Source organism: Halorubrum trueperi, assembly GCF_042662525.1.
GTDB lineage: Archaea > Halobacteriota > Halobacteria > Halobacteriales > Haloferacaceae > Halorubrum > Halorubrum trueperi.
The window spans coordinates 17,846-127,304 of the sequence record NZ_JBHSXI010000016.1 but is presented as its reverse complement, the minus strand read 5'-3'; the positions used below and the strand labels follow the sequence as shown (position 1 = coordinate 127,304).

Here is a 109,459-nt window from a genome sequence, read left to right as displayed (position 1 = left end):
GCCGGAGTCGGCGATGATGTTTCCGTTGTCGTGACGGAGCCGCCAGCGGTGCTCGTCGGCGCTGTCGACGTACAGTTCGAAGGCCGCCTTGCTCGCGGCGGCGTCTTCGTCTACCTCGACGTGCTCCTCGGGCCACTCCATCTCGACTTCGAAGTGAACCGTCCCGTCGCCGCGTTCGAGTTCGACCTCGACCTCGGGCTCGGCGTCCGGATCGGCCGTCACGGTTCCGGCGTCGTCGACGGGAACCGGTTCACCTCGGCCGAGCGCTCTCGCGATGCGTCGGAAGTACGTGGCCATCGCCTGTCGGCTTCGCGATCGCCTCGACTCGTGGATCGGTTCGTCGGGCATACACGCTCACGTCACGGCCGAAACACAAAACGCTATGGCCGGTGTCGTGCGCTCGTGTCGGATCCTGCTCGTGTCGGATCCGTTCGGCGATGTCAGTCTCGCTCCGCGATGATCGTCTCGCCCGCTCGGACCGCGTCCCCCTCGGCGACCCGGAGGTTCGCCTCGCTCACGTCGGCCGGTAACACCACATCGGCGCGGGAGCCGAACGAGACGTGGCCGACGCGCTCGCCGCGATCGACGGCGTCGCCGGGCTCCACGGATGGGTGGATCCGCCGGGCGAACCAGCCGGCGATAACCAACAGCTCGTACTCACCGAAATCGATAGCTACCTGCTCGTTTCGGTCTGATTCCTTGTCGAACGCGGGGCGGTTCGCGCCCGGACGGTGTCTGACCTCCCGGACCTCCCCCGCGCGCGGCGCGCGGTTCACGTGGACGTCGGTGACGTTCATGAACACGCCCACCCGCAACCGGCTTCCTTCCTCTCGAACGACGCTCACGGTGCCGTCCGCTGGCGAGAGGACGATCCCCTCGGCGTCCGGCGGCGACCGGTCGGGGTCGCGGTGGAACCAGAGGACGCCGAGCGCGAGCGCGAGCAGTCCGATCCCGACCGGCGGCAGCAACGGGAGAGCCGCGGCCGCGGCGAGCGCGGGGACGAGCGCCAGCCGCCACGCCTCGTCGACGACCGGGAACGGGAGCAGCCGCGCGAGGGGCGGGTTACGGGACACGATCAGGCCTCCGTCGGTTCGCGGAGACTGGGCCGGAGCTCGGTGCGGCCGGCCGCCCACGCCGCGAGCAGGTGGGTGAGGTGGATCCGGTCGTCGAGCCCGTCGACCAGATCGAGGTCGGCCTCGCCGGCGAGCACGTGGAGCCGCGCGAGGTCGTCGCCGTCGTACGCCGAACCGGCGCGGGCGACCCGCAGGGTCTCGCGCAACAGCTCCTCGCCGCCGTACCCGCCCTCGTCGAGCAGGTCGTCGAGGGTCGACCGCGATTCTTTGAAGTCCCCAGCGCGCGCGTCGGCGAGCGCGCCTCGGATCGCGTCGTCGTCGCCCACCTCGCCGAGCGTCTCGTAGGCGGCCCCCATCGTGATCTCGCCGCCCTCGACCGCGGTCGCCTGCGCGGAGAGGATCGCTTCGCGGAGATCTCCGCCGGCCGCGCTGGCGACGAACTCCAGTCCGTCGGCGTCGTAGTCGACGCCCTCGCGCTCGCAGATCGTTTCGAGCACGTCGATCGTCTCGTCGGTCGTCGGCGAGCGCAGGCGAACCGGGAAACAGCGCGACCGGATCGGCGCGATGAGCTTCGACGGCTGGCGGGTGGCGATCACGAACTGCGTTGTCCGGTGGTGCTGTTCCATCACACGCCGGAGCGCCTGCTGAAAGTCCTCTCGGATCGCTTCGGCGTTATCGAGCAGGATCGTCTTGTACTCGCCCGACATCGGCGCGTACGACGCCGACTCCTTCAGCACGCGGTTTATCATGTCGCGTTTCGCCATCCGGCTCCGCCCCGCGAGGAAGCCCTCGAACCGGGGGTCGGTCCGGATCTCCTTTTTCGTCCGACCGAAGAAGTCGGCGACGTTGATCTCGATCATGTCGCTCTCCGGATCCTCGTGGGCGACTCGCGTCAGCGCTCGCGTCGCCGCCGTCTTCCCGACGCCGGGCGGTCCCTGCACGACGAGGTTCATCGGCTCGTCGACCGCGCGCTCCAATCGTTCACGAGCGTCGTCCTGCCGGATCTCGTCGAGTTCGGGAGCGTGCGTGTCTATCCACAGCGGTCCCTCCATATGGAAGGGGTCGGGGACGGGCGCTCAAGAATCGGTCGGTCGGCCGGTGGGAACGGGGAGATGCGATGTGTCGTTGCCGGCGGACGGGCTACTCCAAGGCGGACGGGCTACTCCGAGGTCGGCTGACTCCCGGAATCCGTCGCCGCTTTGCTCGCCTCCACGCCGGTCACCGTGATCCGATTTGCCTCGACGTCCTCGTACGTCGCGCCCCAGCCGCCGACCGTACGACGCCCCGAGTCGCCCTCGACGACGATCGTCGTCGTCCCGGTGAGGGCCAGTAGCTCGGAGTCGAACCCGCTCGTCGACTCGGCGACGAACTCGGTATCGACGACGGTCCCCGAGACGGTGACGTCGTGATTGCTCTCGGTGTCTCGTCCTTCGATCTCCACGGAGACAGTCGCCCCGTTCTGGATCGGCCGCTGGTACTCGATCAGGAACTGACGGACGTCTGCGTACCGCTTCGGCGTCCCCTCGGCGTCTTCGGCGTACAGGACGGGCCACGGGAGCCACATGAAGATGAGAAAGTGCCAGAAGAAGACGTACGTGAACGACCGGTTCTCGAGTATCATTCCGTAGTCCTCGATGGCGGCGGGATTCGACGCGAAGGCCGTCCGCTTGAGGTCGGTGGTGACGATGAACGGCGACGGGCGCGGGCGGCGGCGGACCGCGCTGACGACGCCCTCGAAATCTCCGGCGTCGGGTGTCTCCTCGTCGTCACCGGTCAGCAGCGTGACGTTGACGGTGACGCCGCGCCCCCTCGCGTCGGCGAGGTTGTCGCGCAGCGCCGCGAACTGCTCGGGGGTGAGCGTCGCGTGAATCTGCGTTTCGGCCTCGGAGATGAACGTCCGCGACGCCTCCATGACGGTCTCGAACCGCTTCACGATGCTCACGGTGTGCGCGTCGAGCGCGGGCTGCTCGTAGCGCTCGCGGATCTCCGCGGCGGCGTCCTCGAAGCGGCTCGCGCGATCGGTCAGCCCCTCGACGACGGTTTCCGGGTCGGTCGCCCGAGCTTGGAACGTGTCTTGTTCATAGAGCTCCACGTACCCGCGTTCGTCGAGATCCCGTAACACGTCGTAGATCCGCGCGTCCGGCACGTCACTGGACCGCGCGACCTCCGTCGCGGAGGCGCTCCCAAGCTCCAGCAGCGTGACGTACGCCTCGGCCTGATAAAAAGAGAGGTCCGCGGCCTGCAACACCTCGGAGAGTTCTTCGGTATCCATTGTCACGTACCTCCCGTTCAAGCGAATAAAAAGTACCGAGACTGAGGCCGGTCACTCGACCGACGGATACGGTACGGGCCCTTCGAGCAGCGGGTCGTTCGTCGCCTCCATCCACTCCCGAAGCTCGTCGCGGAGCCGATCGAGCGCGTCGACGTGGTTCGGGTCCGGATGGCTCGCCTCAGCGGCCGTCTCAAACGGCGTTCGGTCGGACGCGAGATTCTCCAGTTCGTGAGGGTCGCGTTCGAGGTCGTACAGCTCCTCCGCGGGCCGCTGTCCGACGTGAAACTCCTCGTGCACCGCTCGTCCCGAAGGGGTCGGCGCTACGTCCATCGGGACGAACACCTTCGGCAGCACGGAGAAATTACGGACGTACTTGTACCGCTCCGTACGGATAGCCCGGATCGGATTGTAGCGATCGTGCCAGGTCATCTCGCCGAAGATTCGATCTCGCGGTTCGTACTCGTCGCCGCGGAGGAGCGGTGCGAACGAGCGCCCGGAAACGTCGGCCGGCGGGTCGTTCTCGAGCAGATCGAGGAGGGTCGGCATGAGGTCAACGTTGCTGACGAGCTCGTCGTGGACGGCACCCCCCTCGACGACGTTCGGATGGTGAAGTATCAGGGCCGTCTCGATGCCGGGATCGTAGCAAGTCCCCTTCGCCCGCGGCATCGCGAGCCCGTGGTCGGTCGTGAAGACGAACAGGGTATCCTCGGCGAGCCCCGCCTTCTCCAGCGCCTCTCGATACCGTCCGATCGCGGGATCCAGTGTCCTCTCGATCAACGACCGAAGGTCGGCCACGTCCTCGCGGACGCCTGGTTCGTCCGGCAGGTACGGAAAGTCGTCGAGCGAGATCGTTTCGGGATCGACGTCGTCGTATACCTCCGACGGGAGATACTCGCGCCGGAACGGACGATGCGGCTCTTCCAGACCGATCGAGACGAAGAACGGCTCGGTCGGGTCGGCATTCGACCCCGCCGGCGCGGCGTCGTTCGACGCGTTCGCCGCCGCGGATTCGAAGAAATCCGCCACGACATCGACGAGTTCGAGGGCGCGTTTGGTCTCCGTATCCACGTAGTCGTAACCGAGCCGCTCGGGGTTCTCCGGGACCTCGTGTTGGAATCCGAGGAGGTGCGTCGAATAGCCGATCTCCCGGAGGTACTTCGGGAGCGTCATCCAGTCGTCGTCGAGCTCCCACCCCATGTGTGCGAGTCCCATGAGTCCGTTCTCGTGGGGATACGCCCCGGTCATCATACTCGATCGGCTGGGCGAGCAGTGCGGGGCCGTACAGAAGCTGTTCTCCATCCGGACGCCCTCGGCGGCGAGCCGATCCAAGTTCGGGGTCTCGACGTCGGCCCCGTAACTGCCCAGGTGCTGTCCGAGGTCGTGGCAGTGGACGAGGACCACGTTCGATCGATTCGCGAGCTCAGTGGTGGAACTGTCCGTCATACATCGGTTGCAACGGCGGGCGCACTTAATCTGATCCGCCACGGCCCTCCTCGTCGAGTCCACGAGATCCATGGGTTACTATGTCGATAATTAATCAATAAATTTGAAGTAAATGGATAAATATGTGATACACGATATGGCGGACGATCGACCGCGATCACTCCGAACGCGACGTGACGTGCTCAAAACGACCGGCGCTGCGTCGGCCGTCGGGATGGCCGGACTCGCCGGCTGCTTCGCCGATTCCGGCGGCGACGGAGGCGACGGCAGTGACGGCGGTTCGGGCGACGACGGCGAAGACGGTGGATCGGGAGACGGAGGGAGCGCTTCCAGCATCGACATCACCGGCGTCTGGTCGGGCGGCGAACAGGAGGACTTCAGCGAAGTGATGAGCTTCGTCGAGGAGGACGCCGGGGTCGAGCTCGAGTATCACCCCCGGGACACCGACACCCTGTTGACCGGGACGCTGATGGACTACGAATCCGGCGTCGCGTCCGCGGATATCGTCGTCATGCCCTCGCCCGCCCGAGTCATCTCCGACGCGGAGAACGGTCACCTCGCACCGCTCGGCGACGCGTGGAACGCCGACGACTTTGCAGTCGACCCGTCTCGGGTATCCGTCGACGGCGAGGTGTACGCCGCGCCGTTCAAGATGGACCTCAAGCCGGGCTTCTGGTACCGGAAGTCCTTCTTCAACGAGCACGACCTCTCGGTGCCCGAAAGCTGGGACGAGTTCACTAGTCTGCTTGAGACGATCTCCGGGATCGAGGGCGTCGACGCACCCATCGCCTCGGGTAACGGAACCGGGTGGCCGCTCAGCGACATCACGGAGGGGTTCATCATGCGCCAGGAGGACGGCGCGTCGCTCCAACAGGGACTCATCGACGGGGACGCCTCCTTCACCGACGACCGCGTCGGGACCGCGTTCGACGAGATCAAGTCGCTCCACGAGGAGGGGTACTTCAGCCAGACCCGCGACTTCGGCGTCCAGTACGAGTACTTCTGGGACAACAGCCTCCCGCTGTACTTCATGGGCTCGTTCACCCCCGCACAGGAGGCGGTCCAGGACCCCTCGGACCTCGGCGTGTTCCGACTGCCCGGCGTCGACGGCGTTACTTCAAGCGTCAACTGGTTCACCGTGCCGACCTACTCCGAGAACGTCGACACCGCTCGAAACGCCGTGAGCTCGTTCGTTTCCGCCGAGGGACAGGAAGTTTGGGCCGAACTCGGCGGATTCATCGCGTCCAACACGCAGGTTCCGGACGACGCCTACGAGATTCAGGTCATGTCGGACCTGCCGGACCTCGCGGCCGAGGTCACGGTCGTTCCAGACCTCGACGACGCTCTCGGAAATCCGTTCCAGGAGGAGTTCTGGTCGCAACTCAAGGGACTGTGGGCCTCCCCCGACACGGAAACCGCGGAAATCGTGTCCGCACTGGATGAGGCACACCAAGAGACTCTCTCCAACTGACTGTGAGTTCGAGCTCGACCGCCGATCGGCCCACCGACGGGGGCGATCCTCGATTACTCGGGGGGATGTTCGACCTCGAAGAGTTCCGCCGTCGGAACGCCGTCTCGCTCGGGATGGACGCCCTCATCCTCGTCAGCACCGGCTTCCTCGCGATCCTCTTCACCAAGGGGTTCTGGCCCTCGGCGATCGCGGCCGTCCCGATCGCGACGCTGCTGTACTTCGGCTGGGCCTCCTCGAAGGGGTTCTTCGTCTCCCAGCTGCTCGCAATCGCCCTCGCGCTGGTGGCGACCGCCACGTACATGCTCCCGTACTGAGCGCAACCCGCGTTTCGGTCACCGCCCGTCCGCGACTTGGTTCCCGCCGCCGTTCGACGTCTTCCACGCCGTTTGACGTCTTCCATTTCCAGATTGGTTCTCAAACACCTCACTCGATCGTTGACGCCGATCCCGTGATCTATTCCGGGAGTGGGTATTGCAGACCGCCGACAGCGACGTAGTATTTAAAAGCGGTGAGCGTGGCAGCGACGACTGCTTATAAATGAACGTGGCGGTGCGGTGGCGTCGCCGGCGCTACGCGCCGGCTGCAAGCGAGAGCTTCGCTCTCGCCCTGTGCGCCGGTGAGCGGCCGACAGGCCGCGAACAGCGAGGGACCGGAGGTCCCTCTGTCAGCCGGCGGCAGAGCCGCCGGCGACGCCCGCACGAGGGACGCCGCGAGCGCCTTTTAAAGGCGCGAAGCAGCGAGGCTGGGGAGGCATGAGGTATGGGTGCTGTGCGGGCGGGGTGGGATTCAAAGGGGCAGCCGCGAGGCGGGCGCAGGCGACACAAGCACCGCAGCGAAGAAGCGTAGCGACTGAGCGAGGCGCGCAGCGAGCGTGCGCCCGCCTCGCGGCTGGGGCTTTGTAAGTGGTCAGCACGCTAGCAACGACTTATAAACAACCAACGCCAGAAACACAGCGATTCACCGCGCCAGCAACATCACTCGCTCACTTATAAGTGGCCACGCCACCGAATTGACACACCTACTCCCGGTATCGTTCGTCGCTGTTCTCGCCAAATCGATCGAATCGATCGAGTGCGCGTCGCGTGCGCCGCGAACGTCAGTCCGCGACCGCTGCGACCATTCCCTGCTTGTAGTAGCGCTGTAGCGCGACGAAAAGCAGGATGGGGACGATCATCGTCAACACCGACCCCGCGGCGACGAGCCCCCAGTCGATCTGCAGTCGACCCTTCATCAGCGGGAGCACCTGCGGCGCGAGCTGGTTCTCCTGCGACCGCATGAACACCAGGGGGAAGAAAAAGGAGTTCCAGACCCAGGTGAACTGGATGACGGCCACCGAGACGAGCGCCGGCGCGGAGTACGGCAACACGATCGACTTGAAGATTTGGTACCGGGAGGCACCGTCGATGCGCGCCGCCTCTTCAAGTTCCTTGGGGAGCCCCAACAGGTAGTTCCTGAGGAACATCACGACCCACCCCATTCCCCAGCCGATGTGCACCAACACGAGACCCATGTAAGTGTCGAACAGTCCGGTGTTCCGAAGGGTGTTGTAGTTCCCCATCGCGACGAGTTCCGGCGGCGCTGCCATGACGACGATGAGGAGCAGGAACAACCCCGTCTTCAGCGGGAAGTCGAACCGAGCGAAGGGATACGCGACCATCGTCCCCAGCAACGTCACGACGAGCACCGCCGGAATCGTGACGATGGCCGTGTTGAACAGGGCCTGTCCGAGCGGTCCCGATTGGTAGGTCAACGCGCGCGCGTAGTTATCGAACGTTATCGTCGCGCCCGTCAGGTGCCACCATCCCTGCGTGATCTCGCCGAGGGGCCGGACGGACGCCATGAACAGGCCGATCAGGGGAACCAGCCACAGCAGCGCCACGCCGATCGCGACGGCGTAGCGCAGGGCTCGCGGACCGGACGGCATCGACCCCGCCAACCGCGCGCTGATCTCTCGCTCGTCGATCGGTGCGCTGTCCGGAACGTCGTGTCGGACGCGCGTGCCGCCGTCGGCACGACCGGTCGTCGCGGTCGACTCTGACGCGTCATCCGTGTGTTGTGTGTCGGTCATGGTAGATCAGTCCATCCGCGCGATATACCACGCCATCGGCAGGGCGAGGAACAATTCGATCAGGGCGACGACCATGGCACCGCCGTAGTCGATGGGGATCGAGAAGGCCGACTGGTAGACCTCCAATCCCAACACAGAGTACACCCCGTTCGGCCCCCCGGAGGGTCCCCCGGCGGCGTATACGATGGCGAAGATGCGCAGGACCCAGATCATCCCCATGATCACCACAACCGCCGTCACCGGCTTGACCAGCGGCCAGATGATGTCCTTGAAACGACGCATTCGCCCCGCGCCGTCGACCCGTGCGGACTCCAGCAACGACGGGTCGATTCCGGCGAGTGCCGAACTGTACAGGAGCATGCTGAACCCGGTCTGCACCCAGACCCCGCCGACGATCAGCGCGTAGATGGCGATCTGCGGTTCTTGGAGCCAGTTCCGAACCTGCCCGTCGAGTCCGATGACGCGGAGCAACTCGTTGAAAACCCCCGCCTGCGGATCGTACACGAACAGCAGCACGAGCCCGATAACGACCGTCGGCGTGGTGAACGAGAGGAACACGAGCGACCGGAGGATCCGACGCCCGCGGAGGTCGGCGAACAGCAGCGCGAGCCCGAGTCCGAGGAACGTGCTTAGCGGCACGTGGATGAGCATCCAGATCAGATTCTGCGGGAGCGCTCCCATCGGGTACTGAAGCGACCGCACGTTGCTCCAGTTGATCACGGCGTCGTCTTGCAGCGTCGCCACCCAGGTCTTCAGTCCGACGAACTCCTGCATCGTGAACCCGTCCCACGCGAAGAAGCTCCCGACGGCCGAATACACCATCGGTCCGATGGAGAAGATGGCGAACAGCGTGAGCCCGGGAACCATGAAGACGAGGATCGCCTTCAGCTTCTCCCAGTTCACGTCCCGGCCGAGTCGGTCTTCGAGTGCGTGTTCGATGGACATGGTATCAGGCAACGAGTTCGCCGTCCCCGTCGTAGAGGTACGCGTCCTCCGGCTCGAAGGTGAGCGACACCTGCTGTTCGGGCTCGACGTCGGTCGTCGGCACCTTGACGTTCACGAACTTCCCGTCGACGTCGACGTTGACGAGGACGTACTCGCCGAGCGGCTCGACGGTCTCGACGGTCCCTCGTATCGCCCAGTCGGTCTCGGGCGAGTCCGAATCGACCGACATGTCCTCGGGTCGGACTCCGACCGAAACCGTTTCTGACGCTGTCGGGGTCTTCGTCGGGAGTTCGTTCTCCCCGGCGAGATCGACGGTACCGTCCGCTTGGATCCCTTCGAAGAGATTCATCGGCGGCGATCCGATGAAGTCCGCGACCCACGTGGTCTGGGGCCGTCGGTAGAGCTCTTCGGGGTCCGCGACCTGCCTGATCGTCCCTTGGTTCATGACCGCGATCCGGTCGCCCATGCTCATCGCCTCCTCTTGGTTGTGCGTGACGTAGACGGTCGTGATGTCGAGCTCGCTCTGGAGCCGCTTGAGCTCCGACCGCATCTCGAGACGAAGTTTGGCGTCGAGGTTGCTGAGCGGCTCGTCGAGGAGGAAGACGGACGGCTTCCGGATGATCGCTCGCGCTAGCGAGGTCCGCTGGCGCTGGCCGCCAGAGATCTCCGCGGGATCGCTGCCGAGCTGCTCTTCGATGTGAAGCAACTCGGCTGTCTCGGCGACCCGTTCGTCGCGTTCCTCGGGCGGGATGCCTTGGATCTTGAGCGGGTATTCGATGTTCTCCCGCACGGTCATGTGCGGGTACAGCGCGTAGTTCTGGAACACCATCGCGACGTTCCGGTCGGCGGGCTGTTTCCCGTCGACCCGATCGTCGTCGAAATATATCTCTCCGTCAGAGGGTGTCTCTAACCCGGCGATCATCCGGAGTGCGGTCGTCTTGCCGCACCCGGACGGGCCGAGGAACACGAGAAACTCGCCGTCTTCGACCTCGAGGTCTAGCTTGTAGTTGGCGACCGTGTCACCCCCGTCGAAGTACTTGCTAACCGACCGCATGGAAATGCGGGTCATCGGCGTGTTCGCACGATATTCGTTTACGGCACTTATAATTAATCATTCTTAATGGACTTATTAGATACGGTATAGATGCACTCTCTCCGTCGAATTCCGGGATAATCCAACAATTATTTATTAATACTGGAATAAGGAACGACCGATGACTCCTCGCGGCTTCGACTACAGCAGTTACCCGCAGATTTCCGGTGAACTGTTCCGGGCCGTCCAAGAGCGTGGCCTCTTCGAGGACGGCAAGCGGTTCGTCGACGCCGAGCTCCTCGCCTCTCCCGACTTGGTCTACGAGCGATACCTCGCCGATCGCAACGAACCGGCGTTCGACATCCACTCGTTCGTCGACGATCACTTCCGAGTCCCCGACCCGGTCGCCGCGGATCCGGATCTCGATCCCTCCCGGACCATGGAAGCGCACGTCGATGCCCTCTGGGACCCGCTCACCCGGGAGTTCGGCGGGGATGCGGCGCTCGCGAAATCCGACGGAGGCGCAGAGGTGGACGGCCCTGTCGGGACGAACGACTCAATCGGGACGAACGACTCAATCGGGACGAACGACTCCGTCGAGGCGAACGGTTCCTTCGGGGCTCAGTCCGTCCGCGAGCCGCGATCGACACTCGTTCCACTCCCCAATCCGCACGTCGTCCCGGGCGGACGGTTCCGCGAGACGTACTACTGGGACAGTTACTTCACGATCGAGGGACTGGCCGCGAGCGACCAGCTGGACCTCGCGGCGGGGATGGTCGAGAACTACGTGTCGCTAATCGACCGGTTCGGGTTCGTGCCGCTGGGGAACCGCGTGTACTACGACAGCCGATCGCAGCTGCCGCTCTTCTATCGGATGCTCCGCGTCCTCGAACGGGAACGCGGGTTCGAGGCCGTCGCCCCGCACGTCGAGGCCCTTGAAGCGGAGTACGGCTTTTGGATGCACGGGCGGGATCATCTCGACGCGTCGGGAGGTCCGCGGAGCCACCTCCGGACGGTCGCGCTCCCCGACGGGACCGTCGTGAACCGGTACTGGGACGATCGGGCGCGTCCGCGTCCCGAGTCCTACCGTGAGGATCGGGCCCTCGCGACGGCGGTTCCGGTCGAGGAGCGCCCGCAACTGTTCCGAGACGTCAGGGCCGCCTGCGAGTCGGGGTGGGACTTCAGTTCCCGGTGGCTGACCGACGGCGACGACCTCGCCTCGATCCGGACGACAGAGATCGCGCCGATCGACCTCAACGCCGTCCTGTTCGGGGCAGAATCCGCCCTCGCGGAGTGGCTCGATCGGACTGACGGATGCGACGGAGGCGACGGAGGCGACGGATCCGATGCGGCCGCTCGATATGCGAACGCGGCGGACCGGCGACGGACGGCCATCGAATCCTACTTCTGGGACGAGGATCGCGGGTTCTACGTGGACTACTGCTGGACCGACGAGGAACCGGTCGACCGGCTCACGCTCGCTGGCGTCGTCCCGTTATTCACCGGAGCCGCCGACCCGGATCGGGCCGACGCGGTCGCCGAGCGGCTCCGCGAGGATTTCCTCTGTCCGGGCGGTCTCGTCACGACGCTGTCGGAATCGGGCGAGCAGTGGGACGCGCCGAACGGCTGGGCCCCTCTGCAGTGGATGGCGGTCGAGGGCCTGCGTCGGTACGACCGCGACGATCTTGCGGACGAGATCGCGGATCGGTGGCTCGAGTTGAACCGGACCGCGTTCGAGGAGACGGGTCGCATGGCCGAAAAATACGACGTGCGGTCCGCGTCGATCGCGGCCAACAACGGGGAGTACCCACTGCAATACGGGTTTGGCTGGACGAACGGGATCGTCGCCGCGCTGAGCGACTCGACCTGACGGACGGTCCGATGGGGGACCTGACGGACGGTCCAATCCTTCGACGCAGGATCTCTTTTAAACTCGATGTGTCGGTGCCGGATCGAAGATTCTCCGTTCGAACAGTCTTCCAGTTCTGTTATCAGCTCGTACCTATCCGCTTGTTCGACCTCCATGTTCGCCGGCTTGCGCCATTCGACCGAATCGACTTGAATTCTATTTGTCCGTTTTCGAGGGTCTTGGTCCGTGTCTCGCTAGTTGGGAGTTTTATTAATGTTCGGAGTAAATGAACATCAATCGTTAAGTACACGCGCGCTGAATCGACCTGATACATGCCACGAGACAGCAGCTCCGACGACGCCGATCGACTCACCCGCCGCCACTACGTTGCCGGTGCCGGCACGCTCGCGACCGTGGGGATCGCCGGTTGCTCCGATGATTCCGGCGGGGACGGGAGCGACGGTTCGGATGGAAGTGACGGTTCGGATGGAAGCGATGGCTCGGATGGAAGCGACGGCTCGGACGGAAGCGACGGAGCCGAACTGGAGATAGTTCACTGGTGGACCGCTGGGGGAGAGCAGGACGCCTATCAGGCCCTCCTCGACGGGTTTCAGGAGGAGTACCCGGACGTGGAGGTCGCCGACAACCCGGCCCCCGGCGGGGCCGGTTCCGCGATCGACGCCGTGATCCAGAACCGGGTCGTCGACGGGAACCCGCCGAGCACGTTCCAGATCTGGCCCGGCCAGGCGCTCACTCCGTACACGGACGAGGGTCTTCTCGAGAACATCGGCGACTCCGTCTGGGACGACGAGATGCGCGACGCCTACCGCGACGGCGTCCTCGACCTCGCCCAGCCCGCCGGCGACCTCGTCGCGGTGCCGATCAACATCCACCGGCTGAACAACCTGTTTTACAACGTCTCGGTCGTCGAGGACGCGGGCATCGATCCGACTGACATCGACGGCCCGCAGGGCCTCCTCAGCGCGCTGGAGACGCTCGACGCGGACACGGACGTCACGCCGCTCGTCCACCAGACGCAGACGCCGTGGTCGTCCCTCCAGCTGTGGGAGAACATCTTCATCGGCGAGCAGGGCGTCGACGACTACCAGACGGTCATCGGCGGCGACGTCTCCGGGCTCGAAGACGAGATCCGCTCGGCGCTCGATCTCCTCGCCAGCTACCTGGAGTACATCCCGGAGGACGCCGGCTCGATCACCTGGGACCAGGGGAACAACGACCTGATCGCTGGCGACGCCGCCTTCCTCCACCAGGGCGACTGGGCGGCCGGCCAGTACGGCGGCGCAGAGGACTTCGACTTCGGCGACGACTGGGACATGGTCCCGTTCCCGGGCACGTCGGGTGTTTACCACTCGGTCATCGACTCGTTCGTTTTCCCGACGAACAACCCGTCGCCCGAGGAGACGGAACAGTTCCTCAACTACGCGGGAACAGTCGACGCACAGGAGCGGTTCAATCCGATTAAGGGCTCGATTCCGCCCCGCACCGACGTCCCGATGGACGAGTTCGGCGACTTCCTCACTCGGCAGTTCGAGGACTTCCAGAACTCCGACACGCAGCCGCCGACCATCGCCCACGGAACCGCCGTCGCACCGGACATCCACTCCACCCTCGACGAGGTCTTCGCCAACTTCAACGGCAGCCTCGACGTCGACGCCGCGTACGAGGGCATCGCCGACGCGTTCTAACGATCGATGCCTTCACGGATTTTTGCAGCGCTGACGCGCGACACCGACGAGTCATCGACCGGACAGCAGCGGGTGCGGACCGACGGCGGTGCGGTCGTCGACGGGACCGACGGCGCGGACGGGTCGTCGAGTTCGGCCGAGACGTCGGACGCCTCGCTTTTCACGCGCCTCCGGCGGAGCCGGTTCCTCGAATCGCTCCCGTTCTGGGGGCCGCCCGGACTGCTCGTGTTGTTCTTCGTCTACGGGGCCATCTCGTGGAACTTCGTCATCTCGCTGACCGGCTGGGAGGGGCTCGGACAGCCGGACTACTCGTCGCTGTCGACGGACATGTACACGCAACTGCTCGCGGATCCGTCGTTCGCGGCGGCGTTCCGGAACACGCTCGTGTTACTGTTCGTGTTCACGGCCCTCTCGCTGGTCGTGGGGCTGCTCCTCGCGATACTCGTGGACCAGAAGATCCGCGTCGAGAACACGTTCCGAACGATCTACCTGCTGCCGATGAGCCTCTCGTTCGTCGTCACGGCGATCTTCTGGTCGTGGATGTACAACCCATCGAACGGGCTCATCAACGAGGTGCTTCGCGGCGTCGGTCTCGACGCGCTCACACAGGCGTGGATATCCGATCCGCGGTTCAAGCTCGCGTCGATCATCTTCGCGCTCATGTGGCAGTTCTCCGGCTACTGTATGGTCGTGTACCTCGCCGGGCTCCGCGCGATACCGGAATCGCAGTACGAGGCGGCGCGAATCGACGGCGCGTCGACGCTCCGTGTCTACTGGCGGGTGATCATCCCGCAGCTTCGGGCGTCGACGATGTCGGCGGCCGTCGTCCTCGTCGTGTTCGCGTTGAAGGCGTTCGACTTCCTCTTCGTCCTGTTCGGGGTCAACCCGGGACAGTCGGCGGACATCCTCTCGGTGATGATGTACCGCGTCGCCTTCGACCGGATCCAGTGGGCGTACGGCTCCGCCGTCGCGATGGTGTTGTTCGCGATGGCGATCGGCGTGATCGGGCCGTATCTGTACCTGCAGTACCGACGGGGTGAGCTATGACTGCGACAGATCGGCTCCGCGTGGCGATATCGGAGCTCGATCGATCGCGCGTCGCCCTGTACGCGGTGCTGCTCGCGATGGTGGCGTTCTACCTCGCGCCGCTGGAGTCCGGGTTGATGACCGCGTTCAAGACGCCGGACGGGTTCCGGACGACGACGCCGTTCGCGCCGCCGCCGCCCGGGGAATTCACCGTCTCCGCGTGGGGAACGGCGTTCGAACGGCTGTCTGCCGGATTGCTCAACAGCGCGGTGATGGCGGTGCCGGCGACGGTGCTGTCGGCGCTGTTCGGATCGCTCGCGGCGTACGGGCTGACGAACCTGCGCTGGCGCGGCCAGATCGGCGTGCTAGTGCTTTTCGTCGCCGGGGTGTTCATCCCGTACCAGGCCGTGTTGGTTCCGTTGACCCAGTTCTGGTCGCTCGTCGACCTCGGCGGGCGGATTCCGATCGCGCTCGTCGACGACTACGAGGGACTGATCAACCTGAGCATTACCCACGTCGCGTACGGAATCCCGATCTGTACGGTCCTGTTCCGCTCGTACTACGCGACGATCGATGGAGAGATGCTGGAGGCGGCGCGACTGGACGGGGCCTCCGCGGCGACTATCTATCGGCGGATCATTCTTCCGCTGTCGGTCCCGATTTTCGCGGTGACGCTCATTTACCAGTTCACGCAGATATGGAACGATCTCTTGTTCGCCATCGTGCTCGTCAACGACCCGTCGAATCAGGTCGTGACGGTCGCGTTGAACCAGCTACAGGGATCCTTCGTTCAGCAGTTCAACCTCCAGATGGCGGGGGCGTTCGTCGCGGCGCTACCGACGCTCGTGGTGTACGTCCTCTTCGGAGAACAGTTCGCGAAAGGCGTCGCAGGTGATTAACAATGGCACGACTCGAACTAGACTCGGTGACGAAACGGTTCGGCGAGGGGGACGGCTCCGTTCTCGCCGTAGACGACGTGGATATCGACGTGGCGGACGGGGAGTTCCTCGTCCTCGTCGGCCCCTCGGGCTGCGGAAAATCGACGACCCTCCGGATGGTCGCCGGGCTCGAATCGATCACGGACGGCGAGATTCGCTTGGACGGCGAGCGGATGAACGAGCAGGGCCCAGCCGAGCGGGACATCGCGATGGTGTTCCAGAGCTACGCGCTGTACCCGCACATGACCGTCCGACAGAACATGCGATTTGGGCTGGAGGAGTCGACCGACCTCGACGAAGCGGAAATGGACCGCCGCGTCGACGAGACGGCGGCGCTCCTCGACATCACCGAACTGCTTGACCGGAAGCCCGGCGCGCTCTCGGGCGGGCAACGGCAGCGCGTCGCGCTCGGTCGCGCGATCGTGCGCGAGCCCAAGGCGTTCCTGATGGACGAGCCGCTCTCGAACCTCGACGCCAAGCTCCGCTCGCAGATGCGGACGGAGCTCCAGCAGCTTCAGGCCGACCTGGACACGACCACCGTCTACGTCACGCACGACCAGACGGAGGCGATGACGATGGGTGACCGGATCGCCATCCTCGACGCCGGGGAGCTCCAGCAGGTGGCGACGCCGCTGGAGGCGTATCACCGCCCGGCGAACCGGTTCGTCGCCGGCTTCATCGGCGAGCCGTCGATGAACTTTATCGAGTGCGACATCGACGGCGACGCGCTCGTCCGCGAGTCGTTCCACTACCCGCTCAGCGCCGAGGCGGCCGACGCAGTCGCTGGCGCGGCCAACGTGACTCTCGGGATTCGCCCCGAGGACGTGTCGGTGTCGGTCGACTCGCGCGGGAATTCCGATGGCGACGATGCAGACACCGATAGTCACTCGTTCGCCGCGACCGTCGACGTCGTCGAGCCGATGGGCGACGAGAACGTCGTCCACCTCTCGCTCGCGGACGGTCCGAAGTTGGTCGCGACGGTCGACGGTCTTCGCCGGATCGAGGACGGAGCCGACGTCGTCGTCGTCATTCCCGAAAACGCGATCCACGTGTTCGACGCGGATACCGGGGACGCGCTCCACAGCCGCTCGCTCGACGACGCCGAACTGAACGACGAACGCGTCTGAATCTGCGAACGCCCAGATCGCGCCTCCGTGTCGGGAGGCGAGCCAGACGCTTCGTCGGAGCGCCAATCAGACGCTTCGTCGCCGCCACGCGCGGCCGGTCGCTCGGCCAACCGCGGCGGCGGCGACCACTTCGACGTAGAATCCGAGGAAGAATCCGATAGCGACCGCGTTGAGCGGCCCGTACGCCGCCGCCGCGAGTCCGCCGCCGCCGGCGGCGAGCAGCGTCGCGACGAGGTAGCCGGCGTCCTGCGTCGCGGCACCGATATGCGAGGCGTTGACCGCCGCGCGGAGCGATCGCTCGCGAGCGACCGCGACGAGCGCGGCCGGAAGGGGGTAACAGATCGCGAACGCCAACAGCGTGGAGACGGTCGAGCCGACGATGAAGAAGATCCCGTCGGTCGTTCCCGTGGGGTCGACCCCCTCCAACGGGCCGCCGAGCGTCACGACGAGCAGGACGACCGGAACCGCGAGGTAGCCCACACACGTCGCGAGCAGCCGGAACCCGTCGACGAGGAGGGGGCCGATCGGCCGCCAGTCCGGGGGATCGGGATCGTCGCGGGGGTCAGCGGCCGCGGTCGTCGCGAGCACCTGCGAGAGGTACCCCGCGACCGCGACGAACGGGAGGACCGGGATCCACACGGCCAGCAGGTGGAGCGCGCCGCCGACCACGAGCGCGTCGAACCGGGGAGATCCGCGGATCGGATACGTCAGAACGCTCCGGATCACGCGCAGATCACTTTCACGGACGGATCACTCATGACGGACGGATCACTCGCGGACCCGCTCTACTTCCCGCCGGATCCCGTCGCGGACACGGTCGGCGAGCTCGTCACTAGCGTTGCCGGTGCCATCGGCGGTCTCGGTGTCACCGGTTTCGGCGTTCTCGGTTTCGAGGAGCCGATCGAGCTTGCGCTCGAACGCCGATTCGTCGATTTCGCCCCGAGCGTAGCGCTCCCGGAGGGCGTCGAGCGCGGGGTCGCTCGCCTTGGCGTCGCCGGATTCCTCCGGGTTCGGAAGCGGTCTCGTCAGCGTGTGGAGGACGGGGAGGGCGACGAACAGCCCGAAGAACCAGACGAGCGGCAGCGTCCACCAGACCTCGGTGAGGAACGGGGCCGCGACGCCGCCGCCCAGGACGACGAGGACGAACACCCGCCGCCAGCGGTGACGGAGGTTCCACGCGATCCGTCGGAGGAGGCCGGTCATACTCGGATCGACAACTGCGAGGGGGAAATCGGTTTCGTCGCGTCACTCGACCGAGAAGACGAGCCGATCGCCGGGCTCGACGCCGTTGCGATCGCTCCACCCGCGGGGGACTTCGAGGACGTACCGGCCCGTCCCCCGATAGCGGGTGAACGGGCGCGCATCGGGCTCGGCCTCGCTGATTCCGGTGACCGTCCCGTTCGGTGCGACGAAGACGATGTCGAGCCCGAACGCCATGTCCCGCATCACGTAGGCGTGCTCGCCGGACTTCTCGTGGACGAACAGCATCCCCTCGTCGTCGGACAGTTCGTCGGTCGCCGAGAGGCCGACGTACCGCTTTGCGATCCCGTCGGCGACGCGCGCCTCGACGGTCGCGAGCGACTCGTTCGTCTCGCCGTCGACTGCCTCGACCGTCGTCGTCTCGTAGCCCGCGATTAGCAGGATCGGGTTCGTCGCGACGGCGGCGGTCGCGAGGAGGGCGAGGACGCTCGCGACGGCGATGATGCCGAGGAGACGGCGATTCACGGTCGTTCCTCGCGGCCCAGAAAGAAACCGTTTTCCGCTCCCGGCGGGTTGGAAACCCTGGGGGCTCGTGGTCTAGCTGGTTATGACGCGGCCTTTACAAGGCTGAGGTCGGCGGTTCGAACCCGCCCGAGCCCATTTCTGGGACGAACGAAGTGAGTCACAGAAATGTATGCGAGGGCGGGTTCGAAGCAGGGAACGGAGCGAGCGAAGCGAGCGGAGTGAGTGAGGTTCGAACCCGCCCGAGCCGAGCGGAGCGAGTCTCTTCTGGCTGAACTGTCCTTTATAAGTACGTGGGTGTTGCTGGCGGCTGTTTATAAGTGGGTGTTGCCGTCGGCTGTGCGGTGATCGTCTCTACACCCCGGTCGCTCGCTTATAAATGGATGCTGCTAGGGCGGTGACCACTTCACAAAGCCCCAGCCGTGAGGCGGGCGCACGCTCGCTGCGCTCCTCGTCACTCGCTTCGCTCGTTCCTGTGGTGCTTGCGTCGCCTGCGCCCGCCTCACGGCTGCCCCTTTGAATCCCACCCCGCACAGCACCGCCCCACAACCCCACCCCTCCCCAGCCGCGCGGCTTCGCGCCTTAAAAAGGCGCTCGTGGCGTCCAGCGAGAATTGGAGATTCTCTGGCAGCGAGGGACACAGTCCCTCGGGCAACCGGGCTTCGCCCGGTGACAGCCGGACGTAATCCGGCGACCTCGCGGGCTCCTCGCGCTCGCTTATAAGCGAGCGCTCGGAGGCGCGCCACCACACCGGGCGTTCATTTATAAGGGATCGTCGTCACTGTCGCTAGCGGTGTGCGGAAACCCGTCGCTCGGCGTGTGAGCGGACTGAGGGGAGTAAGCCCCCTTCGGTTCGTCCCGACATTCGGCTAAGCGTCCGCGCCGTGGCCGGACTACCTTGTGGCGCGGACTTGCACCGGCGAGGATTCGCCGTTCCATCCGTTCCCGCCCGTCTGTAACGTGGCAAAGCCACGCGAACGTGGCAAAGCCGCGCGCCCTCATCGGGTTAACTCCCTTCCCTTGCGGGTCGGTTCGCGCGTTCGCGGGGTCACCCGCGAACGCCGCGGCCGCCGAGGCGACCGCGCGAATCACAGGTCGGGGCGGGGGGTGTCGTTGCTGTTCCAGAGCCAGCCGTCTCCGACTCCGGGCGTGTGCCCGGTCGCCCGTCCGGCCGGTGGGGGGACTTTCCTCATGCCAAAGGCACGGGAGTCGGGCTCCCTCTGTCCGGTCCGAACTTCTCGGCGACCGTGAATAAGCGGTTCGGTCGTGAGCGCCGGGCGACGAGGGTGATTGGCGGGCGTGGATCCCGGGCCGACGGGGGGACGCGAGCCGCCGCGAGCCGCCGCCGATCGCCGATCGTTTCACCCCCCGCGAGCGGGTCAGAGCGCCGGATTCGCAAGGGAAGCGTTCAAGTCGTCAGCACTGTAAGGGAGTATCATGTCCGAGGCTCAGACCGTTCAGCTGTCGTACGACGACGGTGCACGAGCGGTCGAACTCGCGCGGGAGGCGGTCGAGTCGTTCGTCCGACACGGGCAACGCGAACAACCCGGAAGCATGCGCGAGGCGTTCTACGCCCGAACGGGCGCGTTCGTCAGGCTCGAATCCACGCGGGGCCGGGGCCGGCTCCGCGGCTGTGCCGGCGCGTGGGAGACCTCCGACCAGCTCGGTCACGCCATCGTCGAGGCCGCGATCAAGGCCGCATCCGGCGACTCCTGCGGCTCCGAAGTCGAACCGAAGGAACTGGACAACATCACTGTCTCCGTGTTCGTCGTCTCGAACTCGGTGCTCACGAACGACCCGCTCGCCGACCTGAAGATCGGCACCCACGGCGTCGCCGTCGACGGCGGCAACGCGCACGGCTGGCTCTACCCGACGGTCCCCGTCGAGAACGGCTGGTCGGGTGCCGAGTTCCTCTCGCGCGTCTGCCGGAAGGCGAAACTCGCGCCGAACGCGTGGGAGGACGACGAGACGATGGTGACGCTCATCGAGGGACAGGTGTTCCGAGAGCGCGCCGACGGCGGTGCCGTTGAGGAGCTGTAGTCGACGAACGCGACCCTTACTCCGCAGTTTCGTCCGTTCCGTAGCCAACCGCATCCGCGTCCGCGAGCGCCCGATCCGTCGCTGCGTCGAGATCGAACGCGCCGTCGGCGACCACCTCGCCGTCCCGGATCACCGGCTCCAGCAGCGACTCCGCGTCCGTCGGTCCCGGTCGGTCCGCCAGCCCGACCGCGTGCGCGCCGTCTGTGGTCCGGTACACCGCTTTCGCGCCCGAGAGCTTTCCGCGCTTGGCGGCCGGCTCGCCGTCGACGGCGACGATATCGAGCGCGAAGTCGACCGGGTCCGCGTTCGAGACGTACCCGCCGACGCCGAACCCGTCGACGACGTCGCGAAGCTCGCGGAGATTTGCTGGACCCAGCCCACCGGAGACGTACACGTCGACGTCCCCGTGGCCCCGTGCATCGAGCTCCCACCGGACCTCCCGGAGGATGTGTCTAAAATCTCCCCGGCGCGATCCCGTCGTGTCGATCCGGACGCCGTCGAGGCGGTCTCCGAGCGTCTCGACCGCTCGCAGCGTCTCGTCGACCTCGTCGGTGTAGGTGTCACAGAGGGCGATCCGCGGGATCGCCTCGTCGACGCCCTCGTCGAATGCGCGCCACGCGGCCTCCTGTTCGCCGCGGCCGAAGCAGATGGCGAGGGCGTGTGGCATCGTCCCGGAAGCCTCCCGGCCGATGAGGTCGCCGGCGGCGACGTGCGAGAAGCCGTCGAACCCGGCCACCAGCGCGGATCGTTCGACTGTCGCGGTCATCGACGGGTGGACGTGGCGCGCGCCGAACGAGAGCACCTGCGACTCGGGCGCGGCGACCCGACAGTCGAGCGCGGCGGTCGCGATCCCCGACGCGTGCGAGAGGAACCCCAGAAGCGACGTCTCCAGCCGCGCGAACGCGAGGTACGGACCCTCGATCCGCATCACTGGACCGCCGTCGAACAGCCACCCCTCGGGGATCGCGTCGACGTCGACGCCGCGGTCGGCGAGCAGCGCGACCGCGTCCTTCAGCCCGGCGAACAGCTCGAAGTCGCCGTCCGGAAACTGGTCAGCGGTCACTTCGGCGACGACTCGCGGGTTCCGGTCGGCACCCCGCAGGGCGGCCTCGGTCCGCTCGAAGTACGCGTCCGTCGCCCGGCCCTCGCGGATCGCCGCCGCGTCGACGATGTCGAACTCTGTCATACGCGACGGTACGCCCGCCGGGGAGGAAAAGCCAACCGGGTCACGGAGCGTCCGCGTTGTGCGGGCCGGTGTCGTCGGAGTGTCCGCGTTGTGCGGGCCGGCGTCGTCGTCGCGTTCGGCCGGTCTGGCCGCCCCCAGACTCAGGGTCGGGAGCGACGCGCGAGCACCGAAACCGCCGCGATCAACGCGACAATGGCGGCGACGACGCCGAATCCGGGAACTTCGCCGGGGGTTCCGGTCCCGGGCGCGGCCGGCCCATCCCCGTCGGCGGGGCCGTCTCCGCCGTTCGCGTCCCCGTTTTCGTCGTCGCCGTCACGCGTCGTGTCGTCGCCACCGTCGCCGCCGTCGCCGCCGGATTCCCCGTCGGAATCGGGGCGATCGAAGTCGGCGTCCGGGCGGAGTTCGAGCACGTCCGCCGGCTCCGGCGCATGGGCGATCGTGACGGTCGTGCTGTCGCGATCGACGCCGTACGCGCCCGAGAAGTCGCCGCCGTCGATCTCGTACACCTCGCCGTTGACGTACGAACCGTCGCCGTGGGCGGTCAGCATCTCCAGGTACGCCTCGCGGAACTCGGTCGCGTCCGTCGGAGTCTGCCACTCCGTCACCCAGACGTAGCCGTCCTCCTCGCCGTCGCGGTACGGGTACAGTTCGTCGCCGGCCCAGCCCGCGGTCGCATCGTGGGCGTAGTTGTAGTTCGCGCGCGTTCGGAGCTGTTCGTCAGGCTGCGTGTGAATCAGGACGTTCTCCCGCACGCTGGCGCTCGGGTCGAGGACCAGGTGATCGTACTCGTAGCTCTGGTACCAGAACATGACGAACATCGAGGCCTCGCCGGTGGTCTCGGCACCGTCGACCCCCTGATCGGGGTACCGCTCCCAGCCGTCGGTCGCGGAGTCTTCAAACTCGATCTCGCGGGTCTCGTAGTCCGGATTCCGATGGATCACCTCGGCGGTCGAATCCGGCGGTGACTCCATCGCCTCGGTGACGGCGCTCCACCCCTCCTCGTCGACGAGTTCCTCGACGTAGAGCGCGCCGTCGGAGTACGGCTGCAGGACGGTCTGGAGGATCCCGAAGTTGTAGTCGGCCGCCGATCCCCCGCTTCCGCCGCCGTCATCCGGCTCGGCCAGGCAGCTCCAGCCGTTCGCACAGCGGGCGTCGTACAGCTCCTCGACGTGGACCGCCTCGCCCTCGACGATGCCGTCGACGGCGAGGTCGGCGTCCTGTGTGGCACCGACGTACCGGGGGTGCGTGAGGTCGTGGTACTGGTCCTGCATCGCGTGAACCAGCTCGTGGGCGAGCGTGGACGGATCGATCTGGACCTCCTCACCCTCCCGAACGACGAGGACGATCCGGTCCTCTCCCGGAGAGTAGAATCCGGTTACCGCGCCGCCGAACACGGCGTCTATCTCGTCGCCCGCAGCCGCGTCGTCGCCGACGACGAACAGGGCGCGCCACACTTCGTCGTTCCATCGTTGGAACGCCTCGTCGTCCTCGGCGACGCCGGTCGTTCCGTTGCCACTGCCCGTCGAACCGTTCATGAACTCCGTCCGCGTGACGGTCTCGACCGGCACGTCCTCGCGAAACGGTCGCTCCCGGAGGTGCTCGACGCGCGCCATCGTCAGGTGCGTCAGCGATTCGAGCTCGGCCTCGGTCAGTCCGTCGCTCTGGTTGAACGACAGGTCGTCCTCGTAGTGACTCCCGTTCCAACAACCGACCAGCTCGGTGTCGGGTTCGACGCCGCACTCGTCGGCCGTCGCGCTGGCGGGGGCGTCGCCGCCGGCCGCGGCGCTCGAAACGGGGGCGTCGCCACTGACCGCGGCGCTCGAAACGAGGACATCGCCGCCGACCGCGGTGCTCGAAGCGGGGGCGCTCGGAGCGAGGTCGTCGCCGTCGATCGGGTCGTCGAGTCCGTCGTCGATCGGGTCGCCGGCGACGACCCCGATGCCGCCGATCGAGAGGAGAACGATCGCGGCGACGACGAACGATAGGGTGTGAACCCGTCGCATAGGGTGGATTACGAGCGACCCGGTAAGTAGTTTGTCGGTCCGACCCCCTTTTTGGGCTCGGACGCCGAACGCCCGTCCATGCCGTACGATCCGACCGAGACCGCGGTGATCGTCGTCGACATGCAGAACGGCTTCTGTCACCCCGACGGGAGCCTGTACGCCGAGCCGAGCGAGGCGGCGATCGGTCCCGTGACGTCCCTCGTCGAGCGCGCCCGAGACGCCGGCGCGAGCGTCGTGTACACCCGCGACGTCCACCCGCCGGAGCAGTTCGACGACGCCCACTACTACGACGAGTTCGATCGGTGGGGTGAGCACGTCGTCGAGGGGTCGTGGGACGCCGAACTCGTCGACGACCTCGACGTGCGACCGGCGGACCACGTCGTCGAGAAGCACACGTACGACGCCTTCTACCGGACGGACTTGGAGGGACACCTCGATACGCACGGAATCCGTGACCTCCTGATCTGCGGAACGCTCGCGAACGTCTGCGTGCTTCACACCGCCGGCAGCGCCGGTCTTCGCGACTACCGCCCGGTCGTCGTCGAGGACGCGCTCGGCTACATCACCGCAGCGCACCGCGAGTACGCCGTCGACCACGCGGACTGGCTCTTCGGCGAGACGGCGACCCGCGCGGACGTGACGTTCGATCGCTGAGGGTTCGACGACGGATCGCTGAGGGTTCGACGACGCGACCGGCCCGCTGCCCCTCCCTGACGATTATCAGCGGCGTGAATCGGCGTGTAACCCTTTTTACTCCCGACGCGGACCGTCGCGCATGGAACTCTCACGGCGCGGCGTGCTCGGCGGGATCGGGTCCGCGTTCGCGATCGGCGCGATCGGCTTCGTCGGTGCCGTCACGGTGTCGGACGATGCGGACGGCGGGACCGAGGCCGGCGGTGACGGCACCGTCGACGGCGCTGGAACGGGTGAGGATGGCGCTGGGGCTGGCGAGGACGGCGGTGGCGACGGATCGGTCGCGGCCGATCCGGACGCACCGTTTGCGGCGAGATTGCTGGATGGTTCGGGTGCTGACGGCGAGGACGGTGACGACGCCGACTCTCGGGACCTGTTCGACGCGGGCGATCTGTCTCGCGTCCAGGGCGTGGTGTCCGAGGACGGCGAGCACCTCGTGTACGTCGCGCTCGGCGACGGCGCGATCGAGACGGTACAGGAGCGGCTCGCCGAGTCCGGTGCGGTCGACGACCCCGACCGCTTCGTCGTGTCGATGTCGCTGGACGGGACCGAGGTCAGGCGGGTCGAATTCGACGAGGAGCGGGTGGCCGCGCTCACGGACGACGAGTGGGGCGGCGTGTTGACGCTCCCCTTCGGACAGGAGTCGGTCGCCGCGGACGTGTACGAGTCGCTGGCGGCGTCCTGACCGTCGGTGACGTCTTGTTCCCCACCACCGTCGCCCTGCTCCGGCCGAGCGGAGCGGTTTTGTCGCCGGCCCCCGTACAGCCACCCACGAAACGATGAGCGATAGTAGGGGATCCGGGCGGACGACGGGAGCCGAAACGGGCGGCCGTCCGTGTCCGATCTGCGAAACGCCCATGTATCATCGACACTGCAAGTACGTCTGTCCGGAGCACGGCGTCGTTTACGACTGCAGCGACACGTTTTATTGACGGACGTGACGGGGATCCGCCTCCGAACTCGGTGGTCGAATTCACCCGATTTCGTTCGGATATAACTGACGGAATCAATTCAGAGGAAGATGAAAGAAATCTCTTCTGGGCGAACTGTTATGTTACTGGAGTCCGACTTTTTTCCATGTTTGGGGACCCGCTATCGATCCTCCATGCCGGCCTGCAGAGGGCAGCATGGTAGAGAAAACGCAAGTCGTCCGGAGCAAGCGGATCCAGCGTCGCACCGGGACGACCTTCCACGTCGCGACCCGACTGCTTCCGAAGCGGATCCGCCACCCGACGTACGTACTGTACGGATTCTTCCGAATCGCCGACGAGGTCGTCGACGCCGCGGACACCGCCTCGCCGGCCGAGCAGCGCGCCGAACTGGCCCGGCTCCGCGACGTGGCGCTCGGGGAGGAGTCGACGGCCGATCCGGTGTTGGACGCGTTCGCCGCGATCCGCGAGGAACGCGGTATCCCCGACGACGACGTCCACTCGTTCGTCGACGCGATGGAGAGCGACATCGACACCGACCGGTACGAGACCTACGCCGAGCTGGAATCGTACATGGACGGCTCGGCGGCGGCCGTCGGCCGGATGATGACGGCGATCATGGACCTCGACGAGGAGGCGGAGTCGCGGGCGCTCCCGCACGCGACGAAACTCGGCGAGGCGTTCCAGATGACGAACTTCATCCGGGACGTTCGCGAGGACGTCGTCGAGCGCGACCGGATCTATCTCCCGATCGACACGCTCCGCCGCCACGGCGTGACCGAGCAGCAGGTCCTCGATTTGGCGTTCGACGAGAACGTCGGCGACGCGGTCCGCGAGGAACTCGCCCGGACGGAGCGGCTCTACGAGGAAGGCGTCGCGGGGATCAAGTACCTCCCCGACGACTGCCAGCTGGCGGTGTTGCTCGCGGCGGTGCTGTACGCGGACCACCACCGACTCGTTCGCAACCTGGGGTACGACACGCTGTCGACGACGCCGGAGCTCTCCTTCCCCCGCAAAATTTCGCTGCTCCTCCGGACGCGCTGGAAGTGGCAGTGGAAGCGGGACCCCGAGGCCGTGTTCTACGAGATGTGCGGCTGGTTCGACGGGGCGCGCGAACGCCGCGAACACGGCCCGCACGGGCCGAGCGTCGCACAGACGGACTGACGCGGGGGAACGAGAGGAGGCCACGGATATGGACAGGTCTCGGTTCGTCGGGCTCGCGCTGTTCGCGTTCGGACTGGTCTTCGTCTCCTTCATCGTCCGCGGGACGACCCGGCTCTTCGCATCCTACGAGCTCGCCGTGGCGCTGTCCGCGCCGATCCTCTTCGCCGCCGCCGCGCTACTGGCCGGACTGGTCGTGCTCGCCGCGCTCGACGCGACGGGGATCCGTCGGCTGGAGTGAGCGATGGAGGACTGAGCGGGCGGTCCTCGGGCGGTGACGACATCGCTGCCGTGCAGCCCGGCGTGAGTCGAGTCGGAACGCCCTTTTGACCGCGGCCCGGAGAGACGGTATGGACGTACGAACCGTCGCCGACCTCTCGCCCGCCGAACGTCGTGCCCTCTTCGAGCGCGACGCGGGCGTCGACGCGGTCCGCGACGACGTGAGAGAAATCGTCGACCGGGTCCGGACGGAAGGCGACGTGGCGCTGCGAGAGTTCTCCGAGGAGTTCGACGGCGTGACCGTCGGCAACATCGACATCACCGACGACGCCGAGCGCGCCCACGCGGAGTTGGACGACGCGGACGATCCGGTCCTCGACGCGGTCCACGACGCCGCCGCTAACATCCGGGAATTCCACGAGCGGCAGCGTCCCGAGGACTGGCGCGACGACTTCGGCGGCCGCGAGTTGGGACGTCGCTTCCGCCCGCTCGATCGCGCGGGCGTGTACGTGCCCGGCGGTGCGGCGGCGTACCCCTCCAGCGCGCTGATGGGCGTGATCCCCGCGACGGTGGCGGGCGTCGATCACGTCTCGGTCGCGACTCCGCCGGCCGAGGAGATCAACCCGGTCACGCTCGCTGCGATCCACGAGGCCGGTGCCGACGCGGTGTACCAGGTCGGCGGCGCGCAGGCGATCGCCGCACTCGCGTACGGGACGGAAACCGTGACGAACGCCCAGAAGGTCGTCGGGCCCGGAAACAAGTGGGTCACCGCCGCCAAGGCGATCGTGCAGGGCGACGTGGAGATCGACTTCCTCGCCGGTCCGAGCGAGGTGCTCGTGCTCGCCGACGGTACCGCCGACCCAGACCTCGTCGCGGCGGACCTCGTCGCGCAGGCGGAACACGATCCGAACGCCTCCGTGGTCGCCGTCACCCCAGACGCTGATCTCGCCGCGGCGGTCGCCGAGTCGGTCGACGAGCAGGCCGCGGGACGCGACCGCGATGAGACGATCCGCGCGGCTCTCGACAATGAGGCTTCGGGCGTCCTCCACTCCCGCTCGATGCCCGAGGCGGTCCTGTTCGCCGAGGAGTACGCGGCCGAGCACCTGTCGATCGTGGCCGACGACGACGAGGCGCTGCTCGCGAGGATCTCGAACGCCGGCTCCGTGTTCCTCGGACCGTACTCGCCGGTCGCCGCGGGCGACTACGCGGCCGGGACGAATCACGTGCTGCCGACGAACGGCGGAGCCAAGCGCTACGGCGGGCTCTCAGTGGACACGTTCCTCCGGTCGTCGACGGTTCAGCGGCTCGACCGCGACGCGCTCGCCGACCTCTCGGACACGATCACGACGCTCGCGGGGGCCGAGGGTCTGGAGGCGCACGCGGAGAGCGTCCGCAAGCGGTTCGAGTAGGCGGCGAGCGCTCTCCTCGTTCGCCGGCAGGGTTTTTACCGTTCGAGGGGAACGTATTCGTATGAGCACCGAAACGGTCGAGACTGGGACCGACCCGGCGATCGAAGTGACCGTCGACGCCGCGGAGGAGGCGCTAGCCCTGTTAGAGGGGGAGGACCTCGACACGGAGGAGGCCGGACTCCGACTGTTCGTCCAGCAGGGCGGCTGTGCGGGTCTCTCGTACGGGATGCGGTTCGACACGGAGCCGGAGGACGACGACCTCGTGGTCGAGCACCACGGGCTCCGCGTGTTCGTCGACCCCGCGAGCCGGAACTACATCGGCGGGAGCAAACTCGACTACGAGCACGGCCTGCAGGCGGCCGGCTTCGAGGTCGAGAATCCGAACGTCGTCTCCGAGTGCGGCTGCGGCGAGTCGTTCCGGACGTGATCGACGTGGCAGCCGCCATCGGACGCCTTCGGGAACGATACGTCGCGCTGTTAGGAGCGATCGCTCGAGAGATCGCCGTATGAGCCTCGACGCCTCGACGACGGCTGACGGCGACAGGGTATACACCGACCGAACGCGCGTCGAACGAGGCGTGGACGGCCCCTTCTACGTCGTGTTCTCCGACGCCGACGGGGCGTCTCGTTGGGGGTTCCGCTGCGGGAACTGCGGGTCGTTCGACACCGCGATGGACACGATGGGCCGGATCCAGTGCACGGAGTGCGGGAACCTCAAGAAGCCGGACGAGTGGGACGCGGCGCACGAGTGAGCGGGCGCGCGATCGTCTCGCTCCCTCGGCGTTGTCACCTTCGCTCATCCGTCGTTGGCACCTCCGCTCACCCGTCGTTGTCACCTCCGCTCATCCGTTGGTGTCACCTCCGCTCACCCGTCGTTGTCACCTCCGCTCATCCGTTGGTGTCACCTCCGCTCAATTGCTCCGTTTCGCCGCGCTCGATCGCTCCACTCGACCGTTCCGCATCTCCGGCGAGCGGTAGCGAGCGCACGACGGCGAGCGCCCGATCTCGGGAATCCACGCGTGATCGGCTCTGCAAAATCGTGAGAAAGTTTATCACGGAAGCCGGCGAACATCGCGGTAGATGGCCACTGCGAGCATCCCACCGACGACGGAGGCCAGAGACGTCTTTCGCGAACTCGGATACACCGTCTCCGAGGGCGGACAGGAGTTCGTCGCAGAACGAAAATGGCGGCGCGTGCTCGTAACCGTGCTGTGTCTGGAGGACGACGATCTCGATCCGTATCTGGCCGACGGCGGCGACGCTCCGCGGCTCCGCTGTTTCGTCACGTGGCGCAATCGGGCGGGCGACCTTCGCGACCGGCTCGTCTCCAAGAAGCCGCCGTACGACTGGGCGGTCATCGGCATCGAGGCCGACGGCGGGGACTTCGCGGTGATGGAAGGCGCGCCGGGTAGCCCCTGAAGACGGCTGTCGTCCGGTTCCGGTTCGGTCTCGACTCAGCCCGCGTTCGTCCTCACTCACCGCCTCCTTTTATACTCCCGTGCGTCCAACTAGCACGCGACATGGTGTTTAAAAAGATCACGCTGATCGGGACGAGCGAGGAGAGCTTCGACGACGCGGCCGACGACGCGATCGACCGCGCCGAGGACACGCTGGAGAACGTCTACTGGGCGGAAGTGCAGGAGTTCGGCGTCGAACTCAAGAACGCGCCGCAACGGGAGTATCAGGCCGAGGTCGAGGTTGCGTTCGAGCTGGCGGACTGAGGGGCCGACGCGCGTCGGAGAATCGGCGGTTCCTGCTTCCCGGCTTTTATCCGTCGTTGCTCTCATCGGTTCGGTTACCGTCTCCAACGCTCGGTCGTTCGTTTATAAGTCATTACGCTCGTCGGTTCGGTGATCACATCCCACACTCGGTTATTCGTTTATATGTGATCGTTGCTGGCGCGGTGAACACTCACAAAGCCCCAGCTGCGAGGCGCAAAGCGCCTCTGGCAGCGAGGGACTGTGTCCCTCGGGCAACCGGGGGAAGCCCGGTGACAGCCGGCGGCTCCGCCACCGAACAGCACCGGCACGTTCAGTTATAAGCGATCGGCGATGCGCCCACCTATTTATCCGATCGCGACCACGGACCGTTCATGACCGCGTCACGCGCGCCGGCGGAGCCCGAGGTCCGGGAGTTCGAGGCGAGGGTGGAGTCGACCGACGGCCGCGAGGTCGTCCTCGACGAGACGTACTTTTATGCCGAGTCGGGCGGCCAGCCGGCGGATCGAGGGACGATCGACGGCGTCCTCGTCGACGACGTGTTCGAGCGCGACGGGCGAGTCGTTCACGTCCTCGGCGAAGAGCCGTCGGACGCCCTCTCGGCCGGCGAGACCGTTACGGCGATCGTCGACGACGCGTTCCGAACGTACTGTGCCCGCGCACACACCGCCTCGCACGTCCTCTACGGCGCGGCTCGTCGGATCTGCGAGGACCTCGGCTACGCCGGCTTCGACATCGCCCCGGAGAAGATCCGCGTCGACCTGACGACCGCGGAGCCCCTGACCGACGCCGACCTCGTCGAGTTAGAGCGGCTCGCGAACCGAGCCGTCTGGGACTCGCTACCCGTGACCTGGGAGACGCTCCCCGAGGACGAAGCCCGCGCAGTCGACGGAATCGCCTTCAACACGAAGACCGAGGAGGGCGCGATGAGCGGAAGCGAAGCGGTGCGCGTCGTCACGGTCGGCGGGGGCGGCCGGGGCGACGGGAACGGTGCGGGCGGCCGGGGCGACGGGAACGGTGCGGGCGGCGCGGGCGGCGGAGAGGGCTCGGCCCCGGGTGACGCGACCGAGGCCGCGCCGTGGGACGTGGCCGCCTGCGGCGGGACTCACGTCCGGAACACGGCGGAGATCGGTCCGATTTCAGCGCTCGGACGTTCGAATCCCGGCGAGGGGGTGACCCGCGTCGAGTTCGCGGTCGGTCCGACAGCGATCGACCACTCGGCGGCGGTCCACACGGCGAGCCTCGACGCGGCGGCGAGCCTCGACGCGCGGATCGGCGACCTCCCGGACGCGGTCGAGCGGCTCCGCGAGGAGGCCGACCGGCTGGAGGCCGATCTCCGGGCGACCCGGAGCGACCTCCTCGCCGCCCGCCTCCGCGAACTCCCGACGACCGAGATCGACGGCGCGACGTGGGCGATCGGAACGGTCGCCGACGCGGACCCGAACGACCTGCGCGAGCCCGCGGAAGCCGTCCTTGGCGATGGCGAACGCGACGGCGAGCGCGACGGCGACGACGAGCCCGCCCCCGACGCGATCGCGGCGGTCGGAACGGGCGGCGCGCCGTTCGTGGTGGCTGCGGTCGCGAACGACGCGGTCGGAACGAGCGGCGAGGACGCTCCCGACGCCGGCGCGCTCGTCGACGCCGTCACCGAGGCGTTCGGCGGAGGCGGGGGCGGCGGTCCGACGTTCGCGCAGGGCGGCGGACTCGACGCCGATCCGGACGCGGTCGTCTCGTGGCTCCGGGACCGATGACCGGAAAGCTCGGCCCCGAGGCGCTCGCGGAGGTGCTCGCGGCGACGGGCGCGGACGACGCGGCGGTCGAGGTGGGTCCCGCCTACGGCGAGGACGCGGCCGCGATCGCTCTCGCGGGCGAGCAGTCGACGCTCGTGGTCGCCGCGGACCCGCTGTCGCTGGCCGCGGACGCGGTCGGTGAGCTGGCGGTTCACGTCGCCTGCAACGACGTGGCCGCGAGCGGCGCGGACCCCCGGTGGCTCACCCACACCCTCTTTTTACCCGACGACGATCCGACCCGCCGGCGGACGGTCACGGCGCAGGTTGACGAGACCGCCGCGGCCCTCGGCGTCGCGATCGTCGGCGGCCACACGGAAGTGTTGCCGTCGCTGGAGCGCCCCCTTTGCTCGATGACTGCGCTCGGAACCACGGACAGATTTGTGTCCAGCGGCGGGGCCGAGCCGGGCGACCGGCTCCTCCTCACGAAGGGAGCCGGGATCGAGGCGACCGCGATCCTCGCGACGGACTTCCGCGAGGCGTGCGCCGAGGCGGGCGTTTCGGCGGCGACGCTCGATTCCGCGGCCGGCTTCCTCGACGAGGTGAGCGTCGTCCCCGACGCGGCCGCCGTGCGCGACGCCGCGACCGCCATGCATGACCCGACCGAGGGCGGCCTGCTGACCGCGCTGGTCGAGACCGCAGCCGCGAGCGGGGTTGAGTTGGCCGTCGAGCGCGATCGGGTCCCGGTTCGGCCCGAAACGAGGGCCTGCTGTGACGCGCTCGGCGTCGATCCGCTGGCGACGTTCGGCTCCGGTGCGCTGTTGGCGGCGGTGCCGCCCGAGCGCGTCGGCGAGGCGACCGAAGCGCTGGCGGCTGCCGGGATCGCGGTCGGCGAGATCGGGGAAGTCCGGGCGGCGGATTCCGGTGATGGGTCCGACACCGGTGATGGGTCCGACGCCGGGACGGTCACCCTCGACGGCGACCGGATCGACGAGGTGCCGCGCGACGAGCTGTATCCCCTCTGGGAGTAGTGGGCACTGGGAGCCGCGCGGGTTCCCAGACCCTCGGCTCGCGTTCCCCCGCCGCCCCACCCCCGATCGCTCACCTTTTTCCGTGTGAGATCGAACTTCGCGCCATGACTGGGGCACGCGTCGGCTCGTCGCTCACCGACGAACAGGAGGCGGTCCGGGAGCTGGTCCGGGAGTTCGCGGTCGAGGAGGTCCGTCCGGGAGCGGGCGCGGCCGACGAGACCGAGACGTTCCCGGAGGACGTCTGGGACGGGCTCGCAGAGCTCGGGCTGACCGGACTCACGGTTCCGGACCGGTTCGGCGGCTTCGACGCCGACGAGACGACCTACGCGGTCGTCAACGAGGAGCTGGCGTACGGCCACCTCGCGGTCGCGACCGCGCTCTCCGTCCACTGTCTCGCGACCTCCTGTCTCGCCGAGTTCGGGAGCGAGACGCAGCGCGAGCGGTGGCTCCCCGACATGGCGGCCGAGGGACGACCCGTCGGAATGTTCTGTCTCTCCGAGCCGCACGCGGGGTCGAATCCGGCCGAGATGTCGACGACCGCCGAGTACGACCCGGAGACGGACGAATACGTCTTGAACGGCGAAAAGCAGTGGATCACGAACGGGGCGCGGGGCGGGGTCGCCATCGTCTTCGCGAAGGCGGTCGGGCCGGACGCCGAGGAGGCGGCGACGGACGAGGGCGCGGCGGACGACGCCGACGACGAGGGGTCGATCACCCAGTTCCTGGTGCCCGCCGACGCGGCGGGATTCGAGGTCGGCAAGAAAGAAGAGAAGCTCGGGCTGCGCGCCTCGGACACGACCGGAATCAGCTTCGACGACTGCCGGATCCCCGCCGAAAACCGGCTCACCGAGGAGGGGAGGGGGCTCTCGGCGGCGTTCCGCATCCTGACCGGCGGTCGGATCGGCATCGCGGCGCAGGCGGTCGGACTCGCGCAGGCGGCCTTCGACGAGGCGAAGGCGTACGCCGCGGAGCGCGAGCAGTTCGGTGAGGCTATCGCCGAGATCCAGTCGATCCGACACACACTCGCGGAGATGGCGACCGACGTCTCGGCGGCCCGGCTGCTCGTTCGCGAGGCGTGCCGGCAGGCCGAGGTGGGCGAGGACAACCGCGTCGCGGCCTCGAAGGCGAAGTACCGCGCCAGCGAGACCGCAATGTCGGTGACGAACGAGGCGGTCCAGATCCACGGCGGGTACGGCTACACGACCGACTTCGACGTCGAGCGGTTCTACCGCGACGCGAAGATCACCGAGATCTACGAGGGCACCACGGAGATCCAGAAGACGATTATCGCTCGAGGCCTGCTGAACGATCGATGAGCGACGCCGCACTTCTCGATTCGGACGCCTACGACGCGGTCGTCTACGACCTCGACGGCACCCTCGTCGATCTCGCGGTCGACTGGGCCGCGGTCGCCGACGCGGTCCTCGACGTGTACGCCGCGAACGTAGTGATACCCCCGACGGACGATCTGTGGGGGCTGCTCGAAGCGGCCGGCGAGTACGGACTCGCCGAGCGCGTGGAGGAGGCGATCGCGCGCCACGAGCGCCACGGGGCCCGCGACTCGACGCTGCTCCCGCTCGGAAAGCGGCTACTCGAGACGGGGGACGGAGGCGGCGGAGCCGTCCCCCGATCCGGCGTCTGCTCGCTCAACTGCGAGGAGGCCTGTCGGATCGCCGTGGAAACCCACGCGCTCGACGGCGCGCTGGTCGCGGACGCGATCGTCGGACGCGACACGGCCGAGACGCACAAGCCGGCACCGGAGTCGCTGCTCGCGGCGGTCGAGCGACTCGGGGCCGAACCGAAGCGCGCGCTGTTCGTCGGCGATTCGGAGCGGGACGCCGTCACGGCGGAGCGCGCCGGCGTCGACTACGCGTGGGCGAGGGACGCGCTCGGGCGGTGAGATCGGCGTCTCCGCTCCGCGGGCGAGGATGGTCGACCGGCGAGCGACTGCGGACGATCGAACGACCGCGGGCGATCGAGCGACTGCGGATGATCACTCGTCGCGGTCGTCTGCGCCACGCCGCCCGCCGTCGCCGGCCTCCGTGCGCTTCGCGTAGACCGCGACGGCGACGGCGGTGGCGAACCAGATCGGAGCGCCGACTCGGACTGCAAAGGCAACGCGAGCGCCCCACGTTTCGAGGGTGACGAACGCGGACAGGATGGCGACGATCGGGGCTCCGACGAGGATGGTGACGACGAACGTCGTCTGCATCACCCACCCGTAGTCGACGCCCTCGTACTCGGCCCGCTCGACGGGTTGCACGGCAGGCGTTCCGTGGCGGACGCGCAAATCGGTGACGGTCCGAGTGCGCCAGACGTGACGCACCTCCCGGTTCGGGATTTCCGGATTCCGGCGATTTTAACCGCTCGCGCGGGTGTGTTCGGGGCATGACCACGACGCGGGGACTCCGGAACAGCGAGGAACCGATCACGATGCTGACCGCCTACGACGCTCCGACCGCGGCGATCGTCGACGAGGCCGGCATCGACGTCGTGCTCGTCGGCGACAGCATGGGAAACGCCGCGCTCGGATACGACTCGACGCTCCCCGTGACGATGGCGGAGGTCAAGAGCCGGACCGCCGCCGTCGCCCGCGCGACTGACGACGCGCTCGTCGTCGCCGACATGCCCTTCCTCTCGTTCGGCGTCGACGAGGCGGAATCGGTGCGGAACGCCGGCGAACTGCTGAAAGAGGCGGACGCCGACGCGGTGAAGATCGAGAGCGGTCCGCACACCGTCGACATGACCCGACGGATGACGGACGTGGGGATCCCCGTGATGGCGCACCTCGGCTTGACGCCCCAACACGTCAACCGCCTCGGCGGGTACACCCGACAGGGGACCGAACAGGACGCCGCGGAGGAGATCGTCGAACTGGCCGGCGCGCACGCCGAGGCCGGGGCCTTCGCGCTCGTCTTGGAACACGTGCCCGCGAACCTCGCCGCGGCCGTCACGGAGGCGCTGGCGATCCCGACGATCGGAATCGGGGCAGGGCCCGACTGCGACGGGCAGGTGCTCGTGATCAACGACGCGATCGGTCTCGGCGAGTGGTCACCGCCGTTCTCCCGGCAGTTCGGCGACGTCCGCGGCGAGATGCTCGACGCGATCGCGGCGTACCGCGACGCGGTGACGAGCGGTGCATTCCCGGCCGAGGAGCACTCGCACGTCGAGGAGGACCTCAACGACCTGTACTGAGTCCGCTCCGTTGATACTCTCGGCAAGAGACGCGCGGTTTGACTCGGGAGCGGGTAGGACGGTGGAGGTGCGTATCACTCTCGACGGTGGACCCAGTTTTCGGCTTGAACGAGTTCGGTCCCGCCACATGCGCCGCAGGATTCGGGTGGGTCGAACGCATGCCCGCCAGATGAGCTCTGAACCGGCGTACCCGCATGGATTACTTGGCAGTCCTCACAAACGAACTCTTCGACGTGTTCTGGGCTATGCGCCATAATCCGATCTCAAACCCTACACATATAGTTAATATCTCAATTCTCCTCGGACTCGGCATGGTCGCGATCCCCACATCGGGTGCCGCAGCGGCCGGAGATTCGGACGGATACACGGACGAAGACACCGACGGAGACGGAGTCGTCGATGCGGACCGAATCGCAGCCGACACGCACCGTGATCCAGAGAAGGGCCTCTCAAAGGCGGACGAACAGAAGGCACATGAGGGGTTTGTCAACGTAACTATGAAAGGGCTACAGAAGGGCGACACCGTGTCGCTGATCGGGTTCGGCTCGTTCAGCACCTCGAAGCGGTCTGCCCGAACCGGACGCAATCCACAGACGGGAAAAGAGATCCAGAACGCGACGAAGAACGTGGTCAAATTCAAAGCGGGGGCTGAACTGTCCAAACGCGTGAACTAGTGTCGATTCAGGCCTGAGCGGCTAGCGTTCCTCCGGAAATCGCTCCTTCGTCGAGCGATACGGAGGTCGAAACCGCCACACCCGGCGTGGGGTATATACGGACCAACGACCTACTCGGCGGTGTGACAACCCGGACCATCCGCGCCCGCGATCGGCCGGTGTTCGGCGTCGACGTGCACAGCGGCGACGTTCGCGGCGACGACCCCTCCTACGCCCTCGTGATCTTGGACCCCGTCGACGAGGACGACCCGGACGCGCCGGACGCGGACGGCCCGATGGCGCGGGTGACTCGAGACGTGGTCTCGTTCCGGAAGCTCTGCCGGTTGATCGACGACCGCGAGCCCCTCTACGTCGCCACCGACAACGCCTACGAGCTGGCGGCGGACAAAAACGAGCTGGTGGGCTTTTTGCGGTCGCTGCCGGACGGCACCCGGCTGGTTCAGGTGACCGGTGCGGAGCGCCCGGAGCCGCTCTCCCGGGTCGCCTCCAGACACGGGATCCCGTACGGGAAAGAGCCGATGAAGGAGGCGGAGGCGTCGGCCAGGCTCGCCGCGGCCAACGTCGGACACGAGGTGACCGCGTTCACCGACGAGACGAGAGTGAAGGTGTCTCGCGGGCGCTCGACCGGAAAGGGCGGGTGGAGCCAGGATCGCTACACCCGGCGGATCCACGGCAACGTTCGGAAGCGGACTCGACAGGTTCAATCGAAGCTGAACGAGGCGAACCTCGACTTCGAGCGCGACGTGACCGAGAAGTACGGCGGCTACGCGAACGCCGTCTTCACCGTCGAGGCTCGCCCCGAGGACATCCCGGTGTCGAACTCGCGGGCGGGCGACGTGCGCGTCGAGGTCGATCGCGAGCGCCGCGACGGGATCGAATACGAGCCCCTCGTGCAGCGGCGTGATCGGGTGATCGTGGGGATCGATCCGGGAACGACGACCGCGGCCGCCGTGGTCGGGCTCGACGGCACCGTACACGAACTGTTCTCCTCGCGGACCGCCGACACGGGCGACGTGACGGAGTGGATAATCGAGCAGGGTCGCCCCGTCATCGTCGCCGCGGACGTGGAGCCGATGCCGGAGACCGTCGAGAAGTTCCGGCGGTCGTTCGACGCCGCCGGATGGCGGCCGACCACGGACCTCCCTGTCGACGAGAAGCTCCATCGGACACGGGAGACCACCTACGACAACGACCACGAGCGCGACGCGCTGGCGGCCGCGCTGTACGCCTATGACGACCACGAAGACCAGTTCGAGCGCATCGCGGCGAAGACCCCGCCGCGGCTCGATCGCGAGGCGGTGATATCGGGCGTCGTCGCCGGCGGGGCCTCTGTCGAAGCCGTCGTCGAGGACCTGAGCGAGGACGACGGGGACGGAGGCGGGAGCGGAGGTGCAGACGGCGAGTCGGCGGTCGATCCGACCGAGCCCGAGCGCACCGAGGAGGAGGAGACGATCCGGCGGCTCCGCGAGCGCGTCGAGCGCTTGGAGTCGCACGCCGAGTCGCTGGAAGACGACCTCACCGATCGCGACGAGCGGATCGCGAAGCTCGAGAGCGAACTGGAGGAGGCGAAACGAGAGGAGCGCATCGAGGCTCGCACCCGGCGAGCCGTCTCCCGCCTCGAACGCGAGACGGACCGGTTGGAGCGCGAGCGCGACGAGGCTCGACAAGCGGTTGCGGAGCTGGAGGGAAAGGTTGAGACGCTCAAGGAGCTGTGGCGGCTCGACCACTCCAACTTCGATACTGTAGCGGCAGACCAGGGGCTCGTGAGCGTGAAGGTCGTCGAGCAGTTCACGCTCGACGCGATCGAGACGGCCGACGAGGAGTACGGCCTCGTCGCCAACGACGTGGTGTACCTCCGGGACGCCTCGGGCGCGGGCCGCCGGACAGCCGAGCGGCTGGCCGAAACCGAGCCCCGCGCCGTGATCCGTGACGGGAACCTCTCGGAGGTGGCCGATCAGGTTCTGTTCGATCACGACGTGCCGGTCGTCCCCGTCGACGCCGTCCCCGTCCGCGAGGTCGACGAGCTGGCGGTCGCCGACGAGGCGGAGCTGGCGGCCGCCGTCGACGACTGGACGAACCGGGCCGAGCGCCGGCAGAAGGCAGAAAAACGGGAGCACCTCGACCGGATCATCTCGGAGCACCGGGCGGGACGGACGCTACCGGAGACCGAAGAGTAGGAAACTCGTCTCGGCTGACAGCGGTTCGTCGTCCGGGAGCCCTCCGCACGCATCCAGAAGTCATATGACCGACAATCGCACAGTCGTGCGTATGGACGCCTACGAGCGGATCACCCGGAACGCGGCCGAGGTGGTCACCGAGGAGGAGATCGAGGCGCTGGCCGACGACCCCGACGGAAAGCGGGCGTACGTCGGCTACGAGCCCTCGGGAGTCCTCCACATCGGGCACATGCTCACCGCGAACAAGCTCATCGACCTCCAGGATGCCGGGTTCGAGGTGACGGTGCTGCTCGCCGACGTGCACGCCTACCTCAACGACAAGGGCTCGTTCGAGGAGATCCGCCACACCGCAGAGCGCATGCGGGACCAGTTCATCGCGTACGGGCTCGACGAGTCGAACACGCAGTTCGTGCTCGGCTCCGACTTCCAGCTCGACGACGACTACACGCTTGACCTCCACTCGTTGGAGTTGGAGACGACGCTCGCGAGGGCCGAGCGCGCGATGGCCGAGATCACCTCCGGCGACTCGGTGAAGGTGTCGCAGGCGGTGTACCCGTTGATGCAGGCGCTCGACATCCCGTACCTCGGCGTCGACCTCGCGATCGGCGGGATGGAGCAGCGCAAGGTCCACATGCTCGCGCGCGACGTGCTCCCGAGTATCGACCGCGAACCGCCGACGAGCCTCCACACGCCGCTCATCGCCGACCTCGGCACCGGCCGCGGGAAGATGTCCTCTAGTACGGGCGTCACCATCTCGATGGAGGACTCTCGCGAGGACATCGAATCGAAGGTGAACGACGCGTACTGTCCGCCGACGGCCGACCCGGAGCCGACCGACGACGGCGAGTCGCGCGAGAACCCGGTCCTGCAGGTGTTCGAGTACCACGTGTTCCCGCGGTTCGAAACGGTCGTCGTCGAGCGTCCGGAGGAGTACGGCGGCGATCTGGAGTACGGGACCTACGACGGGCTGGAGGCGGATCTGGAGTCCGGTGAACTTCACCCCGCCGACGCGAAGGGCGCGCTCGCGGCGTACTTGGACCGGCTGATCGCGCCGGGCCGCGAGCAGCTCGCGGAGTAGCTGGCTAACTCCTTCGCCGGACCGCCGTCTCTTCGCCGCTTTCACCTCCTGCTCGTCGTGTGCCCCTCGTACTCGCAGGAGCCGTCGAGACAGCCGCGACCGGTCGCCGTCTCGAATACGGGGAGCCCACAGTCGCACTCGTCGACGACGATGCCGGAGGGGATCGAGAACGTCGTCTCGCAGTTCGGGCGGTTCTCGCAGGCGAGGTACACCCGACCGGGCGCGAACTCGACGGTGAGGTCGCCCTCGCAGTCCGGGCAGTCCCACACGCGGTCGAACCGGTCGCTGACGGCCGCTTCCATTGGGTCGCAGGCGGGATCGAGACAGAGGTGGAACGGCTCGCCCCGCTCGACGCGGATCTTCGGCAGCCCGCAGTCGTCACAGACGCCGTCCGTGACGCTCGCACCCGCGGGGAGTCCCCACCGCGTCTCACAGGCGAGACAGACCACGTCGCCCCGCGATCGCACGAGCGCTCCGCCGTCCTCGGGGCAGGTGCCAACCGGCACGCCGGCCTCCGTGACGGGTAGCGCGCGGCTCGCGGTCGCCTCTTCGGCGACGACCCTGAGTCGGCGAGCGCCGTCGCGGGCGGTGATGGAGAACCCTTCGCCGTCGCCCTCGACGACGACCGAGTCGGGACGAGTCAGCCACGCCACCGGCTGGTATCCGTCGGCGTCGTGGACGAGGGTGGTATCATCGGGTTTAATGAGGACGACGACGCGCCCGCGGTGAGTGCGCGAGCGGTCGCCGCGTTCGGTCACTCGACAGTCGCCTGCGAACACGCGGAGTCGTTCGGGCATACGACGGGTGGCCGCGGTATGGGTGAAAAGCGGTCGGCGCGAGGATTTATATACCTCGTCGCCGGCGACGATTCGCGAGATCGGATTTCGACGCCGACCCGCCTACTCCACCCGAACCGTCCGCGTTGCCCTGACCGGCATCAGCGGCAAGTCGGGGAAGACGACCTCGACGACGAACTCCAGTTCGTCGGCCTCGGGCGGGCCGAATACGCCGACAGGAACCGTCGTCTCGCCGTCGAGGTACGTCGACGTCGCGGTCATCTCCACGTCGTTGACGGTCACTCGGATGCCCGTCCGGGCGCGGCCGGAGACGGCGGCCACGGCGACTTCACACATCTCGTTTTCGCCGACGGCGATGGCGTCGGGGAAGTCGCCCCAGTCGACGTCGATCCGGGGACAGTCCCGCGCGGCGTCGACGATGCGCTCGGCGACGGAGCCGCTCATGCCGGCGTTTTCGAGTTCCGTCGTGCCGGCGTCGACGACGGCGGCGGGCGAGGTGAGCCCGGCGTCCACGAGCCGTTCCGCGCGGCCGGACCCGACCCCGTCGATCGCGGTGAGCGCGACGGCCTCGCGGGAGACGCCGTGCTCGACGCGCGCTTCGACCCGACACGCAAGGTTGGCGGCGCGCGCCCCGGCGAACCGGTCGAGGAATTCCGAGAGCGCGGCGAGCAGGCGGAGCGCGTTCTGCCGGATCACCCACGCGTCCGAGCGCAGGTCGGAGGGGATGGAGTCAGCCATCCCCGCGAGCAGGATGGCGAACACCTTGCGGTGACCGTCCTCTAAGTCGGTGTCGCGCCCGTCGAGGATCCGGTCGATCGCGTCGGATTCTGCGGAGCGCGCGGAGACGGAGTCGAACTCTCCGGCGGCGGCGACCGTTTCCAGGATCCGATCGACGGTAAGCGTCTCGCGGTCCGCGAGCCGATGGAACCGGCGGGCGGTGTCAAGTCGGAGGTAGTACTTCGAGGCGAGCCGCCCAAGCGCCGACGGTTCGATCGCGAGGTCTTCGTCGGCCGCGACGAACCCGTCCGCGACGAGCGAGTCGAGGGTGTCGCGAACGCGGTCGCGGAGCGTCGCGAAGTCGTACTCCTCCGGCTTCGACGCCGCGCGGACGTAGTAAAAAGTGGTCTCCAGCCAGTCCATCACGTCCTCCAACCCGCGGATGGTCCCCATCGCGATCTCCGCGTTGAGGTGGGATTCGAGCTCGGCCGCGAGCCGCGATTCGATCTCTTTGCCCTCCTCCAGCAGCGCGCGGTACCTGTCGGCGTCGGCGTGATCGCAGACGACCCAGCCGTACCCCACGTCATCGTATCCCGGGCGGCCCGCGCGTCCCAGCATCTGGAGCACGTCGAGCGGGGAGATGTCCGTCTCGCCCTCCAACGGGTCGTGGTACTTCGTGTCTCTGATGACCACACAGCGCGCTGGGAGGTTCACGCCCCACGCGAGCGTCGACGTCGAGAAGAGCAGCTTGATCTTCCCCGCTTTGAACCACTCCTCGACTCGGTCGCGGTCCTCCTTTCCGAGCCCGGCGTGGTGGAATCCGACCCCGTCGGTGACCGACTGCCGGAGGGTGTCGTTGGTGAGCTCTTTCGCCTCGTTGTGGAAGTCGTAGTCGCCCCGCGAGTCGATCGGAATGTCGCGGTCGGTGATCTCGTCGCGGGCCTTCTTGGCCGCCTGCACCGTGTCCTGCCGCGAGGAGACGAACACGAGCGCTTGGCCGTCCTCGCGGACGTGCGGCTCGGCCAGATCGAGCGCTCGGTAGAGCCGTCGGTACTTGTCGGCGAAGGCGTTCGAGCCGTGCGAGTACGTCTTGACGTTGGTCTCAAGGTCAACCGGACGATACGCGTCGCCGAACTCGTAGGTCGTCTCCGCGGGCGCATCGAGCCACTCGGCCACGTCGGCGACGTTCGGCATGGTCGCCGAGAGCGCGACGACGCGGGGGTCCTGGAGCCGGCGGAGCCGAGAGACGGTGACTTCGAGCACCGCGCCGCGCTTCTCCGAGTCGAGCAGGTGGACCTCGTCGATGACGACGCAGTCCACGTCGGTGATGAAAGAGTAGCGCGCGGAATCGTGTTTGCGGGTGGCACTGTCGGCCTTCTCCGGGGTCGTCACGAGCACGTCCGCGCGTTCGGCGCGTCGCGGATTCAGGTCGCGCTCGCCGGAGACGACGTACACCGAATAACCGAGATCCTCGAACCGTTCCCATTCGCTCTCTTTCTCGTTCGTGAGCGCGCGGAGCGGCGCGATAAAGAGGGCGGTGCCGCCCTCCGAGAGCGTCTTGCAGATCGCGAGTTCGGCGAGCGCGGTCTTTCCGGAGGCCGTCGGCGCGGACGCGACGACGTTGTGGTCGGTCTCCAAGATCCCCGGCAGCGCCTCGCGCTGCATCCGGTTGAACTCCTCGAACCCGAACGCGTCGGCGAACTCCGGTACCGCGTCGGTTACCTTCACGCCGGACCACGCCCGTGGGCGACTCGCCGGCGACCGAGACTGGTTCGCATCACGTCGACCCGGGGGCTTCGAGAGCAAAGGCGTTTCTCATGTGACCGCCGCCCTGGCGTCGCGCGCCCGGCATCCCGAGCGCGGCCACTGCGAACCCCTTGCGTTTGGGTCGGACCCCGAGCGTTTAGGTGACCCCGGGTCGACCGACCCGTATGCTACCGTCATCTCCCGCCGTCGTCGCCGCGGCGGCCGTGATCGTCCTGTTCGTCCTGCTCGTCGCCGTCCGCCGTCTTCGTGCACCCTCCGCCGAGGCCCGCGAGTCGAAGCGCGCCCACGAGGCCGCCCGGGAGCGTGACCCCCCCGTCGAGATCGGCGAAACCTACGAGTTCGGCGTCACGGAGCTCACGGACCACCACTCGGGCGAGGAGGTCGCCGTCGGCAAGGTCGAGGGGTTCGTCGTCTTCACCGAGGACATCCCGGGCGGCCTCTCGAAGGGGGACGTGATCCGCGCGAAGGTGCTCTCGTTCAACGAGGGGCGTACCTCCGCGGACGCGACGTTCGTGACGAAGGCGTAGCGGGCTGTTGATCGACCCCGAAACGAGGATCACGTTCGCCCCGAGCATGAAGTTCATACGTGATGCCGACGAAGTGGCGTCGTAATGGCTCAGGCCGGGAATCAGGACCTCACGGAGCGGTTCATTCAGTTCTACCGCAACTACTACCGCGAGGAGATCGGCACCCTCGCACAGCAGTACCCGAACGAACAGCGCTCGCTGTACGTCGAGTACGACGACCTCTACCAGTTCGACCGCGACCTCGCGGAGGACTTCCGCACGAAACCGGATCAGATGCGCGAGTACGCCGAGGAGGCGCTCCGGCTCTACGACCTCCCCGCGGACGTCAGCCTCGGCCGCGCGCACGTTCGGATAGAGAACCTCCCCGAGAGCATCGACATCCGCGGCATCCGCGTTCATGACGACCACATCGGCAAGCTCGTCTCGATCAGGGGAATCGTCCGCAAGGCGACCGACGTCCGCCCGAAGGTGACCGAAGCGGCCTTCGAGTGCCAGCGCTGCGGCACGATGACGTACATCCCCCAGAGCGACGGCGGCTTCCAAGAGCCCCACGAGTGTCAGGGCTGCGAGCGACAGGGTCCCTTCCGCGTCAACTTCGACCAGTCGGAGTTCATCGACTCCCAGAAGCTCCGTATCCAAGAGTCGCCCGAAGGACTCCGCGGCGGCGAGACGCCCCAGTCGCTCGACGTCGACATCGTCGACGACATCACCGGGAAAGTGAGTCCCGGAGACCACGTCACTGCCGTCGGCGTCCTTCACATCGAGCAGGTCGAACAGGGCAACGAGAAGTCCGCCATCTTCGATCTGTACATGGACGGCGTCTCCATCGCCATCGAGGACGAGGAGTTCGAAGACATGGACATCACTGAGGCGGACAAACGCGAGATCATCGAACTCTCCAACCGCGAGGACATCTACGACGCGATGGTCGAGTCCATCGCGCCCGCCATCTACGGCTACGAGGAGGAGAAGCTCGCGATGATCCTCCAGCTCTTCTCCGGGGTCACCAAACACCTCCCCGACGGCTCGCGGATCCGCGGCGACCTGCATATGCTTCTTATCGGAGATCCAGGAACTGGAAAAAGTCAGATGATCAGTTATGTCGAGAATATTGCCCCGAGATCCGTTTATACATCAGGAAAAGGATCATCTGCTGCAGGACTCACGGCCGCAGCTGTAAGAGACGACTTCGGCGACGGCCAACAGTGGTCGCTCGAAGCCGGCGCGCTCGTCCTCGCCGACAAGGGAATCGCCGCGGTCGACGAACTCGATAAAATGGATTCGTCGGACCGCTCCGCGATGCACGAGGGGCTCGAACAGCAGAAGATCTCCGTCTCGAAGGCGGGAATCAACGCGACGCTGAAAGCGCGGTGTTCGCTTTTGGGCGCGGCGAACCCCAAGTACGGCCGGTTCGATCAGTACGAGCCGATCGGCGAGCAGATCGACTTGGAGCCCGCGCTTATCTCGCGGTTCGACCTGATCTTCACCGTGACGGACAGCCCGGACCCGGAACACGACTCGCGGCTCGCGAAACACATCATCAAGACGAACTACGCCGGCGAGCTCAACACCCAACGCGAGGAGCTGGCGAGCTCGGAGTTCACGCCGGAACAGGTGGCGGAGGTGACCCAGGAGGTCGCACCGAAGATCGACGCGGAGCTCCTGCGGAAGTACATCGCCCACGCGAAGCGGTCCTGTTTCCCGACGATGACGGAGGAGGCGAAGGGACTCATCGAGGAGTTCTACGTCGACCTGCGCTCGAAGGGAGCGGACGAGGACGCGCCGGTCCCCGTCACTGCGCGGAAGCTGGAGGCGATGGTCCGGCTTTCGGAGGCGAGCGCGCGGGTCCGCCTGTCGGACACCGTCGATCGCGAGGACGCCGACCGCGCGACCGACATCGTCGAGTCGTGTCTCAAGGACATCGGCGTCGACCCGGAGACGGGGCAGTTCGACGCCGACGTCGTCGAGACGGGCACCTCGAAGAGCCAGCGCGACCGCATCAAGAACATCAAGGGACTCATCGCGGACATCGAGGACGAGTACGAGGAGGGCGCACCGGTTGAGGAGGTACTCGACCGCGCCGGCGAGATCGGGATGGACCCCGGGAAGGCGGAAGCGGAGATCGAAAAGCTCCGGACGAAAGGCGAAGTGTACGAGCCAAAGCAGGGGCACCTGCGGACGACGTAGATGGATCGAATATCCGCGATACGGAACGTCGAGGACGCGCTCCGGGCGTTCGAGAACGGCGATGCGGACCTCGTCAACACGGAGCGACGCGTGGCCGCGGTGTTGCGGACGTACGCGACGGAATTCGAGGGCGAGGACGACGTGTTCCGCGCCGTCGGCGAGGAGCCCGCCGACGGGCGGATCGTCGTCGCGTCCTCGAAGCCGGCCGCGCGTGAGCGCGTGCTCAGGCTCTCAGGAATCGACCCGGACGACCGTTCCCTGCAAACGGGCGGTAACACGGAGAATAACCGAGACAACACCGGAAACCTGACAGGATCGAAAAACGATGCAGTCCCCGATTTCGACATCGAACGCGTCTGATTGTCGGACGGGTTCGCAACCGATAAGTTCCGGAGCCGACCAGTCGCGTTCGTGTTGTTGGTCGTGACGTATTCGGCGGCGGCTCGAACCGCCCTTCGAAACCTGTGTCGTCGCCACGAAGACGCGGTCGTCAGGCGGTTCGGTCGCGCGGCGCTGCTCGACGCGACGGTGTACGCCGCGTTCCTCGCGCTCCGGCTCCGTGAGTCACATCGCGAGGACGTACAGATCGAGCGCACGGAGCCGTTCAACGAATTCGTCTCGCTCGACGGTCCGGTCCGCGAGGCCGCGAGCGCGTACGCGAACCGCGAGACGAAGTCGACGCCGTACGCCGCGTTCGCGGCCGGCACGGATCATCCGCCCCCAGACGCGATGAAGGGCGAGGAGCTGTGAGCGGCTCGCCCGATCCGACCGAGGCGGCCGATCCGATCGAGGCGATCGTCGATTCTCCCGTTCCCGATCCTGCTGCGGTACTCGGTCGAGTGCCGACCGGCACGACTCTGCGTAGCGAGCTCGCCGCGGCGGCCCGTTCCCTCGGGCGCTCCTCGTCGATCAGCGGCGAGCTGTTCGAACTTCACGAACGGGTCGCGTCCATCGAGGCGGAGCCCGTCGACCTCGTCTCGCCCAGGCGACGAGTCGCGGAGGCGGGCGGCGAGGAGTCGCGGCTGAAAGAGCGGGTCGCGGCGCTCCGCGGCGACGTCCGTGCCCGCCGCGAGATGGAAGCCGACGCGGACGGAGCGCTCGCCGATCTCGAATCGGCGGCCGCGGCGCTATCGAGCGCCCAGACGGAGCGCATCGCCGCCGAACAGGCGCTCGAACGAGCCCGCGAGCGAGCGGCGAGCGCCCGAGATGAGCGGGAGCGGCGGCTCGCACTTCGGGACCGGCTGCGGAACCGCCGGCGGGACGCCCGTCGGGAGCTCGCCATCGGCGTCTATCCGGAATTTCGAGAGGCCCTATCCGGAGTTCCGGGCGGCGACCCCGCCGACGCCGGTGCCGCTCCCTCGGAGTACGACGGACCGCGGATCGCGGCGTCCCTGGCGGCGGTGCGACTCGCGGACCTCGATGGCTCGGTCACGCTCGGCGAGGCGGCGTCGTCTTGGCTCACAGCCCGCGACGGGTCGATCGCGCCGGCATCGGTAATCGACGGGGAGCCGGCGTCTCCCGACGGACTCGGTCAGCGGTGATCGGCTCCGCGCTCGCGGTCGCGATCGACCTCCCGCTGAGGGTTTACGTACCATCGCGCAGCATCCGCCGTATGGACCTCACGTGGACCGTCGATCGGGAAGGCGACGCGTCGCTGGTGCGCTGTTGCGTGCGCAACGACGAGGCGGTCCCGCGTCGGGTTCGGATCGAGAACCGGCTCGACGGGCCGGTTCTCCCCCCGCGACGCGCGGGCGTTCCGGAGCCCGGCTGGGACGCGACCGGCGTGACGATGCAGTTGGCCCCCGGCGACCGTCGGGCGTTGGGGTTCGCCGTCCCCGCCCCGCCGGAGGAACCGCCGGTGGAACTGCGCGAGGCCACCGCTGCGGAGGTCGAGAGTGCCGAGACCCGCTCCCCCGCGTCCGCCGCCCTTCGCACACTCGGGGACCATCGACCGCCGAGAGCGACGGTCACCGACGAGGAGACGAAACGGCGTGAGGGGACCGCCTCGACGGACGCTGGAGTGAGAGCCGACGAGGGAGACGCGGATGGCGTCGATATCGAAACCGACGGCAAACCCGACCCCGGGCCGTCGATGTCGGGGATCGACGAGTGGTTCGCCGCGGTCGAGAGGCGCTTGGAACGGGCGGAGCGGCTGACCGACACCGACCTCGCGACCGCAACCGACGTCGTCGCCGAGTCGGGGGGAATCGACGGGATCGACGCCCTCGACGAACGGATCGCCGCCGACGCGGAGCGGCTCCGCGAGGTGAGCGAGCGCGCGGCGGCGCTGGCGACGCGCGCCGAGGCGACAGACGCGCCGATGGAGGCGCTGGAGCGGTTGGCGTGATCCTCGCCGTCGCCGGCGGAAAGGGCGGTGTCGGGAAGACGACGCTGGCGTACAACGTCGCCGCCGCGCTCGACGCGGTCGTCGTCGACGCCGACCTCGGGATGGCCGACCTCCCGAGCGGGCGCGGGCCGGACCTCCACGACGTGCTCGCCGGCGGTGCCGATCCCGCCGAGACGCTCCGTCCCGGGCCGGTTGACATTGTGCCGTGCGGGAGAACGCTCGCCGGCGCGCGCGCCTGCGATTTGACGCGGCTCGAATCGGCGATCGCGTCGATCGAACGGGAGCGCGGGACCGTCATCCTCGACTGTCCGGCGGGGCGGCGCGCAGACGCCGGCGTCCCGCTGGCGGCAGCCGATGCGTGCCTCCTCGTCGTGTCGCCGCGCGCGTTCGCGCTGGCCGACGCGATCCGGACGCGGGCGCTCGCTCACGAGCTCGACGCCGGACTCGTCGGCTGCGCGGTCAACCGCGTTACCGAGCCGCCGCCGACCGAGGCGATCGCCGACGCGCTCGGGGCCCCCGCGGCGATCGTTCCCGCTGACCCCCGTGTCGGCCGGTCGGTCGCTGACGAACGGCCGATCGTGGACCACGCTCCCGACAGCGACGCCGCGGCGGCGGTTCGGGACCTCACCCGGCGCGTGCCACGGTGACGCCGAGCCGCTTTTCTGCCGTCGCACCGTCCGACTGAGGTCGCGCCTTTTTACCGCTCCGGGGCCGAATCCGGGATCATGCTCACGGTCGCGTTCCTCCTCGGCGTCGCCGTCGTCGCCTTCCTCGCCGTCGAGGTGGGTCCGCTGTACGCTGCCGATCGGTTCCGAGATCTGCGGGACCCGACCGAGGCGGAGCGTGGCCGCCTCGCGTTCCTTCGCGACACCGCCGGACTCGACGTGGAGCGGATCGCGGTCGAGATCGATGACGGCGGCGATGGTGACGTTGGGACTGCCGGAGTCGACGGCGGCGAGTCTGGCGATTCCGGCCGAATCGAGGTTGCGGTCCGCGGACCGCCTCGCCGACGGGTGCTGTTCGTCACCGAGGCGGTGATCGACGACCTCGACGAGGACGTCGCGATCGGCCTCCTCGCGGCCGAGGCCGGACGCGTCGAGACCCATTACGCCGAGTTCCGGGCCGTCGCGATCGCGTCTGTCCTTGGGATCTTGGCCGCGATCGTCACCGCGACGGTCCAGTTCGACGCGGGCTTCGCCTCGCTCGTCGCGATCGGCCTCACGGCGTTCTGGGTCGGGCGGCGGGTTCAGTACGCGGCCGACGCCCGCGCGGCCGACGCGGTGGGTGCGACTCGGGTCGCCGACGCGTTCGAGCGCGTCGCCGCGATCCGCGGCGTCGAGCCCCAGACCGGCGACTGGTCGACGTGGTTCGAGGTCCAACCGCCGCTCGGCGACCGGATCGCGGCGCTCCGCGAACGGGCGTCCTGATCGGCGACGGCGGCGGCGACGTGCCGGAACCGTTACCAACCAGCCACACGCGTATGGAGACAACTCGAATGCGACTCCCGCAACGACAGCTCGCGGTCCTCGAAGCCGCGAGCGCGACGGACGAACGGACCATGGACGAGCTCGCCGCGGAGACGGGGATGAAACCCGAGACCGTCATCGGTTCCGCCTTCGACCTCCGCGACGAGGGGTTACTCGAGGTGACCGAAACCGCGGTCGAGACGTTCGATCTCACCGACGAAGGGCGGGCATACGTCGACGACGGCCTCCCGGAAACGCGGCTCTATCGGGCCGGCCTCGCGCTCGGCGCTGACGAATCGCCGGTCTCGATGGGACGGGTCATCGGCGAGGCCGACCTCGACGGCCCTGCGGCCGACATCGCGCTCTCGAATTTCGCGCGGAAGGGGTTCGGTGCGATCGACGCCGGAGAGCTGACGGTCGACGACGACGCGGATCCGGACGCGGATCCCGAGTCGGCGGCGCTGGCGGCGCTGGCCGCCGGCGAAGACCCCGAGGTCGACGACGCGGTCATCGAGCAGCTCGACTCCCGCGGGCTCGTCGCAGTCGGCGAGTCGGTCACCCGTTCGGTGACGCTCACGGACGCCGGCGTCGACGCGCTGATGACGGGCGTCGAGGCGGCGGAGACGGTCGCGCAGGTCACGCCGGAGTTGCTGGCAAGCGGTGAGTGGCGCGACGTGGAGTTCTCCGAGTACAACGTGGAGGCGGACGCGCCGCCGGCCTCCGGCGGGCGGACGCACGTGCTCCGCCAGACGGCCGACCGCGTGAAGGACGTGCTCGTCGGAATGGGATTCAAGGAGATGGAAGGGCCCCACGCCGACAGCGACTTCTGGATCAACGACTGTCTGTTCATGCCGCAGGACCACCCGGCGCGGACCCACTGGGACCGGTTCGCGCTGGACGTCGACCCGATGGACGACATCCCCGAGGAGCTGCTCCGGCGGGTCGAACGGGCCCACCGGGAAGGATGGGGCACGGACGGCGACGGCTACCACTCGCCGTGGTCCGAGGAGTTCGCTCGCGAGATCGCCCTGCGCGGACACACCACCTCGCTGTCGATGCGGTACCTCTCCGGGATCGCGGGCGGTGAGCTGGAACCGCCCCAGCGCTACTTCTCGGTGGAGAAGGTGTACCGCAACGACACGCTCGACCCGACGCACTTACTGGAGTTCTTCCAGATCGAGGGGTGGGTGATGGCCGAGGACCTCTCGGTGCGCGATCTGATGGGCACCTTCGAGGAATTCTACCGGCAGTTCGGGATCACGGACATCCGGTTCAAGCCGCACTACAACCCCTACACCGAGCCGTCATTCGAGCTGTTCGGCGAGCATCCCGAGACGGGCGAGGAGATAGAGATCGGCAACTCGGGCGTCTTCCGCGAGGAGGTCACCGGGCCGCTCGGCGTCGACTGCGACGTGATGGCGTGGGGGCTCGCTCTCGAACGGCTCGCCATGCTGACGACCGGCGCGGAGGATATCCGCGACCTCCACGGAACGCTGGCCGACATCGACTTCCTGCGAAACGCGGAGGTGAGCTACTGATGCCCGTCGTCGACATCGACACCGACGAGCTGCGCGGGCTGACCGGCCGCACCGACACGACAGACGAGGAGTTCACGGAGGATCTGTTCGGGCTCGGCTTGGAGTTTGAGGGCGAGACCGACGACGGGCTCCTCCAGTTCGAGTTCGCGCCCGACCGGCTCGACCGGCTCTCGGTCGAGGGCGTCGCGCGGTCGCTGCGGTATCACTACGGCGACGACCGCGGCGTCTACGTTCCCGAGACGAACGACCCCGAGTGGACGATCGAAGTCGACGAGTCGGTCCCGGACGAGCGCCCGTACGTCACCGGCGCGATCGTCCGCGGCGTCGACCTCGACGAGGCCGCGCTCGACTCGCTGATCCAGCTCCAGGAGAAGCTCCACGCGACGATGGGCCGCGGTCGCGCGAAGGGCGCGATCGGGATCCACGACCTAGCGATGGTGAAGGGCGCGCCGCTCCAGGAGGGCGCGGAGCCGTCGATCACCTACCGCGGCGTCGACCCCGACGGCGTCTCGTTCGTCCCGCTCGACGCGGACGAGGAACTGACGCCGAACGAGGTGCTGGACGACCACGACACGGGACGGGCCTACGCCAACCTCGTGGGGAGTCTGGACCGGTACCCGGCTATCTACGACGATCTGGGACTGTTCTCGTTCCCGCCGGTCATCAACGGCAAGCGGACCGAAGTGACGACCGGCTCCCGCGAACTGTTCGTCGAGCTGACGGGAACGGACCAGTGGACGATCGACAGGATGTGTGCGATCATCTGCTACGCGCTCTCCGCCCGGGGTGCGACGATCGAGGAAGTGGAGGTCCAGTACGCCGACGGCGCGACGCACCCCGAAGAGTACGGCGCGGAGTTGATTCGGCCGGACTTCGACACGACCGAGAAGTCCGTGACGCACGACCGGATCGAGACGCTGCTCGGCGTCGAGTTCGAGCCAGAGGAGGTCGTCGACTGCTTCGAGCGCGCCGGCCTCGACGCGAACTACACGCTCGGCGAGGACGTGACCTACGAGGTGACGATCCCGCCGTATCGCGTCGATGTCCTCCACCCGCTGGACCTCGTCGACGACGTGGGACGCGCGTACGGGTTCGACGAGCTTGAGCCGCGCTATCCCGACGTGGGGACCGTCGGCGGCCGCCACGAGCGCTCGCGGCTGGAGGACGCGGTTCGGACGAGCCTCGTCGGGCTCGGCTTCGAGGACCTGTTGAACTTCCACATGACGAGCGCGACGGAGAACTTCGATCGGCTGAACGTCGAGCCGGGCAGTTCAGTCCTCGGCGGCGGCGACCCGGTCGAGATCACGGAGCCGTACAGCGAGGAGTACACCCAGCTCCGGACGTGGACGATCCCGTCGCTTCTCATGCTGCTCGAACGGAACACCCACAACGCGTACCCGCAGGACGTCGCGGAGATCGGCTTCGTCGCCGAGCGCGACGACGCGGAGAACACGAACGTCGCCGAAGCCCGTCACGTCACCGGTGCGGTCGCCCGTCGCGACGCCTCCTACGAGGCTGCGAAGGGTCGGCTGCAGGCGGTCTGTGACGACTTCGGCGTCGATCTGGAGACGCCCAGAACCGAACACCCGTCGTTCATCGACGGCCGGACCGCCCACGTGGTGATCGACGGCGACGCGGTCGGCGTGATCGGCGAGATCCATCCCGCCGTGCTCGTCGAACACGACCTAGAGGTGCCCGTCGCGGCCTTCGAGTTCGATCTCGACGCGCTGCGATAAGACGGAGCCGGTCGTCTTTCTCCCATTTTCGCGTCAGTAGCCGGTGATTCGACTCGGTTTGCATGTGATCAATCTCAGAACAACTGTGCGCGATATCGGGAGTAAGGATTACATCGTGTTGGGGTGATCGTTTATACGTGAGCGAGTGGTGTTGCTGGCGGCTGTTTATATACCGTTGCTGGCGCGGTGAACATTTCCAAAGCCCCAGCCACTCGGGTATAAATCGTTGCTGGCGGGGAAAACACTTCCAAAGCCCCAGCCACTCGGGTATAAATCGTTGCTGGCGGGGAAAACACTTCCAAAGCCCCAGCCACTCGGGTATAAATCGTTGCTGGCGCGGAAAACACTTCCAAAGCCCCAGCCGCGAGGCGGACGCACGCTCGCTGTGCGCCTCGCTCAGTCGCTAGGCTCCTTCGCTGCGGTGCTTGTGTCGCCTGCGCCCGCCTCGCGGCTGCCCCTTTGAATCCCACCCCGCCCGCACAGCACCCGTACCTCACGCCTCCCCAGCCTCGCTGCTTCGCGCCTTTAAAAAGGCGCTCGCGGCGTCCCTCGTGCGGGCGGCTCGCGGCCTGTCGGCCGCTCACCGGCGCACGCCACCGCCTCAGTCATTTATAAGTAGTCGTCGCTGCCGCACTCGCTCGTTTAAATACCTCGTTGCCGGCGGCGGACTGCGATCCCTACTCCCGCCATCATTCAAGCGGATCCCACGGAGAGCGGTTGTTCATTCGCGGATTCATCTGATCAAGGGCGCTTCGACGCCGCTGGTTCGTTCGATTAGCCTTCGAACCCGTCTTCCCACCGGAACCGTCCGTTTCGCTGGACGACCTCGCCGTCCACCTCCATCCTGGAGTTCTCGCTCACGTCGCTTATCATGTCGACGTGGACGGCGCTGTCGTTGCCGGATTCCCCGTCGGGAAGGCAGGCGTCGTAGGCACGGCCGACCGCGAGGTGGATGGTGTCGCCCATCTTCTCGTCGAAGAGGATCGAGTCGGTGAACCGATCGATACCGCGGTTCATCCCGATCCCGAGTTCGCCGAGCCGACGCGCGCCCGCGTCGGTGTCGAGCACGCTCGCGAGCGCGTCCTCGCCGGCCGCCGCGGCGAAGTCGACGACTGCGCCGTCCTCGAAGACGAGGTGAACGTTCCGGACGCGGGTCGCGTCGATCGTCATCGGCACGTCGAAGAACGCCTCGCCGGCGGTGTCGTACGGCGCGGTGAACACCTCGCCGGAGGGGAGGTTGTGCGAGTCGTACGCGACCGAGGCGGCGGAGTTCACCGCGGTCCGGCCCGCGATCGACATCGTCACGTCCGTGTCGGGGGCGTTCTCGCGCTCGGTGACGATCCGGACCTCGTGGCCCTCGTCGAGGACGTCTTTCATCCGCGCCATCTCGTCGGCGAGCGCCTCCCAGTCGCGGAGCACGGCGTCGTAGACGAAGTCTTTGTACTCCTCGTGGGCCATGCCGGCCTGCTGGGCGAGGCTCCGGGTGGGGTGAACCGTCGACACCCAGTCGGTGTCCATCCGGGCCTCGCGGACGCCTTTTCGGGCCTTCGCGTAGGCTCGCCGAGTTCGTCGGTCGACGTCGGCGGTCGCGGTGGTGTTGCGGCCGCCGCCGAGTCTGAGGTAGGCGTCGGCGGCCTCGAAGATCGCGCGGTCGACCGCGGGGTCGGAATCGAAGACGGGGGCGTCCCCGCCGTCGTCGCCGTCGCCCTCTCCGTCGCCGCCTCCATCGGCTCTCTCCTCGCTTCCTTTTAAATACGCTCGGGACACTTCCTCGGAGCCGTACAGCGTCGTCACGTTCGCCCCGCGCTCGCCGAGCGCCTCGGCGACGGCGACGCCCAGATCGTGGGCGTCTTCGGCGACGCTCACGACGACGTCGTCGCCGGCCTCGACCCGTGCGCTCCAGTCGACGAGAACCGCGGCGTGCTCGCGTACGCGTTCGTCCATTACACGGTGTGTCGTAGAGGAGCGGTAAACCGGTGCCGGCGCGGACCTCGTCTCTGGGGCGTATCGGAGGTTAGTTTATAAGTGATCGATTGCAGACCGGCGGTGAACTCTCCTAAAGCCCCAGTCGCCGGACTGCGTCCGGCTGTCACCGGGCGAAGTCCGGTTGCCCGAGGGACTGTGTCCCTCGCTGCCAGCGGCGCTCCGCGCTTCGCTGCCGCTTGCTTATATATCGTTGCTGTCGGTGACACGGAGAACACCTCTAAAGCCCCAGCCGCGAGGAGCGCAACGAGTCTGCGCCCTCTTCGCGACTGCCCCTTTGAGTCCCACCCCGCACCGCAACCGCACCGCAACCGCACCTCATACCTCCCCAGCCTCGCGGCTCCCTTCGGTCGCCGCGTCCCTCGCGCGGTGCCGTTCACGGCCTATCGGCCGCTCACGGGCACGCGCCACCGCATTCAATATATAAAAGGGAAACCGCGAGATCGCGTCGAACGGACTACTCCAGGTCGAGCAGCGTCGCGATCTCGTCGAGGTACTTGTCGTAGATCCCGACGGCGGACTCGATCGGGTCGGGCGACGCCATGTCGATGCCCGCGAGTTCGACGACGGCAAGTGGATAGTCGGAGCCGCCCGCGGCGAGCATCTCGCGGTAGTCGGCGGCGGCGGACTCGCCCTCCTCCAGGACGCGCTCGACGATCGCGGCGGCGGCGGAGATGCCGGTCGCGTACTGGTAGACGTAGAAGTCGTAGTAGAAGTGGGGGATGCGCTCCCACTCGCGCTCGATGCCGCCGGTCAGCTCGGCGGGCGCGTAGTAGGTACCCTTCAGGTCGGCGTAGATCTCGTCGAAGGCGTCGGGGGTGAGCGCGTCGTCGGCCTCGACGCGCTCGTGGATCTCCTGTTCGAAGGCGGCGAACATCGTCTGGCGGAACAGGGTGGAGCGGAAGCGTTCGAGGTACTCGTCGAGCACGTGCGTCCGAAGCTCGTCGTCCTCGACCGCGTCGAGGAGGTGGTGGGTGAGCAGCGTCTCGTTGACCGTGGAGGCGATCTCCGCGACGAAGATCTCGTAGCTCGCGTCGTGCCACGGCTGCGCGTCCCCGGCCAGTTCCGAGTGCATCGAGTGACCCAACTCGTGCGCCAGCGTGAACATCGAGGCGATGTCGTCCTGGTAGTTCATCATGATATACGGCTGCGTGTCGTACGTGCCGGAGGAGAACGCACCCGAGCGTTTCCCCCGGTTCTCGTACACGTCGACCCACCGCGAGTCGAGCCCCTCGGCCATCCGCTCCTGGTACGCCTCGCCGAGCGGCGCGACCGCGTCGATCACCCACTCGACCGCCTGGTCGTACTCGACGTCCGGCCCCTGGTCGCCCGTCAGCGACATGTAGAGATCGTGGCTCTCCAGTTGTTCGACGCCGAGCGCGTCCGCTTTGAGTTCCGCGTGTCGGTGAAGCACGTCGAGGTTGTCGTCGACCGTGTCGACGAGCGTGTCGTACACCTCGACGGGGACGTTCGAGCCGTCGAGTGCGGCTGCCCGCGCGGAGCCGTAGTCACGGATCTCGGCGCTCGTCACGTGCTCGCGCACGGCCTTTTCGAGGGACGTGCCGACCGTGTTCCGGACGCCGGCCCACTCCTCGTAAAACGTCTCGTGGACGCGCCGGCGGAAGTCGCGGTCGGGGTTCGTCTGGAGCTTCGTGAAGTTCGCCTGCGTGATCTCGACGTCTTCGCCGTCGGGGTCCTCGACGACGCCGTAGCTCATATCGGCGTTCGTCAGCATCGAGTAGATCTCGCTCGGGGCGCTCGTGACCTCCGAGAGGTCCGCGATGACCTCCTCGACCTCCGCCGAGCGCGTGTGCGGTTTCATCCGCAACACGTCGTCGAGGTAGTGCTCGTACTCGGCGAGGGCCGGCTCCTCGTCGACGAACGATTCGACGTCGCTTCCGGTGAGTGACTGCAGTTCGGGTTCGAGGTACGAGACCGCGCTCGACGCCTCGGAACCCAGCGACGACGCCTTCGCGGACATCGCCTGGTACTCCTGATTGCGAGTGTCCTCGGCGCTGCGGAGCCGAGCGTACGTCACCACTTGCTGGAGGGCACGAAACACGTCCTCACGGAGTTCGAGCAGTTCGAGGAGGGTCTCCGCGTCCTCGGCGACGCGTCCCTCGTAGGCGCGCAGCTCGTCGATCCGCTCTGCGACCGCCTCGTACGACGCTTCCCACGTCTCGTCGTCCGCGTAGACGCTCCGGAGGTCCCACTTGTACGCCTCGTCGATATCCGCCCGTTCGGGAACCGAACTCATATCGCGTCGTTGGACCCCTACACACTAAGCCTTGTCAAAACCGGAACACCTCGGCGTCTCGATCGGACGCGGGGGCCGGTTCGCCTGTCGGTCAGTCGGCGGTCGCCCACTCGGCGAGATCGAGGACGAGCACGAGCGCGTCCTCCCCGTCGCGGTAGTATCCCGGAACGCGGCGCACGGGCTCGAACCCCTCCTTCGCGTACAGCGAGCGGGCGATCTCGTTGCTCTCGCGAACCTCCAGCCGCACGACGGCGACGCCGACGGCGCGGAGGCGCGCGAGCGCCGATCGGAGGAGCGTCCGCCCGATACCGCGATCCCGCGCGTCGGGACGGACCGCCAGGTCCTTGATATGGCCGATGTCGCGGCCGTGGTTCGGCGTGGCGTCCGCGATGACGTAGCCCACGACTCCGTCGTCGCGCTCGGCGACGAGGAAGGCTGGCTCGTCGATCAGCCGCTCGAAGGCGTCGTAGGGCCACGGGTCGGAGAAACACGCTCGCTCGATCCGAACAACGGCGAGCAGATCGGCGAGTTCGGCCCGACGGACGGCGGCGTCTACCGGGGTCACGGGCCGGATTGGTGGGCCGGAGGAATAAACGCGACGGGACGCTTGCGGGCTCAGCCGTCGATCCACGGTCCGGCCCCCTCGACCGCTTCGGGGCCGGGAGCGCCGACGACGAAACAGGCACCGTCGGCGGCGGGTACCCCGGCCGGAAGGCTTGCGTCGCCCGAGATCTCCGAGCGGACAGCGCTACTCGCGCCGTCGCGCAGGTGGATCTCCCACCCGTGCGACTCGATCACCTCGCGGACGATGTCGAGGCCGTACCCCGTTCCGTCCTCGCGCGTGGTAAAGCCCGGTTCGAACACGTCCTCGCGGTGGGCGGGATCGATCCCCGGACCGTCGTCGGCGACGAGGAACCCCTCGCCGGTCGCGTTCACGACGACGGTGAGGCCGCCGTCGGGATCGCTCGGCACCGCGTGTTCGGTCGCATTCCGGAAGAGGTTCTCGAACGCCTGCCGTAAGCGTCCCCGATCCCCGAAAATCCGTGCGTCCGCGCCGACGACGAGCCTCGCGTCCCCGTCGCCCGCGGTCTCCCACGCGTCTCGGACGACGCCGCCGAGCGCGAACTCGGTCGGCTCGTCGATCCCCGCTCCCTGTCGGGCGAGCGTCAGCAACTCCGACACCAACTGATCGATCCGACCGACGGCGCGCTCGCCGCGGCCCAGCGGTTCGGTGTCGTCTTTCAGCCGCGCCATTTCCATCGACGCGCGGATCACCGACAGCGGATTCCGGAGGTCGTGCGACACGATGCTCGCGAAGCGATCGAGCCGCTCGTTTCGGTCGGTGAGCCGGCGCTCCCGCGCCTTCCGCTCGCTGACGTCCCGGGAGTTGAGGAGGAGGCGGCCGACGGCGGTGTCGTCCGGTAGCGGTCGCGTCTGCGACTCTAGCCAGACCCAGTCGCCGTCGGCGGTGCGATATCGATACTCCAGCGTCGGAGCCGCGTCGGGATCGTTGAGCGCGCGGTAGAACCGCTCCGTCACGCGCTCGCGGTCGTCCGGGTGGACGTAGCCGAGCGGGGAGCGCCCGACCGTCGACCCCTGCTCGTAGCCGAGTACCTCCTCGACGGACGGACTCTCGTACCTGACCCGCCCGTCCGCGTCGACGACGGTGACGAGGTCGGTGCCGTACTCCAGGAACTGTCGGAATCGCTCGGGAAACGCACGGTCGACGTCGACCCGACGGGCCGTCACAACCCGGCCGCCGAACTCGGGGGCGAGATTCTCGTCGACGACGGACTCGACCCAGTGGAATCCGCCGCTCGCGTGCCGGATCCGATGGGTGACGACGCGGTCTGTCGCGACGGCGGAGAGGGCATCGGAGACGGCGTCGCGGTCGTTGGGGTGAACGTGTTCTAACAGATCGTCGCCCAGCAGCGACTCCCGATCGACTCCGAGCACCGCGGGAACCGAGGGACCCGCGAACAGCACTTCGCCATCGACGGCGACCGCGGCGACGAACCGATCGGCTTCGAACCGAACCCCGTCCTCCCCTTCCGAGGACCCGTACCGCGGACCGGGAGCGCGGTCGTCTGTCGAATCCCGCTCGTCTGCTGGTCGCCCCGCGTGTGGGGACCCGTGTCGAGCGGTCTCGCTGCGGGAACCTGTTCGCGGGGCGGCCGATCGATCCGTCGGGCGGAGTGTCACGCTCGTTCGGACGGTACTACGAACCGGTGGGAATAAAACCGCGCATTCTAAGAATCAATACTGATAATTTAGTGCGCTTTTCGCGGATCGCGGCGGGCCGTCCCGAATCAGATCGATGTAGTCGGTCCAAAAAGACGGCGGCGACGCTCGACCGCGATCGGGCGTCGTCGGCCGACTGCGACGATCTGAGTCAGAAGCGTTAAACGCTCGCCGAGGGTACGCGGTCGTGAGGGCGCGTAGCTCAGCGGACAGAGCACTTGGTTCCGGACCAAGATGCCGCGGGTTCAAATCCCGTCGCGCCCGTTCGTTCAGCTTCGCTCGCGTGGATCCTGTCGCGCTCGCCTTCTCAGAACCGTTTTGCGAGTAACGCACGCGACGAGTTGGATCCCGCGACGATCCAGCACTTCAACACCGACGTGCTTGGGTTGCGGTACAGGACACGAGTCGAAAGTCGGTGGCGGTAGGCCCTTTCAGGGCGAGCGGTTCAACCGTCTCATTTCACTTTCAGTCTCGTGGTGGGATTTATTCGTCCCGGACCAATTAATTTCTATATGTCGAATACGGAGTGGCGACCGACCGCTGAGGATGACGGTCCGGACGAGAACCTTGGCTTCGGTGACGCGCTCACGGAACTCGCTGTTGAAAACGCCCCAGACATCGATCCCGTCAACGCTGGTCGTGAGTCGCGCGAAGACACCTCCCACCGCGGTTCACTCGTTGAGGCGATCTTCTACGCACTCAAACGTCGGTTTGACGAAACCTAACGCGCTAGAACGTGGTTTGGCCAGTTCAGGGAGCTCGTCCTAAAGGCCGCCGTCAGAAACATAGAACAAGCCGTCTGCCACTCACAACCGTAATCTCACGCGTTTAAACAAGCCGGATCCGCTGTATGCAGCAGGCTAGTTGTATCAGTTGGTGAGGATCGCAACAGAGCCGTCAATTACGAACTCTCAGTAACGGCTGTGAGATGGTGTGTGAGTATCGTTCCAGGAAGGGCCTATACGACTGGGAGACGCACATCGACGTGATGCCCTCCATCCGATCCTTTCTAGTCAGCCTTCTCGCTGGGTTCGTACATGCGGGGACACTCATTGGTGTTGCACTGACGCTTGGATATTCGATCGGTCCATCTGAGTACACGATTCTCGGAGTGGGGTGGCGCTACGGTGGACTCATCGTCGTGGCTGCTGTTCCAGTGTGGCTTGCGCTCCGCTATCGAATCGTCGCTCCGCTGGTCGCTCTCGTGGTGACCACTGGTTACGTGCTCGGGATGGAACTCACGCCACCGGGACCGACCTTTCGAGATGTCGCAGAGTTGGAGCGTCTTGCTGAACCGACCAGTATCATCGTTGTCGAGAACGGACTGTATATTGCACGATACATGCTGAACGCCTCTGTCTGGACAGTTGGATTTCTGTTTCTCGGGCTGGTCGAATACACCGTTCGAACAGAGTGGAAGCGGCTTCCAGCAGTTCCGTCACCGATTTCGCTGATTTCGATCCCCGCATCGCGGAAGCAGGCGGTGAGCATTGCCACGATAGGTGGGGTACTCCATTCCGCAGTGATGCTGTGGTTCTCACTTCGGCTTGGTTTCACTGTCTCGGGTGACTTCGGCTGGCTCCTGTACGTCGGTAGTACGCTTGGAATGTGGCTACTCGCTGCCGTCCCGCTGTATCTTTTGGTTCGTCATCTCGTGGTTGCACCGGCGACGTTACTCACAGCATTCATCCTACTTGACGTACAGGCGGAGTTTACAGCCAGTCCCGAAGATCCACACGCACTGTACTTCGGTGCGTGGTTTCTCTACCTCGGTATTCTCCTTATCGTGGCAGGAATCGAATTCGGAGTTCGCCAGCTACAGGCCAAGTAGTGACCATTCACGATGTGATTTTTGGAGACTCTCTACCCATTAACTTCTTCATGAATTGATTCGCCAGTACCGGGTTTTGATTCCCACTCATCTTCAACTCTCACACGCCCATCGTCAAGAAGTTCGACATCTCCAACAGAGTGTCCAGTCGCGGTTTCGTTATCTGTGTTTATTTGGGTGTATCTGATGTCCCACTGCTCACCATCAAACGTACCAACCAAGTGACCATCTACAACATCGCCACCAGAGTAGTTAGCATAGATTCGAATCTTCCGCTTCGCTAATGCCTTCAGAGCGACGCTATACCGTGCCTTCTGCGGATTCAACAGAGCAGTTGGCTGCTAAATCAACCTGAGATCGGAGCGATGCAATAGAGGTGTATAAAATTCCCGAATTGGTGATATCTGCTGGGAATTTATCACAAAGTCAGGTATTCGCACGCCGCCCGGGGGTCGAACACAGATCCGTTATCGGTGGAGGCGGTCTACACCGCCAGGAACCCGAGGGTAGCGAGTTGCCAACTGAATCCGAGTCCCAGCAGCGCAAGGAGCGTATGGTGGATTCGGGCAGGTAGCGACCAGTAGCGGTACCGCCACGCCGGTACTGCACCGGCAACCGTGCCAAGTGTGAGGATTCCGATGAGGTACGGGAGCGCGAGAGCGAACTGCATCGGGAGCGGTCGTGTGATAAGCGTGAGCTCACCGCCACTCCCGACGACGACAACCACGAGGAGGACGAACGCGATGGAGACGCCGCTTAGGCCGACACCTGCTGCCCGAGCGAGCCACGCAAGGCGGCGCCTCCGGTCAGTGAGGGCACCGTCGTCGCGTTCGGTCGGCTGCCCTGGCTGCTGGTGAGACACGTATCGCTCCGTCATTCGGTACTCTCCGCGTCCGTGACCGAATCGTGGTCCGTCCGATACTGGTTCCACTGTCGCCAGGTACGCCGTCCGCCCCAGCCGACGAGAGAAAGACCGAACCCGGCTAGCGTCACGCCGAGGACGCTTCCGGTAACGAGTTGGCGTTCGTGAAACGGGACCGGCCGGTAGACACCGGTGGGCTCGCTTGCCATGTGCATCCCGTCGACGTCTCCGTCCGTGATCTCGAAGGCAAGGACGTCGTGCCCGTCCACTTCGTGATAGACGTATGGATCGGTCTCAATCCAATGTCGCGCGTCGCCGTCGAGCGTCGTCGTGCGGACTCGACCGCTGGCTGCCGGTTCGACCGACACGTGTTCCAGACGGTCGACCGCTTGCAGCGGGCCGGTCCGCGGGAGGCTGGTGAGGCTGTACTCGCCAGCGACGGCCTCAGCGCGGCTTCGACTCCCCGATTCCACTGTCGGTTGTGGCGTGGTCGGCGGTGATCGAAGCCCGTATTCGGCGAGGATCTCGTCGATCACGGCTCCCGGCGGGAACCGCTCGCCGCGATTGCCGTTGTAGGTGACGAAAATTCCCACGCCGGACTCGGGAACGAGAACGAGGTGACTCGAAAAGTGAACCGTCGCTCCCGAATGACCGATCACCCCGTCATCCGCGTCTCCGTACTCGTGGAACCCGTACCGCCAATTGGTGACGGCCGGATGGCGGACGTGGTGTCGATCGCGCATCGCTCGTGCCGTGTCTGCTCGCAGGATCCGCGTGTTGCCGACCGCCCCATCGCCGAGATGTGCTCGCATGAACGCCGCCATATCACGCGCCGTCGCAGTCATCGATCCCGCCGGACGCATATTGATGAACACCTCGCCAGCAGTTCGGAACCGCTCTTTCTCCCGGGAATGGCCCGCTGCGAGGTCCCCGGGGTGGTCGTCCGGAACGGGCTGGGCGAACGTGCTATGAGCCATATCCAGCGGTTCGAAGATCTCCGACTGCACGTACTCCTCGAACGTGGTCTCATTGTCCTCTGCGACGACGTGTCCGGCGAGAGCTGCTCCATAGTTGGAGTACCCGACCACCTCGCCCGGTGGGCGAACCCGTGGCGGCTGCTGATCGACGAGTACCGCCTCGAGCGGTGCGACCGCCTCCGGGTCAGCGACGACCTCGGGATCGATCGCAGATTCGAACCCGGCGGTGTGGGTTCCGAGCTGTCGCAACGTCACCGGCTCCTCGTAGATCTCCGGAACCGTAACCTCGGAGTCTTCGAGATAGCTATTGACGTCTTCGTCGAGGTCGAGGTCCCCCCGTTCGACACACTGCATGACGGCGGTCCACGTGACGAGCTTGCCGACGGATCCCACGCGAAACGCGGTCTCGGAGGCCCGAACCGGTGTCTCGGACTCCGCGTCGGCCTCGCCGTATCCTTTGAGCAGGACAGGACCATCAGATCTGACGATAGCGACGATCGCGCCGGGGGTTGCACTCCCGATCCGACGTGTCACCACGTCGTCGACGAACCCTTCGAGCTCGTCGAGGTCGGGAAACGGGCGTTCGTGGTTCGAAGCGGGCTCGGTCGCGGACTCGGCACTGACGGTAGCGCTGGCAGTCGTCGTTCCGAGACCAGTTGAGGTGACAGCACCGAGTCCAGCGAGGACCGTTCGTCTGGGTATGCACCCGCAGTCGCCGTTCGGCAGCGCCGTGTCCCGTCCGCTCATTCGCCACGCTCTACCGAACTTGGGATGTCTGGTCGCTCACACACGATCCGCGTGATCCGACCGAACTGTGCCGATTCCGCCTCGTCCACGGTCAGTCCAGCCCGACGGACGACGGCGAGGGGCTCTTGTGTCAGTCGGCAGCCGGACTTCTCGTAGTGGGAATCGGCACGCCACTCCTGGTACCGTGCGACGAGACGGTTGTCGCTTCGGCCGTGTTCGAGCAGTAGGATCTGTCCGTCGGGACGACAGACGCGCGCCATCTCTCGCAGGGCCGCGACAGGGTCGGGAAACGTACACGTCGAAAACGAGGAGATGACGGTATCGAAGCTGTCGTCTTCGAATTCGAGATCCTGTGCGTCCATCCGGTTGACAGTCCCGTCTCGATCGAGGGCATCGAGCTCCGATCGGGCGCGTTCAACCAGCGGCTCGCTGATGTCGATAGCGACGAGCCCCGTCGATTCCGGCAGGTATCGGAAGTTCGACCCGGTCCCACAGGCCACGTCGAGCACTTCCCCCTCGGCGCGAGAGAACTGACGGTGACGGTAGCGCCCGGTGAACAGCCGATTCAGCCAGCCGAACCGATCGATCCACTTCGCGTAGCGCGCGTAGGCAGCTTGGATGTCTTGGACGGTCATCCGACCGCTAGTCGACGGGGTCGATCTGGGTTTCCTCGACTCGCGAGGAGTCTTCGACGTCTCGATTTCGTCGTGCGTGTCGTGTTTGCTCATGGATTGTCCATCTCGTTGATCGCTCATGGACTGCTCACCTCGTTGCTCACGTCAAGAGAGGAGACGCCGACTCATAAATATTATAGAATAATTGATATATTATCGAATCTGTTTCAAAATGACGATTAAGCGACGAGGCGTGTTTGAGGGCGCGTTCACGCTTTCGCGACGCATTTCGGGACGTACCGACGCGAGACGCTCAACGACAGTTTTGTAAGTGTGTTGAATAGAACGCCTCAGTCGACGTTCCGACCGCGCACGCGCTCAGTCCGTGTCGGCCGAGCGTCGTCGTCGAGGTACAGTCGTAGCACTGCGTCCTCGTGACGCAACTCGACGCGGTACGCAGCCGGATTCGTGGCGATCCGTTCGGCGGTCCAGCGACCGTCTCTGAGATAGCTGTGCAGTTCCCACCATCCGGTTCCCATGATGTCGACGCCGCGATCCCAATAAAACGCGATCGATGGGGTACGAAACGCCGCGCTGTACGTCAGCGGCCCGCTATATCGGCGCAGACACGCCTCACACTCGTCGATGGTAAAATACGAGACGGGCACCTCAGCGGACAGCGACTGATCACTGGCATCGAGAACGTCGGTGCGTATCTCCCCGGCGCACTCGGGACAGATTCCGTCCTGAACGAGGCCGAATTCGGTGGCTTGCTTGCGCTTAAGCGACTCCAGTAGCGCCGCCCCCGAGTGAGCACGCGCTTGGGCCGGCGTCACGATGTACCCGGTCACCGGTCGGTCACAGGACGGACACCGCACCATGAAGTACTGGTCGTCGAGTCCGGCTTCGAGCCGAGTTTCCCCGCAGTACAGACACGTCCCTTCCGTCTCGATGCTATCGATGTCGACCGGCCGTCTGAAATTCTTCGCGAGAATAAACCGGACAATCTGCTCGCCGGCGTGTGTGAACGCGTAGCCGTCCCCGGTCTTCTGAAGATACGTCCCAACGAGTTCGCCGAGATGATACGAGAGCTTCGACGTGTTCTCGATCTCGACACGCTCGTAAATCTCCGAGAACGACAGCGGTGCAACGCCCGCGTTCGACGGGGCTTGCTCGTATTGCGCGACGGCGACTGCCCGGAGAATGCCCACCCGGCTCTCGTCCGAGAGGAGCGCGAACATATCGGCCGCCGTTTGCTCGGAGGCCATACCCGCACGCTCGATGCCCGCGCCCTTGAAACTACACTCTCGGTACCGGGGTCGACTGTCCGTAATTCCAACGCTGGACCCGTTCGGTCCTATCGCGTTTCCGACTCGTCCGCCGCGTCGAGCAGCATGATCGCACCGCCGAGCAGCGCGAGGTTCTTCAGGAAGTTGATCTTGTTGTCGTGGCGTTTTTTCCCCTCCATCGTCCAGAAGTCGTGGATCGCCGGCGTCGTTCCGAGGAAGAACACGACCAGCGCTCCGGCGGACGCGCGCGGGAACTTCCAAAGGACGATTCCGAGGTTGGCGACGAACAGCATGCCGGTGACGAACGGCACGAGCACGTCCGGCACCGGGACGCCTTTCTCCTCGGCGACGGCGACGCGCTTGTCGTTGTTCTTGAACCCGTCGACGGCCATGTACGCCAAGATCCCGCCGTACAGCGCCCGTCCGACGAACGCCGGCGTCGGCGATCCCGAGACCGACTCGGCGGTCGATTCGGCGGCCGATTCTGCGGTCGGTTCGGCGGCCGATTCGGACTCCGTCACGACGACACCACCTCAATGCGGCTGACGTTGGCGTCGACGCGTCCGACGGTCTCGTACTCTCCGTCGTTCGTCCGCCGCATGATCCGCCCCTCGACGTCGTCGCGCTGGTCGGGGACGTCGAACAGGCCGGATCCGCAGACCACGTCGCCGTCGTGGACCGCCCACGTCTCGACGATCTCGTGGGGTTCACCGGGGAACGCGACGCGCTCGAAGTCGCGGCCGAAGTTCGCCGACTCGAACAGCGCCACCTCGTGGTCGTCGTTCACCCACGCCGGCGGGGCCTCCTCGCCGCCGCAGAAGAAGACGGTGCCGTCGTGCACGAACACGCACCGAATGTACGAGAAGCCGTTCCCGTCGTCAATTCGCGTCCACGAGTCGCCGGCATCGGTGGTTCGCCAGAGCCCGCCCTCGCCGACCGCGTGGCCGAGCCCGAGATTCTCCAGGTCGTGGTCGAGGTAGCCGGTCGCCGCGAGCCAGATGTCCTCGGAGACGGGGAGGATCTGATGGACGTCGTCGACGATGGTCTCTCGTCTGTCGGTCCACGTCTGCCCCGCGTCGTCGCTCAGGTGGATCCCGCCGGCCTCGACGCCGGCGATCAGCCGCTCGGGTCGACCGGGAATCGCTTCGAGCGCCCGCAGTCGGGCGTAGTGCGGATCGATCGGCGACTCCCAGTGCCCCCGCGACGGGAGGTCGCGGAACCCCTTGAGCTCCGTCCAGGTCTCGCCGTCGTCGACGGAGCGGAAGACGTACGGGTCGTTCGTGCCGGCGTAGAGCGCGCCGTCCGCCGTCGCGAGGATTGACCACACTTCGCTCTGGCCGGCGTGCCAGAAGCGGTCGCCGAGGGGAACGCCCAGGTCCTCCCACGTCAGACCGCCGTCACGCGAGCGGTACGCCCCGGTCGACGACGCCACGAACACGCCCTCGGTGTGGGCCCACGACTTCGCGGCGGTCACGACCCCGCAGTCGAGCACCCGCTCCGCCTCCTCGCGCTCGAACGGCACGTCGTCGACCCGGTACAGCCCGTCGTCTGTCCCGATCAAAAGTGTCATACGTTGGTACGTGAGTCGGACGCATACTAAAGTTTTACCAAGCTGTAAAACGCTAAGTGGACGGAGGCGTAACCGACGAAGAAGTCGCGACTGACGACACCAACCATGACATCATCCCATCCGACGAAGCGACCGACCGACGCGACGTACCTGGACGATCGAGCGCAGGGGAACGAAGATATCGACCTCCCGCGAGAGCTGCTCACCCTCCCGTGGATCGACGTCCACAACCACGCGCACACGCTCTCGTGGGACGACCGCGAGCGGTACGCACTCGCGGGGTGCCGGTCGATGCTCATGGTCGCCTCGGGGTATCACTGGACGCCGTACAAACCGGTCGAGGCCGACGACATCCGGTTCCTGTGGGACGACGCGATCAACCGCCGGACCGCGATCGAGCGCAACCACTTCTTCGAGGCCAAGCTCGGGCTCGGCGTCCACACCGGCGTGCGCATCGAGAATCCCGACGAGCTGCTCGACGCGATGGACGACTACTGCGCGCTCGACGAGGTGATCGCGGTCGGCGAGACCGGCGTGGTCCCGTCACAGCACGTCAGTCGCTGGGGGATCGACGAACAGCGGGCGGTCGTGCAGGCGCAGATGGAACTGGCGGAGGCACACGACCTCCCCGTCATCCTCCACACGCCGAACACGTCGAGCGACGCGACGCGGTCGTACCGCGACGGGCTCGGCGTGACGCCCGGCTACGAGAAGAACGCGGGACTCGGTGCCGATCCCGTCCTCGACGGCGACAATCCCGCGCTCGAATCGGTACGAATCGACGTCGAAGCGATGCGAGACGCCGGCCTCGCCGACGAGCGCGTCGTCGCCTCCCACGCCGACCGCAACAACACCGCGTACCTCATGGACGAGACAGACTGCTACCTGAGCTACACGATCGGGCACTCCTGGCTGATCGGCGTCGACGCCGCCGACGTCGCCGACGCCATCGACGAGTACGGTCCCGACCGGATCATGGTCGACACCGACTGCGCGAACGTCCTCCGGACCGACCCGTTCGCGCTCAAACGCGCCATCTTCGAGTTATACCGGTACGGGATCGACGTCGACGACATCCGGCAGGTCGTAGTGGAGAACCCTCGCGAAGTCTTCGGGTTCGAGCAGGAATAGACGCGGAGCCCGTCGATATGGTCCTTTGAAACCTCATTCTTCAACCAGATTCTCGTCTGAAGCGGTCGGTCGCTGAACGGTCCTCCTGATTGAGAACGGGAGTAGGTATTGCAGACCGCCGCCGGCGACGTGGTATATAAAAGGAGTGAGCGGGGACGGCGACGACTGCTTATAAATGAACGTGGCGGTGGCGTGCGCCGGTGAGCGGCCGACAGGCCGGGAACCGTCCGCACGAGGGACGCCGCGAGCGCCTTTATAAGGCGCGAAGCGGCGAGGCTGGGGAGGTGTGAGGTGCGGTTGCGGTGCTGTGCGGGGAGGGGCACAAAGGGGCAGCTGCGAGGCGGGCGCAGGCGACGTAAGCACCGCAATGAGGGAGCGCGAGCGACCGAGTGAGGAGCGCAACGAGCGTGCGCCCGCCTCGCGGCTGGGGCTTTGGAAGTGTTCACCGCACCGTCAATCACTTATAAACACTCAACACCGGATACACAACGATTCACCGCACCAGCAACGATATATAAACAGTCGCCAACGACACCGCTCGTTCACTTATAAACGATCACCCCAATACAATGAGATCCCTACTCCCGTGATCGCTACTTGCCGTCGAACGCGAAGTCGGTCGTCAACTCGCCGACGTCCTCGACGCGCACGGTGACGGTGTCGCCGTCGCCGAGCAACACCGGCGGCTCGCGGTAGACGCCGACGCCGGGGGGCGTGCCGGTAAAGAGCAGGTCGCCGGGCGTGAGCGTGAACGCTCGACTGCAGAAGGACACCAGCTCGTCGACCCCGAAGATCAGGTTCGACGTGGACGACTCCTGGAGCCGCTCGCCGTTGACGTCCGCGCTGATCGCGAGGTCGTGGGGGTCGCCGACCTCGTCTGTCGTCACGATCTCCGGGCCGATCGGGGCGAACGAGTCGAGACTCTTGCCGCGCACCCACTGTCCGTCGCCGTGCTGGAGGTCGCGCGCCGAGACGTCATTGCCGACGGTGAAGCCGGCGACGTGGTCCATCGCGTCCGCCGGGTCGACGCGGCGGGCCTCCTCGTCGATGACGGCAACCAGCTCGGCCTCGTAATCGACCTTCTGCGTGAGGGCGGGGTCCCACGAAACGGTGTCTGCCGGTCCAGTCACGGTCGTCGGGAACTTCGAGAAGAGGACGGGTTCGTCCGGGATCGGATTGTCGCCCTCTTCCGCGTGGTCGCGGTAGTTGAGCCCGACGCAGACGACCTTCTGGGGATCCGTCACCGGGGCCGCGCGCTCGACGTCGTCGGCGTCGTGGACGCCCGTGTCCGTCTCTTGTGCGTACGAAAGGGCCAGTTCGGCCTTCCGTCGCCAGTTCCACGTGGCGAGCAGGTCGGTCGTTCGCTCCGGAAGGTCGATCCCCGCGGCCGCGCCCGCCTCGGGGAGGCTGATCACGCCGCCGTCGTCGGTCGTGATGCCGCACCAGGGTGGTTCCGCGTCCGTCGTTCGATATTGTCCGAGTCGCATGTGTGATGTGGTAGTGTCGTGCGTTCGTGTCGCGAAGTCGTCTCGTGCGGTCGTCTCGTTCGGTCGCTACTGGTCGATCCCCGCCTCGTCGAGCAGTCGGTGGCCGGACTCCACGAACCGGTCGAACTCCTCGTTGACCTTCGGGTTCGTCAGCTCGCCGTCGCGCTTTCTGACCTCGCCGTCGACGAGGACCGTGTCGATGTGCGATGAGTCCGACTGGAAGACGACGGTCTGGACCGGCGAGTGAGAGGGGGCCGTCGTGAAATCGCCCGCGTCGACGAGGACGAGGTCGGCGCGCTTCCCGGGGGTGATCGTCCCGATCTCGTCGGCCATTCCGAGCGCCTTCGCGCCCTCGATCGTCGCCATCTCCAGCGTGTCGCGCGCGGAGATGCTCACCTCGGTGACCTCCTCGTCGCCCTCCAGGACCGCCTGGTTGTCGAACATCCGCTGGAGCTGCATCCCGATCCGCATCTGGCTGCCCATGTCTCCGCTGACGTTCGAACAGACGTCGACGCCCCACGTCGGACGGCCGCCCGCTTCGAGCACCTTGCCGGTGACGGGGATGCCGTGGCCCATCTGCATCTCCACTTCCGGCGTCGACGAGAAGGAGACGCCCTGCTCGACGGCGTGATCGATGTCCTCCTGAGAGAAGTGGTTCCCGTGGGCGACGTTGACGTCGGGGCCGAGCATGTCCTCGATGCAGCCGAACCCCTGGTAGCCGTCGCCGTAGACCGACGAGGGCCACAGCGCGGCACCCATGTGGATGGTCGAGAGCACACCCAGCTCTCGCGCCAGTTCCAGGTCGCCGCGGGCTGTCTCGTCGATACAGAAGTCCGGCCCACGGAGCCCGAGCGCCAAGCTGAGCAGGTCGTCGTCGCGGATCGCCTCGTCGTAGAGCGTGCGGACGTTCTGCTCGGGGAGGCCGACGTCGCTCTCGTACCACCACTTCGCCGCGTCGTCGCCCGGTGGGCCGTAGGTGTACACCGCGCGCAGTCCGGCGTCCTTCAGCGCGTCGACGGCCCGTTCGCCGTGTTCGAGCGTGTTGGGGTACGACCAGTCCAGGGCCGTGGTCGTCCCCGTGTAGAGCTTCTCGAACGCGCCGAAGAGGCCGCCGAGGTACATGTCTTCGGGCTGGTAGAGCCCGGTGATATTGCCGAGCATGTGATCGAAGTACTCGCCCATGAGCGACCAGTCCCCGGCGATGCCCCTGACCTGGGTCTGGGCGAGGTGGATGTGCGAGTCGACGAACCCGGGGACGACGATCTGGTCGGTGGCGTCGATGACCTCGGCGTTCTCCGCCGAGAGCCCGTGTCCGACGTCGACGATCTCGCCGTCCTCGATCAGCACGTCCGCCTCCTCCAGGTCCCCGATGTCCGGATCGAGGGAGACGACCGTCCCGTTCTGTATGATCGTTCGTGTCATGTGCGGGTGTATCGTTTGACCACGAGGTTAAAAATTTACCGTGCGGTAAAGACGAGGATCAGATCGGTCGCGAGGCGGTCGTTCGGAGCAATCGTATTATATGCCCCACCGACTCTGTTCTCGTATGAGCGATTCCCGCGAGACGGTCTCCTCTAAGGACACCGAGGAGGTGATCATGGAGGCCACGTTCCGTGCGCTGAGCAAGCACGGGTACACGGACCTCCGGATGCGCGACATTGGCGAGGAGATGGACCTGACGCGGCAGGTGATCCACTACCACTTCGACGGCAAGTACGATCTGCTCTCGTCGTTCCTCGAACACGTCATCGACCAGTACGAGGGGAGCGTCGAGCTCGACGCGGACGCGGACCCTCGGACGGAGCTCGACGCCCGGATAGACCAGTGCCTGTTCGGTCCGGAGTTCGAGGAGTTCTCCCACTGGGACCGGATGAAGGTGTACCACGAGCTGTACACGCACGCCCAGAACGACGGCGACCACCGCCAGATCTTCAACGACCACTACGACCGCATCCGCGGGAGCATCGTCGAGGTCGTCGAGGACGGCATCGAATGCGGGGAGTTCCAGGCCGTCGACGCCGAGCGCATGGGACAGCTCATCACGGACGTCATTCACGCCGCCCGCGGCCGCCGGATGGCGCTCGGTCACGAGGACGCGCCCGAGGAGGCCCGCAAGGCGATCGACGAGTTCATCCTCGACTCGCTGTACGCCGACGAGTAGGTCGTTGCCGTCGGCTGTGTGGGATGCGGATCTGATGGTTCGATCGATCACTTATATATCGTTGCCGTCGGCGACGCGGTGGTTGTCTTCGACGCTCCGGCGATTTGTTTATAAGAGGATGTTGCTGTCGGCGACGCGGTGAACACCACCAACGCCCCAGTCGCCGGACTGCGCCCGGCTGCCAGAGGCACTCCGCGCCTCGCTGTCGCCGGCGCTCTGCGCCGGCTTCAAGAGGGAACTCCGGTCCCTCCCTGCTTACATCGCCTGCGCCGCCCTCCCGGCTGCCCCTTTGAATCCCAACCCTGCACAGTACCGCAACCGCACCTCACGCCTCCCCAGCCTCGCCGTTCGCGCCTTTATAAGGCGCTCGCGGCGTCCCTCGCGCGGTGTCGTTCGCGCCCTCTGGGCGCTCACGAGCACGCGCCACCGCACCGCCTCGTTCATTTATAAATAATCGTCGCTGCTGCGCTCATTCATTTAAATACCACGTCGCCGCCGGCGATGGTCTACGATCTCCGCGTTCGATGCTCCGTACTGCGGGCGAGATCCGCTCAGATCGGCAGCAGCGTCGCCCCGCTGGCGGCCGCATCCTCTAGCTCCGGACCGTACGCGATCGCGATGTACAGGAGCGACAGGAGGATGCTGTTGTACGTCCCGTGCATCAGCGCGACGACGACGAGGTTCCCGGTGTACTCGTACACCGCGCCGAACAGGAGGCTGGGGATCACGAGGAGCCCGATCCCGAGCAGGACCCCCGTCACGCCGCCGCCGGACAGCGAGATCACGTGGGCGGGGGCGAACACCGCCGAGGCGATGACGATGGCGGGGACCGCCGACAGCGACTCCCGCAGGCGGCTCTGGACGACGCCCCGGAAGAGGAACTCCTCGCACGGCCCGACGACGAGGAACATCGCCACCACGATGAGCGGGATGATCGCCGGGTTCTGCATCGCCACCTGCGCGCCCTGGTTCTGCGCCGGCTCGGCCCCCGTCGACAACACGATCGTGGACAGCACGATGGCGACGCCGAACGTCGCCACCGCCCCGACGACGGCGATCACGAACTCGACCGCGCTCGGGCGTCGCACCCCGAGATACGCGACGATACGCGAGCGGTCGAACCCTCTCAATCGAAGATACAGGAGCCCGACGCCGCCGAACGCGAGGTACTGCCCGACGGCGAGCGACAGCGCGAGCGAGACCACGAGCGAGAAGCCGCCGACGAGCTGTCCGACTATCGCGAAGCCGAACGAGAGGGCGACGTACGCGAAGACCCCGAACACGCCGACCCCGACCGCCGACGCGATCGTCCTCGCGGTGGAGTCCCCAGGCTCCGCCCCGATCGGATCGTCCGGGTCGGTCGGATCGACCGGATCGGAGTCTCCACGTTCGTTCGGGTCGGTCGAGTCGGCCGCATCGACTGCACGATCGCCGTCGGGACGACCGCCGTTGGAACGACCGTCGTCGGAGGCGGAATCGGCCGCCCCGTCAGGATCGCCGCTGGAGGGATCAGTCATCGTCGATGGTTCGACCCGATCACGCATAGGTCTGTTCGTCGCTCACTCCAGCTGGGCGTCACCGGTCACCGGTACAGCAGCTCGTACCACAGTACGGCGGTCACGGTCCGACCGTCCCGGAGGCCGTCGTCGACGACGGCTTCGAGCAGGTCGTCGTAGGGCACGGTCTCGACTGCGATCGACTCGTTGTGATCGAGGTCGCGATCGGCGGTCGGCTCACCCCCCGTCGCGAGGAAGTGGTGGTGGACCGCGTTCGCCATCCCGTTGGTCGGCTCGACGGTCGTCAGGCGCTCGAAGGAGTCCGCCTCGTACCCCGTCTCCTCGGCGAGCTCGCGCTCGGCGGCCCGTTCGAGGTCGTCGGCGTCCTCCGGCTCCACCGACCCGGCCGGGAGGCCGCGGTTGGTCCGGCCGACCGCCTGCCGCCACTCGTCGATGACGACGACCTCGCCGTCGGGCGTGAACGGGAGCACGACGACCGCCGGCGGTTCGTCGACGTAGTGGAAGTCGTCCGTTTCGCCGTCCGGGAACCGCACCTCGTCGCGGCGCACGTCGAAGCCGGGACAGCGGTAGTCGATGGCGGTGTCGAGTGTCTCCCACGAGAGATCGTCCATGCGATAGGGTCGGTGTTCCGGCACCTAAATACTCGTCCGCTCGCGGAGCGCCGGGATCGCTCGTGCCGCGACGGCCCCGACAAGCCACGCGAGCGTCCCAAACACGACTGCCTGGACGCCGAGGTAGACGAGCCCGTCGACGCCCAACATGGCGACGAGCCGCTCGCCGAGCGACCGTCCCGAGAGCCCGAGGAGGTAGTGATTCGCACTGTACCCGAGCAGCGCGGCGTAGACGGCGGCCCACGAGGCGACCACGCCACTGCGTCGGAACGCGAGCCCCGCGGCTGCGACGACGCCGACGACGGCCGCGTCCCCCGCGAGAAAGACGACCCCGCCCGAGATCTCGAATGCCCCGACCGCGTAGGCGGCGAAGACGAGCGCGAAACACAGCGGAGGCACGAGAAGTCGGGGATCGGGGCGCGGACGGTTCCGCTTCGGACCGACGAGAAGCGCGCGGAGGGAGGGCATACCCCGTCGGTGTCTCCGGATGGACAAAAAGGTCGGTTCGTCCGAGGGGGTCAGCAGTTCGCCGACGCGGCTATCGTCGCACTCATCGTCGCTGTCGTCCGACGTTACGCCCAGTCGCCGAGTGACGCCTGGCCGTCGGGACGTCGCGGTCGGCGGTCGCCGGAGCCGTCCTCGTCGCTATCGGCGTGCTCTCCGCCGTCTCCACCCTCCTCGGCGGTCGATCCCGCACCGATCCAGTCGCTGATCTTGTCGCCGGCGCGGTCGCTCTCGTCAGCGCTGCTCTCACCACTACCGCTCCCGCCTGCGCTGGTCTCACCACCACCGCTCCCGCCTGCGCCGCTCCCACCTGCGCTGGTCTCACCACCACCGCTCCCGCCTGCGCTGCTCCCGCCTGCGCCGCTCCCGCTGCTCCCGTTCTCGCCTCCGTTACCGGCGTCGCCGCGGTCGAATCCAGTCAGCGTCGACTGGTCGCTCTCAGCGAAGTCGAGCTTCGAGACGCGCACGCCGAGCTTGCGAATCCTGGCGTCGTCGAACTCGGTGAGGAGGTCGAGCGCCACCTCCTCGACGAGGTCCGGATCGTCGACGGGGCCGGGGAGGCTCCGGGCTCGGGTGTTGACCTCGAACGGCGGCTCGACCGCCTTGATCCCGATGGTTCGGTAGAGGCACCCGCGCTCGCGGGCCCGACCGGCCACGTCGGCCGCCAGCGCCGACACCGTCTCCCGCTTCGTCGCCCCGTCGGCGGTGGCGGGCAGCGAGGATTCCCGCGAGAGGCTCTTCGGAAGCCCGGTCGGCGTCACCTCCCGGTCGTCGTCGCCGCGGGCGCGGCGGGACAGCTCTCGACCGCGGTCGCCCAGTTTCGCGGCTATCCGATCGGAATCAGCGGCGGCGAGGTCGCCCGCGGTTTCGATCCCCAGCTCGGCGAGGGTTCGTTCCGTCACGGGGCCGACGCCGTGGACGTCCGCGGTCGGCAGCGGCGCGAGGAAGTCCGCGACCGAGCCGGGCGGGACGACCACGAGCCCGTCCGGTTTGTCGGCGTCGCTGGCGACCTTCGCGGCCGACATGTTCGGGGCGACCCCGACGCTCGCCGGCACCCCCGCCTCGCGTTCGATCCGCGATTTGACGTGCCGGGCGTACCCTTCGGCGAGCGTCCGAACGGTGGCCGGACCGGCCGCGGCGCTCTCGTCCCCGCCGTCGCCGACGTCCCACGCGGTTCGATCCGTGACGTCGAGGTACGCCTCGTCGATGCTCACCTCGCGGCGCGTGTCGGCGCAGTCGCGGAGGATCGCCTTGACGTCGCTCGCGACCTCCTTGTAGAAGTCGAGGTCGACTGGGAGGTACCGTCCGGTCTCGTCGGGCTCCGGCGCACTCGGGTCGTCGGGATCCGCCTCGGTGCGCCGGGGGAGAAGCTCCAGCGCCTTCGAGATCGGCATCGCGCTCTCGACGCCGAACGCGCGGGCCTCGTAGCTCGCGGTCGCGACCGCACCAATCGTCTCCCCGTCCTCGTACCCCATCCCGACGACGAGCGGTTCGCCGTCGAGCTCCGGCCGCCGCAGGCGCTCGCAGGACGCGTAAAAGCAGTCCATGTCGACGTGGAGGATCACGCGATCGCTCCCGTCCGCGCCCTCCGCCGCGGTCGCGCCGGGGAGCGTTTCGCCCGTCATCGACCCGAGATCCGAGCTCCGCGGTCTTAAGGCTCAGCCACGCGCGGCGGCAGTGAAAATCGGGAACCGGATCGATACCCGGGATTCACAAACGCCTTTGCTCCCGCGGGCGAACTCCGATCCGATGGGGCTTCTCTCGGGTGTCACCGACACCGATCGGCGGGTCATCGTGCTCGCGCTCGCGCGGATGGTCGGGGCCGCCGGAAACTCCTTTCTCATCGTCGTCCTCCCGCTGTACATCGCGAGCGACCTCGTCGACGTCGACGCGCTCCTCGGGACCGCGGTCGGCGTCGGCGCGGCGTCGGTGACGCTGACTGAACCGCTGCTCATCGGGATCGTTCTCTCGCTGTTCGGATTCCTCAACAGCCTCTCGCAGCCGCTGACCGGTCGACTCTCCGACCGCATGGGCGTCCGGCGGCCGTTCGTGCTCGTCGGGATCGCCCTCCTCGGGACGGCGAGCGGGCTCTACACGATTGCGGACTCCTACTGGCACCTCGTCGTCCTCCGCGCGGCGCAGGGGCTCGGCGCGGCGCTCATCATTCCGGCCACGGTCGCGCTCGTCAACGAATACGCCGCGAGCGACGCAGACCGCGGGGGCAACTTCGGCGTGTACAACACCTTCCGGCTGATCGGCTTCGGGTTCGGACCGGTCCTCGCCGGTGTCGTCGTCGAGGCCGGCCCGTACGACCTCTCGGCGGTCGGGCTCCCGGTCGTCGACGGGTTCGACGCCGCGTTCATCGCGGCCTGCGTCGGGGCCTACACCAGCTTCGCGCTCGTGTACCTCCTGGTCCGCGACGCCGCCGAGTCCAGCGAGGCGAGCGACGACCTCTCGATCCGCGTGCGCGGCGACGACCGCCTGCTCGACCCCGTGTTCGCGCTCGGGCTGGCGACGGTCGCGATGGGGCTGTGTATCGCGATGTATGCCACGCTACAGAACCAGGTGAACGTCCGGCTGGATCAGCCGCCGGTGTGGTTCGGGCTCCAGTTCGCGGCGGTCACGATCGCGAACGTCCTCCTGCAGGTGCCCGTGGGGCAGGCCAGCGATCGGATCGGGCGGCGGCCCTTCCTCGTGGCCGGGTTCGCGATCCTCGCGCCGACGACCCTGCTGCAGGGGATCGTCACCGACCCGATCGTGATGACGCTCGTCAGGCTCGGGCAGGGCGTCGCCGTCGCGTGCGTGTTCGCGCCGTCGCTCGCGCTCGCGGGGGACCTCGCGCGGGAGGGCGAGTCCGGGACGACGCTGTCGGTGCTCACGATGGGGTTCGGGTTCGGTATCGCGCTCGGGCCGCTGGCGTCCGGCTGGCTCGTCGGGTTCGGGTTCGTCGTTCCCTTCGCGGTCGGCGCGGGGCTGGCGGTCGTCGCGCTCGCGGCGGTCGTGACACAGGTGGAGGAGACGCTCGTGCTCGGCGACGACGCCGGACCGGTCGCGGCGGACTAACAGCGCAGATCGACTGACTGATTGACCGACCGATCGACGCTCGCTATTTATCTCCCGTCACGCGACGCCCGCACCACCGAGTCGTGGCGACGGCGCGCCTCCGAGCGCTCGCTTTTAAGCGAGCGCGGGGAGCCCGCGAGGGAGGCCGGACCGCCCGCCCAGCAGTCGGGCGGGCGGTCCGGACGAGGCTGGGGAGGGTGAGGTGCGGGGCGGCGCTGTGCAGGGTGTGATTCAAAGGGGCAGCCGCGAGGCGGGCGTTTTGGAAGTGTTCTCCGCCCTTACAACAATTTATAAACGATAACTTAGATTTTGGCGACGTTCACCGCGCTACCAACGGTTTATAAACAGTCGCTCGCGACCACACCGCTCATTTATAAGTTGACGACGGTCGAATTGCCGCTCGTGTCCCGCGATCGCGTGTACTGCGTCGACTGTCGGGAGCCGATCCCGAGCGACGCTCGGGTGTGTCCCCACTGCGACGCGGTTCAACCCTCGCCGCTCGTAGACGTGGGCGTCGTCGTCGCCGGCGTCTTCGCGTTCGTGTTCGGCGTGGTCCTCGCGCTGATGACGGTCGGGACGACGCGGCTCTTCGGATTCGTCCTCGTCATCGTCGGATTCGGCCTCGCCGTCGGCGGCTACACGCGCCACCTCGATCGGCAGGCCGGGCGACGTGCGCGGTGAGCGTTCGCGATGTGCGTGGTGAGCGTGCGCGATGTGCGCGACGCCAAGCGAGCCGTGCCGCGACCTTTTAAGTGCGATCGGCGGCCACGTGGTCGCATGCTCACGCCAGTCACCCTCGGACTCGTCGTCGCGGGACTGCTCCTCGCGTTCGTCGGTGCCGCGGTCTCCGTTTACGCCGTCACGCTGACCGGTGCCCTCGTCGGCGGCGGTGCGGGGTACCTCGCCGCGCCGACGCTCGTCGGGCTGATCGCGGTCGACGGCCTCGCGCTGACCGGCGTCGCGGTCGCGCTCGGCGCGGGGCTCGGCGGCTTCCTCGCGTACGCCGGGCTCTCCGTCGCCGTCGTCGTCATCGGCGGGCTCGTCGGCGGCTTCGCCGGACGGTTCGCGGTCGGACCGCTGTACGCGGCCGACGCGGCCGGAATCGAGGGGACTGCGCTGCTCGTCGGGGCGACGCTGGCCGGCGTCGCGGTCGGCGCGCTGCTCGGCTTCGTGGTTACCCGGACGACGCTCGTCGCCTCGACCGCGTTCATCGGCGCGGCGTTCGCCTCGCGGTCGATAACGCCGACGACCCTCGATGCGGCCGTCGCGGAGACGACCGTCGAGCCGCTCCTGTTCGACCCGACCGCGCCGGCGTTCCTCGCGGTGTTCGCCCTCGGCGCGCTCTCGCAGCTCGGGCTGTTCCGGTTCGGGTACGTGACGACGTTGGTCGGCCTGCTTCCCGGCGCGCGCCGGTGGACCGCGGGTGGCGACGAGCACGCCGAAAGCGCCTGATACGGCCCGACAGTGGGTTCCTACGTCGCCGAGCTGGCGGGTGCCCCCACCGCTTCGACGGCGAATGCCTCTCCCCCTCCGCCTCAACGGCGAACGCCTATTCCCCCACCGCCTCGACGGCGAACGCCTACTCCTCCTCGCCCCCGTACTCGTAGAAGCCGCGACCCGTCTTCTTCCCGAGATCGCCGGCCTCGACCTTGCGCGTGAGGAGGTACGCCGGCTTGTAGCGATCGCCGAGTTCGGCGTGGAGCGTCTCGCTCGCGTCCACCACCACGTCGAGGCCGATGTGGTCGGCGAGTTCGAGGGGCCCCATCGGCACGTTCGTCCCGAGTTTCATCCCGCGGTCGATGTCTTCTCTGTCGGCGACGCCCTCGTCGTACGCGCGGACGCCCTCGTTGATCCACGGCATCAGGATTCGGTTCGTGACGAAGCCCGGCTTGTCGTCGGACTCCCACGTCTCCTTGCCGAGGTCCGCGGCGAACGCGTGCGCGAAGTCGACGACCGCGTCGTCGGTCCGCTCCCCGACGACGACCTCCACGCCGTCCATGACCGGCACGGGGTTCATGAAGTGGAGACCGATCACGTCGCTCGCGCGGCCCGTTGCGCTCGCGATCGACGTGATCGACAGCGTGGAGGTGTTCGTCGCGAGAATCACGTCGCCGTCGGTGACCGCGTCGAGGTCGGCGAAGATGTCCCGTTTCACGTCCAGGTCCTCCACCGCGGCCTCGATCACGAGATCGGCGGCCGCGAGGTCGTCGAGGTCTGTCGTCCCCGCGATCCGGTCGCGGATCGCCGCCGGGTCCTCCCCCAGCCGATCCGCCGCTGCCAGCCGATCGAGGCTCTCCTCGACGGCGTCGAGGCCCTTCTCGACGTACTCTTCTTCGATGTCCCGCATCACGACGTCGTAGCCGGCCGCCGCGGCGACCTGTGCGATCCCGTTGCCCATCGTCCCGGCTCCGACCACCCCGACGACGTCGATATCGGATAGCGCTCGCATGCGAATCGCTGCCCCGTCGCGGGGCGTAAGCGTTCCGACTCCGGCGGCCGCCCTTGTTTTCTTTCCGCGGAATAGCGAACCAACTGGACAATTAACTATGTACGTAGTAACCTCAAACATCGGGAAAACAGCGAGGAAACCGTTCGAAACGCGCGGAAATGGCGCTTCACCGCTCACCGGCAGCGATCCGTCTGACCACAGCGCTTTTTACCGATGTAACGGGACTACGTACTGATGCTTCCTCACGCCGACGACGCCATCTCGCGGGACGGCAAATCGCTCATCCTCGCGTACGACCACGGGCTCGAACACGGACCGGTCGATTTCGATCCGAACCCGGCGACGGCCGATCCGGAGCGGCTGTTCGAGCTGGCCACCCACGACGCGGTCACCGCGCTGGCCGTCCAGAAGGGCGTCGCCGAGGCGTACTACCCCGAGTACGCGGACAACGTCAACCTCCTGTTGAAGCTGAACGGCACCTCGAACCTCTGGATGGGCGAGCCGGACAGCCCCGTCAACTGCACGGCGGAGTACGCGGCCGAGCTCGGTGCCGACGCGGTCGGGTTCACCCTCTACGGCGGCTCGAACCACGAGGTCGAGATGGCCGAGGAGTTCCGGCGCGCACAGGAGGGTGCCCGCGAACACGACATGGGCGTCGTCATGTGGTCGTACCCGCGCGGACAGGGAGTCAAAAACGACACGAGCCCGGACACCATCTCGTACGCCGCCCGGCTCGGACTGGAACTCGGAGCCGACGTGGTGAAAGTGAAGTACCCCGGCTCCCCCGAGGCGATGGCTGAGACCGTCCGGATGGCCGGCCCGACGAAGGTCGTGATGTCCGGCGGAACGATGCGCGACGACGAGGCGTTCCTCCGAAACGTCGCGAACGCCATCGACGCCGGTGCTACCGGCCTCGCGGTTGGTCGAAACGTCTTCCAGCGCGACGACCCCGAGCGCATCCTCGACGCGCTCGAAGCCGTCGTCTTCCAGGAAGTCGACCCGGCGGAGGCGCTGGCGATCGCCGAGAGCGCCGACTGATGACCGGCTCGGATCCGACGGTGGAGGCGATCTTCGACGCGGTCGCCGAAACGGCTCCCGCGATCCGCGCGGCGCTCCCCGGCCGCCGGGTCGAGAGCGGGACGGCCAACCCCTCCGGCGAGAGCGTCATGGCCGGCGACCTGTACGCCGACGAGCTGCTCGCGGACGCGCTGACCGCGGTCGACGGGGTGGGATCGTTCGTCAGCGAGGAGCGCGAGAGCGCCGTCGACGCCGGCGGCGCGGTCGGGAGTGGCGGCGGCAACGGCGACGGCGATGGCGACGGCAACGGCGATGACGACGCGTACGCGGTCGCGATCGACCCCCTCGACGGCTCCTCGAACCTCCGGTCGAACAACGCGATGGGCACCGTGGTCGGCGTGTACAACGCCCCGCTCCCCGCGACCGGTCGCGACCTCGTCGCCGCCGGGTACGTCCTCTACGGCCCGATCACGACGATGATCGTCGCCGACGAGTCGGGCGTGAGCGAGGAGGTGATAGAGCGCGAGCCGGGCGGGAGCGATGCGGGATCCGTCTCGCGCTCCGTCGTCGACGACGACCTGACGCTCCCCGCGGACCCGCTCGTCTACGGGTTCGGCGGTCGCGTCCCCGACTGGCCGGACGAGTTCACCGCGTACGCCCGCGAGATCGAAGACGAGCTGAAACTCCGGTACGGCGGTGCCATGGTCGGCGACGTGAACCAGGTACTCACCTACGGCGGGATATTCGCGTACCCGGCCCTGGTCAGCGCGCCCGCGGGGAAACTCCGGCTCTCGTTCGAGGCGAACCCCATCGCGTACATCGTCGAGCGCGCGGGCGGGGCGGCCTCGAACGGCGACACCCCCATCCTCGACGTCGAACCCGAGGGCGTTCACGACCGCGTCCCCCTCTACGTCGGCAACGAGGAACTGGTCGAGCGGCTGGAGGCGGCGCTGGATTAACCGGCGCGGCTCGACGCGCGTTCCGGTTTCCGTCCGGCGACGGCGACGAACCCGCATGGAAAACTGTTTAGGACTCTCCGCAAATCTTGCGTCCATGAGAGTTCACGTCGGCGCGGCGGCGACGCCCGAGGAGGCCGAGGCGATCGCGAAGTCGCTCGCGGAGCACCTCGGCGTCGACGTCGACGTCCACGTCGGGGAGCGCGACGAGCCCGCCGCGAGCGCGGAGCCGCCCGAGATCGAGTACCCGCTCGACGACGACCACGGCCCCACCGACCGCGAGCGCGACCTCCAAGCGGAGATCGAGGACATCCTGCAGGGGGGTCCCGAGAAGTACCGCGACAGACTCGCCGAGCGGGGGAAACTGTTCGTTCGCGATCGCCTCGACCTCTGGTTCGGCGGGGAGGGTGGCACCCGCGGCGCGGGCGACGCGAGCACCGCGGACGGGGGCCCAGCCGGGCTCCACTTCGAGGACGGGAAGTTCGCCGCGTTCGACGACTGGCACCCGAACGCGCCTGCTGACGAGGACGACGACGGAACCGAGACAGACGGCGACCGCCTCCCCGCGGACGGCCTCCTCACCGGGGCGGCCGAGTTCGAGGGGCGCGACGTGCACTTCATGGCCAACGACTTCACCGTGAAGGCGGGATCGATGGCGGCGAAGGGCGTCGAGAAGTTCCTCCGGATGCAACAGCGCGCCCTGAAGACGGGCAAACCGGTGCTCTACCTGATGGACTCCTCGGGCGGTCGGATCGATCAGCAATCGGGGTTCTTCGCCAACCGCGAGGGGATCGGGAAGTACTACTACAACCACTCGATGCTCTCGGGGGCGGTCCCGCAGATCTGTGTCCTCTACGGCCCCTGCATCGCGGGTGCCGCCTACACCCCCGTCTTCGCCGACTTCACCGTGATGGTCGAGGGGATGTCCGCGATGGCGATCGCCTCCCCGCGAATGGTGAAGATGGTCACGGGCGAGGATATCGAGATGGCGGATCTTGGCGGACCGCGCGTCCACGCCGAGGAGTCCGGCTCCGCGGACCTCGTCGCTCGCGACGAGGAACACGCCCGCGAACTCGTCGGCGACCTGATCGGCTACCTCCCCGATCGCGCGGGGGACACTCCCCCACGGGGCGAGACGAAGCCCCCGAAGTTCTCGCCCGAGGGGATCGACGAGCTGATCCCGGAGTCGCCGAACCGGCCGTACGACGTCCGCGACCTGCTCGACCGGGTCGCGGACGCGGAGTCTGTCTTCGAGCTGAAGTCGGCGTACGGTCCCGAGATCGTCACGGCCTTCTGCCGGATCGACGGCCGCTCCGTCGGCGTCGTCGCCAACGACCCGGCGGTCCGCTCCGGTGCCATCTTCCCGGACGCGGCCGAGAAGGCCGCGGAGTTCGTCTGGACCTGCGACGCCTACGGAATCCCCCTCTTGTACCTCTGTGACACGCCGGGGTTCATGGCCGGCTCGCAGGTCGAGAAGGACGCTATCTTGGAAAAGGGAAAGAAGCTGATCTACGCCACTTCCTCGGCCACGGTGCCGAAACAGACCGTCGTCGTTCGGAAGGCGTACGGCGCGGGCATCTACGCGATGGGAGGGCCCGCCTACGACCCCGAGAGCGTCATCGGGCTCCCCTCCGGCGAGATCGGGATCATGGGACCGGAGGCCGCGATCAACGCCGTCTACGCTCGGAAGCTCGCCGAGATCGACGATCCCGAGGAGCGCGCGGAGACCGAGGCGCGACTCCGCGAGGAGTACCGAGAGGACATCGACGTCCACCGGATGGCGAGCGAGGTCGTCATCGACGAGATCGTTCCGCCCTCGGCGCTCCGCGAGGAGCTGGCCGCCCGGTTCTCCTTCTACGAGGACGTGGAGAAGGACCTGCCGGACAAGAAACACGGGACGGTGCTGTGACCCCAATCGACGTCGGCGTCAAGGCCCCCGACTTCATCGCCCCCGCGGTCGTCGGCGGGGGCGGAGCCGGAGACGTCAGCGCCGCAGAACTGGCGCTGTTCCGGCTCGTCGACGGACACGACGCCGTCGTCCTCTGTTTTGCGCCCGCGACCTTCGTTCCCACCTGCACGGCCGAGTTCGCCGCGATCAGAGACGCCGGCTGGGCCGGCCGCGACGACCTCGCCGTCGTCGCGCTCACCGGCGACTCGCTGTACGCGGGCTTCGCGTACGCCGACCGGTTCGACCTCCCCTTCCCGATCGTCTCCGACTTCCACGGCGGAATCGCCGAGTCGTACGACCTGCTCGCCGAATCGTGGGAGGGCCACTCGGATATCCCCCGTCGAGCGACCGTCGTCGTCGACGACGACTGGACCGTCCGGTTCGCCGAGGCGACGACCGACGCCCTCGATCGGCCCGCTCCCTCGCCCGTCCAGAACGCCACGGCGACGCTCCGCGAGATTGGGGTCGACGTTGACCGCCCGCGGGTGAACTACGACGGGCCGTGGTGACCGGATCCTAGCGGGGTCGCTCTCGTCTTTTCACGGAGTACGTCGCTCGCGGAGTCAGTCGCAAAATGCACCGGTCGAGACTCCCGTGAGTGGTGCGAGGTGTGAGCGGAGCGAACATCTCGATTGCGAGCGGTGAAACCGCGAGCAAAACGAACGGGAGACAGGCCGGGGAACGACCGAAGGGAGTTTGTCGAGCGGAGCGAGACAACCGTCGACTGACGAAGTCAGTCGGAAGTGCACCGGCCGAGATTTGAACTAGGGAAAGACGGTCGGCTCGCTTCGCTCGCCGCTGCGACTTTCTGAGTTCAAATCACTCGGTGATTTCTCTCACTACGTTCGAGAAATGCACCGGCCGAGATTTGAACTCGGGTTGCAACCATGGCAAGGTTGCGTGATACCACTACACTACCGGTGCGTGCTTCGCGTCTGCACATAGTCCGAGTCGGAGATATAAGGGTTCCGAACGACGGTCGGCGTGGCGGCGTCGACCCCGCCCGAGCCGCCGGAAGCGTCATCGGCATCGCGACCAATACGGACACAGAGACGGCTCCTCCCATGTCGCGCCACGTCACGCACCCCGCCGCTGACAGACGCACCGTGCTCCGAGCCGCCGGCGGCTTCGCGACGATCTCGCTCGCCGGCTGTCTCGCGAACGGCGATCCAAACGGCGACGGCGACAGCGACGGCGACAACGAGAGCGACGGCGACGGTGAGGACGTCGAGTACGAGGTCGAGCGCGTTGCGGAGGGGTTCGAACACCCGTGGGGACTCGCGTTCCTCCCGGACGACGGCCGGCTGCTGGTCACGGAGCGTCCGGGACGGCTCTCGCTCGTCGACCCCGAGGACGGGACGCTGTCGACCGTCGAGGGAGTCCCAGCGGTCCACGCGGCCGGGCAGGGCGGACTGCTCGACGTCGCGGTCCACCCCGGGTTTCCGGACGACGCGCGCGTGTACCTCACGTATGCGGCGACGAACGACGCGGGCGAGTCGGCGACGCACGTCGGCAGCGGACGGTTCTCCCCCTCTAACGCCGATTCGACCGAGCTCAACGGATTCGAGACGATCCGCGTCGCGGAGCCGTTCGTCGACTCCGACCAGCACTTCGGCTCGCGGGCGACGTTCGGCCCCGACGGCACGCTGTTCGTCACGGTCGGCGACCGGCGCGACACCGACTTCGGCCCGGATCACGTCTCGCAGGACCGGTCGAACGAACTCGGATCGACGCTCCGGCTGATGCCCGACGGCGACGCGCACCCGGACAACCCCTTCGTCGGCGACCCCGAGGCGGCCGACACCATCTACAGCTACGGTCATCGGAACCCGCAGGCGATGGCTGTGCGACACGGGACCGGGCGAATCTGGCAGTGCGAGCACGGCGAGCGCGACGGCGACGAGATCAACGTCGTGGAACGCGGCGGCAACTACGGGTGGCCGATCGCGAGCGAGGCGTGTCGCTACGGCACCGACGACCCGGTCGCCCCGAGCCACCGCGAACGCGGCGATGTCGTCGAGCCGGTCCACGTCTGGGCGTGCGGTTCGGGTGGATTCCCCCCGAGCGGGGCCGTCTTCTACGACGGCGACGCCTTCCCCGAGTGGCGAGGTGACCTGTTCGCCGGGACGCTCGCTGCCGAGTACCTCGGCCGCTTCACTGTGGACGGTGAGGGCGTCGCGGACGCCGCGATCACCGAACGGGAGCCGTTGCTCGCCGACCGCGACTGGCGGGTCCGGGCGCTCGCGGTCGAACCGGCCGCGGGTCATCTCTACGTCGCCGTCGACGAGGCCGACGCACCGATAGTGCGGATCGTTCCGGGGTGAGCCCGCCGTCGGCAGCGGCCGATCGCCGACCGCGGACGTTCGCGGACACGCACGGCGGCCGCCCACGACGGCAGCCGTGGGACACTGACTCAACTGAATTTACGTAGAGTATCGTACAAAAACATAGTTCAGATTATACTTATTCCGGCGGCGAACGTGGCATCGATCACATGAGGACGAGCGACGTGCCGACGGAGATCGACGGATCGAACCCCGGACGCGGACCGCCACCGACGGTGCCCGGGACGGCTCTGCTGCTCGCGGTGCTTCTCGGCGTCTTGGTCGTCGCCTCGTATCCGGTCGCGACCACCGCCGCCGTTGCGGCGGTCGTCGTCGTGCGCCACCTTCGGATCATCCTCGTCGAGCGCCTTCGGACGCTGGCGATCGAGAGGGGTCTCGGGCCGTTTTGCGTCCCCGGAACCGACGTGTGCCTCGACGCGTGATCGGTGTGCCTCGGCGCGTGATCGGCGCGGTCGTCGTCGCGACGTCCCCTGGACCCGATGCGATCAGGGACGACGCGCCAGCACTTCGTGACTCGTCGGGGCAGATTCTTTACGCGAGCAGAATCGACGAACTGATACGATGAACGGAGACGAATCGAGCGACCGACTGTCACCGGATGACGCGTTCGCCGTGCTCGGCAACGAGGTCCGGGTTCGGATCCTGCGAACGCTGGGCGACGCCGCCGAGCCCCTCGCCTTTTCGGAGCTGTACGACCGGCTTCCGATCGACGACACGTCGCGATTCAACTACCACCTCGGCGAGCTCCGCGGTCACTTCGTCCGGAAGGGAGATAGCGGCTACGCGCTCGATCACCCGGGTCGACGGGTCGTCGAGGCGATCCGCTCCGGGGCGGTCACCGACGATCCCGACCTCGAACGCACGTCGATCGACGACCGCTGTCCCACCTGCGACGAGCGACTGGAGATTCGGTGGCACGACGGAAGCGTCGAGGTGTTCTGTTCGAGGTGTGAGAGCCGGTGGGAGCGGTCGTCGAGTCGCGTCGACACCGCCGAAGGGCCGGAATCGGGATACCTCGGGCGACTACCGTTTCCGCCGGCCGGGATCCGGGATCGGGAGGCGGAGGAGGTGTTTCGTGCAGCCCACGCTTGGACGATCGTCGAGCTCCTCGCGGTCGGTGCCGGAATCTGTCCGCGGTGCGCGGCGACCGTCGAGACCGAACTGGACGCCTGTTCCGACCACGAGGACGACGGAATCTGCTCGAACTGCCGGTCCAGTTTCGCGGTGGTGCTCACCGCCTCGTGTACGAACTGTCTCTACCACGTCGGGAGCGCCGCAGCGCTTGGACTCCTGTCGTCCCCGGCGCTGTTGGGATTCATGCTCGATCACGACGTCGATCCGCTCTCGCCGCGGTCGGTCTGCCGTCTCGATCGCTTTTTCAGCGGATACGACGAGACGATCAGATCGCTGGATCCCCTCCGTGTGGTTCTCACGCTCTCCCTCGACGGCGACGAACTCACGCTTCACGTCGATGAGAACGGTGATCTCGTCGACGTGTCGTCGTAGCTCGTCGACGTGTCGTGTAGCTCGTCGCCGTCGCGTCGTAGCTCGTCGCCGTCGAGACCGATCAGCGCAAATACGACGCGTCGGTTCGGTCGCACTCGACGCGGCTTCGACGGCGACCGGTGCCACCCCGAAACGCCGGTCGAGGCCCGTGTGAACGCTCCACAGCCCGGAAACCGGACCGCTATCCTTTTACGGTGTCGTCCGGAATCGATGAGTACAGTCTCGCCACGATGCGTACCGAAGACGGACTCACGATCTGCGTTCCGTCTTCGGTCGTCCGGGAGGCCGAGGACGATCGCGAGGCGACTCACAAACTCGGCTACGTCGCCCGTGCGGCGGCGGTGTTCCGGGCGGATCGACTGGTCGTCTTCCCCGACGGGGAAGGCGATCGGCGACGGGGTGGTGAGTACGTCCGAACCGTGCTGGGGTACGCTGCGACCCCGCCGGAGCTCCGGAAGGACCTCTGGGGGGAGCGCGACGAACTCCGGTACGTCGGCGTGCTCCCGCCGCTCCGCGTGCCGTGGCGGACCGGCTCGACCCCTAGCGGGGAAGAGTCGAAAACACAGGGACTCGTGACCGAGGTCGGACCTGAAGGCCGCGTCCGGGTCAATTCCCCGCTGCGGGAACACCCGATCTCCCTGCTCGTCCCTTCCGGAATGGAGGTCGAGCGGGGGGAGCGCGTCACCATCAGGGTCTCTTCGAGAGAACCGGTCCGCGCCCGCATCACCGGGAAGCCCGAGGAGGGTTTCCAGGTCGTGGAAGCGGACCTGTCGGAAGCGCTCGCCGGCGACGGCTTGACCGTCGCGACGTCGCGACACGGGGAGGAACTCTCCGTCTCGCGGCTCGGCGACATCGTCTCGGACGCGCGGGAGGCCGGCGGCTACACCGTCGCCTTCGGCGCGCCCGAGCGAGGGCTTCCGGAGATGCTCGGGCTTTCGCCCGACGGCATTCGGGCGGCCGTTGCCGACGGCCGCTCGGTCGAACCCGATCCGGGGTTCGACCTCTGGCTGAACACGATCCCGGCACAGGCGAGCGAGGTCGTCCGAACGGAAGAGGCTCTGTTCGTGACTCTCGGCTCGCTCACACTCACGGAGTAAACACATGCCACAACCAAGCCGACCACGAAAAGGCTCGCTGGGCTACGGCCCGCGTACCCGCGCAGACCGAGAGGTCCCGCGCATTCGATCGTGGCCCGACGACGACGGAGCCCCCGCGCTGCAGGGGTTCGCCGGCTACAAGGCCGGAATGACCCACGTCGTTATGGTCAACGACGAGGCCAACTCGCCGCGTGAAGGGATGGAAGAGTCCGTCCCCGTCACGGTAGTCGAGACGCCGCCGATGTACGCGGTGGCCCTGCGCGCCTACGAACAGACGCCGTACGGGAAGAAGCCGGTCGAAGAGGTCTGGGCGACCGAGTTCCACGAGGAACTCGACCGCGCGCTCGACCTTCCGGCGGAAGACACCTTCGAGGAGGACGCCGAGGAGCTGCGTGCGCTGCTCGACGACGACGTCGTCGACGACGTCCGCGTCATCACTCACACCGCCCCCTCGGAGCTCGCGAACGTGCCCAAAAAGAAGCCCGACGTCATGGAGACCCGAGTCGGCGGCGGCTCCCTCGAGGAGCGCGTCGACTTCGGGCTCGAACTCGTCGAGGAGGGCGGTGCCCACGAGTTCGGCGATGTCTTCCGAGCGGGTCAGTACACCGACGTCTCGGGCATCACGAAAGGGAAGGGGACGCAGGGTCCCGTCAAGCGCTGGGGCGTACAGAAGCGGAAGGGCAAACACGCCCGCCAGGGATGGCGGCGTCGGATCGGCAACCTCGGTCCGTGGAACCCCTCCCGCGTTCGCTCCACCGTTCCCCAGCAGGGGCAGACCGGCTACCACCAGCGCACCGAGCTCAACAAGCGCCTCATCGACTTCGGCGAGGGCGACGACGCCTCCGTCGACGGCGGCTTCGTCAACTACGGCGAGGTCGACGGCGAGTACGCGCTCATCAAGGGCTCGCTGCCCGGTCCGGACCAGCGCCTGCTTCGGTTCCGCCCGGCCATCCGGCCGAACGACCAGCCGCGCCTCGACCCCGAGGTCCGGTACGTATCCACCGCATCCAACCAGGGATAATACATGAACGCAACAGTACACGACCTGGACGGCGGGGACGCGGGCAGCGTCGAGCTGCCGGCGATCTTCGAGACCGCGTTCCGACCGGACCTCATCGGTCGAGCGGTCTCCGCCGCACAGGCTAACCGGAAACAGGCCTACGGGGCCGACGAGTTCGCCGGACTGCGAACCCCCGCGGAGTCGTTCGGCTCCGGACGCGGGCTCGCACACATCCCGCGATCCGAAAATGTCGCCCGCCGCGTCCCGAGTGCAGTCTCGGGCCGTCGCGCACACCCGCCGAAGGCCGAGAAGGACCAGACGAAGAAACTGAACGACAAGGAACGGCAGTTCGCCGTCCGGTCGGCCATCGCGGCCACCACCGACGCCGAACTCGTCGCCGAACGCGGTCACGCGTTCGACGAGGACCTCGACCTCCCGCTCGTCGTGAGCGACGAGTTCGAGGACCTCGAAAAGACGCAGGAGGCCCTCGGTGTTCTCGAAGCGGTCGGCGTCGACGCCGACATCGAGCGCGCGGAGGAGGGTCGCTCCGTTCGGTCCGGCCGCGGGAAGACCCGCGGTCGCAAGTACAGCCAGCCGAAGTCCGTGCTCGTCGTCACCAGCGAGGAGCCGTCTCGCGCCGCCCGGAACCTCTCGGGCGTCGATGTCGCGACTGCGGGCGAGGTCAACGCGGAAGACCTCGCGCCGGGCGCGCACCCGGGCCGACTCACGCTGTGGACCGAGAGCGCCGTCGAGGAGGTGGCCGACCGATGAACTCCATCATCGAGCACCCGCTCGTCACCGAGCAGGCGATGAACGAGATGGACTTCAAGAACAAACTGCTGTTCTTGGTCGACGTCGACGCGACGAAGCCCGAGGTCCGCGAGGAGGTACAGGACCGCTACGACGTCACCGTCGTCGACGTGAACACGCAGGTGACCTCGAAGGGTAAAAAGAAGGCGACGGTCACGCTCTCCGATGACGACGACGCGACCGAGATCGCCTCGCGAATCGGGGTGTTCTGATATGGGACGACGAATTCAAGGACAGCGGCGTGGACGCGGCGGCCCGACGTTTAGGGCCCCCTCGCACCGCTACAAGGCGGAACTGTCGCACAAGAAGCTCGAAGACGTGGACACGGTCACCGGCGAAATCGTCGGGATCGAACACGACCCCGCCCGCTCGGCTCCGCTCGCGGAGATCGAGTTCGAGGACGACGACCGTCGACTCGTGCTCGCGCCGGAAGGCGTGCGCGTGGGCGAGACGATCCAGGTCGGCGTGAGCGCGGAGATCAAGCCCGGGAACACGCTCCCGCTGGCGGAGATCCCCGAGGGCGTCCCGGTCTGTAACGTCGAGAGCAACCGCGGGGACGGCGGGAAGTTCGCGCGCGCATCCGGCGTGTCGGCGACGCTTCTCACCCACGACCGCGACGTCGCGGTCGTCCAGCTTCCCAGCGGCGAAGTGAAGCGGCTCGACCCCCAGTGCCGCGCCACGATCGGCGTGGTCGCCGGCGGCGGTCGGACGGAGAAACCCTTCGTCAAGGCCGGTAACAAGTACCACAAGATGAAGGCGCGCGGGACCAAGTACCCGCGCGTGCGCGGCGTCGCGATGAACGCCGTCGACCACCCCTTCGGCGGGGGCGGTCGCCAACACCCCGGCCAGCCGAAGTCGGTCTCGCGGGACGCCCCGCCAGGACGGAAGGTCGGTGACATCGCATCCAAGCGCACCGGACGAGGTGGCGACAAATGAGTTCTAACTACCGAACCGGCCGCGAGGGCAAGGAGTTCGCCTACCGCGGTCACTCGCTCGACGAGCTGCAGGAGATGGACGTCGAAGATGTCGCGGAACTGCTCCCCGCACGCCAGCGGCGAAGTATCGTTCGCGGCCTGACGACCGAACAGCAGAAGCTGCTGGAGACGGTTCGCGGCCGCGACGAGGAGACGACGGCGGACGATCCGATCCGGACGCATCTGCGCGACATGCCGATCCTTCCGGAGTTCGTCGGCGTCACGTTTGCCGTGTACAACGGACACAGCTTCGAACGCGTGCAGGTCGAACCCCAGATGATCGGTCACTATCTGGGCGAGTTCCACCTCACGCGAAGCACCGTCGAACACGGTCAGGCCGGCATCGGCGCGACCCGGTCCTCGAAGTTCGTGCCCCTCAAGTAACCATGGGAATCAACTACAGCGTCGAGGCCGACCCGGAGACCACCGCCAAGGGGATGCTCCGCGACCGGCCCATCAGCGTGAAGGACAGCAAGGAGATCTCCCGGGAGATCAAAGGCGAGACCGTCGCCGACGCCGAGGAGTATCTTCAGGCCGTCATCGACGAGGAGACTTCGGTGCCGATGCGCCAGCACAGCGCCGGCGCGGGCCACCGCTCCGACATCGACGGCTGGGACGCGGGGCGCTACCCCGCGAAGGCTTCCAAGGACTTCCTGAAGCTCCTAGAGAACGTCAAGAACAACGCGGACGAACAGGGCTTCGACGGCGACGAGATGGTCATCAAACACATCGCTCCCCACAAGGTCGGCGAGCGACCGGGTCGAAACCCGCGAGCCGCGGGTGCCACCCAGTGGAACACCACGCTCGCGGACGTCGAGCTCATCATCGAGGAACCGGAGGCTGACGAATAATGGCTGACGAACACCAATTCATCGAGGACGGCCTTCGCCGTTCACAGATCAACGAGTTCTTCGCGGACGAGCTCGGCCGAGCCGGCTACGGCGGCATGGACGTCGCCAAGACGCCGATGGGCACGCAGATCGTCCTGAAGGCGGAAAAGCCCGGCATGGTGATCGGGAAGGGCGGGAAGAACATCCGCAAGATCACCACCGAGCTCGAGGACCGCTTCGACATGGACGACCCCCAGATCGACGTTCAGGAGGTCGACGAACCCGATCTGAACGCTCAGATCGTTGCGGATCGCCTCGCGAACGCCTTGGAGCGTGGCTGGTACTTCCGGAAGGCCGGTCACACGACGATCGACCGGATCATGGACGCGGGCGCGCTGGGTGCCGAAATCGTACTGAGCGGGAAGGTCACCGGCGCGCGCTCGCGCGTCGAGAAGTTCAACCGGGGCTACATCAAGCACAACGGCGAGCCCGCGGAGGAGGTCGTCGACCACGGCCAGGGCGTCGCGGTGATGAAGCTCGGGACGATCGGCGTCAACGTGAAGATCATCCCGCCGGGCGCGCAGCTCCCGGACGACTTCGACGTCCGCGAGGACGCCGAGGTGCCGGAGGTCGAGCAGGCGGCGGTCGACGCTGACGCCGACGAGGGCGTCGAGTCGCTGCTCGAAGAGGAGCCCGAGGAGGTGCCCGACGTGGGGGCCGACGACGGTGATGTCGAGGTGCCGGACGAGGACCCCGCCGACGTCATCGACGAGGAGGTCGTCGAAGAAGTCGTCGAGGAGACCCAGGACACGGCCACGGAGGCGACCGACGTCGCCGCCGAGGAGCCGGTCGGCGACGAGGACGTCGACGCCGACGAACTGGACGAGCTCGACGAAGACATCGAGTCGGAGGCGGCCGATCTCGTCGCGGAGATGGAAGCCGCAGACGACGAGGAGGACGAGTAACATGGCGATCCTCTACACCGACGAGATCCGCGACATGACCGCGGCCGAGCGACAGATCGAACTGGACGAGCTCGAGACCGAGCTGCTCAACTCGAAGGCGCAACGGGCCGCGGGCGGCATGCCCGAGAGTCCCGGCCGCGTCAAGGAGCTGAAGAAGACGATCGCCCGGATCAAGACGATCCAGCAGGAAGAAGGCGACTTCGACGACGAATAACGATGATCACCCCCGACACCCTCGTACGGCACGAACTCGTCGGCCTCCCGATTCGGGTGGCCGACGCCGACAGCGACGCCCACGCGGGCATCGCCGGTCGCGTGCTGTCCGAGACGTTCGGCACCCTCGTGGTCCGAACGGGATCGGGGGACAAACGCGTGCCCAAGTCGGGCGCGACGTTCGAGTTCGCGGTTGTCGACACGCCAACCGTTCGCACAGATGAAGCCGCCGACGACGGCCAGTCGTCGGGGTCCACGTCCCAACTCGGGTCGGATACTACGGGGGTCCGCCCCCGTCAGTCTGGCCCGTCCGGGTCCACGAACGTCGTCGACGGTGACGACGCGGGTCCGGCGAGCCAACGAGGCGAGTGCAAAGACGCGGTCTACGTAACGGTGGATGGCGACCGGTTGCGGTATCGACCCGCCGAACGCACCGAACGAGGTGTCACACAATGGCGATAGGAATCGACGTACCCACGCCTCCGGAGCCAGACAACCCGGAGGATTACGACTACGAGAAGTGCCCGTTCCACGGGCAGCTCTCCGTCCGCGGCCAGACCCGCGAGGGAACGGTCGTGTCGACGGACATGGAAAAGACCGTCATCGTCGAGCGAGAATACGACGTGTTCGTACCGAAATACGACCGGTACATGAAGCGTCGCTCGCGCATCCCGGCTCACGTGCCGGGCGTGCTCGACTCGCTCGAAGTCGGTGACGAAGTAAAAATCGCGGAGACGCGACCGCTCTCGAAGACGAAGTCCCACGTCGTCGTCGAGAACCTGTCGGGTGATCGGTGATGGAGGCCCTCAAGGCCGACGTCACGCAGGGGCTCTCGAAGGGCTCGCTCATCACGTGCGCCGATAACACCGGTGCCCGTGAGCTGAAGGTGATCTCCGTGTCGGGCTACTCCGGCACGAAGAACCGCCACCCGAAGGCAGGTATCGGCGACAAGGTGACCGTTTCGGTCACCAAGGGGACCCCGGAGATGCGGCGGCAGGTGCTGGAGGCGGTCGTCGTCCGCCAGCGCAAGCCGATCCGCCGTCCGGACGGCACGCGAGTAAAGTTCGAGGACAACGCTGCCGTCATCATCGACGATCTCGACGAGCCGCGGGGCACGGAGATCAAGGGCCCCGTCGCCCGCGAGGTCGCCGAACGATTCGGGAGCATCGCCTCCACCGCGACGATGATCGTCTAATCATGACGAAACAGCCACGCAAACAGCGAAAACGGTCGGAGACCGCGCCGCTTCACGAGCGGCAGAACCAGGTCCGAGCCACCCTCACGGACGACCTCCGCGAGGAGTACGGTCAGCGGAACGTCCGCGTCAACGCCGGCGACACCGTCGAGGTGCTTCGCGGCGACGCGGCCGGAACGGAGGCGGACGTCGTGTCCGTCGACCTGTCCGCAGAGCGGATCACCGTCGAGGACGTCACCGTCGAGAAGGCGGACGGGGAGGAGGTTCCCCGCCCGATCCCGGCGAGCAACGTCCGGGTGACCGCGCTCGACCTGGAAGACGACCGCCGAGAGGCGCGGCTCCAGGAGGATAACGAATGACGCGACATCAGAAGCGACTGGCAGTACCGAACTCCTGGCCGGTCGAGCGAAAGACCGACACGTTCACCGTCAAGGCCGGTGCCGGCCCGCACGGTGAGGCGGGCGTTCCGCTCGTCGTCCTGCTACGGGACGTGCTCGGCTACGTCGACTCGACGAAGGAGGCGCGCTACGCGCTGAACAACGACTCGGTCCTCGTCAACGGCGACGCGATCTCGGACGAGCAGCGTCCGATCGGGATGTTCGACATCCTGGCGTTCCCCGAGCGCGGGGAGTTCTTCCGCGTCTTCCCCGACGAGGGAGGTCGGCTCGCGCTGACCCCCGTCGACGAGGCGGCCGCCGGAAGCCGGCTCGGGAAGATCACGAACAAGGCCGTCGTTCCCGGCGGAGCCGTCCAGTTGACGCTCCACGACGGAACGAACGTCCGCGTCGACGCGGACACGCCGTACGACACGAAAGACTCGATCGTCATCGACAACGAGTCGAAGGACGTCGTCGCCCACTTCGAATACGGAGAGGGCGCGCTCGTCACCGCCGTCGCCGGCCAGCACGCCGGTCGCATCGGCGATGTCGACGACATCGACGTGACGCTCGGATCCGGATCCAACACCGTGACCGTCGGCGACGACGGCGACGGCTACGAGACCGTCGAGGAGTACCTCGTCGTCATCGACGAGAACTTCACCGACGACGACGCCGAGGAGGCGGGTGATTCGGATGAGTGAAGCCGAGAGCGCGTCTCACGAGATGCGCGAACCGTCCCTCGAGAAGGTCGTCGTTCACATGGGCGTCGGGCAGGGCGGTGAGCCCCTCGCCGACGCCGAGGACATCATCGAGGAAGTCACGGGCCAGCAGTCGGTTCGGACCACCTCGAAGCGCACCATCGCCGAGTTCGGCATCCGCAAGGGCGACCCGATCGGCGTCAAGGTGACGCTCCGCGGTGAGGACGCCCACGAGTTCCTCGAGACGGCTCTCGACCTGGTCGACATCGCCGAGAGCCAGTTCGACGACACCGGCAACCTGAGCTTCGGCGTCGAGGACCACACCGACTTCCCGAGCCAGGAGTACGACCCGAATATCGGCATCTACGGACTCGACGTGACGACGACGATCGTCCGCCCCGGTTACCGCGTGTCGAAACGCGACAAGGGGACGGCGTCGATTCCCGTCAAACACCGGATGACCACCGAGGACGCCGCTGCGTTCCTCGAGACCAACTTCGACGTAGAGGTAACGGAATGAGCGAAGCGAACAACGACACGGGCGAACACGCGGCGAAACGCACCGACTCCCGGCACACCTGCCGGCGGTGCGACCGCGAGCAGGGGCTTGTCGGCAAGTACGACATCAACCTCTGCCGGCAGTGTTTCCGCGAGGTCGCCCGAGACATGGGATTTGAGAAGTACAGCTGATCATGACAGGAAACGATCCATTCACCAACGCGCTCGCCGGCATGGACAACGCCGAGAGCGTTGGCCACCTGTCGTACACGGTTGAGCCCGCCTCCAACATCATCGGCTCCGTCCTCGAGGTCCTCTACGACCGCGGGTACGTCGACGGCTTCGAGTACGTCGACGACGGGAAAGCCGGGAAGTTCGAGGTCGAACTAAAAGGCGCGATCAACGAGTGTGGCGCTGTCAAGCCCCGCTACTCCGCGGGTGCGGATGAGTTCGAGAAGTGGGAGAAGCGATACCTCCCGGCCCGTGACTACGGGACGCTCATCGTCACGACGAGCCACGGCGTCATGAGCCACTACGAGGCCCGCGAACAGGGCATCGGCGGCCAAGTGATCGCATACGTCTACTAACAATGAACAGAGTCGAAATCGAGATTCCGGACGACGTCTCCGCCGAGACCGATCACCTCGAACTCACCGTCGAGGGTCCCAACGGGAGCGTTACGCGACGCCTCTGGTACCCCGACGTCGAGGTCACGGTCGAGGACGGTGTCGTCGCTATCGCCACCGAGAACGAGGACGCGAAGACGAACGCCACGGTCGGCACTTTCGAGAGCCACGTCGCCAACATGGTCCACGGCGTCACCGACGGATGGGAGTACACGATGGAAGTGTACTACGCCCACTTCCCGATGCAGGTGTCCGTGGAGGGCGACGAGGTCGTCATCGAGAACTTCCTCGGCGAGCGAGCGCAGCGACGCACCCCGATCCGCGGGGACACGGACGTACAGGTCGACGGCGAGACGGTCACGCTTTCGGGCTCCGACAAGGAGGCCGTCGGGCAGACCGCCGCCGACATCGAACAGCTAACGAAGGTGACCGACAAGGACACGCGCGTCTTTCAGGACGGCGTGTACATCGTCGAGAAGCCCACCGGAGGTGCCTAACGCATGGCCGAAGAACTCGAAGACATCAGCGGTGTCGGTCCCTCGAAGGCGGACGCCCTTCGCGAGGCCGGCTACGAGACGGTCGAGGACGTGAAGGCCGCCTCCCAGTCGGAGCTCTCCGAGATCGAGGGCGTCGGTAACGCGCTCGCCGCGCGTATCAAAGCCGACGTCGGCGGTCTGGAGGTCGACGAGGAGGCGGACGCGGAGATCGAAGACGAGACGGACGAGGAGGAGCCGGCCGACGAGGCCGACGCCGACGAGGACGTCGAGACGGAGCTTCGCCCCCGCGGTCACGCCGACAAGACGCCGGAACTGGACGACGAGACCGCTCGCGCGCTGGCACAGAAGCACCGCGAGGGGAAACCGCAGTTCAACCGGCAGGACTACCACAAGAAAAAGCGGATCCCGACGTCGTGGCGCAAGCCGCGCGGCGGGCTCTCCAAGCAGCGCCGACGCATGAAAGCGAAGGGTCCCGTCGTCGAGGCGGGGTTCCGATCGCCGAAGGCGTCGCGCGACCTGCACCCGAGCGGCTTCGAGGAGGTCCGCGTGCACAACACGGACGACCTCGAGGGCGTCGACGGGGATGCGCAGGCCGTGCGGATCGCCGGCTCCGTCGGCGGCCGCAAGCGCGAACTGATCGAAGACGAGGCGGAGGAGCGCGAGATCCGCGTGCTGAATCCGACCTACGTCGAAGTGGAGGTCGACGACGATGAGTGACCTGAAAGCACAGAAACGGCTCGCAGCTGACGAACTGGACGTCGGCGAGGGCCGCGTCTGGCTCAACCCCGAGGCACAGGAGGAGATCGAGGACGCGATCACCCGAGAGGACGTCCGCGAACTCATCGATCAGGGGACGATCCGCGCGAAGGACGCGAAGACGAACTCCCGCGGTCGGGCCCGCGAGCGCGCTGCGAAGCGCTCGTACGGACACAAGTCCGGTGCCGGGACCCGCAAGGGGAAGGCCGGCGCGCGACAGAACACGAAAGACGACTGGAAGGCGCGGATCCGCGCGCAGCGCGCCCGCCTGAAGGAGCTCCGCGACGAGGAGGACGTGCTCGACGCCACGGAATACCGCACGCTTTACAACAAGGCGAGCGGCGGCGAGTTCGAGGACGTCGCCCGACTGGAGGCGTACATCCAGACGCAGTACGGCTACGAGGTGACGGACTAATGGCGACAGGACCACGATACAAGGTGCCGATGCGCCGCCGCCGGGAGGTCCGGACGGATTACCATCAGAGGTTGCGCCTGCTGAAATCGGGCAAGCCTCGCCTGGTCGCCCGGGTGAGCAACGCTCACGTCAGGGCGCAGCTGGTGACTCCCGGACCCGACGGCGACGAGACCCACGCGGCCGCCTCCAGCGAGGACCTCGCGGAGTACGGCTGGGACGCCCCCACGGGCAACCTTCCCAGCGCGTACCTCACGGGCTACATCGCGGGCGCTCGCGCGGTCGACGCCGGCCTCGACGAGGCCGTCCTCGACATCGGTCTCAACACGGCGACCCCCGGCAACAAGACGTTCGCAGTACAGGAAGGAGCGATCGACGCCGGCCTCGAGATCCCGCACAACGACGACGTGCTGGCCGACTGGTCGCGCACGCGTGGCGAGCACATCGCCGCGTACGCCGAGCAGCTCGACGAGCCGCTGTACAGCGGCGATTTCGACGCGGCGGACCTACCCGAGCACTTCGACGACGTGCTCGCGACAATCCAGGAGGACCATGAGTAGACATAACGACGGCTGGGAACCGCGGACGCGACTCGGCCGCAAGGTACAGGACGGCGACATCTCGTCGATGGAACAGGCGCTCGACTCCGGCCTCCCGCTGAAGGAGGCGGAGATCGTCGACCAGCTCCTCCCGGGGCTGGAAGACGAGGTACTGGACATCAACATGGTCCAGCGCATGACTGACTCCGGACGCCGCGTGAAGTTCCGCTGCGTGGTCGCCGTGGGCAACCGCGACGGCTACCTCGGCTACGCGCAGGCCCGCGACGATCAGGTCGGTGGCGCGATCCAGAAGGCGATCGACGTCGCGAAGCTGAACATCATCGCGGTCGACCGCGGATCGGGTTCGTGGGAGGACCAGCCCGGCGGCACGAACTCTCTGACTCGGACGGCGAACGGGAAGGCCGGCTCCGTCACGGTCGAGATCAAGCCCGCCCCGCAGGGGCTCGGCCTCGCGGCCGCGGAGACGGTCCGAAACATCCTGGAGCTCGCCGGCGTCGAGGACGCCTGGACGAACTCCGACGGCAACACGCGCACGACGGTGAACCTCGCGAAGGCGACGTTCAACGCGCTGGAGAACGCGGCGCAGTCCCGCACCCCCCAGCACGCGCGTGAGGTCCACTACGACGAGGTGAGCGAGTGATGCAGGCGATCGTGCAACTCCGCGGTGACGTCAACCTTGAGTACGGCGTCGAGGACACGCTCGACATGCTGAACGTCGGGCGCGTCAACCACGCGACGTTCGTCCCCGAGACGGACTCGTACCGCGGCATGATCACCAAGGTGAACGACATCGTCGCGTTCGGGGAACCGAGCGTCGACGCCGTCGCGTCCACCGTCGCTCGACGCGGCGAGCCCCTCGAGGGGTCCGCCGACGTCGACGACGAGTGGATCGACGACAACACCGACTACGCCGACCTGGAGGCGCTGGCCGAGGCGCTCGTCGCGGAGGAGACGACCCTGCGCGAACAGGGGCTCTCCCCGACGCTGCGACTCCACGCGCCCCGCGGCGGTCACGACGGTATCAAGCACCCGGTGATCGAGGGCGGCGAACTCGGTCGCCACACGACGGAGGAGATCGATAGTCTCCTGGAGGCGATGCGATGACGAGCAAGAAACGTCGACAGCGCGGCTCCCGGACGCACGGCGGCGGAACGCACAAGAACCGGCGCGGCGCAGGTCACCGTGGCGGCCGCGGTGCCGCCGGACGCTCGAAACACGAGTACCACAACTACGGCCCGCTGGGCAAGTACGGATTCAAGCGCCCCGAGGACGCACAGACCGACGTTCTCGAGGTTAAGATCCAGAAGCTCGACGAGGACGCGGCGCTGTACGCCGCGGAGGGCCTCGCCGAGGAAGACGGCGACGCGTACGTCATCGACGCGCGCGACGTCGTCGACGACGGCTACGCAGCCGACGTTGTGAAGGTGCTCGGTGGCGGACAGGTCCGCAACGAGCTCCGCGTCACGGCCGACGCGTTCACCGTCGGTGCGGTCGAACTCATCGAGGAGGCCGGCGGCGAGGCGACGCTCTCCGAGCGCGCCGAGGAAGCCGCTGACGAACCAGAAAACACTTCAGACGACGAGACTGACGAGGCGTAATCATGAGCTGGAAGGAGGCCGCCGAACCGGTACTTTCGCGGATGCCCGTCGTGGAGCGACCGGCGGGCCACGTTCCGTTCAAACGGAAGCTCACGTGGACGGCCGGGATCCTGATCGTCTACTTCTTCCTGACCAACATCAATCCGTTCGGGCTGGCCGCCGGTCAGGGGACGGACTTCTTCGGTCAGTTCCGCTCCGTGCTCGCCGGCGAGTCCGGCTCGCTGCTACAGGTCGGTATCGGACCGATCGTCACGGCGTCCATCGTTCTGCAGCTGTTGGGCGGGGCGAATCTGCTCGGTCTCGATACGGACGACCCGCGCGACCAGGTCCTGTATCAAGGCCTCCAGAAGCTGCTGGTGATCATCGTGACCGCGCTCACGGCCGCGCCGATGGTGTTCACCGGTGAGTTCCTGCCCGCCGATCCCGCGGTCGGACAGGCGCTCGGCATCGGCACGTTCGGCGTCGAAGCGCTGATCTTCGCGCAGGTGTTCGTCGGCGGCATCCTCATCCTGTTCATGGACGAAATCGTGAGCAAGTGGGGCGTTGGCTCCGGCGTCGGCCTGTTCATCATCGCCGCCGTCAGTCAGCAGATCGTCGGCGGATTCTTCAGCTTCTCGGCGCTCGGTGCGTCCGGCTTCTTCGCGGACTGGTACACGATCATTTTCGGCAACTTTCAGGGATCGCTGTCGCCGTTCACCGCTGACGGGCTTCAGACCCTTCTGTTCGGGCAGGGGAACATCTTGGCGCTGTTCACCACGGTGTTCATCTTCGGGATCGTCGTGTACGCGGAGTCGGTCCGCGTCGAGATCCCGCTGTCGCACGCTCGCGTCAAGGGTGCCCGGGGACGGTTCCCGGTGAAACTCATCTACGCGTCGGTTCTGCCGATGATCCTCGTTCGCGCGCTGCAGGCGAACGTCCAGTTCCTCGGACAGATCCTCTCCTCGCAGTGGGCGGGGATGCCGGCGTGGCTCGGCGAGTACAGCGAACAGGGACAGCCCATCTCCGGGCTGTTCTACTACCTGAACCCGATCCAGAGTCGGGAACAGTGGATGTGGTTCCTTGGTGAGATACCGGCCAGCGTCGAACCGTGGATGATCGGGGTTCGGCTCATCATCGACCTGACGTTCATGGTTGTCGGTGGGGCGATCTTCGCCATCTTCTGGGTCGAGACGACCGGGATGGGCCCCGAAGCGACCGCCAAACAGATTCAGGGATCGGGGATGCAGATCCCCGGATTCCGACGGAACCCGCAGGTCGTCGAGAAGGTCATGGAGCGGTACATCCCGCAGGTAACCGTCATCGGGGGTGCCCTCGTCGGGCTGCTTGCCGTCATGGCGAACCTGCTCGGTACCATCGGTCAGGTCTCCGGAACCGGACTGCTGCTTGCGGTCTCTATCACGTACAAGCTGTACGAGGAGATCGCCGAAGAGCAGCTGATGGAGATGCATCCGATGATGCGCCAGATGTTCGGGAACGAGTAACCCCATTGGGGTCCCACGTTTTATTTATTAAGCCCGTGAAGCCGCTGCTATGTCTGACGAGCAGCGAAACAAAATCAAACTCAATGTCCGGGTCGCTCGGTCAAAAAAGAAGGAGTGGAAAGAAGCGCTCGCAGACGGCGAAACCCTGTCATCGCTTGTTCAGCGTGCCTTAGATCGAGAAATCAACAACGAGTACGTCCCTATAGAAGCTGTTGAACAAACGGATGACACCGGCTCTGGTGAAGATGTCTCACAATTGTCAGAGAAGCTTGACGAGTTGCATCGGGATATCGCCGCTGCAAACAGTAAGATCGACACTTTGGCAGCTGTAGGTGATACAGAGGACAGTGACGACACTGAGAGTATTGAGGAGCTAGCAATGGACATCTTGCCGCGTTTACCGGCATACCCGAGAGACATACCCGAATACGCGCTGAAAGATATGGGTGGAAGGGGCGAGATGAGTAAACAAGAATATATCGAGTTCATTATTGATACACTCCGGAGCACCGATACGGGAGCCGCTATTGATGGATCTGCGAACCACTTTGCCGGTCAACTCCGCGAACCAGAGCACAAAGCCAGACAGGCGCTGCTCCACCTCGAACAGGAAACGACGGAGAATGTCCACAGCGCGATTGTGGATGGGACACGTCATTGGATGAGGTTCTAAAATGCGGAACTACAAGGGGGAGTACACGACACCTGACAACAAAACTATTTCCGCACACTCGGAGGAATTGCTTGGCCTATACTTGGATAGTCTGACGGGTCAAAAGACAGGGACCTCAGACTCCACAGTCACGACCCGTCGCCGAGAAGTACGTTACTGGTTGGCATTCTGTGAGTCGAATGAAATTGATCCACTCGCTGCCGAGACCAGTGACGTGAGAGGGTATATACAGAATAATACTGATTTGGCAGATACGACTGTCGGGAGCTACTACCGTTCAGTTCAGTCGTTTTACTCTGTCGTGGAAAACGACGAAGCGCACAATCAACTGACGCTTGCTAATGGGCATCCGTGCCCCAACAAAGACACAATTGATTTGAAGAATGACTATCGGATCTACGAGAACCAGTCTGAATACAAGCGGCAGCATAGCCTCTCTTCGAAAGATATTGACGGTTCTCGCTCCCCATCGAACGATATCCTTGCACTTCTCCCGGAACAGGTCGAAAAGTTGTTTGAAAATGTACCGGGATCGAAGCAACAGACGCGTCTGCGCAACGAAATCGTCGTCAGGCTAGCCTGGTATACTGGGTGTCGGTCAGATGAACTTAGTCGGATGAGAGTTGAGAACATTGATTGGGACAATTGTCTGATCAACGTTCGGTCAGCGAAACTTAACCCGGAAGAGCACCCCAAACTGATTCGGCGTGATGTTTGTTTCCCGAGAGAGTTTAAATTTCAACTCAAGCGATGGTGTGAACGTGTTCGACACGGATTTTGTGGCGTAGCTGATCCCGGTGAAGGGAGGATATTAGTAACCACACACAGCGATGAGATGCAGCCGACTCAGATTAACAATATCATCAAATCCGCAGCGCGAGCTGCGGGTGTACAGCGGCCATTGCGTCCACCTGACCCTGAACCGGATGATGAAGTACAGGAGTGGTTCGTGACATCACACCGGATTAGACGGTCGGCTATCACTCACTGGGTTAATGACGTAGATTCACTCGATCTACATCAAGTCCGTCGGTTGGCTGGGCATGCTCGAATCAATCAGACAATGCAGTACGTCGAGGATGATGATGAGCAACTGATTACAGATTATCAACGTGGTATGAATCGGTGATTATGCTGCGGGGGTGAAGGGTGTCAATCTTTATTCGGTCAGCACCAGATGACTTCCCAGTCTTCGAGTGAGAGGAGTACACTTCCCGTCGGGCGAATTTCCAAGTACTCCTTTTATCAGAGGATCATTCTAAACCGGTCTTAGAACGGCCCCGGCGATAGAGCGCCGGAACCACACTGCCACCGATGACAGCAATACCACCTACTCTGTGGAGCAACGATAACTCTGTTCCACTGACCGTCGAAGACGCCGTATTAGCCATCAGAAGTAGCCGCCGAAGGCACATCATCACACTCATCGAGGAACGGGATGAGAAGGTGAGCGTGGGAGAGCTGGCCGAGGCAATTGCGGCTATTGAGGCGGACAAGACAATCTCCGAAGTGACCTCAGAAGAGCGGAAGAACGTCTACATCGCTCTGACCCAGCTACACTTAGAGACGCTCGAAGAGACCGGCGCGGTTACGTATCACGAGAGAAGCAAGCATGTGTACGCAGGCGACACCACTTCGGGGCTGGCGGAACTCATTCGCCACTTCGAATCGGTCTGTGAGGCGGAGGCGGGCGACGAGTAAGACAAAGGCACCCATTCGACTCTGTTGAAATCCCATTATTCAGACGTCTTCTTGTCTGAAACAGCCGGTCGCTGAAGAGTGCGTACTGAGTAATATTTCAGTTTTTAAACCAACCAAACAGCCCGAGTGAAATAGCGAATAATCCCCATAGAACTGTGCGGAAATTGGGTTGTGCCAAAGCGATACCAAGAATACCTACTCCGGCAATAACGGAGAGAATCCCGGTGAGTTTTCGATACTGCTGTAGCGACATAGATGTGAGGAGTCTATTGTATTATTTAGAGCGTTTCGTCATAATTACTTGGCTTGTACTGAGCGGTTCGTGAGTCCACTGTACTGACCGAAGCCGAGTCAGATGTATCACCAAGTGGGGATCTCACAAAGCCTGTATCTTATATTCCGCACATCTACTGAATATGGCCAACATGCCAGAATATCATATACAATTACGGCGTTATGCGATAGCAACGTTCGCGTCCGCGCTGAGGACGCAATCCCGTAGGGGTCCGCCTCCGAGCTTGTCTCGCGGGCTATCTCACTCGCCCTTCTGACCGTGATATCGTTTCAATACATCTGCGTCAGACTCGCCCTCGGATTCGGAGGTGGAATTGTCGAATCGAGTCCAATTGATCAGAGCATCGACTCGCAGCTGTAGGTCTCTCTCCAATTCATTATAATTGAGCTCCCGTGTCTCTTCGTCGTAAGCGCCGCCGGCGTCGTGTCGACAGAGGTTGGTAAGCTCAATACTACCGGTAGCATCTCTCGTCGATCCGTTCTCGTGAGATATCTCGATTAGAATCCTCGTCGGTGAGATACCCCCTCCGAGTTGAATGGTTTCGATTGTCGCCCTCATCGATGGCGTCTCAAAAGACTCCTCGTCTTCTTTGAACCCGCTTGAGTCGTCTTCGTTCGTCATATGCACTTGTCGACGTGGGATCACCCCACATAAACTATTGCAAAATGCTTCGTCGCGCCTTCTCAGACACGATCGTGCCGGATCTATAAAAGTCAGTTTCGCACGTTCTTGGGGTGCCGATCTTCGGCGGGGCTGCTATTGAGACACGGGTGTTCTCGTCTTGGGGTGCTGGTGACTCGCTTCTCAGCCATTCGATTTTGTTCCGTTTGCGGGGCTCTGTTGAAATCCTCAGCAAGGGATATATTTTGACCCGATAGCGGTCAATACAGGTGAGACACCGATTATTTGGCGTTATTGATGGAACCGTGTCAACACTTATCATCCAATAACTCATAGGTGACACATATGGCCCTCAGTGTTTGGGAGGTGTTCCTCGACTTATTCAGAGGAGGTGAGAAATCCAACGAGGAATCAGGTAATGAACGAGGTGAGGAGGAAGACGAAGATCGCTTTGTTCCGTCCCCGTTGGACTTGTCCGTCCGAATCGGTCACGGTGGGTCGGACAGCCAGCGAGTCCGCGAACTCGCCAAAATAAACAAACAAGCAGAAGAAATTGAGGAAGAACGACGCGGTAACTAAGCACTCTTCAGCGACCCGCTGTTTCAGACGTTAATGTGTCTGAAGAAGAAGATCTCAATAGAGTCCTCAAGGCCCAGATCCACGCAATAGCAATAAATACGGTACCAAATGTGCTGCACAAGAGCGCTCTTTGTATTTCGGCAACTATCATCTGAACAGACTATATTTTCTTAATAACTATCAGATTCCAAATCCACTAAGTGCGTCTCTGTAAGATTATACAGATATGAGCCAACAACACGCTAATATTCAGCTGATTCCTGATGGAGAAGACCCAGTACTGTATATCAATCCTCGCTCAACGCAGATCGCGTCCCTCACGGAAGAATTGACAGTAGCTGAAGACTGCCCAGAAATTCACCTTCTCACGGAAAGCGACGAGATCAAGGACGCGCTCTACAACTTCATCACCGCGTCGAAGATTGCCGAACTAGTTGAACAGGGCCAACTCGACATTCGAACGCTTACCGACCCAGTCCAAAATACCATCTTAGCAACTGAATCTGAAACAGTTGTACCTCTCATGGGCGGGCACAGTGTCTCGTCTTCGGATCACGACCTTTCCTCATCTCTGTACTCCGATTTCAAGTCTCGTTTCGAGGACGCCGAGGTCTACCGTCTCCGGACTCCGGCAATCTCGAAGGTAAAACAGACACTTCGAAAAGATATTGGCGACGACATAGCAGACGACCTTGACGAAGTTCTATCAAACGCTGATGAGATATCTAACACCACCGAATACCTCGATATCGTTGAAGTCTCCCTACTCCTCGCAGCACGCAATGAGGTCCTCCTGTACGACATCTCGAAATGGGGCGAAGACGTCGGTATCGCCTCAAAGGCAACCTACTCCCGAACCAAATCAGCACTAGAGGATGCCGGCCTGCTCGACACAGAAAAGGTCCCAATCGACATCGGTCGACCGCGCCTCCGACTCATCGCGTCTGATCAGATCGCTAACGCTGACCTCAAAACGCTCTCCAAAGAAATCACCTCACAGATCTAGCCTGGCAGCTTGTTCAGCCCCGTATCCAACCAACACAAGCAGGACTTTTGGAACACATCGGTTCTGTTGAAATGCTCAACAAGAGACATGTTCTGCTCCGATTGTGGTCAATACAGGCTAGTAGTCTATCGGCGCTTCAGTAGCACAGAAATGAGCATAAGCGCCGCAAAGACGATTGTGAAGCCCATCACTCCGACTCCGAAAACGTAGTACGGGTTCGTAAAATTGGGACTGTTGAGGAACAGAAAGAGGCAAAAACTCGAACCCATCAAGACAATCACCGCAGACTGAATGCTCGGATTATACCAATCTTCAAGCGATTCCCGAACAGTCCCATACATATCAGAATAATAACTTCAATACGGTATAGCGTTTACGGTCGGTGAAAATCCGATAAGTTCGCACTCTTCACCAGGCGGCTGTTTCAGCCCATTATATATCTGAAGAGTAGGATTTTAACAAAGCGGCTCTGTTGAAATCCTCAGTAGGTGATGTATTCTGACCGGGTTGCGGTCAATACAGGGGACTCACGAATCGTTCAGTACATTGAATCTATTTTGTCTTTGGAACGGTAGATGATTATAACCGCACCTGTTGAGAGTGCGACTGTACTAATCATTGACCAAGCAAACATTTCATCAGAATTATTCCCCAATAAAGAGCCTACTGTAACCCCAACGAGTAGAATCGCTATCGTCCCAATACCGCCGACCACACGAACAAATAAATCTTCATTCATATCCTGTCCATCTGTTGAGCAAATTCTATTTTCTTGTGTATAATCTCTTCGCCGTTCAACTCGCAGCTCTCATTGACCGGCTGTTTCAGGTGAGAATCTGTTTGAAGAATAGGATTTCAACAGAGCCAATCGGACGAAAATCAATTCGTTCTCGTTCCTGATGTCCCCGAAGACGAGAGTCCAATTGATTGGCTCGGTGAGGGGGACCCAATTCCGACCAGTCCCGAAAATGGATGTTGGAATGTAACCCAAGATCTACAGGTGGAACAACCCGCAATGTATACGGAACTTGATGGGGGAGATACCAGTAGCCGGCTCTGTTGAAATCCTATTCTTCAGGTATTTTCTCGTCCGAAACAGCTGGTCGCTGAAGAGTGCTTACTGAGCGATCCGCGAGTCCCCTGTACTGACCGCACGGGGACAGAACCCCTCACTTTCTGAGGATTTCAACAAAGCCAGAGTAGTACTTCTGTGTAAGATCTTGTGCTACAGTGGTTCTGACGGCCACCTACTGAGCGAGGTCAATAACAGAGCTCCGTATCAACAATCTCCGTCAGAAGAGCGTTTGTGGAATAAATAGGCTGCTGCCACGCCTATACAAGGCCCTCTCAAAAGGAGTGCCAGTTACCTTTCATTTCGAACACCTGGTGAACGAGGCCTGGTCGAGATGGGTGACTGTCTGACAGAGATTTATGTGACTCGAATAACTTGTATTACTCGAATGACTCGTGAAACCCGCATTATGCGAGATACACGCAGAGTGGTGAGCAGATGAGAATTGATGTAGGGATGCAGAAAGGTGGCGTAGGCAAGACAACAACGAGCATCAATCTGGCAGGAGCTCTCGCTAACCGAGGTCATGATGTACTAGCGGTCGATGCAGACCCCCAAGGTGGCCTTACGCTCAAATCCGGCCATCGTGATCAGTATCGAGAAGGAGAGTACGCACTCTACGATGTCCTCTCAGAGATGGGACAACTGTCTTTGGGCAACCTCGACGAGTTGATCATCCACGGGGACGAGTTCGATATCGTCCCATCCCACATACGCAATTTCCGCTTGGAAAAGCACCTGTACTCCGAAACTCGTGGAGTCGAGACACTCAAACTCAGTCTTGATCGGCTCACAGCAGACTACGACTACATTGTGATTGATTCTCCACCGAATCTCGGCCCGCTTGCTGATGGCGCGCTA

At 65.9% G+C, this 109,459-nt stretch carries 119 protein-coding genes, 3 tRNA genes, 1 other RNA gene and 1 pseudogene (1 of these 124 only partly in view); 84 read left to right on the top strand and 40 right to left on the bottom strand.

Annotated features, from left to right (window positions below):
- The 5 genes from ACFQEY_RS14180 to ACFQEY_RS14160 form a co-directional block, all read right to left on the bottom strand.
- Positions 1-348, bottom strand: the 5' portion of a protein-coding gene (locus tag ACFQEY_RS14180; protein WP_379769727.1) for an HVO_2922 family protein. It extends 336 nt beyond the left edge of the window; only the first 348 of its 684 coding nucleotides appear in the window; its start codon is at positions 346-348; its stop codon lies beyond the left edge, outside the window.
- Positions 349-440: 92 nt separating this feature from the next.
- Positions 441-1,073 (bottom strand): protein sorting system archaetidylserine decarboxylase, encoded by a 633-nt coding sequence (locus tag ACFQEY_RS14175; protein ID WP_379769725.1) that lies wholly within the window; start codon positions 1,071-1,073, stop codon positions 441-443.
- A gap of 2 nt (positions 1,074-1,075) precedes the next feature.
- Positions 1,076-2,125 carry an AAA family ATPase gene (locus ACFQEY_RS14170; protein ID WP_379769723.1) on the bottom strand — a complete coding sequence of 350 codons (1,050 nt, stop codon included), beginning with the start codon at positions 2,123-2,125 and terminating at the stop codon, positions 1,076-1,078.
- A gap of 107 nt (positions 2,126-2,232) precedes the next feature.
- Entirely contained in the window at positions 2,233-3,345 is a 1,113-nt protein-coding gene (locus tag ACFQEY_RS14165) for a TrmB family transcriptional regulator (protein WP_379769721.1), read from the bottom strand.
- Positions 3,346-3,396: 51 nt separating this feature from the next.
- Positions 3,397-4,788, bottom strand: a complete 1,392-nt coding sequence (locus ACFQEY_RS14160) for a sulfatase family protein (protein WP_379769718.1) — start codon at positions 4,786-4,788, stop codon at positions 3,397-3,399.
- A 214-nt stretch (positions 4,789-5,002) separates the two neighbouring features.
- Between ACFQEY_RS14160 and ACFQEY_RS14155 the strand changes: the two genes are divergently transcribed.
- Positions 5,003-6,259: an ABC transporter substrate-binding protein gene (locus ACFQEY_RS14155; RefSeq protein WP_379769850.1), complete on the top strand. Its 1,257-nt coding sequence runs from the start codon at positions 5,003-5,005 to the stop codon at positions 6,257-6,259.
- A 2-nt stretch (positions 6,260-6,261) separates the two neighbouring features.
- A complete protein-coding gene (locus ACFQEY_RS14150; protein ID WP_379769716.1) occupies positions 6,262-6,573 on the top strand; it encodes a hypothetical protein in 312 nt (103 codons plus the stop codon).
- 782 nt (positions 6,574-7,355) lie between these two features.
- On the opposite strand, the gene ACFQEY_RS14145 is transcribed toward ACFQEY_RS14150, so the two are convergent.
- Genes ACFQEY_RS14145 through ACFQEY_RS14135 form a run of 3 tightly spaced genes read right to left on the bottom strand, consistent with a single transcriptional unit; the run spans position 7,356 to position 10,326 of the window.
- Complete coding sequence (locus ACFQEY_RS14145; RefSeq protein ID WP_379769714.1) at positions 7,356-8,327, bottom strand: carbohydrate ABC transporter permease; 972 nt, start codon at positions 8,325-8,327, stop codon at positions 7,356-7,358.
- A 6-nt stretch (positions 8,328-8,333) separates the two neighbouring features.
- The gene (locus tag ACFQEY_RS14140; protein WP_379769712.1) at positions 8,334-9,272 is read right to left on the bottom strand and encodes a carbohydrate ABC transporter permease; all 939 of its coding nucleotides are present in this window, start codon (positions 9,270-9,272) and stop codon (positions 8,334-8,336) included.
- 4 nt (positions 9,273-9,276) lie between these two features.
- Positions 9,277-10,326, bottom strand: a complete 1,050-nt coding sequence (locus ACFQEY_RS14135) for an ABC transporter ATP-binding protein (protein WP_379769709.1) — start codon at positions 10,324-10,326, stop codon at positions 9,277-9,279.
- A 160-nt stretch (positions 10,327-10,486) separates the two neighbouring features.
- Here ACFQEY_RS14135 and ACFQEY_RS14130 point away from each other — a divergent pair, with 160 nt between their 5' ends.
- From ACFQEY_RS14130 to ACFQEY_RS14110, 5 genes are all read left to right on the top strand, one after another.
- The gene (locus ACFQEY_RS14130) at positions 10,487-12,175 is read left to right on the top strand and encodes a trehalase family glycosidase (protein ID WP_379769707.1); all 1,689 of its coding nucleotides are present in this window, start codon (positions 10,487-10,489) and stop codon (positions 12,173-12,175) included.
- Between the two features lie 311 nt (positions 12,176-12,486).
- A complete protein-coding gene (locus ACFQEY_RS14125; protein ID WP_379769705.1) occupies positions 12,487-13,860 on the top strand; it encodes an ABC transporter substrate-binding protein in 1,374 nt (457 codons plus the stop codon).
- A 6-nt stretch (positions 13,861-13,866) separates the two neighbouring features.
- Positions 13,867-14,907: a carbohydrate ABC transporter permease gene (locus ACFQEY_RS14120; RefSeq protein WP_379769703.1), complete on the top strand. Its 1,041-nt coding sequence runs from the start codon at positions 13,867-13,869 to the stop codon at positions 14,905-14,907.
- On the top strand, positions 14,904-15,785 hold the full coding sequence (locus ACFQEY_RS14115; protein WP_379769701.1) for a carbohydrate ABC transporter permease: 882 nt from the start codon (positions 14,904-14,906) through the stop codon (positions 15,783-15,785). Before ACFQEY_RS14120 ends, ACFQEY_RS14115 begins: the two co-directional genes overlap by 4 nt.
- 2 nt (positions 15,786-15,787) lie before the next feature.
- Positions 15,788-16,951, top strand: coding sequence for an ABC transporter ATP-binding protein (locus ACFQEY_RS14110; RefSeq protein WP_379769698.1), 1,164 nt, complete (start codon positions 15,788-15,790; stop codon positions 16,949-16,951).
- Between the two features lie 66 nt (positions 16,952-17,017).
- Here ACFQEY_RS14110 and ACFQEY_RS14105 read toward each other — a convergent pair whose 3' ends face one another.
- Genes ACFQEY_RS14105 through ACFQEY_RS14095 form a run of 3 tightly spaced genes read right to left on the bottom strand, consistent with a single transcriptional unit; the run spans position 17,018 to position 18,676 of the window.
- Positions 17,018-17,677: a DUF4013 domain-containing protein gene (locus tag ACFQEY_RS14105; protein ID WP_379769696.1), complete on the bottom strand. Its 660-nt coding sequence runs from the start codon at positions 17,675-17,677 to the stop codon at positions 17,018-17,020.
- Between the two features lie 42 nt (positions 17,678-17,719).
- Entirely contained in the window at positions 17,720-18,154 is a 435-nt protein-coding gene (locus ACFQEY_RS14100; protein ID WP_379769694.1) for an SHOCT domain-containing protein, read from the bottom strand.
- A 42-nt stretch (positions 18,155-18,196) separates the two neighbouring features.
- The gene (locus tag ACFQEY_RS14095) at positions 18,197-18,676 is read right to left on the bottom strand and encodes a DUF192 domain-containing protein (protein ID WP_379769692.1); all 480 of its coding nucleotides are present in this window, start codon (positions 18,674-18,676) and stop codon (positions 18,197-18,199) included.
- A gap of 61 nt (positions 18,677-18,737) precedes the next feature.
- Between ACFQEY_RS14095 and ACFQEY_RS14090 the strand changes: the two genes are divergently transcribed.
- A tRNA-Val gene (locus ACFQEY_RS14090) sits at positions 18,738-18,811 on the top strand.
- A 688-nt stretch (positions 18,812-19,499) separates the two neighbouring features.
- On the opposite strand, the gene rnpB is transcribed toward ACFQEY_RS14090, so the two are convergent.
- An RNA gene (rnpB, locus tag ACFQEY_RS14085) (RNase P RNA component) lies at positions 19,500-19,898 on the bottom strand.
- A gap of 212 nt (positions 19,899-20,110) precedes the next feature.
- On the opposite strand from rnpB, the gene ACFQEY_RS14080 reads away from it, so the two are divergent.
- A complete protein-coding gene (locus tag ACFQEY_RS14080; RefSeq protein WP_379769690.1) occupies positions 20,111-20,713 on the top strand; it encodes a TIGR00296 family protein in 603 nt (200 codons plus the stop codon).
- A 16-nt stretch (positions 20,714-20,729) separates the two neighbouring features.
- Here ACFQEY_RS14080 and ACFQEY_RS14075 read toward each other — a convergent pair whose 3' ends face one another.
- Together ACFQEY_RS14075 and ACFQEY_RS14070 are read right to left on the bottom strand one after the other, a co-directional pair.
- Positions 20,730-21,899 (bottom strand): nicotinate phosphoribosyltransferase, encoded by a 1,170-nt coding sequence (locus ACFQEY_RS14075; protein ID WP_379769688.1) that lies wholly within the window; start codon positions 21,897-21,899, stop codon positions 20,730-20,732.
- Positions 21,900-22,039: 140 nt separating this feature from the next.
- Positions 22,040-23,902: an Hvo_1808 family surface protein gene (locus ACFQEY_RS14070; protein WP_379769685.1), complete on the bottom strand. Its 1,863-nt coding sequence runs from the start codon at positions 23,900-23,902 to the stop codon at positions 22,040-22,042.
- 78 nt (positions 23,903-23,980) lie between these two features.
- On the opposite strand from ACFQEY_RS14070, the gene ACFQEY_RS14065 reads away from it, so the two are divergent.
- From ACFQEY_RS14065 to ACFQEY_RS14030, 8 genes are all read left to right on the top strand, one after another.
- Positions 23,981-24,556: a cysteine hydrolase family protein gene (locus ACFQEY_RS14065; RefSeq protein WP_379769682.1), complete on the top strand. Its 576-nt coding sequence runs from the start codon at positions 23,981-23,983 to the stop codon at positions 24,554-24,556.
- A 121-nt stretch (positions 24,557-24,677) separates the two neighbouring features.
- Positions 24,678-25,280, top strand: a complete 603-nt coding sequence (locus ACFQEY_RS14060) for a hypothetical protein (RefSeq protein WP_379769680.1) — start codon at positions 24,678-24,680, stop codon at positions 25,278-25,280.
- A 94-nt stretch (positions 25,281-25,374) separates the two neighbouring features.
- On the top strand, positions 25,375-25,527 hold the full coding sequence (locus tag ACFQEY_RS14055) for an HVO_2523 family zinc finger protein (protein ID WP_379769678.1): 153 nt from the start codon (positions 25,375-25,377) through the stop codon (positions 25,525-25,527).
- Between the two features lie 195 nt (positions 25,528-25,722).
- On the top strand, positions 25,723-26,688 hold the full coding sequence (locus ACFQEY_RS14050) for a phytoene/squalene synthase family protein (RefSeq protein WP_379769676.1): 966 nt from the start codon (positions 25,723-25,725) through the stop codon (positions 26,686-26,688).
- Between the two features lie 28 nt (positions 26,689-26,716).
- Positions 26,717-26,926 (top strand): hypothetical protein, encoded by a 210-nt coding sequence (locus tag ACFQEY_RS14045; RefSeq protein WP_379769675.1) that lies wholly within the window; start codon positions 26,717-26,719, stop codon positions 26,924-26,926.
- Positions 26,927-27,035: 109 nt separating this feature from the next.
- Positions 27,036-28,313, top strand: a complete 1,278-nt coding sequence (gene hisD / locus ACFQEY_RS14040; protein WP_379769673.1) for a histidinol dehydrogenase — start codon at positions 27,036-27,038, stop codon at positions 28,311-28,313.
- Between the two features lie 61 nt (positions 28,314-28,374).
- Positions 28,375-28,740, top strand: a complete 366-nt coding sequence (locus ACFQEY_RS14035; RefSeq protein WP_379769671.1) for a HesB/IscA family protein — start codon at positions 28,375-28,377, stop codon at positions 28,738-28,740.
- Positions 28,741-28,819: 79 nt separating this feature from the next.
- Positions 28,820-29,065, top strand: coding sequence for a DUF5816 domain-containing protein (locus ACFQEY_RS14030; protein ID WP_379769669.1), 246 nt, complete (start codon positions 28,820-28,822; stop codon positions 29,063-29,065).
- Between the two features lie 136 nt (positions 29,066-29,201).
- Here the strand turns inward: ACFQEY_RS14030 and ACFQEY_RS14025 are convergent, their stop codons facing one another.
- The gene (locus tag ACFQEY_RS14025) at positions 29,202-29,330 is read right to left on the bottom strand and encodes a hypothetical protein (RefSeq protein ID WP_379769667.1); all 129 of its coding nucleotides are present in this window, start codon (positions 29,328-29,330) and stop codon (positions 29,202-29,204) included.
- 63 nt (positions 29,331-29,393) lie between these two features.
- Here ACFQEY_RS14025 and ACFQEY_RS14020 point away from each other — a divergent pair, with 63 nt between their 5' ends.
- From ACFQEY_RS14020 to ACFQEY_RS13995, 6 genes are all read left to right on the top strand, one after another.
- The gene (locus ACFQEY_RS14020) at positions 29,394-29,732 is read left to right on the top strand and encodes a DUF7116 family protein (RefSeq protein WP_379769665.1); all 339 of its coding nucleotides are present in this window, start codon (positions 29,394-29,396) and stop codon (positions 29,730-29,732) included.
- A 101-nt stretch (positions 29,733-29,833) separates the two neighbouring features.
- Positions 29,834-30,034, top strand: coding sequence for a dodecin (locus ACFQEY_RS14015; RefSeq protein ID WP_379769662.1), 201 nt, complete (start codon positions 29,834-29,836; stop codon positions 30,032-30,034).
- A 371-nt stretch (positions 30,035-30,405) separates the two neighbouring features.
- Entirely contained in the window at positions 30,406-31,782 is a 1,377-nt protein-coding gene (locus ACFQEY_RS14010) for an alanine--tRNA ligase-related protein (RefSeq protein WP_379769660.1), read from the top strand.
- Positions 31,779-32,789 (top strand): AIR synthase family protein, encoded by a 1,011-nt coding sequence (locus ACFQEY_RS14005; RefSeq protein ID WP_379769658.1) that lies wholly within the window; start codon positions 31,779-31,781, stop codon positions 32,787-32,789. The genes ACFQEY_RS14010 and ACFQEY_RS14005 overlap by 4 nt, the downstream gene beginning before the upstream one ends.
- Before the next feature lie 104 nt (positions 32,790-32,893).
- Positions 32,894-34,105 (top strand): acyl-CoA dehydrogenase family protein, encoded by a 1,212-nt coding sequence (locus tag ACFQEY_RS14000; RefSeq protein ID WP_379769655.1) that lies wholly within the window; start codon positions 32,894-32,896, stop codon positions 34,103-34,105.
- Entirely contained in the window at positions 34,102-34,689 is a 588-nt protein-coding gene (locus ACFQEY_RS13995) for an HAD family hydrolase (protein WP_379769652.1), read from the top strand. Before ACFQEY_RS14000 ends, ACFQEY_RS13995 begins: the two co-directional genes overlap by 4 nt.
- A gap of 93 nt (positions 34,690-34,782) precedes the next feature.
- On the opposite strand, the gene ACFQEY_RS13990 is transcribed toward ACFQEY_RS13995, so the two are convergent.
- Positions 34,783-35,052, bottom strand: coding sequence for a DUF5822 domain-containing protein (locus ACFQEY_RS13990; protein ID WP_379769649.1), 270 nt, complete (start codon positions 35,050-35,052; stop codon positions 34,783-34,785).
- A gap of 125 nt (positions 35,053-35,177) precedes the next feature.
- Here ACFQEY_RS13990 and panB point away from each other — a divergent pair, with 125 nt between their 5' ends.
- From panB to ACFQEY_RS13970, 4 genes are all read left to right on the top strand, one after another.
- Positions 35,178-35,984 carry a 3-methyl-2-oxobutanoate hydroxymethyltransferase gene (gene panB / locus ACFQEY_RS13985; protein WP_379769647.1) on the top strand — a complete coding sequence of 269 codons (807 nt, stop codon included), beginning with the start codon at positions 35,178-35,180 and terminating at the stop codon, positions 35,982-35,984.
- Between the two features lie 194 nt (positions 35,985-36,178).
- Positions 36,179-36,658, top strand: coding sequence for an HU family DNA-binding protein (locus ACFQEY_RS13980; RefSeq protein ID WP_379769644.1), 480 nt, complete (start codon positions 36,179-36,181; stop codon positions 36,656-36,658).
- Between the two features lie 122 nt (positions 36,659-36,780).
- Entirely contained in the window at positions 36,781-38,835 is a 2,055-nt protein-coding gene (locus ACFQEY_RS13975) for a DUF460 domain-containing protein (RefSeq protein WP_379769641.1), read from the top strand.
- A gap of 91 nt (positions 38,836-38,926) precedes the next feature.
- The gene (locus tag ACFQEY_RS13970; protein ID WP_379769639.1) at positions 38,927-39,913 is read left to right on the top strand and encodes a tyrosine--tRNA ligase; all 987 of its coding nucleotides are present in this window, start codon (positions 38,927-38,929) and stop codon (positions 39,911-39,913) included.
- Between the two features lie 41 nt (positions 39,914-39,954).
- On the opposite strand, the gene ACFQEY_RS13965 is transcribed toward ACFQEY_RS13970, so the two are convergent.
- Together ACFQEY_RS13965 and ACFQEY_RS13960 are read right to left on the bottom strand one after the other, a co-directional pair.
- Positions 39,955-40,710 (bottom strand): PDDEXK family nuclease, encoded by a 756-nt coding sequence (locus ACFQEY_RS13965; protein ID WP_379769636.1) that lies wholly within the window; start codon positions 40,708-40,710, stop codon positions 39,955-39,957.
- A 102-nt stretch (positions 40,711-40,812) separates the two neighbouring features.
- A complete protein-coding gene (locus ACFQEY_RS13960) occupies positions 40,813-43,155 on the bottom strand; it encodes a DEAD/DEAH box helicase (protein ID WP_379769633.1) in 2,343 nt (780 codons plus the stop codon).
- Between the two features lie 203 nt (positions 43,156-43,358).
- On the opposite strand from ACFQEY_RS13960, the gene ACFQEY_RS13955 reads away from it, so the two are divergent.
- The 10 genes from ACFQEY_RS13955 (at position 43,359) to pheT (ending at position 52,995) form a co-directional block, all read left to right on the top strand.
- On the top strand, positions 43,359-43,721 hold the full coding sequence (locus ACFQEY_RS13955; RefSeq protein ID WP_379769630.1) for a TRAM domain-containing protein: 363 nt from the start codon (positions 43,359-43,361) through the stop codon (positions 43,719-43,721).
- An 84-nt stretch (positions 43,722-43,805) separates the two neighbouring features.
- Complete coding sequence (locus ACFQEY_RS13950) at positions 43,806-45,908, top strand: minichromosome maintenance protein MCM (RefSeq protein ID WP_379769627.1); 2,103 nt, start codon at positions 43,806-43,808, stop codon at positions 45,906-45,908.
- Positions 45,909-46,268: a DUF7854 family protein gene (locus tag ACFQEY_RS13945; protein WP_379769625.1), complete on the top strand. Its 360-nt coding sequence runs from the start codon at positions 45,909-45,911 to the stop codon at positions 46,266-46,268.
- Between the two features lie 51 nt (positions 46,269-46,319).
- On the top strand, positions 46,320-46,658 hold the full coding sequence (locus tag ACFQEY_RS13940; protein WP_379769622.1) for a DUF7855 family protein: 339 nt from the start codon (positions 46,320-46,322) through the stop codon (positions 46,656-46,658).
- Positions 46,655-47,449: a DUF7856 family protein gene (locus tag ACFQEY_RS13935; RefSeq protein ID WP_379769620.1), complete on the top strand. Its 795-nt coding sequence runs from the start codon at positions 46,655-46,657 to the stop codon at positions 47,447-47,449. Before ACFQEY_RS13940 ends, ACFQEY_RS13935 begins: the two co-directional genes overlap by 4 nt.
- Positions 47,450-47,520: 71 nt before the next feature.
- The gene (locus ACFQEY_RS13930) at positions 47,521-48,255 is read left to right on the top strand and encodes a DUF7857 domain-containing protein (protein WP_379769617.1); all 735 of its coding nucleotides are present in this window, start codon (positions 47,521-47,523) and stop codon (positions 48,253-48,255) included.
- Entirely contained in the window at positions 48,252-48,902 is a 651-nt protein-coding gene (locus tag ACFQEY_RS13925; protein ID WP_379769615.1) for a MinD/ParA family ATP-binding protein, read from the top strand. The genes ACFQEY_RS13930 and ACFQEY_RS13925 overlap by 4 nt, the downstream gene beginning before the upstream one ends.
- A gap of 78 nt (positions 48,903-48,980) precedes the next feature.
- Entirely contained in the window at positions 48,981-49,682 is a 702-nt protein-coding gene (locus tag ACFQEY_RS13920) for a M48 family metalloprotease (protein WP_379769613.1), read from the top strand.
- A 68-nt stretch (positions 49,683-49,750) separates the two neighbouring features.
- Positions 49,751-51,259: a phenylalanine--tRNA ligase subunit alpha gene (pheS, locus tag ACFQEY_RS13915; RefSeq protein WP_379769611.1), complete on the top strand. Its 1,509-nt coding sequence runs from the start codon at positions 49,751-49,753 to the stop codon at positions 51,257-51,259.
- The gene (pheT, locus tag ACFQEY_RS13910; RefSeq protein ID WP_379769609.1) at positions 51,259-52,995 is read left to right on the top strand and encodes a phenylalanine--tRNA ligase subunit beta; all 1,737 of its coding nucleotides are present in this window, start codon (positions 51,259-51,261) and stop codon (positions 52,993-52,995) included. Before pheS ends, pheT begins: the two co-directional genes overlap by 1 nt.
- Before the next feature lie 774 nt (positions 52,996-53,769).
- Here pheT and ACFQEY_RS13905 read toward each other — a convergent pair.
- From ACFQEY_RS13905 to ACFQEY_RS13890, 4 genes are all read right to left on the bottom strand, one after another.
- Entirely contained in the window at positions 53,770-54,939 is a 1,170-nt protein-coding gene (locus ACFQEY_RS13905; RefSeq protein WP_379769607.1) for an aminopeptidase, read from the bottom strand.
- A 496-nt stretch (positions 54,940-55,435) separates the two neighbouring features.
- Positions 55,436-57,235, bottom strand: coding sequence for an oligoendopeptidase F (gene pepF, locus ACFQEY_RS13900; RefSeq protein WP_379769605.1), 1,800 nt, complete (start codon positions 57,233-57,235; stop codon positions 55,436-55,438).
- Positions 57,236-57,326: 91 nt separating this feature from the next.
- Positions 57,327-57,800 carry a ribosomal protein S18-alanine N-acetyltransferase gene (rimI, locus tag ACFQEY_RS13895; protein ID WP_379769602.1) on the bottom strand — a complete coding sequence of 158 codons (474 nt, stop codon included), beginning with the start codon at positions 57,798-57,800 and terminating at the stop codon, positions 57,327-57,329.
- A gap of 50 nt (positions 57,801-57,850) precedes the next feature.
- Positions 57,851-59,437, bottom strand: a complete 1,587-nt coding sequence (locus ACFQEY_RS13890; protein ID WP_379769600.1) for a PAS domain-containing protein — start codon at positions 59,435-59,437, stop codon at positions 57,851-57,853.
- A gap of 230 nt (positions 59,438-59,667) precedes the next feature.
- On the opposite strand from ACFQEY_RS13890, the gene ACFQEY_RS13885 reads away from it, so the two are divergent.
- The 4 genes and pseudogenes from ACFQEY_RS13885 (at position 59,668) to ACFQEY_RS13875 (ending at position 61,307) form a co-directional block, all read left to right on the top strand.
- Positions 59,668-59,740: transfer RNA gene (locus tag ACFQEY_RS13885), tRNA-Arg, on the top strand.
- A complete protein-coding gene (locus tag ACFQEY_RS18805; RefSeq protein ID WP_459864502.1) occupies positions 59,695-59,901 on the top strand; it encodes a DUF7386 family protein in 207 nt (68 codons plus the stop codon). Before ACFQEY_RS13885 ends, ACFQEY_RS18805 begins: the two co-directional genes overlap by 46 nt.
- Positions 59,902-60,126: 225 nt before the next feature.
- Positions 60,127-60,294 (top strand): annotated as a pseudogene (locus ACFQEY_RS13880) (IS5/IS1182 family transposase); the annotation flags it as partial.
- A gap of 110 nt (positions 60,295-60,404) precedes the next feature.
- The gene (locus tag ACFQEY_RS13875; protein WP_379769597.1) at positions 60,405-61,307 is read left to right on the top strand and encodes a hypothetical protein; all 903 of its coding nucleotides are present in this window, start codon (positions 60,405-60,407) and stop codon (positions 61,305-61,307) included.
- Positions 61,308-61,339: 32 nt separating this feature from the next.
- Here the strand turns inward: ACFQEY_RS13875 and ACFQEY_RS13870 are convergent, their stop codons facing one another.
- The 7 genes from ACFQEY_RS13870 to ACFQEY_RS13840 all read right to left on the bottom strand — a co-directional run bounded on the left by ACFQEY_RS13870 (position 61,340) and on the right by ACFQEY_RS13840 (position 67,366).
- A complete protein-coding gene (locus tag ACFQEY_RS13870) occupies positions 61,340-61,633 on the bottom strand; it encodes an avidin-fold protein (RefSeq protein ID WP_379769596.1) in 294 nt (97 codons plus the stop codon).
- 158 nt (positions 61,634-61,791) lie between these two features.
- Positions 61,792-62,184, bottom strand: a complete 393-nt coding sequence (locus ACFQEY_RS13865; protein ID WP_379769594.1) for a hypothetical protein — start codon at positions 62,182-62,184, stop codon at positions 61,792-61,794.
- The gene (locus tag ACFQEY_RS13860; RefSeq protein ID WP_379769592.1) at positions 62,181-63,893 is read right to left on the bottom strand and encodes a serine hydrolase domain-containing protein; all 1,713 of its coding nucleotides are present in this window, start codon (positions 63,891-63,893) and stop codon (positions 62,181-62,183) included. Before ACFQEY_RS13860 ends, ACFQEY_RS13865 begins: the two co-directional genes overlap by 4 nt.
- Positions 63,890-64,648 carry a class I SAM-dependent methyltransferase gene (locus tag ACFQEY_RS13855; protein ID WP_379769589.1) on the bottom strand — a complete coding sequence of 253 codons (759 nt, stop codon included), beginning with the start codon at positions 64,646-64,648 and terminating at the stop codon, positions 63,890-63,892. The genes ACFQEY_RS13860 and ACFQEY_RS13855 overlap by 4 nt, the downstream gene beginning before the upstream one ends.
- A 209-nt stretch (positions 64,649-64,857) precedes the next feature.
- Positions 64,858-65,775 (bottom strand): DUF7351 domain-containing protein, encoded by a 918-nt coding sequence (locus tag ACFQEY_RS13850; RefSeq protein WP_379769587.1) that lies wholly within the window; start codon positions 65,773-65,775, stop codon positions 64,858-64,860.
- 89 nt (positions 65,776-65,864) lie between these two features.
- Positions 65,865-66,317: a DoxX family protein gene (locus ACFQEY_RS13845; RefSeq protein ID WP_379769584.1), complete on the bottom strand. Its 453-nt coding sequence runs from the start codon at positions 66,315-66,317 to the stop codon at positions 65,865-65,867.
- Positions 66,314-67,366, bottom strand: a complete 1,053-nt coding sequence (locus ACFQEY_RS13840; RefSeq protein ID WP_379769582.1) for a WD40/YVTN/BNR-like repeat-containing protein — start codon at positions 67,364-67,366, stop codon at positions 66,314-66,316. The genes ACFQEY_RS13845 and ACFQEY_RS13840 overlap by 4 nt, the downstream gene beginning before the upstream one ends.
- Before the next feature lie 105 nt (positions 67,367-67,471).
- Between ACFQEY_RS13840 and ACFQEY_RS13835 the strand changes: the two genes are divergently transcribed.
- A complete protein-coding gene (locus ACFQEY_RS13835) occupies positions 67,472-68,497 on the top strand; it encodes a TatD family hydrolase (RefSeq protein WP_379769580.1) in 1,026 nt (341 codons plus the stop codon).
- Between the two features lie 593 nt (positions 68,498-69,090).
- Here ACFQEY_RS13835 and ACFQEY_RS13830 read toward each other — a convergent pair.
- The gene (locus ACFQEY_RS13830; protein WP_379769578.1) at positions 69,091-69,984 is read right to left on the bottom strand and encodes a fumarylacetoacetate hydrolase family protein; all 894 of its coding nucleotides are present in this window, start codon (positions 69,982-69,984) and stop codon (positions 69,091-69,093) included.
- 66 nt (positions 69,985-70,050) lie between these two features.
- Complete coding sequence (locus ACFQEY_RS13825) at positions 70,051-71,406, bottom strand: amidohydrolase family protein (protein WP_379769575.1); 1,356 nt, start codon at positions 71,404-71,406, stop codon at positions 70,051-70,053.
- 124 nt (positions 71,407-71,530) lie between these two features.
- Between ACFQEY_RS13825 and ACFQEY_RS13820 the strand changes: the two genes are divergently transcribed.
- A complete protein-coding gene (locus tag ACFQEY_RS13820; RefSeq protein ID WP_379769573.1) occupies positions 71,531-72,145 on the top strand; it encodes a TetR/AcrR family transcriptional regulator in 615 nt (204 codons plus the stop codon).
- A gap of 551 nt (positions 72,146-72,696) precedes the next feature.
- Here the strand turns inward: ACFQEY_RS13820 and ACFQEY_RS13815 are convergent.
- The 4 genes from ACFQEY_RS13815 to ACFQEY_RS13800 all read right to left on the bottom strand — a co-directional run bounded on the left by ACFQEY_RS13815 (position 72,697) and on the right by ACFQEY_RS13800 (position 76,402).
- Complete coding sequence (locus ACFQEY_RS13815; protein ID WP_379769571.1) at positions 72,697-73,662, bottom strand: CPBP family intramembrane glutamic endopeptidase; 966 nt, start codon at positions 73,660-73,662, stop codon at positions 72,697-72,699.
- Positions 73,663-73,727: 65 nt separating this feature from the next.
- On the bottom strand, positions 73,728-74,273 hold the full coding sequence (locus tag ACFQEY_RS13810) for an NUDIX hydrolase (protein WP_379769568.1): 546 nt from the start codon (positions 74,271-74,273) through the stop codon (positions 73,728-73,730).
- Between the two features lie 24 nt (positions 74,274-74,297).
- Positions 74,298-74,741 (bottom strand): hypothetical protein, encoded by a 444-nt coding sequence (locus ACFQEY_RS13805; protein WP_379769566.1) that lies wholly within the window; start codon positions 74,739-74,741, stop codon positions 74,298-74,300.
- Positions 74,742-74,845: 104 nt separating this feature from the next.
- Positions 74,846-76,402: a DNA polymerase Y family protein gene (locus tag ACFQEY_RS13800; RefSeq protein WP_379769563.1), complete on the bottom strand. Its 1,557-nt coding sequence runs from the start codon at positions 76,400-76,402 to the stop codon at positions 74,846-74,848.
- 124 nt (positions 76,403-76,526) lie between these two features.
- Here ACFQEY_RS13800 and ACFQEY_RS13795 point away from each other — a divergent pair, with 124 nt between their 5' ends.
- The 3 genes from ACFQEY_RS13795 to ACFQEY_RS13785 all read left to right on the top strand — a co-directional run bounded on the left by ACFQEY_RS13795 (position 76,527) and on the right by ACFQEY_RS13785 (position 79,292).
- Positions 76,527-77,840, top strand: a complete 1,314-nt coding sequence (locus ACFQEY_RS13795) for an MFS transporter (protein ID WP_379769561.1) — start codon at positions 76,527-76,529, stop codon at positions 77,838-77,840.
- 402 nt (positions 77,841-78,242) lie between these two features.
- On the top strand, positions 78,243-78,521 hold the full coding sequence (locus ACFQEY_RS13790) for a zinc ribbon domain-containing protein (RefSeq protein ID WP_379769558.1): 279 nt from the start codon (positions 78,243-78,245) through the stop codon (positions 78,519-78,521).
- Between the two features lie 96 nt (positions 78,522-78,617).
- Complete coding sequence (locus tag ACFQEY_RS13785; RefSeq protein ID WP_379769556.1) at positions 78,618-79,292, top strand: phosphate ABC transporter permease; 675 nt, start codon at positions 78,618-78,620, stop codon at positions 79,290-79,292.
- A 127-nt stretch (positions 79,293-79,419) separates the two neighbouring features.
- Here the strand turns inward: ACFQEY_RS13785 and ACFQEY_RS13780 are convergent, their stop codons facing one another.
- A complete protein-coding gene (locus ACFQEY_RS13780) occupies positions 79,420-80,289 on the bottom strand; it encodes a 3-hydroxyacyl-CoA dehydrogenase family protein (protein ID WP_379769553.1) in 870 nt (289 codons plus the stop codon).
- A 234-nt stretch (positions 80,290-80,523) separates the two neighbouring features.
- Here ACFQEY_RS13780 and ACFQEY_RS13775 point away from each other — a divergent pair, with 234 nt between their 5' ends.
- The 4 genes from ACFQEY_RS13775 to ACFQEY_RS13760 all read left to right on the top strand — a co-directional run bounded on the left by ACFQEY_RS13775 (position 80,524) and on the right by ACFQEY_RS13760 (position 84,719).
- On the top strand, positions 80,524-81,327 hold the full coding sequence (locus ACFQEY_RS13775) for a class I fructose-bisphosphate aldolase (protein ID WP_379769551.1): 804 nt from the start codon (positions 80,524-80,526) through the stop codon (positions 81,325-81,327).
- A complete protein-coding gene (locus ACFQEY_RS13770) occupies positions 81,327-82,265 on the top strand; it encodes a class 1 fructose-bisphosphatase (RefSeq protein WP_379769549.1) in 939 nt (312 codons plus the stop codon). The genes ACFQEY_RS13775 and ACFQEY_RS13770 overlap by 1 nt, the downstream gene beginning before the upstream one ends.
- Positions 82,266-82,359: 94 nt before the next feature.
- On the top strand, positions 82,360-84,171 hold the full coding sequence (locus ACFQEY_RS13765) for an acyl-CoA carboxylase subunit beta (protein ID WP_379769547.1): 1,812 nt from the start codon (positions 82,360-82,362) through the stop codon (positions 84,169-84,171).
- The gene (locus ACFQEY_RS13760; RefSeq protein WP_379769545.1) at positions 84,168-84,719 is read left to right on the top strand and encodes a redoxin domain-containing protein; all 552 of its coding nucleotides are present in this window, start codon (positions 84,168-84,170) and stop codon (positions 84,717-84,719) included. Before ACFQEY_RS13765 ends, ACFQEY_RS13760 begins: the two co-directional genes overlap by 4 nt.
- 344 nt (positions 84,720-85,063) lie before the next feature.
- Here the strand turns inward: ACFQEY_RS13760 and ACFQEY_RS13755 are convergent.
- Positions 85,064-85,134, bottom strand: a tRNA-Gly gene (locus ACFQEY_RS13755).
- Positions 85,135-85,274: 140 nt separating this feature from the next.
- On the opposite strand from ACFQEY_RS13755, the gene ACFQEY_RS13750 reads away from it, so the two are divergent.
- The 31 genes from ACFQEY_RS13750 to ACFQEY_RS13600 all read left to right on the top strand — a co-directional run bounded on the left by ACFQEY_RS13750 (position 85,275) and on the right by ACFQEY_RS13600 (position 105,025).
- Complete coding sequence (locus ACFQEY_RS13750; protein ID WP_379769542.1) at positions 85,275-86,534, top strand: PQQ-dependent sugar dehydrogenase; 1,260 nt, start codon at positions 85,275-85,277, stop codon at positions 86,532-86,534.
- Between the two features lie 170 nt (positions 86,535-86,704).
- Positions 86,705-86,977, top strand: a complete 273-nt coding sequence (locus ACFQEY_RS13745) for a hypothetical protein (RefSeq protein WP_379769540.1) — start codon at positions 86,705-86,707, stop codon at positions 86,975-86,977.
- 139 nt (positions 86,978-87,116) lie between these two features.
- On the top strand, positions 87,117-88,061 hold the full coding sequence (locus tag ACFQEY_RS13740; protein WP_379769538.1) for a DUF7351 domain-containing protein: 945 nt from the start codon (positions 87,117-87,119) through the stop codon (positions 88,059-88,061).
- Between the two features lie 230 nt (positions 88,062-88,291).
- Entirely contained in the window at positions 88,292-89,158 is an 867-nt protein-coding gene (locus tag ACFQEY_RS13735) for a putative RNA uridine N3 methyltransferase (protein ID WP_379769536.1), read from the top strand.
- Between the two features lie 4 nt (positions 89,159-89,162).
- A complete protein-coding gene (locus ACFQEY_RS13730; RefSeq protein WP_379769533.1) occupies positions 89,163-90,179 on the top strand; it encodes a 50S ribosomal protein L3 in 1,017 nt (338 codons plus the stop codon).
- Positions 90,180-90,182: 3 nt separating this feature from the next.
- A complete protein-coding gene (gene rpl4p, locus ACFQEY_RS13725) occupies positions 90,183-90,929 on the top strand; it encodes a 50S ribosomal protein L4 (RefSeq protein WP_379769531.1) in 747 nt (248 codons plus the stop codon).
- The gene (locus tag ACFQEY_RS13720; protein WP_379769528.1) at positions 90,926-91,180 is read left to right on the top strand and encodes a 50S ribosomal protein L23; all 255 of its coding nucleotides are present in this window, start codon (positions 90,926-90,928) and stop codon (positions 91,178-91,180) included. The genes rpl4p and ACFQEY_RS13720 overlap by 4 nt, the downstream gene beginning before the upstream one ends.
- 1 nt (position 91,181) lies before the next feature.
- Complete coding sequence (locus tag ACFQEY_RS13715; RefSeq protein WP_379769526.1) at positions 91,182-91,904, top strand: 50S ribosomal protein L2; 723 nt, start codon at positions 91,182-91,184, stop codon at positions 91,902-91,904.
- Positions 91,901-92,326 (top strand): 30S ribosomal protein S19, encoded by a 426-nt coding sequence (locus ACFQEY_RS13710; protein WP_379769524.1) that lies wholly within the window; start codon positions 91,901-91,903, stop codon positions 92,324-92,326. The genes ACFQEY_RS13715 and ACFQEY_RS13710 overlap by 4 nt, the downstream gene beginning before the upstream one ends.
- A gap of 2 nt (positions 92,327-92,328) precedes the next feature.
- Positions 92,329-92,793, top strand: a complete 465-nt coding sequence (locus tag ACFQEY_RS13705; RefSeq protein ID WP_379769522.1) for a 50S ribosomal protein L22 — start codon at positions 92,329-92,331, stop codon at positions 92,791-92,793.
- Positions 92,793-93,737, top strand: coding sequence for a 30S ribosomal protein S3 (locus ACFQEY_RS13700; protein ID WP_379769520.1), 945 nt, complete (start codon positions 92,793-92,795; stop codon positions 93,735-93,737). The genes ACFQEY_RS13705 and ACFQEY_RS13700 overlap by 1 nt, the downstream gene beginning before the upstream one ends.
- 1 nt (position 93,738) lies before the next feature.
- Positions 93,739-93,951 (top strand): 50S ribosomal protein L29, encoded by a 213-nt coding sequence (rpmC, locus tag ACFQEY_RS13695; RefSeq protein ID WP_379769518.1) that lies wholly within the window; start codon positions 93,739-93,741, stop codon positions 93,949-93,951.
- Positions 93,952-93,953: 2 nt separating this feature from the next.
- Positions 93,954-94,412, top strand: a complete 459-nt coding sequence (locus tag ACFQEY_RS13690; protein ID WP_379769516.1) for a ribonuclease P protein component 1 — start codon at positions 93,954-93,956, stop codon at positions 94,410-94,412.
- The gene (locus ACFQEY_RS13685; RefSeq protein WP_379769513.1) at positions 94,403-94,747 is read left to right on the top strand and encodes a 30S ribosomal protein S17; all 345 of its coding nucleotides are present in this window, start codon (positions 94,403-94,405) and stop codon (positions 94,745-94,747) included. The genes ACFQEY_RS13690 and ACFQEY_RS13685 overlap by 10 nt, the downstream gene beginning before the upstream one ends.
- Positions 94,747-95,145 carry a 50S ribosomal protein L14 gene (locus ACFQEY_RS13680; RefSeq protein ID WP_123620226.1) on the top strand — a complete coding sequence of 133 codons (399 nt, stop codon included), beginning with the start codon at positions 94,747-94,749 and terminating at the stop codon, positions 95,143-95,145. The genes ACFQEY_RS13685 and ACFQEY_RS13680 overlap by 1 nt, the downstream gene beginning before the upstream one ends.
- A 2-nt stretch (positions 95,146-95,147) precedes the next feature.
- Positions 95,148-95,504 (top strand): 50S ribosomal protein L24, encoded by a 357-nt coding sequence (gene rplX, locus ACFQEY_RS13675; protein WP_379769511.1) that lies wholly within the window; start codon positions 95,148-95,150, stop codon positions 95,502-95,504.
- Entirely contained in the window at positions 95,501-96,226 is a 726-nt protein-coding gene (locus tag ACFQEY_RS13670; protein WP_379769508.1) for a 30S ribosomal protein S4e, read from the top strand. The genes rplX and ACFQEY_RS13670 overlap by 4 nt, the downstream gene beginning before the upstream one ends.
- Entirely contained in the window at positions 96,219-96,743 is a 525-nt protein-coding gene (locus ACFQEY_RS13665) for a 50S ribosomal protein L5 (RefSeq protein WP_379769506.1), read from the top strand. Before ACFQEY_RS13670 ends, ACFQEY_RS13665 begins: the two co-directional genes overlap by 8 nt.
- Entirely contained in the window at positions 96,740-96,913 is a 174-nt protein-coding gene (locus ACFQEY_RS13660; protein ID WP_004597423.1) for a 30S ribosomal protein S14, read from the top strand. The genes ACFQEY_RS13665 and ACFQEY_RS13660 overlap by 4 nt, the downstream gene beginning before the upstream one ends.
- A 2-nt stretch (positions 96,914-96,915) precedes the next feature.
- Positions 96,916-97,308 carry a 30S ribosomal protein S8 gene (locus ACFQEY_RS13655; RefSeq protein ID WP_128903879.1) on the top strand — a complete coding sequence of 131 codons (393 nt, stop codon included), beginning with the start codon at positions 96,916-96,918 and terminating at the stop codon, positions 97,306-97,308.
- Positions 97,309-97,310: 2 nt separating this feature from the next.
- Positions 97,311-97,844: a 50S ribosomal protein L6 gene (locus tag ACFQEY_RS13650; protein ID WP_379769504.1), complete on the top strand. Its 534-nt coding sequence runs from the start codon at positions 97,311-97,313 to the stop codon at positions 97,842-97,844.
- A 3-nt stretch (positions 97,845-97,847) separates the two neighbouring features.
- Positions 97,848-98,561, top strand: a complete 714-nt coding sequence (locus ACFQEY_RS13645) for a 50S ribosomal protein L32e (RefSeq protein ID WP_379769501.1) — start codon at positions 97,848-97,850, stop codon at positions 98,559-98,561.
- Positions 98,554-99,015, top strand: coding sequence for a 50S ribosomal protein L19e (locus ACFQEY_RS13640; RefSeq protein ID WP_379769498.1), 462 nt, complete (start codon positions 98,554-98,556; stop codon positions 99,013-99,015). The genes ACFQEY_RS13645 and ACFQEY_RS13640 overlap by 8 nt, the downstream gene beginning before the upstream one ends.
- Positions 99,015-99,572, top strand: coding sequence for a 50S ribosomal protein L18 (locus ACFQEY_RS13635; protein WP_379769495.1), 558 nt, complete (start codon positions 99,015-99,017; stop codon positions 99,570-99,572). Before ACFQEY_RS13640 ends, ACFQEY_RS13635 begins: the two co-directional genes overlap by 1 nt.
- Positions 99,565-100,212 carry a 30S ribosomal protein S5 gene (locus tag ACFQEY_RS13630; RefSeq protein WP_379769492.1) on the top strand — a complete coding sequence of 216 codons (648 nt, stop codon included), beginning with the start codon at positions 99,565-99,567 and terminating at the stop codon, positions 100,210-100,212. The genes ACFQEY_RS13635 and ACFQEY_RS13630 overlap by 8 nt, the downstream gene beginning before the upstream one ends.
- A complete protein-coding gene (locus tag ACFQEY_RS13625) occupies positions 100,212-100,676 on the top strand; it encodes a 50S ribosomal protein L30 (protein WP_379769490.1) in 465 nt (154 codons plus the stop codon). The genes ACFQEY_RS13630 and ACFQEY_RS13625 overlap by 1 nt, the downstream gene beginning before the upstream one ends.
- On the top strand, positions 100,673-101,170 hold the full coding sequence (locus ACFQEY_RS13620; protein ID WP_379769487.1) for an uL15m family ribosomal protein: 498 nt from the start codon (positions 100,673-100,675) through the stop codon (positions 101,168-101,170). The genes ACFQEY_RS13625 and ACFQEY_RS13620 overlap by 4 nt, the downstream gene beginning before the upstream one ends.
- A 2-nt stretch (positions 101,171-101,172) precedes the next feature.
- Positions 101,173-102,651, top strand: a complete 1,479-nt coding sequence (gene secY / locus ACFQEY_RS13615) for a preprotein translocase subunit SecY (protein ID WP_379769484.1) — start codon at positions 101,173-101,175, stop codon at positions 102,649-102,651.
- 49 nt (positions 102,652-102,700) lie between these two features.
- On the top strand, positions 102,701-103,324 hold the full coding sequence (locus ACFQEY_RS13610; protein ID WP_379769482.1) for a hypothetical protein: 624 nt from the start codon (positions 102,701-102,703) through the stop codon (positions 103,322-103,324).
- Between the two features lie 301 nt (positions 103,325-103,625).
- A complete protein-coding gene (locus tag ACFQEY_RS13605) occupies positions 103,626-104,453 on the top strand; it encodes a tyrosine-type recombinase/integrase (RefSeq protein ID WP_379769480.1) in 828 nt (275 codons plus the stop codon).
- A 185-nt stretch (positions 104,454-104,638) separates the two neighbouring features.
- Entirely contained in the window at positions 104,639-105,025 is a 387-nt protein-coding gene (locus ACFQEY_RS13600; protein ID WP_379769478.1) for a DUF7344 domain-containing protein, read from the top strand.
- A gap of 97 nt (positions 105,026-105,122) precedes the next feature.
- Here ACFQEY_RS13600 and ACFQEY_RS13595 read toward each other — a convergent pair whose 3' ends face one another.
- Both ACFQEY_RS13595 and ACFQEY_RS13590 read right to left on the bottom strand, forming a co-directional pair.
- Positions 105,123-105,278, bottom strand: a complete 156-nt coding sequence (locus tag ACFQEY_RS13595; RefSeq protein ID WP_343777575.1) for a hypothetical protein — start codon at positions 105,276-105,278, stop codon at positions 105,123-105,125.
- 282 nt (positions 105,279-105,560) lie between these two features.
- A complete protein-coding gene (locus ACFQEY_RS13590) occupies positions 105,561-105,941 on the bottom strand; it encodes a hypothetical protein (protein ID WP_379769476.1) in 381 nt (126 codons plus the stop codon).
- A 345-nt stretch (positions 105,942-106,286) separates the two neighbouring features.
- Between ACFQEY_RS13590 and ACFQEY_RS13585 the strand changes: the two genes are divergently transcribed.
- Both ACFQEY_RS13585 and ACFQEY_RS13580 read left to right on the top strand, forming a co-directional pair.
- Positions 106,287-106,520 carry a hypothetical protein gene (locus tag ACFQEY_RS13585; RefSeq protein WP_379769474.1) on the top strand — a complete coding sequence of 78 codons (234 nt, stop codon included), beginning with the start codon at positions 106,287-106,289 and terminating at the stop codon, positions 106,518-106,520.
- A 226-nt stretch (positions 106,521-106,746) separates the two neighbouring features.
- Positions 106,747-107,526, top strand: coding sequence for a transcriptional regulator TbsP domain-containing protein (locus ACFQEY_RS13580; RefSeq protein ID WP_379769472.1), 780 nt, complete (start codon positions 106,747-106,749; stop codon positions 107,524-107,526).
- Between the two features lie 538 nt (positions 107,527-108,064).
- Here ACFQEY_RS13580 and ACFQEY_RS13575 read toward each other — a convergent pair.
- Complete coding sequence (locus ACFQEY_RS13575; protein WP_379769470.1) at positions 108,065-108,265, bottom strand: hypothetical protein; 201 nt, start codon at positions 108,263-108,265, stop codon at positions 108,065-108,067.
- Positions 108,266-109,036: 771 nt separating this feature from the next.
- On the opposite strand from ACFQEY_RS13575, the gene ACFQEY_RS13570 reads away from it, so the two are divergent.
- Positions 109,037-109,459 (top strand): ParA family protein (locus ACFQEY_RS13570; protein WP_379769468.1); only part of this gene is annotated, 423 nt, incomplete at its 3' end.

What these genes read in the sequence shown, in the direction of transcription:
- ACFQEY_RS14170 (WP_379769723.1), bottom strand. Translation starts at nt 2,125, where the DNA reads ATGGAGGGACCGCTGTGGATAGACACGCACGCTCCCGAACTCGACGAG.
- ACFQEY_RS14165 (WP_379769721.1), bottom strand. Translation starts at nt 3,345, where the DNA reads ATGGATACCGAAGAACTCTCCGAGGTGTTGCAGGCCGCGGACCTCTCT.
- ACFQEY_RS14160 (WP_379769718.1), bottom strand. Translation starts at nt 4,788, where the DNA reads ATGACGGACAGTTCCACCACTGAGCTCGCGAATCGATCGAACGTGGTC.
- ACFQEY_RS14155 (WP_379769850.1), top strand. Translation starts at nt 5,003, where the DNA reads ATGGCCGGACTCGCCGGCTGCTTCGCCGATTCCGGCGGCGACGGAGGC.
- ACFQEY_RS14145 (WP_379769714.1), bottom strand. Translation starts at nt 8,327, where the DNA reads ATGACCGACACACAACACACGGATGACGCGTCAGAGTCGACCGCGACG.
- ACFQEY_RS14140 (WP_379769712.1), bottom strand. Translation starts at nt 9,272, where the DNA reads ATGTCCATCGAACACGCACTCGAAGACCGACTCGGCCGGGACGTGAAC.
- ACFQEY_RS14135 (WP_379769709.1), bottom strand. Translation starts at nt 10,326, where the DNA reads ATGCGGTCGGTTAGCAAGTACTTCGACGGGGGTGACACGGTCGCCAAC.
- ACFQEY_RS14130 (WP_379769707.1), top strand. Translation starts at nt 10,487, where the DNA reads ATGACTCCTCGCGGCTTCGACTACAGCAGTTACCCGCAGATTTCCGGT.
- ACFQEY_RS14125 (WP_379769705.1), top strand. Translation starts at nt 12,487, where the DNA reads ATGCCACGAGACAGCAGCTCCGACGACGCCGATCGACTCACCCGCCGC.
- ACFQEY_RS14120 (WP_379769703.1), top strand. Translation starts at nt 13,867, where the DNA reads ATGCCTTCACGGATTTTTGCAGCGCTGACGCGCGACACCGACGAGTCA.
- ACFQEY_RS14115 (WP_379769701.1), top strand. Translation starts at nt 14,904, where the DNA reads ATGACTGCGACAGATCGGCTCCGCGTGGCGATATCGGAGCTCGATCGA.
- ACFQEY_RS14110 (WP_379769698.1), top strand. Translation starts at nt 15,788, where the DNA reads ATGGCACGACTCGAACTAGACTCGGTGACGAAACGGTTCGGCGAGGGG.
- ACFQEY_RS14100 (WP_379769694.1), bottom strand. Translation starts at nt 18,154, where the DNA reads ATGACCGGCCTCCTCCGACGGATCGCGTGGAACCTCCGTCACCGCTGG.
- ACFQEY_RS14080 (WP_379769690.1), top strand. Translation starts at nt 20,111, where the DNA reads ATGTCCGAGGCTCAGACCGTTCAGCTGTCGTACGACGACGGTGCACGA.
- ACFQEY_RS14075 (WP_379769688.1), bottom strand. Translation starts at nt 21,899, where the DNA reads ATGACAGAGTTCGACATCGTCGACGCGGCGGCGATCCGCGAGGGCCGG.
- ACFQEY_RS14070 (WP_379769685.1), bottom strand. Translation starts at nt 23,902, where the DNA reads ATGCGACGGGTTCACACCCTATCGTTCGTCGTCGCCGCGATCGTTCTC.
- ACFQEY_RS14065 (WP_379769682.1), top strand. Translation starts at nt 23,981, where the DNA reads ATGCCGTACGATCCGACCGAGACCGCGGTGATCGTCGTCGACATGCAG.
- ACFQEY_RS14060 (WP_379769680.1), top strand. Translation starts at nt 24,678, where the DNA reads ATGGAACTCTCACGGCGCGGCGTGCTCGGCGGGATCGGGTCCGCGTTC.
- ACFQEY_RS14055 (WP_379769678.1), top strand. Translation starts at nt 25,375, where the DNA reads ATGAGCGATAGTAGGGGATCCGGGCGGACGACGGGAGCCGAAACGGGC.
- ACFQEY_RS14050 (WP_379769676.1), top strand. Translation starts at nt 25,723, where the DNA reads ATGGTAGAGAAAACGCAAGTCGTCCGGAGCAAGCGGATCCAGCGTCGC.
- ACFQEY_RS14045 (WP_379769675.1), top strand. Translation starts at nt 26,717, where the DNA reads ATGGACAGGTCTCGGTTCGTCGGGCTCGCGCTGTTCGCGTTCGGACTG.
- hisD (WP_379769673.1), top strand. Translation starts at nt 27,036, where the DNA reads ATGGACGTACGAACCGTCGCCGACCTCTCGCCCGCCGAACGTCGTGCC.
- ACFQEY_RS14035 (WP_379769671.1), top strand. Translation starts at nt 28,375, where the DNA reads ATGAGCACCGAAACGGTCGAGACTGGGACCGACCCGGCGATCGAAGTG.
- ACFQEY_RS14030 (WP_379769669.1), top strand. Translation starts at nt 28,820, where the DNA reads ATGAGCCTCGACGCCTCGACGACGGCTGACGGCGACAGGGTATACACC.
- ACFQEY_RS14020 (WP_379769665.1), top strand. Translation starts at nt 29,394, where the DNA reads ATGGCCACTGCGAGCATCCCACCGACGACGGAGGCCAGAGACGTCTTT.
- ACFQEY_RS14015 (WP_379769662.1), top strand. Translation starts at nt 29,834, where the DNA reads ATGGTGTTTAAAAAGATCACGCTGATCGGGACGAGCGAGGAGAGCTTC.
- ACFQEY_RS14010 (WP_379769660.1), top strand. Translation starts at nt 30,406, where the DNA reads ATGACCGCGTCACGCGCGCCGGCGGAGCCCGAGGTCCGGGAGTTCGAG.
- ACFQEY_RS14005 (WP_379769658.1), top strand. Translation starts at nt 31,779, where the DNA reads ATGACCGGAAAGCTCGGCCCCGAGGCGCTCGCGGAGGTGCTCGCGGCG.
- ACFQEY_RS14000 (WP_379769655.1), top strand. Translation starts at nt 32,894, where the DNA reads ATGACTGGGGCACGCGTCGGCTCGTCGCTCACCGACGAACAGGAGGCG.
- ACFQEY_RS13995 (WP_379769652.1), top strand. Translation starts at nt 34,102, where the DNA reads ATGAGCGACGCCGCACTTCTCGATTCGGACGCCTACGACGCGGTCGTC.
- panB (WP_379769647.1), top strand. Translation starts at nt 35,178, where the DNA reads ATGACCACGACGCGGGGACTCCGGAACAGCGAGGAACCGATCACGATG.
- ACFQEY_RS13980 (WP_379769644.1), top strand. Translation starts at nt 36,179, where the DNA reads ATGGATTACTTGGCAGTCCTCACAAACGAACTCTTCGACGTGTTCTGG.
- ACFQEY_RS13970 (WP_379769639.1), top strand. Translation starts at nt 38,927, where the DNA reads ATGGACGCCTACGAGCGGATCACCCGGAACGCGGCCGAGGTGGTCACC.
- ACFQEY_RS13965 (WP_379769636.1), bottom strand. Translation starts at nt 40,710, where the DNA reads ATGCCCGAACGACTCCGCGTGTTCGCAGGCGACTGTCGAGTGACCGAA.
- ACFQEY_RS13955 (WP_379769630.1), top strand. Translation starts at nt 43,359, where the DNA reads ATGCTACCGTCATCTCCCGCCGTCGTCGCCGCGGCGGCCGTGATCGTC.
- ACFQEY_RS13950 (WP_379769627.1), top strand. Translation starts at nt 43,806, where the DNA reads ATGGCTCAGGCCGGGAATCAGGACCTCACGGAGCGGTTCATTCAGTTC.
- ACFQEY_RS13945 (WP_379769625.1), top strand. Translation starts at nt 45,909, where the DNA reads ATGGATCGAATATCCGCGATACGGAACGTCGAGGACGCGCTCCGGGCG.
- ACFQEY_RS13930 (WP_379769617.1), top strand. Translation starts at nt 47,521, where the DNA reads ATGGACCTCACGTGGACCGTCGATCGGGAAGGCGACGCGTCGCTGGTG.
- ACFQEY_RS13920 (WP_379769613.1), top strand. Translation starts at nt 48,981, where the DNA reads ATGCTCACGGTCGCGTTCCTCCTCGGCGTCGCCGTCGTCGCCTTCCTC.
- pheS (WP_379769611.1), top strand. Translation starts at nt 49,751, where the DNA reads ATGCGACTCCCGCAACGACAGCTCGCGGTCCTCGAAGCCGCGAGCGCG.
- pheT (WP_379769609.1), top strand. Translation starts at nt 51,259, where the DNA reads ATGCCCGTCGTCGACATCGACACCGACGAGCTGCGCGGGCTGACCGGC.
- ACFQEY_RS13905 (WP_379769607.1), bottom strand. Translation starts at nt 54,939, where the DNA reads ATGGACGAACGCGTACGCGAGCACGCCGCGGTTCTCGTCGACTGGAGC.
- pepF (WP_379769605.1), bottom strand. Translation starts at nt 57,235, where the DNA reads ATGAGTTCGGTTCCCGAACGGGCGGATATCGACGAGGCGTACAAGTGG.
- ACFQEY_RS13875 (WP_379769597.1), top strand. Translation starts at nt 60,405, where the DNA reads ATGGTGTGTGAGTATCGTTCCAGGAAGGGCCTATACGACTGGGAGACG.
- ACFQEY_RS13865 (WP_379769594.1), bottom strand. Translation starts at nt 62,184, where the DNA reads ATGACGGAGCGATACGTGTCTCACCAGCAGCCAGGGCAGCCGACCGAA.
- ACFQEY_RS13860 (WP_379769592.1), bottom strand. Translation starts at nt 63,893, where the DNA reads ATGAGCGGACGGGACACGGCGCTGCCGAACGGCGACTGCGGGTGCATA.
- ACFQEY_RS13855 (WP_379769589.1), bottom strand. Translation starts at nt 64,648, where the DNA reads ATGAGCGATCAACGAGATGGACAATCCATGAGCAAACACGACACGCAC.
- ACFQEY_RS13850 (WP_379769587.1), bottom strand. Translation starts at nt 65,775, where the DNA reads ATGGCCTCCGAGCAAACGGCGGCCGATATGTTCGCGCTCCTCTCGGAC.
- ACFQEY_RS13840 (WP_379769582.1), bottom strand. Translation starts at nt 67,366, where the DNA reads ATGACACTTTTGATCGGGACAGACGACGGGCTGTACCGGGTCGACGAC.
- ACFQEY_RS13835 (WP_379769580.1), top strand. Translation starts at nt 67,472, where the DNA reads ATGACATCATCCCATCCGACGAAGCGACCGACCGACGCGACGTACCTG.
- ACFQEY_RS13830 (WP_379769578.1), bottom strand. Translation starts at nt 69,984, where the DNA reads ATGCGACTCGGACAATATCGAACGACGGACGCGGAACCACCCTGGTGC.
- ACFQEY_RS13825 (WP_379769575.1), bottom strand. Translation starts at nt 71,406, where the DNA reads ATGACACGAACGATCATACAGAACGGGACGGTCGTCTCCCTCGATCCG.
- ACFQEY_RS13820 (WP_379769573.1), top strand. Translation starts at nt 71,531, where the DNA reads ATGAGCGATTCCCGCGAGACGGTCTCCTCTAAGGACACCGAGGAGGTG.
- ACFQEY_RS13815 (WP_379769571.1), bottom strand. Translation starts at nt 73,662, where the DNA reads ATGACTGATCCCTCCAGCGGCGATCCTGACGGGGCGGCCGATTCCGCC.
- ACFQEY_RS13810 (WP_379769568.1), bottom strand. Translation starts at nt 74,273, where the DNA reads ATGGACGATCTCTCGTGGGAGACACTCGACACCGCCATCGACTACCGC.
- ACFQEY_RS13805 (WP_379769566.1), bottom strand. Translation starts at nt 74,741, where the DNA reads ATGCCCTCCCTCCGCGCGCTTCTCGTCGGTCCGAAGCGGAACCGTCCG.
- ACFQEY_RS13800 (WP_379769563.1), bottom strand. Translation starts at nt 76,402, where the DNA reads ATGACGGGCGAAACGCTCCCCGGCGCGACCGCGGCGGAGGGCGCGGAC.
- ACFQEY_RS13795 (WP_379769561.1), top strand. Translation starts at nt 76,527, where the DNA reads ATGGGGCTTCTCTCGGGTGTCACCGACACCGATCGGCGGGTCATCGTG.
- ACFQEY_RS13785 (WP_379769556.1), top strand. Translation starts at nt 78,618, where the DNA reads ATGCTCACGCCAGTCACCCTCGGACTCGTCGTCGCGGGACTGCTCCTC.
- ACFQEY_RS13780 (WP_379769553.1), bottom strand. Translation starts at nt 80,289, where the DNA reads ATGCGAGCGCTATCCGATATCGACGTCGTCGGGGTGGTCGGAGCCGGG.
- ACFQEY_RS13775 (WP_379769551.1), top strand. Translation starts at nt 80,524, where the DNA reads ATGCTTCCTCACGCCGACGACGCCATCTCGCGGGACGGCAAATCGCTC.
- ACFQEY_RS13770 (WP_379769549.1), top strand. Translation starts at nt 81,327, where the DNA reads ATGACCGGCTCGGATCCGACGGTGGAGGCGATCTTCGACGCGGTCGCC.
- ACFQEY_RS13765 (WP_379769547.1), top strand. Translation starts at nt 82,360, where the DNA reads ATGAGAGTTCACGTCGGCGCGGCGGCGACGCCCGAGGAGGCCGAGGCG.
- ACFQEY_RS13750 (WP_379769542.1), top strand. Translation starts at nt 85,275, where the DNA reads ATGTCGCGCCACGTCACGCACCCCGCCGCTGACAGACGCACCGTGCTC.
- ACFQEY_RS13745 (WP_379769540.1), top strand. Translation starts at nt 86,705, where the DNA reads ATGAGGACGAGCGACGTGCCGACGGAGATCGACGGATCGAACCCCGGA.
- ACFQEY_RS13740 (WP_379769538.1), top strand. Translation starts at nt 87,117, where the DNA reads ATGAACGGAGACGAATCGAGCGACCGACTGTCACCGGATGACGCGTTC.
- ACFQEY_RS13735 (WP_379769536.1), top strand. Translation starts at nt 88,292, where the DNA reads ATGCGTACCGAAGACGGACTCACGATCTGCGTTCCGTCTTCGGTCGTC.
- ACFQEY_RS13730 (WP_379769533.1), top strand. Translation starts at nt 89,163, where the DNA reads ATGCCACAACCAAGCCGACCACGAAAAGGCTCGCTGGGCTACGGCCCG.
- rpl4p (WP_379769531.1), top strand. Translation starts at nt 90,183, where the DNA reads ATGAACGCAACAGTACACGACCTGGACGGCGGGGACGCGGGCAGCGTC.
- ACFQEY_RS13720 (WP_379769528.1), top strand. Translation starts at nt 90,926, where the DNA reads ATGAACTCCATCATCGAGCACCCGCTCGTCACCGAGCAGGCGATGAAC.
- ACFQEY_RS13715 (WP_379769526.1), top strand. Translation starts at nt 91,182, where the DNA reads ATGGGACGACGAATTCAAGGACAGCGGCGTGGACGCGGCGGCCCGACG.
- ACFQEY_RS13710 (WP_379769524.1), top strand. Translation starts at nt 91,901, where the DNA reads ATGAGTTCTAACTACCGAACCGGCCGCGAGGGCAAGGAGTTCGCCTAC.
- ACFQEY_RS13705 (WP_379769522.1), top strand. Translation starts at nt 92,329, where the DNA reads ATGGGAATCAACTACAGCGTCGAGGCCGACCCGGAGACCACCGCCAAG.
- ACFQEY_RS13700 (WP_379769520.1), top strand. Translation starts at nt 92,793, where the DNA reads ATGGCTGACGAACACCAATTCATCGAGGACGGCCTTCGCCGTTCACAG.
- rpmC (WP_379769518.1), top strand. Translation starts at nt 93,739, where the DNA reads ATGGCGATCCTCTACACCGACGAGATCCGCGACATGACCGCGGCCGAG.
- ACFQEY_RS13690 (WP_379769516.1), top strand. Translation starts at nt 93,954, where the DNA reads ATGATCACCCCCGACACCCTCGTACGGCACGAACTCGTCGGCCTCCCG.
- ACFQEY_RS13685 (WP_379769513.1), top strand. Translation starts at nt 94,403, where the DNA reads ATGGCGATAGGAATCGACGTACCCACGCCTCCGGAGCCAGACAACCCG.
- ACFQEY_RS13680 (WP_123620226.1), top strand. Translation starts at nt 94,747, where the DNA reads ATGGAGGCCCTCAAGGCCGACGTCACGCAGGGGCTCTCGAAGGGCTCG.
- rplX (WP_379769511.1), top strand. Translation starts at nt 95,148, where the DNA reads ATGACGAAACAGCCACGCAAACAGCGAAAACGGTCGGAGACCGCGCCG.
- ACFQEY_RS13670 (WP_379769508.1), top strand. Translation starts at nt 95,501, where the DNA reads ATGACGCGACATCAGAAGCGACTGGCAGTACCGAACTCCTGGCCGGTC.
- ACFQEY_RS13665 (WP_379769506.1), top strand. Translation starts at nt 96,219, where the DNA reads ATGAGTGAAGCCGAGAGCGCGTCTCACGAGATGCGCGAACCGTCCCTC.
- ACFQEY_RS13660 (WP_004597423.1), top strand. Translation starts at nt 96,740, where the DNA reads ATGAGCGAAGCGAACAACGACACGGGCGAACACGCGGCGAAACGCACC.
- ACFQEY_RS13655 (WP_128903879.1), top strand. Translation starts at nt 96,916, where the DNA reads ATGACAGGAAACGATCCATTCACCAACGCGCTCGCCGGCATGGACAAC.
- ACFQEY_RS13650 (WP_379769504.1), top strand. Translation starts at nt 97,311, where the DNA reads ATGAACAGAGTCGAAATCGAGATTCCGGACGACGTCTCCGCCGAGACC.
- ACFQEY_RS13645 (WP_379769501.1), top strand. Translation starts at nt 97,848, where the DNA reads ATGGCCGAAGAACTCGAAGACATCAGCGGTGTCGGTCCCTCGAAGGCG.
- ACFQEY_RS13640 (WP_379769498.1), top strand. Translation starts at nt 98,554, where the DNA reads ATGAGTGACCTGAAAGCACAGAAACGGCTCGCAGCTGACGAACTGGAC.
- ACFQEY_RS13635 (WP_379769495.1), top strand. Translation starts at nt 99,015, where the DNA reads ATGGCGACAGGACCACGATACAAGGTGCCGATGCGCCGCCGCCGGGAG.
- ACFQEY_RS13630 (WP_379769492.1), top strand. Translation starts at nt 99,565, where the DNA reads ATGAGTAGACATAACGACGGCTGGGAACCGCGGACGCGACTCGGCCGC.
- ACFQEY_RS13625 (WP_379769490.1), top strand. Translation starts at nt 100,212, where the DNA reads ATGCAGGCGATCGTGCAACTCCGCGGTGACGTCAACCTTGAGTACGGC.
- ACFQEY_RS13620 (WP_379769487.1), top strand. Translation starts at nt 100,673, where the DNA reads ATGACGAGCAAGAAACGTCGACAGCGCGGCTCCCGGACGCACGGCGGC.
- secY (WP_379769484.1), top strand. Translation starts at nt 101,173, where the DNA reads ATGAGCTGGAAGGAGGCCGCCGAACCGGTACTTTCGCGGATGCCCGTC.
- ACFQEY_RS13610 (WP_379769482.1), top strand. Translation starts at nt 102,701, where the DNA reads ATGTCTGACGAGCAGCGAAACAAAATCAAACTCAATGTCCGGGTCGCT.
- ACFQEY_RS13600 (WP_379769478.1), top strand. Translation starts at nt 104,639, where the DNA reads ATGACAGCAATACCACCTACTCTGTGGAGCAACGATAACTCTGTTCCA.
- ACFQEY_RS13595 (WP_343777575.1), bottom strand. Translation starts at nt 105,278, where the DNA reads ATGTCGCTACAGCAGTATCGAAAACTCACCGGGATTCTCTCCGTTATT.
- ACFQEY_RS13590 (WP_379769476.1), bottom strand. Translation starts at nt 105,941, where the DNA reads ATGACGAACGAAGACGACTCAAGCGGGTTCAAAGAAGACGAGGAGTCT.
- ACFQEY_RS13585 (WP_379769474.1), top strand. Translation starts at nt 106,287, where the DNA reads ATGGCCCTCAGTGTTTGGGAGGTGTTCCTCGACTTATTCAGAGGAGGT.
- ACFQEY_RS13580 (WP_379769472.1), top strand. Translation starts at nt 106,747, where the DNA reads ATGAGCCAACAACACGCTAATATTCAGCTGATTCCTGATGGAGAAGAC.
- ACFQEY_RS13575 (WP_379769470.1), bottom strand. Translation starts at nt 108,265, where the DNA reads ATGAATGAAGATTTATTTGTTCGTGTGGTCGGCGGTATTGGGACGATA.